Here is a 115343-nt window from a genome sequence, read left to right as displayed (position 1 = left end):
AGATTCGCCATTTCAGAACCCGTCGCAGATCGCCGGCTGCACAATCGGAATGTCGGAATACGATCATACAGGTCATACCTGGGCACGTGCCCTGCTTGAAGACGAATATGGCATTGCGCCCTCCGCGGTAAAATGGATCGTTGCCAAGCGTGAAAGCTCCAAGTCGCCGATCCGGCATTTTTTCGAGCCGCCGTCCAATGTGGCGCTGGAGAATGCCGCGCCGGATAAAGACCTTTCCACCATGCTTCTCGACGGCGAGATCGATGTTCTCATCAATCCGCACAAGCCGGGATGTTTCGTCGAACATCCGGGCAAAGTCCGGCGCCTCATCGCCAACCACGAAGCGGTCGAACGAGACTATTTCGAAAAGACGGATATATGCCCTATCCAGCACGTCTTCGGCGTGCGCAAGGAACTCGTCCGCAACGATCCCGATCTTGCCCGCTCGCTGACGCAGGCTCTGGTCGCGGCGATCGGTGGCACCCGGCAGATATGGCAGCCGCGATCGCCGCAGGACAAGGTTCCGGTCGTGCCGCTGTACGGACTTGGAAAAGGTGAAGAGGCGTCGCTCAAAACCTTCCTGCGTCACCATTACGGCCAGGGGCTTTCCGGTCGGCAGATAACGCTCGAAGAATTTTTCACACCGTAATCCCCGGCCAGCAGTTCCAGCCCAGCCGGATATCAGACAGGATCAGTCATTCATGAGCAAGACACTCAGCGTCGTCGTCATCAGCAGCATTCCGTTCAACGAAGATGGCAGCATCGACGAACAGGGCTACCGCACGCAGCTCAGGCGGCTCAGCGACGCCGGTTGTGCGGTTTACGTCGCCGGCAGCGCCAGCAGCGAAGCCTATACGCTGACCCCGGAAGAGCTGGATCGGGTGCTTGCCATTTCCTATGAGGAACTGGAGGGGAAGGTTTCCTATCGCGCCATGGGATGCGAACCGCGCAAGTCCGGCGAAATGGTGCAATTCATGCGCCAGGTCGAAAAATCAGGCATCGCCAACGCCCAGATCTTCTCGCTCGACATGGGGCATGGCTCGAAGCCGAGCGAGGTCGAGCTTGAACTCTATTACTCCACCGTGATCGAGGCGACGTCTCTGAATATCTATCTGTCCTGCCATCCGCGCTCCGCCGGCTATTCACTGCCACTCGGCCTGATCGAAAAACTGGCCAATCGGTTTCCGCAGATCGCCGGCATTGCCTATGGCGGTCTGGATATGAGCTATCATGCCCAGCTGATCCATCGCCTTGGCGACCGGCTGGAGATCCACAATGCAGGTCCTGCGATTGCGCCCAATACCCTGGCTATGGGCGGCAACGGTTTCATGGGCGGCGAAGGTAATTTCATGCCGAGCTTGGTTCAGTCGGTCATTACCGGGTGGCAGGCAAAGGACTACGATCTCTTCGGTACTTCCTATAGCCAATTGATGCGGCTGGCGGAGATATTCAACAAGTCCGGTGGCGGCAACAATCGCTCGATGAAGCCCCTGATGAACGCCTTCGGTTTTCCGGGCGGGCATGTCCGCGCGCCGCGGGTGGAAGTCAGCGCCGAGGACGTGGAGCGCCGGGTGCAGGAAATCGTCGCGCTCGGCATTCCTGGCCTGCCGGCGCCGTTGTCCGCCCGAGATTGACGACAGCAAGTGCCTTTGCCACCATGCGGCGAAGGCCCTTGGTTCCACAACAGATCCAAAAGATTTTCGGCCCGGTCTCTCGGGATGACCATGCTTGTGCCGTCGAAGAGTTTCAAATCGGCCAAGACACTTTCGCGATTTTGTTCGTAATACCGCAACCAAGGCGTTAAAGACGCTTGAGGTGATGTCGTCAGGAGAATGGGGTGGAACTGAGACAGCTCAAGTATCTTGTCATGGCTATTGAGTGCGGGAGCATGGGCAAGGCCGCCGCTGAACTGGGCATGGCGACATCGGCTCTCAGCCAGCAGATCAGCCGTCTGGAAGGTGAACTTTCCACGCGACTTCTGGTGCGCGGAGCTGGCGGGGTTTCGCCGACCGAGGCGGGTGCCGCTTTCTGCCAGCATGCGATGCTGGCCTTGCGTCACGTGGATGCGGCTTCGGCCGCCGCACAGGGCGCGCGTCTGACCGGGGTCGTTGCGCTCGGCCTTGCGCCCACAACGGCCTCTGTCCTGGCGATGCCGTTGATCGAAGCGATGGCGCGGCGATATCCGCTTATCCGGCTACAGCTGGTCGAAGGAATGTCCGGGCACCTCGCCGGGATGCTGAAGGCGCGGCAGATCGACCTTGCCGTTCTCTTCAATACCGAATCCGTCACCTTTGCCCGCAGCGAGGCGATCCCGCTGCTCGATGAAAGCTTGTTCCTGTTCGGCGCCGTCGCGAACTCGATTGATACGATGGAGGTGTCGCAGTCGAAAAGCCCGGTCACGCTTGCGGAAGCGGCCTTGCTGCCGCTCATTCTCCCCAGCCGAAGTCACGGTCTCAGGGTAAGCCTCGACCGTGCCTTCGCCAGTGCGAATGTCAGTCCTCGTATCATCATGGAAATCGACTCGCTGGCTGTTATCATGGAGGCGGTGTCGAACCGGCTCGGTTACACGATACAGCCGGGCGCGGCCCTCTCTCGCTCGGCAGTGGGTGTGTTTAATGTGCGGCCGGTCGCGGATGAGAGTGTTTACCGGACGAATTTACTGGCAAGCCTGCCTGAACATGAGCTGTCGCCTGCCGCTCTCGCCCTGCGTGCACAATTGCGAAAGACTGTTGGCTGGTTGGTCCGCGAAGGCCGCTGGCTCGGCACGACCCTTCACGAATCATGAAGGCCTCTTCAGGCTGACACGATGGCCACCGTCTCTTCGCTTCTCTAAGGATTGCTCGAATCCACGGGAGGAACGGGTCGTGTACGACGTACTGGTCATTGGTGGCGGAAACGCTGCGTTGTGTGCGGCTCTCATGGCCCGTGAAGCGGGGGCTTCGGTTCTGATGCTGGAGGCATCGCCCAAGGAATGGCGCGGCGGGAACTCCCAGCACACGCGCAATCTGCGCTGCATGCACGATGCTCCGCAAGATGTGCTGGTGGAAGCCTATCCGGAAGAGGAATTCTGGCAGGATCTTCTGAAGGTTACCGGAGGTGAGACGAACGAGTATCTCGCCCGTCTCATCATTCGCGCCTCGTCGAACTGCCGGGGCTGGATGCGGAGCCACGGCGTGCGCTTCCAGCCGTCCCTGTCCGGCGCGCTTCACACCGCGCGAACCAACGCATTCTTCATGGGCGGCGGCAAGGCGCTGATCAATGCCTATTATCGCAGCGCCGAAAAGCTTGGCGTGAAGGTGCGCTATGAAACACCCGTCGCGACGATGGAACTGGACGGCGACAGGTTCGTGGCCGCCATCACGGAAGGTGGAGAACGCTTTACGGCCAAGACGTGCGTGATCGCCTCCGGCGGTTTCGAATCGAACCGCGCTTGGCTGCGCGAGGCGTGGGGCCGTAATGACCTTGGAGAATGGCCAGCCGACAACTTTCTCATTCGCGGGACACGCTACAATCAGGGTGCGCTCCTGAAAGAGATGATGAAAGCGGGTGCCGATACGATCGGAGATCCCTCGCAAGGTCATTGCGTCGCGATCGACGCCCGTGCGCCGCTTTACGACGGAGGTATCTGTACGCGCATCGACTGCGTGTCGCTTGGCGTGGTCGTGAACAAGCATGGCGAGCGGTTCTACGATGAGGGTGAGGACTTCTGGCCCAAACGCTACGCCATATGGGGGCGCCTGGTTGCCCAGCAGCCTGGGCAAATCGGCTATTCGATCATCGACAGGAAGGTCATCGGGCGCTTCATGCCGCCGGTCTTTCCGGGCGTGACGGCCGCAACCCTGCCGGAATTGGCGGCAAAGCTCGGATTGCCGGTAGACTCTTTCATGCGCAGTCTGGATGCCTATAACGCTGCCTGCAAACCGGGGAGCTTCAACCATACGATCCTTGACGATTGCCGGACCGAGGGCATCCAACCGGCAAAGACGCATTGGGCGCTGCCGATCGATGCGCCTCCATTCTATGCCTATGCACTACGCCCCGGCATCACCTTCACCTACCTGTCCCTGAAAGTCGATGAGACAGCCGCTGTGCGGTTCGCCGATCGCGCAAGTCCGAACCTCTTCGTGGCCGGTGAAATGATGGCTGGCAATGTGCTTGGCAAGGGTTACACCGCCGGCGTCGGCATGAGCATCGGAACGGCTTTCGGCCGCATAGCTGGGACGAGCGCCGCCGCTGCGGCACAGGGCAGGTCACTCATGAGAGGCAAAAACTATGGCCGTCATTGACGATCTGATGAACCTTGCAGCCCAGGCTGAAAGCGAGCTGGATGCGAATGCGGCGGAGGTCGATCGCGTCCTTCATATCTGCAATGCGTGCCGCTATTGTGAGAGTTTCTGTGCCGTCTTTCCGGCCATGACACGCCGGCTCGACTTCAATGTGGCCGACGCACATTATCTTGCCAACCTTTGCCATAACTGTTCGGCCTGCCTTTACGCCTGTCAGTATGCTCCACCGCATGAGTTTGGGGTGAATGTCCCCCAGGCGTTGGCGCGGGTCAGAAAAGATACCTATATCAAATATGCTTTCCCGAAATCATTTGGTCAGCTTTACAAGCGCAATGGCCTGACCGTCGCGCTGGCGGTCAGCCTCGGCGTTGCGGCATTTCTCATCGCTGCGATCCTCATGAAGGGCAGCCTTTTCGTCCCGGCACTCGAAGCGGATTTCTATGCAATTTTCCCGCACAATCTGCTTGCCGTCCTTTTTGGAGCGGCCAGCGGCTTTTCGATTCTGGCTCTCGCTATCGGTGTCGTTCGCTTCTGGCGAGAGGTTTCCGAGCCGGGAAGGCCGGTGTCCTTGTCCAGTGCCTTCGGCGAGGCCGCGACGTCCGCGCTGACGTTGAAATATCTTGACGGCGGTCATCGCGACGGTTGCAACAATGAGGACGACGCATTCACCCTATGGCGTAAACGGTTCCATCATTTCACGTTTTACGGTTTCATGTTGTGCTTCGCATCGACCTCCATCGCGACGCTCTATCACTACCTGTTTGCGATGGAAGCCCCTTACCCCATCTTCAGCGCTCCGGTGCTGTTAGGCACGGCTGGAGGTGTCGGCCTGCTTGTCGGTCCTGCAGGTCTCATGTGGCTGCATTTGCGCAGAAATCCGATGCAAACGGATGAGACACAGAAGTCCATGGACCGTGGGTTCATTGCACTTCTCTTTCTTGTCAGCCTGACCGGCCTGATTTTATTGGCATGGCGCGAGAGCGCGGCTATGCCGCTCCTTCTTGCCGTTCATCTGGGCTTTGTAATGGGTCTGTTCGTGACGTTGCCTTACGGCAAGTTCGCCCACGGGGTGTTCCGCTGCGCGGCATTGCTCAAACACGCGATCGAGAAGAGGCGACCAAATCCGGTTCAGGCTGGAAGCGAGTAACGACTTTCCAGGTGTGAGCTCTTCGGAGGTTGTCCATTCGGAGCGGATTTAGGAGACTGGAGTTACCGCGCCTCAGCTGTTCAGGATCGCTCCGAATCCCGTGATGCCGGCTGAGAATACAGCCATGTCTGCATCAATGACCAAAACGGTTGCTCCGTCCCTGCGTGCCGCGGTTGCCGACGCCAGGTTACATGGGCTTCTGGTCTTTGCCGCCGGGGCATAAAACGATTGCCTGCGCTTTATGTCGAGGCAGGCCGTCCGCGCGGCATGGGCGATTTTGGTCACGCTTTACTCCTGATCCTGCTGTTGTTGTCGCGAGCATTCGTGGCTGTAGACCGGGAGCCAAGTTGTAAGAGCGCTCATCGCCGCAAGGTATGAATTTTCCAGGGGCACGCAGGCAGCCTGCCGGTTGCGGGGAATAGTCCCTTCGCGTTTTGGATAATCGCGGTGAACTGTCCGGAAGCTAAACCGGTGCCTGACCTGCACGCATGCGCAGCAAGTTCATAAAACGCTGTTGTATCGGGGTTGGCAGCCAGTTGGAGCGGGTCGTGATCCCTTTGGCCAGCGGTGGAAAATTGGAGGTCCAGTGGAGAACGCTGAGAAGCTTCAACCGCTCCTCCGTTTCGACCTCATGCCTGTTCACCAAAGTCAGCCGGTCGCTGCAGGCAATAACGGAGCGAATCGTCGAAAGTGAACTCGTTTCCAGGGTAATCCGGGGGCGTCGGTGCATATCGTCGAACAGCGCGTCATACTGTCTTCTGCGTGGTGTGCCCGCTCCCGGAATGATCCATTCGTAGTCGAGCAAATCAGACGTGGAAACTGCTGCTTGCGACGCCAACGGGTGTCCTGCCCGTCCGATAATACAGTACGGATCGGAAAAAAGTGCTTCTTCTTCGAGATCGACAGCCCATTCCGGCCGTCGAAGAACCCCGAAAATAATGTCGATCGCGCCGGTTCGCAGGCTGTTCAGGAGGACACCGTAGGGTGAGTTCGTGACATAGACGCGAGCCTCCGGGAACTGGCTGGTCAGATCCGCTATTGTGGCGCCGATCAGGTAAGCGCCCGACATCGGCAGCGCGCCGATGACGATCTTGCCACTCTCGACGCCGTCCAGATAGCGAATGTCATCTTCGGCCGCTTCGATCTCCCGTGTGGCAAGGCCCAGCTTTCGGGCCAGCTCGGCCCCCTCGCTGGTCAGCGTCAAACCGTATTTCGACGATTTATAGAGCGGTTTACGGACGTTTGCCTCCATCTCCCGTGCTGCCCTGTGCAGCGAGGCGGTCGAGATGCCAACGGTACGTGCCGCTTGGGAAAACGATGTGCTTCTGGCAATAGAGAGCAGGCAGCGAATCTGTGTGCTGGTGATGTGTCTGGCAGAGGCACGATCGCCGTCCCCGGGATGAAGGTCGCGGATGGCCCGGTCGCTTTGGTCGAGGAAGCGTTTGACTCGATGCAAGAACACATCGCCCGCAGCGGTCAGATAAGAGCCGTTCGCGGCCCTATCGAACAGCGGCCTGCCCACAGAAGCCTCCATCTTTGCGATGGCCTGCGTCACTGCGGGTTGAGACAAACTCACTTCGATAGCCGCGCGACTGATGCTGGCGTTGCGGGCGACGGATTCCATTATTCTGAGATGGCGGATATTCGGAACCGAGAAGATTTCGGACACACCGCTTTCTTCGTCACTCACGGTGACCATCAGATAATTCCAATACCACGACCCTCCTCCCACACACGCCTAAGTTATGGCCACCACACCAGGATCCTCATATCCATAGGCTGCGCGATTGCCACTTTCCGGCCTGTGTCCTCCCGAACGTTGGCCCTGATGGTGCGTTTGTCCATTCCAAGTGTGACCCAAAGAAGCCTGGTCCGCAACCCGGCAGAAAAACCCTGAAGCTTTTTCTTATATGCTGCCACGCAGTTTGAATTTGCGAAATGAATGGTCCGGAGGTTGATTGATCACCAGATGGCTAGTTCCTCACCGGATGTTCTGCATTCGAGGCAAAAGACCATCACGGGAGGAGATTTTGGAGATGCTTTTGAAGCACAAGGCCCGGAGCTTTGCCTTCGGTGCCGTGACCATTGCCAGTCTGTTTGTGACGGCCGGCGCCTCGATCGCGCAGGACTGGAAGCCTGACAAGCCGGTGGAAATCGTCATCGGCAATGCACCCGGCGGTGCAATGGACCGGATGGCAAGGCTTGCCGAAGGCTGGCTGAAGTCGGCGGGGCTGATCGCCAATGAAAGTATTGTTCTGCCCAAACCCGGTGGCGGGCATGCCGTGGCGCTCGCTTACGTCAAGAGCCACGCGGCAGACCCGCACTATCTGATGGCGGTCAATACGCTGCTGATCTCCAATAACCTGCTTGGCAGGTCGGAATTGAAGTACACGGACTTCAGCGCAATCTCGATCCTTTACGAAGAGCCTATGGTCTTTGCGGTGAAGTCCGATTCTCCGATCAAGGATGCGGCCGATCTGGCAAGCAGGCTTAAAAGCGATCCATCGTCAGTCAGTTTTTCGGTATCGAGTGGCCTGGGAACGGCCAACCATATGGCGGCGGTTCTGCTCGCGCAGGCCGTTGGTGCCGATATTCAGTCGCTGAAGGCTGTCAGCTTCGAGTCTGGAAGCGAAGGCATCACGGCCGCACTCGGCGGACATGTTGCAGTTGTCGTCACGCCCCCCGGCTCAATGATGCAATTCGTCAGATCGAAGGAATTACGGATTATCGCGCTTGCTGCAGATCACCGCGCCGGCGGTATTCTGGCGGCTGTACCGACATGGAAAGAGGCGGGGTACGATGTGTCTGTCTCTGCATGGCGTGGGATCATCGCACCGCCCGAACTGACAAAAGAACAGGTCGACTTCTGGCAGAAATCCTTTGCAGATTTCATGACGTCCGATGCCTACAAGAAGAGTGCGGAAGAGGAAATCTTCACGGCGCGCTATCTCGATTCCGTTGGCAGCGAGACGTTCTTGGCCCAGATGGATCAGCAATTTCGCGACTATCTGAAGCTCTTGGGGATGGAATCGAAATAAGCCTCGATCCCACAACGAATACGGTGAACGGCAATGTCCATGATGGCAGGGAGATCGCGGCTAATCCTAGCTGCTGTTGGAAGCATTTTTGTTGTCGGCTATGCAGTTTTGGCCTCACAGCTCCGGACACCGGCCTTTAGCGATCCCATGGGGCCGCGCGCGGTTCCCTATCTCATTGCGGCGGGGTTGGGTCTTTCTTGTATCGCGCTCCTGTTCGAACATGTGATCGTGCAAACAAGGCGTAATGCCGACGTTTCTTCGACAGAGACCCGCAACGCTGACGGCGGACTAACGGGCACTGCCGTTCTGACGCTGTGTCTCCTCACTGGCTATTACCTCCTGCTTGAGCGGTTGGGTTTTATTCTGTCGACGGGCCTATTTCTCTTGGCTTTCCTGTCGTTCACGAATCATCGACGCTGGTTGGTGAACCTGGCTGTCGCGACCCTCTTTCCGATCGCTGCTTATGTGCTGCTCGCGACGCTTCTTGGGGCCAGGCTGCCTGTCGGCATCCTGGCAATGGGATAGATGATATGGAGCATTTTACGTCCTTTCTCGATGGCTTTGCGGTTGCGCTCGCCCCTGTCAATCTGGGCTACGCATTCCTTGGCTGCATTATGGGCACCGTGGTGGGCGTGTTGCCTGGCCTTGGCCCGGCAGCGGGAATGGCTTTGCTTATCCCGGCAACGTTCGGCATGGAGCCGGCATCGGCAATCATCATGCTGGCTGGTCTTTATTACGGCGCGCAATATGGTGGTTCCACCACCTCCATCCTGATCAACACACCGGGTGAGGCCTCGTCGATCATGACGACGCTGGACGGCTACCGGATGGCCCAGAATGGCCGTGGCGGTGCGGCACTCGCGGTATCGGCGATCGGTTCATTCATCGCAGGAACGATCAGCGTCATTTTGTTGAGCTTGCTGGCGGTGCCGCTGTCGCACTTTGCCTTGAAGATCGGCCCGGCCGAATATTTCGCGCTATTGCTGTTCTCGATGGCGTCGGTCACGTCGTTGACGGGATCATCGCTGCCGAAAGCGGCCTTCGCGGTTTTTCTCGGCCTGATGCTTTCGTCCATCGGCATCGATTTGCAGAGCGGTACCGCGCGTTTTACCGCTGGTGTTCTCGAACTGCAGGACGGTGTCGGCTTCATCGTTGCAGCAGTGGGCCTTTTCGCTATTTCGGAGGTTCTCGTTACCTTGGAACAGGTGATGAAGGGCGAGACCCAGATTGTCGGCGTCAGCGGTTCGTTATGGCTCACCCGTGAAGAATGGCGCCGTTCCCGCATGCCGATCCTGCGAGGCAGTCTCATCGGTTTCTTTAAGGGGATCTTGCCGGGCGGTGGCGCTACCATAGCCACCATCCTGTCCTATAGCCTTGAGCGTGGGCTATCGAAACAGCCGGAACTATTCGGTACGGGAATGATCGAGGGCGTGGCAGGCCCTGAAACGGCCAACAACGCCGCCGCCACGGGCGCTTTCGTGCCTCTCCTGGCACTCGGGCTGCCCGGGTCCGCATCGACTGCCATTCTGCTCGGCGCGTTCCTGATCTATGGTATCCAGCCCGGCCCCGAACTGTTCGCGAAGAACCCCGACGTCGTCTGGGGGCTGATCGACAGCATGTATATCGGCAACGTCATCCTCTTCGTTTTGAACTTGCCGCTGATCATGCTCTTCGTACGCATCCTCTATGTTCCGGCTGGCATCCTGATGCCGCTCGTCCTCGTTGTTGCCGGCATCGGCGTCTATTCGCTGAATGAAAGCATGGTCGAACTTTACCTGGCTCTGGGGTTTGGAGCGCTGGGATACGTCATGCGCAAGCTGAGTATTCCGATTCCGCCACTCGTTCTGTCCATCATTCTGGGTAGCCTGCTGGAAAAATCCCTACGCCAGTCGATGACTATCTCGGGGGGCGATCTCGGCTTCCTGGTAGGCAGTCCCATCGCGGCAAGCCTGCTTTTTCTCAGTGTTCTGGTTTTCGCCATCCCCTTTATCCCGTGGCGCCGCCAATCTTCGGAGCATGGAGCACAATGACCCGACCAAGTGATATTTCTCCGTACCCGTTCGTGTACGAAGCGCTAGCATCGGCGTTTCACGCGGAGGGAACGAATGTGCTTTTTGCCCTGCTTGGCGACGGCAATATGCACTGGGCAGCAAGCCTGACGACCTTGGGTGTGCGGGGCGTCTATGCCCGGCACGAGCATTGTGCCTGCGCCATGGCAACCATGTACAGCAATGCGACCGGCAACGTCGGCGTCGCGTCTGTCACGTGTGGCCCAGGCCTGACGCAGACGATGACGGCTCTTGCCACGGCGGTTCAGGCTCGCGTGCCTCTGGTGGTGTTTGCAGGCGAAGGGCCGATCAAGGCCGCTTTCTACAATCAGTCTATCGACCAGGCACCGCTGGTCACGGCGACAGGGGCGCATTATATCGCCGGGCGTAGTCTGGCGCGCATGACCGACTACGTCCGCGATGCGTTCTTTGTCGCACGCACAGAACGCCGGCCAGTGGTTCTCGGCGTTCCGCTGGACCTTCAGCAGCAGTCGTTGGGCGCATCATTCTCCTACAAACCATCCGCAGGTTTTATCCCCCACTTCTCGAAAATTCTGCCCAATCCCGAGGACGTCGGCAAAGCAGTTGCTGCAATAGCAACAGCCAGGAAAATCGTGGTCCTCGCAGGCAAGGGCGCGTTGCACGCTGGCGCGCGCGCGGCGTGCGAAGAGCTTGCCGACGCTTGCGGCGGCATGCTGGCGACGACCCTGCCGACGCGCGGGATGTTCGATCATCATCCCTTCGGCATCGGCATTTCCGGCGGCTATGCCAGAGCGGCCGGCAAGACGCTTCTTCACGAGACGGACCTTCTCGTCTGCGTCGGCGCCAGCCTGAGCTATTTTACGGCTGACAGCGGCAGGCTGTTCCAGAATGCGAAGGTGATCCAGATCGATACGAGACCGGTCGGCTTGAAACATGGACGCAAAGCCGCGGATATCTACCTGCACGCCGATGCGGGAGAAGGTCTGCGCGCCATTATCGACCGTTTGCCTTCGGATCGCCTCGATCCCGGCTGGCGAACTGCTGCGATCGCGACCGAAATCGCCGATCTGACGGCGGACGGCACCGAGTTTGCGACCCAACCTGGTCTCATCGACCCACGCGATGCGGTCGCCGCAATCGATATGGTCATTCCAAAGGATTGGGAGATCGTCAACAGTTCGGGGCATTGCGCATATTTCGCGGCACAATTGCGCGGCCGGAAGCCCGAGAATTTCAATGTCATCCGGGAATTCGGCGCGATCGGAAACGGCCTTTCCTATGCCATCGGTGTTGCCGTTGCCAAGCCGGAGAAGACGGTCGTTCTGATCGACGGCGACGGCAGTTTGATGATGCATGCGCAGGAACTCGAAACGGTCCGCAGGCTCGGCCTCAGGCTGCTGATATGCGTGCTGAACGACGGGGCATACGGTTCCGAAATTCACAAGATGCGGGCGGATGGTATCAGCGATGAGGGCGCCGTGTTCGGTCGCGGTGATCTATCCGCCATGGCGCGCGGCTTTGGCCTGCGCGGTGCAAAGATCCATGAGCTCGATCAGTTTCCGGCATTGTTCGAAGCGTTCCGAACCGCCGATCAGGCCGAGCTCTGGGACATCCATATTGCCGACAACGTGACGACGCCCGTTATGCGGGCTCACGTTCACAAATGATCCAACATTTTGGAAACTCGATTGGTGCTGCAAGCGCCTAAAATGGAAAGCGAAAGAAGTCTATGAACGAACACACACCAAAGCTTGAGGCCTCGTCCATTGCCAGGTTGGCCGCCTGGACGCTGAAGACCGAAGACGCCTATGTCACAAACCTTGCCTTGCGTCAGGCGGAACTGATCACTCTGGATTCGATCGGCTGCGCCTTTGCCAGTCGTGATGCCGGTTCGCCGCTTCGCGTCGCCGAGCTGGTTCAGGAACTGGGCGGCAACCCGACCTGCACCGCCATCGGCTTTCCGTTCCGCACCTCGGTTCTCAATGCGACATTGCTGAACTGCGCGCTGGTGCGCTCCCTCGATTTTAATGACGTCCAGTTTATCATGAAGGAAGGTAAACTGCATGTCGGTGGCCATTGCAGCGACAGCCTCGCGGCGGCACTTGCTGTCGGCGAGATGCTTGGCTCTCCCGGCCGTGACGTGCTCACCGCCATCATGATGGGGTATGAACTGTTCCGCCGGCTGCGCAACCTCATGCCCTATTCCTCGGTCTGGGATGGGACCAGTGCCTCGGGGCTCGTTACTGCGGCCATGGCTGGCCGCCTTTTGAAACTCGATACCGTTCAGCAGACAAACGCGCTGGCCCTTGCGGCAGCGCGCTGCGTGACCCCGTCGATCGTGCGCTACGGCGAACTTTCGGGCGCAAAGAACATGGTCGGCGCCTTTACGGCGCAGCAGGGTGTGCAGTCCGCGCTTTTGGCCGCCAAGGGCATGACCGGTCCCAGGCAGATTCTCGACCACAAATGGGGCCTGGAGTCGGTCTTCGATCCGTCGCGCGGTCTTGCAGGCCTGTGGGCACCCGTCGAGGATTCGCTTTACATCATGAATTCCCATGTAAAGACTTTCGCCTGTATCGGCACGGCCCAATCGGAGGTGGTCGCAGCACTCGATGCGCATGCAAGACTGAAGGACCGCATAGACCGGATTGAGGCCATCGACGTTATCATGGCCGACCTGCCCATCATCAGGAAGCAGCAGGCGGAAGTTCCCAGGCTGACCCCATCGACCCGCGAGACGGCGGACCACAGTTTTACGTTCCTGCCGGCGGTGGTATTGATCGATGGCGAGCTTACGCCCAGGCAATTCGCCAATGAGCGCTGGAACGAGCCGGCGACCAAAGCGCTGACCGCCAAGGTCAGGCTCTCGGTTTCCGAAGAACTTGGCCAACGGGCGCCCGGCGCGATGCCGTGCCAGCTCAAGGTCCACCTCGCGGGCGGCGAGACAGTCGAGACCGAGTGCCTTTTCCCGCCAGGGCACTCGTTTGCGGATCGTGGACTGAACCAAGGTCCCGTCATCGAGAAATTCGTCAATATCACCAGTGAATTCATGAATCGCGAGGAGCAGACCCGTCTCGCCGACGCTTTGCTCGACTTGCGTCATCAGACGTCCATCACCCCGATCATGGGGATGATAGCATCCCACGCCAGGGCGTGAGCAGCCGGTAGGCTGCTTGATGCCAGTCGTGTTTAACAGGGAGGAATGAAATGAGGTTTCTACAAACTGTAGGCAGGTCTGCGTTGGTTTTTATGTCAACGATGCTCTGCATGAGTACCGGTCACGCCGAGAATCCGGAGGAATTCTACAAGGGCAAGACCGTCACCCTGATCGTCAGCGCATCGCCGGGTGGCGGAGCAGATCTTTATGCGCGGTCTTTCGTCAAATATTTTTCCAAGCACTTGCCGGGGCAACCCAATGTCATCGTGTCAAATATTCCGGGCGCGGGGGGCTTGGCAGCAGCGGCTCAATTGCAGAACAGCGAACCACGCGACGGGACAGTCGTTGCCGTGCTGCAGCGGAACAACCTGTATTTGCCGCTGGTCTCGGCGGAGAAAATCGCCTTCGATCCTCGGGCTGTCAGCTGGCTCGGAAGTTTGAACAAGGAATCCTATGCGCTCGTGACGTGGCAGAATGCGCAGGTCAAGACGATCGATGACCTGTTCACCAAGCCGATGACTATTGGGGCCACATCCTTCAACAACGAGAACCGGACGTTCCCGGCCATCATCAACGAGTATCTCGGCGGCAAGATCGACATCGTCCCGGGTTACAAGGGCAATGACGAGATCGCTTTGGCGATGGAGCGTGGCGAGGTTCAGGGCAGAGCCCTGACGGTCACCAGCCTGTTGAGCGGCAACGACGCCAGCTGGCTTCGCGACGGCAAGATCAACGTTGTCGCCCAGATGGGCGTGGAGCGGAACCAGGCAATCCCGAATGTCCCGATGATCCTCGACTATGTCAAGGATCCGAAGGCGAAGGCACTGTTCGAGTTTATGTTCCTTCCATTGCAGGCCGGTCGGCCTGTTGCTGCCCCGCCAGAGGTTCCAGCCGACCGCCTTGAAGCACTGCGGACCGCATTCGAAGCGGCAGCGCTGGACCCGGAGTTCAAGACCGAGCTTGCCAAACAGAATGCGACGGTCGAATTGCTGAAGGGCGAGGAAATCAAGGACATCGTCGATAAGCTTTACAGCGCACCAGAGGATGTCGTTGCGTCGGTCAAGACTCTCCTGAAGCCGCAGTAATCTGATTGCTCCAGCCAACGTCCGGCCGGCGATTGCGGCCGGACGACCGTTGGCGGCCCGGCGTCTCGTCAGAACGCGGCACTGTCGAGCTTGCGCAGTATTTTCAGTCAAGGATTTGATTATGGATGCCACTACCAGTGTCAGTATGTTGGCCGCGGCTTGGGACGCGCTGATCATCATTATGGATCCCATGCGTCTTGCGATCCTGTGTTTCGCAGCATTTCTGGGTGTCATTCTGGGGATCATTCCAGGAATTGGCGGATTGGCCGGAACGGCGTTGTTGCTGCCTTTTACGTTCACCATGGATCCCTACACCGCCTTCGCATTTCTGCTCGGGCTTGGGGCGACGACATCCACCGGCGATCCTATCCCTGCCATTCTGTTCGGGGTGCCGGGGGGAGCCGGATCGGCCGCGACGGTGCTGGACGGCTTGCCGATGGCCAAGCGCGGCGAGGCCGGCCGGGCACTGAGCGCTGCCTACATGTCGTCGCTGATGGGAGGGCTATTCGGCGCCGCGTTGCTTGGCCTCGCTGTTCCTGTGCTTCGTCCCATCATGCTTTACATAGGCACACCGGAGATGCTTGCCATTTCCATCCTCGGCCTCTCCATGGTCGCTGCACTCAGCAGCAGCACGCCACTACGCGGCCTTGCCGCAGCGTCGATCGGTATCATGATTTCAATGATCGGATCGGAGCCGCGGACCGGCACGTTTCGCTGGACGTTCGAAAGCCTTTACCTCTGGGAGGGGATCCCACTCGTGCCGCTGACGCTCGGCCTCTTCGCCCTTCCGGAACTGTGCGACATGGCGATCGCGAGGCATTCCCTGCAGGGTAAACCGAAACACGACGTCAACCACAAGATCTGGGAGGGAGCGGTCGATTGTTTCAGAAACTGGTGGCTTATCCTTCGCTGTAGCTGGATCGGGACGTCGCTGGGCGCGATTCCCGGTATTGGCGGAGCTGTAGTCGATTGGGTCGCCTACGCCCACGCTGCACGCTCGGTCAAGGATGGACAGAAAACATTTGGAACCGGCGATGTGCGGGGCGTCATCGCGTCCGAGAGCGCCAACAACGCCAAGGAAGGCGGGTCGCTGATCACGATGATCGCCTTTGGCATTCCAGGTACTGCCGGCATGGCCATCATTCTGGGCGCCTTCCTGTCGCAGGGACTTGTCCCTGGCCCGGACATGCTGACGAAAAACCTTAGCATCACCTATTCCATGGTCTGGAGCATAGCGATTGCCAATATCGTCGGCGCCGGACTTTGCTACGCCTTCAGCAGCCAGTTCGCCAGGCTTGCAACGCTTCGTTACACGCTGATCCTGCCGATCGTCATCTGCATCATTTTCATCGGTGCGTTTGAGGGGTCCCGCCAGTGGGGCGACCTGATCGCGCTCCTGGTATTCGGGACCGTCGGCTGGACGATGAAGCGACTGCGGTGGCCGCGTGCGCCGCTCATCCTCGGCGTCGTTCTCGGCGATACCATCGAAAGACAGCTGTTTATTTCGATCCGTCTCTATGGTGCCGACTGGCTGCTTCATCCCATGGTGGCCGTCATCCTCGGGATCGCACTGCTGGGCATATTGCGGCCTTTCATCCGCACACTGCTTGATCGTCGTCGTGGCGAGGGTCAGCAGGGGCCGGCACTTGGACGCGCCCGCTTCGCGCCCTCCGATCTTTTCCCTCTGCTCCTGATCTGCGGGCTCGTCTATCTGATCTTCATGACCGTCGGTTGGCCCTCCACCACATCGCTCGTTCCCAGGATCGTTACGGGAACTGCCCTTGCCGCAGTTGGTCTTTCCCTGCTGAACGCGGTGTTTCGGCGCGGTGCACGTCCTGCGTCCGGGCTCGATGATGCCAAAGCCGATGTTGGTGCCGCTCTCCATATGGACATTGTCGAGGAAAACGAAGGTCTCTCCAATATGGAGATTCTGGGTCGGGCCCTTCGTTTCGGTGCATGGCTGCTGTCATTCCTGTTCTCGATGGCATTGATCGGCATCCTGCCGACCATCCCGCTGTTCGTCATTTCCTTCATGCGGCTGGAGGCACGGGAACGGTGGAGCCTCGTGCTGGCGATGGCGACAGGTATGACACTGTTCGTCTATGTCGTTTTCGACCAGTTGCTGGCATTGGCTTGGCCGCAGACGTATTTCGGCCAGCTGATCCCAATCCTGCAGGTGGTTCCATCGATGTAAACAGTCCGTTGGTATGAGATTATTGTTGATGCCAACGGCGTGGATAGGCGTTCGATGCCGATGCGCAACAAGGATTGCTGAACAGGTGAACGAATTGTCGGACCATGCGAGCGATACTCTGCCAGTCAACCTCTCGCCGCTGTCCAATCCAGATGTCGTCTTGTTTTTGATAAGCCGCTTCCTCTGGGTTTCTGCGACCCAGATCGGCAACGTTGCCGTTGGCTGGCTGATCTATGATGTGACGCGGAGCGCATGGGCGCTTGGCCTGGTTGGTCTTGCTGCCTTTGCGCCCAAACTGCTGCTGACATTGGTCTCCGGTCTCGCCGCCGACCGCTATGACAGGCGCGTGATCATGGCAGTCTGTTTGGTTGTCAACGGTCTGACGTCCTTGGGGCTTGTCTATATCGTCCTTTTGCCGAGTGTTGTTGTTACCCCCATCTATGCTCTTTTCATCGTATCGGGCGTTGCAAGAGGGTTTGCCGGGCCGGCGGCCCAGGCCATGGTCGCCAATCTGGTCCGTCGCGAGCAATTCAGCCGGGTGGTCGGGCTGTCCTCCACCACGGGACAGTTTGCCGCGGTCGGGGGACCTGCATTGGGTGGCTTCCTCTATGTCGCCGGACCATGGGCCCCTTTTGCCTGTGCAGCTCTGTTTTTCCTCGTGGCAAGCGGGTTAAATCTCATGATCCGTCGACCTTCCGAGGGGCCACCGAGAGATCCCGTCAAGCTGTCGGATGTCTTTTCCGGACTGGTTTTCATATGGCAAAGGCCTGTCGTCCTGGGAGCGATATCGTTGGATCTGTTCTCTGTTTTGCTGGGAGGCGCAACCGCACTGCTTCCGATCATTGCGAGTGAACTCTTGCATGCCGGCCCTCTCAGCCTCGGAATCCTGCGGTCGATGCCAGCGCTGGGCTCCATGATGCTGGGCCTGTTTTTGTCCTACAGGCCGATCGAGCGGCACGCGGGGATGAAGCTGTTTACCGCGACAACCATTTTCGGCATGGCGACGATCGCTCTGGGCCTGTCGACCAACCTTTACCTCTCGCTTGCTATTCTATGGCTGATCGGGGCCTCCGATGTGTTTAGCGTGGTGATTCGTCAAACACTTGTCCAAAGCGATACTCCGGATGCGATGCGTGGACGGGTCGCCGCCGTCAATTCCTTGTTTGTCGGTGCGTCCAACGAACTCGGCGAGTTCGAATCGGGTATCACCGCCGCGCTTTTTGGGCTCGTTCCGGCGATTCTGCTGGGAGGGCTGGGCACTGTGGCCATTTCTGTAGCCTGGGCGCTTATGTTCCCGCGACTGCGACAGCGAGACCATTTGGTGGAATCCCGATTGCAGTGATGTCGGCTGCTTAGAACCTGCATTTACCGCACCACCACCGGCCCCGCGCGGCGTTTTACACGCGCTTTTTCACGTTCGTTTCCCGGGATCACCCCACATTGAATTCATGCGGCTTTGCGCCTCCCCGGTGCCGAGCGGACCATTGCGCAGATCGGACCTTTTGCATTTTCTTATGGAGATCGCGGCGGTTCCGATTGGCTGTTCTCCGGGCTGGACGTGTAGAAATTCTTCAAAAGGAACGGTTACGTCATCCTGGCACCACCCGCGACGCCGTCGCGCGTGGTGATCTGCAGGCCGGCATACTCCAAAAAATCAGGGAGGTTCAATGTTTGCCACAGTCAAACATGGCGCGCGCAGGTTGTATCGGCCTCGTGCGATCCTGTCCTCGCCCCTGACGCCCCATCATTGAGCAAACGACAACAGGATCGAAGGCCATGCCTCAGAAGGTTCACGACATCCATCCCCATATCATATCCGACGATGACAGCCGCTATCCGCGCTCGCCGATAGGCGGCATGCAGTCGGATTGGTCGAAGGAGCATCATGTCACGGTGGAAGACATGGTTGCCGCGATGGACGAGGCCGGCGTTGCCAGTTCCGCCCTGGTGCAGGCTGCGACATGCTATGGATACAACAATTCCTACGTCGCGGACGCGGTTAGTCGGTATCCGGACCGGTTCACCGGCGTCGGAACCATGGACGTCCTTGCGCCCGATGCAGTGGACGTGATGAAGGGCTGGATGAAGCGGGGCATTACGGGGCTTCGCCTTTACACCGGCGGCAGCAAACTGGAGTTCGACTTCAGCTGGCTCGACGATCCGCGATCCTACCCGGTCTGGAACTATGCCGGCGAGACGGGCACTCCGATCTGCATACAGGGGCGTGCCCCGGCCTTCCCGATTTTGGTTGAGCTGGCCAAGCGGTTCCCCGGCACGCGGATCATCCTCGACCATCTCGCACGCATGGACACGACGGACGGGCCCCCCTATGCGAACGCCGCACCGCTGTTTGCTCTTGCTGCCCATCCCAACATCTACCTGAAGGTCACCCCGCGCTCTTTCGATCTGGCCTCTTCCGGCAAGGCGTCGCCGGAAACATTCTTCCCGCGGCTGGTATCCGAGTTCGGTGCAAACCGCATCGCGTTCGGATCGAACTATCCTGCCTCGTCGGGGACGCTGAAACAGATCGTCGAACGGGCGCGGGAGAACTTCCAGTCTCTGACTGCAGAAGACCAGAACTGGATCCTGGGCGGTACCGCCGAGGTTCTCTACCCCAAACTCGCTTAACCGTCGGAGCTGTTCCCATGCCGAAAAATTTTCCCGCAAGCGGGCCTGTCAAGCTTCATACGCTGATGGCCGACAATGTCAGTACCAAATCCCTGAAGTCCGGCGCTATCCGCAGCGATCTGGTCAGTTTCGACTTCGACGAGGAGCAGGAACTGGTTCACAATTCCTTCAAGCCGATGGTCCGGGAGGGCCGGTTCGACTGGGGCGAGCTGGCGATCGTCACGTTCCTGCAGGCCAAGTATTACGGCAAGCCGCTGGTCCTGCTACCGGCAGTCATCGGCGGCCGGTTTCAGCATCAGTGCATCGCCTACAACACCGACCGTGGTACGCTTTCGCCGGGTGAGCTCGCGGGCAAGAGGATTGGCGTGCGGTCCTATACGCAGACCACCGGCGCCTGGGTGCGCGGCATCCTGCAGAACGAATACGGCGTCGATCCGGCGACCGTCCACTGGGTGTGTTTCGAAGACGCGCATCTGGCCGAGTTCAGCGATCCGTCCAACGTGGAGCGCGCCCAGAAGGGCAAGAAGCTCTCGCAGATGCTGCTCGACGGTGACCTGGACGCGGCCATGCTTGGCAGCGACATGCCGAACGATCCACGCCTGAAGACCGTGATCCCGAATCCGAAGAAGGATGCGCTGGAATGGTACGAGCGGCGCCACGTCATTCCGATGAACCACATGGCGGTCGTCAGCGAAGATCTTGCCCGGCAGCGGCCGGACGTGGTGCGTGAACTCTACCGCATGCTTCTGGAAAGCCGCGATCTCGATACCAAGCCCGTCGACGGATTGCAGATGCGGCCGTTTGGAACCGAAGCACTTCGCCCGGCGCTGGAGACGATCATCACCTATGCGTTCCAGCAGAAGATCATTGGCCGAAAGATGTCGGTCGATGAGCTTTTTGACGACACCACGCGCGCCCTCGGCAATTGAGGCAGGAAGATATATCATGATCATTGATTGTCACGGACACTACACGACGGCACCGCAGCAGCTTCGCGACTTCCGCAAAGCGCAGATCGAAGCCTTCGAGAAGGGTGGGGCTGAGCCCGAAGAGCCGGTCTTTTCCGACGACCAAATCCGCGAAACCTTGGTCGATGCGCAGCTGCGCCTGCAGGAGGAGCGGGGAACGGACGTCACGATCTTCTCACCGATCGCCGGCCTGATGGGGCATCACCTCGGTGACGAGGCGATGAGCCAACGCTGGTCGCGGCTCTCCAACAATCTTATCCACCAGGTCTGCGCGCTGTTTCCGAAGAGCTTCGTCGGCGTCTGCCAGCTGCCGCAGTCGCCGGGCGTGCCGGCGGGCAATTGTGTCGCTGAACTCGAGCGCTGTGTAACGGAGCTTGGCTTCATCGGCTGCAATCTCAACCCGGATCCATCCGGCGGTCACTGGCAGGGTCCCGCACTCACAGATCGCTCCTTCTATCCGCTGTACGAAAAGATGGTCGAACTCGATGTGCCTGCGATGGTGCATGTCAGCTCGTCCTGCACCTCCGCCGTCCACCACACCGGTGCGCACTATCTCAATGGCGATACCACGGCATTCATGCAGTTCATACTCTCGGACCTGTTCAAGGATTTTCCGACGCTTCGCTTCATCATCCCGCATGGGGGTGGTGCCGTTCCGTATCATTGGGGGCGCTACCGGGGCCTGGCGCAAGACCTGAAACGGCCGCCGCTTGCGGAAATGATCCGGGACAATGTGTATTTCGATACCTGTGTCTATCACTATCCAGGCGTCGAACTGCTCGCCAACGTCTTGCCCGTCGACAACATTCTGTTCGCATCCGAAATGATCGGTGCCGTGCGCAGTGTCGATCCCGAAACCGGTCACCACTTCGATGACACCAAGCGCTATGTCGACCAACTTTCGCATCTGTCGGAAGAGGACCGCCACAAGATCTACGAGGGCAACGCGCGCAAGGTATTCCCGCGTCTCGACAAGGCGCTGGTGGGGGCAAATTGATGCCCGCGGGCAAGAGAATTTCACCGGTGAAGGGAGGTCACAGACCATGACGAGACTGAACGGAGTGATCGGGGCGCTGGAACAGGGCCAAAGAGCATTCGGGACCTTTGCACCGGCCGATATGGAATCGGCCCTGTGGGTGTCGTCCGCCGGCTATGACGGCGTCATCTATGAGATGGAGCATCGCCCGTGGGATGCAGCTTTGCTGCGCGACACGCTGCAATACATGCTCAACCGCAAGCAGATCCTGTCCATCGGTTCGCCGGCGCCCGGCGTCACGCCGATCGTGCGGATTCCGGCCAATGGTGGCGAGATGAATCAGTGGATGGCCAAGCAGGCGCTGGATATGGGCGCATTCGGTGTCGTCTGGCCGCATGTCAGCACCGCCGAGCAAGCCTATAACGCCGTTGCCGCCTGCCGTTATCCGCGCCGAAACACCGCACCGATTTTCGAACCCTCCGGCATCCGCGGCGACAGCCCCGGCACCGCCGCACGCTTCTGGGGCATAGATACGAAGGAATATTACCGCCGGGCGGATGTATGGCCACTCGCGCCCGAAGGCGAGATCCTGGTCATCCTGATGATCGAGGACCTGCAGGGCATCGCCAATCTCGACGAGATGCTAACGAAGGTGCCGGGCATCGGTGCGGTGCTGATCGGCGAGGGTGACCTCAGTCAGGAATTGGGACATCCGCGTGAGTACGAGCATCCAGAAGTGATCGAGGCCATGGCCGAGATCGTGCGGACCTGCAAGGCGCGGGGCATACCGGTCGGCCATCCGCATGTCGGCTCGAAGAATGTCGAGCGTGTCATCGAAGAGGGGTACAGTATCCTGCTGGCATCCCCGGTTAGAACGTTCGCAGCGCTCGAAGCCGGGAAAAAACTTGCAGGGCGGGCGTAGAAAGCTGAAAATGTGTCCGTCTTGCTCCATCTTCAAAGCTTGATCGTTAAATCGCGGCCCTTGCGAACGGCCAAGCTGTTCCTGCACCGGCAGTTGGCCCCCGAATGGGGAACGCCTTGAAAATTGCATGAAGATGCCGGACACCGGCAACCCCTTGTATGCGCTCGAGGCTCGTGTGACGTCCGGGTGATCCGGTGGGTAGAAATCAAGCCTGCGGCAGCACCTTGCCGCCGGAAGCATGACGATGGACCCTTTGCCGGCTGTTGAGGCGGGTGCTACCGCAGGGGTCGAAATGGCGGAGGGATAAGTGAAGGATTTCACGGCCCGGTGGCGGCGGCAGACCTTCTCTGCGTTGTCGCATCGCAATTACCGGCTGATGTGGCTTGGTACTCTGATCTCCAATACCGGCGACTGGATGGATCAGATCGCACTCAACTGGCTTGTCGTTGTCACCAGCGGCTCGCCGTTCGAGCTTGCGCTGGTCAATTTGTGTCGGGGACTGCCGATTCTCATCTTTACCCTTGTCGGAGGCGCGATGGCTGACAGGCTTGAGCGGCGGCGGCTGATGATGGTGACGCAGAGCTGCGCCATGCTGCTGGCATTCGTACTGGCCGGCATGATCTTTTCCGGGCAGGCGAGCATTCCGGCGATTCTGGCGGTGGCCACGGCGCGGGGAATCGTCATCGCGTTCAACCTGCCGGTACGCCATTCGCTGATTCCCGAGTTGGTGCCCGCAGCCGACCTGCCGAACGCGGTGGCGCTCAATTCGCTGACAATGAACACGACAAAGATCATTGGCCCGGCATTGGCCGGACTGATCATTGCCTGGCTGGGAACGGGTGCGTGTTTTCTATTCAACGGGCTCAGTTTCCTGGTGGTGTTGTGGACGCTGAGCGCGATGCAGTTTCCGGCCGCTGCGCGCGCGGTCTCGGATTTATCGCTTCGGCAAAGCATCGGTGAGGGGATCGCATACGTCCGGCAGGACAGGACCATGCTCCTTCTCCTCCTCATAGCACTCGTGCCGACCTTCTTCGGCCAACCCTATCTCACGCTCCTGGCGCTTTTTGCCCACACCGTGTTTCACATCGGCCCCGAGGGACTGGGGCTGCTGACCTCCTGCGCGGCGGCCGGTTCCGTTTGTGGCGCGCTCATGCTTGCCTCCCTGCCGAAGGTCGCAGCCTCCGGGCGGGCCATGCTGGGATTTCTGGTTGCGTTCGGCGTGCTGCTCTGCGCGTTTGCCTTGAACCCGATCCTGGCGTTGGCGCCGGTGCTTCTCCTGGGCGTTGGCGCCATGCAGATCGCCTATAATGCATCCAACAACACCATCCTGCAGATGCGCGCGCCCAACCATATGCGCGGTCGGGTTATGTCGATGCTGTTGCTTAACCGCGGTCTCGTCCAGCTGGGGGCTGCGATGTCTGCAGCTCTCGCCGGGCTGATAGGCGCTCCCTATGCCGTGGCCAGTACCGCTCTGGTGATTGTCCTGTTTGCCACGACCATATCCATTCGCTCGCGCCGTATCCGGGAAATCAAGCCATGACGAATTGGCAGTGCATTTCCTGCAGGTTTCCGCGGGTCATTCGGCAAGCCAAGTGCCTTTGGCCGCGGGTATCAGCCTCACCCAACTCGAAAGCAAACGCGGCAGGCCGACCGCCAAACGCAGGCAAGGTTTGATGTCGCGCAAACTCAAATTCGTGGAATCCAGCATGATTACCAGCACAATCGCAACCTATATCGCCGGCTCTGCTGGACGCCCGTTGCCGGAAGCGGTGCGCGAGGCCGCAATCCATCATCTTGTCGATACGGTTGCAGCCATTGTCTCCGGCAGTACGCTTGAGGCCGGACCGGCGGCGATTGCTTTTGTACGCGAGTTGTCGGGCAAAGCGCAGTCGACGGTGATTGCAACAGATCTCGTCGCTTCAGCTGAAACTGCGGCTCTCGCCAACGGAATGTTTGCGCATGCCGATGAATCCGACGATTCGCACGGTTTTTCGGTTACCCATCCCGGCTGCTCCGTCATCCCCGCAGCGCTGGCGATCGGTGAGGTCCAGGGAAGTTCGGGATCCGACTTCCTGCGCGCGATCGTGACAGGCTACGATGTCGGCACGCGCATCGCGATGGCGCTTGGCGGCGGCGGCTTCATGGAGCATTACCATCACTGTTCCTTCGGTGGCATTTTCGGCGCGGCATCGGCATCGGCGGCATTGATGGGGCTCGATGCCGCCGGCTGCGCGCGAACGATCACCTTCGCCGTTCATCTGGCTTCTGGCAGTACCTGCTGGGTGCGCGATCCCGCCCATATCGAGAAGGGCTTCGTCTTCGGCGGGCTGCCGGCACACAATGGCGTCAAGGCAGCCATGCTTGGTCGCACTGGCATACCGGCCTCGACCGCCCCGTTGGAGGGCGTGCCGGGACTGTTTTCCGGTTATGGGGAATTCTCGAAACCGGACCTGGCGATCGAGGCGCTCGGTGAGCGATTTGAGATCACCCGCACCGCCATCAAGAAGTGGTGCGTCGGTTCGCCGGCCCAGGCGGCGCTGGATTCTATTGAGGACTTGCTGCGGCAACACCGGTTTTCGGCTGATGATGTCGCTGATATTCTTGTGACGTTGCCGCAGCGGCGCGTCCTTATCGTCAACAGCACCGTTCCGAACCTCAATCTCTCACATCTCCTGTCGATCTTCATCATCGACGGCGGTGTGAGCTTTGCCTCGGTACACGACAACGACCGCATGGCCGATCCGGAAGTGCTGGCCTTGCGAAGCCGCATCCGCATCGAGCCGCGCCCGGGCGCGCACCGGCGCGAACATGCGATCATTACGCTGACATTGCGGGACGGCCGCGTTTTCACGAGGAACCCGCAGAATGTGCGTGGCCAGCCGGAGGATCCGATGACGCGCGATGAGCTGCTGGTGAAGGCTGGCGGATTGATGGAGCCCGTTCTCGGTCAGGCAAAGACAAGCACATTGCTTGACGCACTTCAGACGATCGAAGCCTTACCGGATGTGCGCTCCCTGCGTCCGCTTCTACAGCTGCCTTAACCGGATTGGCGGCGCGACATCCTCGTGACGAGGTCATGTCAGGCGCACAGCTCAGATTTGGCTGTGGGCCGTATCCCATCCTGTCGCAGAATGTTCGGACGCAGTGTTGGCGGCAGGCGACCTTGAGAGAGGCCGCCTGCCGTTCGGCTTCTCAGACGTCGAGGAATACATCCTCGGCAGCCATCCGGCGTGGAATGAGTTTCTGCTGGTAAGCATATTCGATCAGCGCCTCGATCGTCGGCCGGTTGGCTTTCAGCCCGTAGGGCAAGGGATCGTCGCCGACGATGCGGCTGAGGTCGATAAACTCCTTGTCCTTCTTGTCGCTAGCCGCTCCGCTTTGCAGTTGTGCGACATAATCCTGTTTCGCCTTCAGGAATGCGTCGTAGAGGTTTTTCGCAAGATCCGGATGGGCGTTCAGAAGTTCATCCTTGACCACCAGCGTGCTGTGAACGGGATAGATGCCGGTGCGCTTGTAGTGCGCCTCGGCCTCGGAGGCTGCGTTCGGCATCAGGTCGTGTAAGACCGGCTTCTCGCGCTGTGGTTTGTCACCCCAGCCCTCGACCGGCGGCCCTTCGCGTCCGATGCCGGCATTGCCGCTAAAACCGGCGTCGAGCTCGCCGCTGGCAATCATCGATGCCAGCGATTTGCCCGGCGGCACGTTGAGCACGTTGGATGGCAGCCGGAGCTCCCTTACATGTTCCTCGTCATCGACATACCAGGTGACCTTGGAGGTATCGAGCCCATACTCGTTTTCCAGGATACCACGGGTCCAAACGCCTGTGGTCACCGAATAGGCCCTTACGCCGACTTTCTTGCCCTCGAGATCCTTCGGCGCGTTGATGCCGGCGTCCGGACGCACCATCAATCCGTCATGGTGAAAGCGGCGGCCGAAGAAGATCGGCAAGGCCTTGAAGGGGGCTCCGTAAGCGCGGGCGATGATATAGGTCGTCGGGGCGAGTTCGCAGATATCGAACTCGACGTCGCGAACCATGCGCCGGAAAGCGGCGATTTGCGGATCGACCTCGATGAAATCGAGATTGACGCCCTTCGCCTTGATCGCTCCCGACTTCAGAGCCTTGGTGTAGGGATATGTGCGGATGGATATCGTCAGGTCCAAGAGGGAGGCATTCGGAGCTGCCTCCTTGGCACCCGGGTCCGGATCGGCGGCGGTCATGTTTTTCTCCTCGTTTGACGGGCTGTTTCCGCCCCGTTTTTAAGATGTCAGCGATGGAGGAAACGCATAGAAAATCCGCACCGGTTCATTAGTTCTAGCTGCCGAGCACCACTCCGTATTTTTTCGTTTCAATTCTGGCCGATCGTTTGATCTGAACCGCAACGGAGGATCGCCAAGGCTGCAAGCATCATCGCAATCAGGCCCTCAGCGACCCCATTTCAAGTTTCTGGACCAATATCGCGGTAAATGACGTGCGCATTCCTGTGTTGCTGCTCAGTCGCTGTACCTCGGGTGCCAGAATGCCGCCGCAAGCGGCGAGGATGTCTCGACACTGCCGCGCCCCGAGCGATATCCGCCGATCCTGTGCTGAGCCCACTGTCCGGCGTCAAATCGCACGCCCAACCAAAGCGCTCCTCTCGAATCTCGTGCTCGCAACGTTAAGTTTACGATGCTCGCTGAACACGTGTGCATTGAAGTCTGTTGCAGGATGGCTTAGTGACAGTGACGGTATCGAGTAAGAGCGCAGCACTGTCGGGGCCCCATGGCAAAATCGTTTGTAACATCCGTTGAGGTTGCCCAGCGAGCGGGCGTGTCACGCTCTGCCGTCTCACGAACGTTCACAGAAGGGGCAAGTGTCTCTCCCGAGGTCCGCAGGAAGGTGCTGAAGGCGGCGCAGGAGCTTGGGTATCGCGTGAACAGGCTTGCCCAGGGCCTGAACAATGCGAGCTCGAACCTGGTCGGTGTTGTCGGAGCAAATCTTTCGCTCCCCTTCATCGCAAAGCAACTCGACATGCTGAGTCTCGGATTGTTGCGCCGGGGCCAGCAATGCCTTTTGCTGAACGCCGCCGACGCGCGCAGCGATATCGCTCCGCTGATCGAGCTGATCTTTGAATTTCGCGCCCGCGCCATCGTCGTTCTCTCTGGCGAGCCGCCCGCATCGATCGTCGATGAATGTCTTGCCAACGGCGTCAAGCTCATTGTCATCAACCGGCTGCTCGAACGGTCTGACACGGATGTAATCCTCAGTGACGATATCCTGGGCGCGACGCTGGCTGCCCGGCGGCTGACGGATGCGCGCTGCCGCAAGGTTGCCGTGGTGACGAGTGGCAGCGGAACCCCGACGCAGATCCGGCGTGCCGAAGCCTTCGGCCGGATCATGAAAGACGATGGTATCGATGTCGTCGGTTGGCACGATGGCCCGACAACCTATGAAACCGGGTTGAAAGCGGCCCGCGAACTGCTTGCCGATCCTGCGATCGATGGCGCCTTCTGTGTCACGGATCTCATGGCCCTCGGTTTTCTCGATGCGGCGCGACATGAAATGGGGCGCAGCGTTCCGGACGATCTGTCCGTCATCGGCTTTGACGACATTCCGCAGGCGTCCTGGAAGAGCTACGAGTTGACGACGATCGCTCAGTCGTTCGAGGTGCTGACGGAGGCGGTTCTCGCAGCGCTTGACCATGCAGATGGGCAGTCGGTTATCCAGAATGTTCCTGTCACATTGGTTGAGCGGCAGACCGTCAGGCGCTGAATTTTAAATGTATTCAAAGAGATGAATCAAATTTCAGCATGGCCGCGTTTTTCTGTTGTCCGCAATGAACACGTGTGCAATATTGCACACGTGTTCATTGGGAGAAAATCGCAGATGCCTGCAGGCCGTGCCTATTCAGACGATATCGACGGCCGCGAAGCGCTTTGCCGCGACGTTATTCTTTCCGCCGGTGCGTTGGCCCTTGAAGGATTTCAGCATGGCTCCGCCGCCGCCTTTTCAATGAAGGGTCCACAGGACTTTCTGACGGAAACCGATGCCGCTTCCGAGGCGCATATCCGCGACCGCATCAAGGCGGCTTTCCCGAAGGATGGTTTCTTCGGCGAAGAGAGTGGCGGGCAGATCCTCGATAATGTCTGGGTGGTCGATCCTATTGATGGAACGGCAAATTTCGCCCGGGGCATCCCGCATTTCTGCATTTCGATCGGTTATCTCGAAAACGGTGTGCCGCAGCTGGCGGCGATCTACAACCCGCCGCTCGACGAGCTTTATTTCGCGCGTGCGGGGCAGGGGGCCACGTGCAACGGCAGGCCGATTTCCGCAGCCCGGACCAGCCGTTTCGACGCTGCATCCATCGAGCTTGGCTGGTCTACGCGCATTCCAAACGAGGCCTATGTCGACGCCATGCGCAATTTGCTGGCCAAAGGCGCCAATGTGCGCCGCAGCGGGTCCGGTGCAATGGCGCTGGCTTACGTCGCCGATGGCCGCTCCGATGCCTATGTCGAGTTGCACATGAACTCCTGGGATTGCATTGCGGGCCTTCTGCTGGTGGCGGAAGCCGGCGGCCGTGTCTGCCCCTTTCTTGAGATCGGTTCGCTGCAGGAGGGCGGCGCGGTTCTGGCGTCGGCTCCGGCAATTGCCGGCGGTGTCAGCGAGGCCGTGCGTATTCCGCTTGCGGAGCAGCCAGGCGCACGCGCGAGTACCGAGGCGGCTTGAACCATTAGGGAGGAGGGGCCGCCGGCACGACGGTCCTGGAATGACATGCGGCTTGGAGCGCCGCGCGGGAGGAGAGACAATGGCAGTCATCACGGAAACAGGGAGTGGAGGCAGCGCACGGTTTGCCCGGCGTCTGGTGCATTTCATTTCCGCCCCCGAGCGTCTCATCGCGCTTGGCATGGCGATCATTCTGGGACTGCTGGTGATCGTGCCGCTGTTCCAGTTGGTGCGGGAAACGATCACCGTCCAGCCTTATGATTCTGCCTATCTGCCGGGACGGCAGCAGGGTGAGTTCACTCTTTTTCACTACGAGCGCGTCTTTGGAAGCCGCATGTCCTGGGCGCTCTTCTACAAGCCATTTATCAATTCCCTGATCACGGCCTTCGGGGCGACAGCAATCTGCCTCACGCTGGGAGCGCTACTCGCCTGGGTGGTGGTGCGCACCAATGTGCCATTTCGCGAATTCGTCAACACAGCCGTCATTCTGCCCTACATGCTCCCGTCATGGGTGATGGCGCTCGCCTGGGTCACGTTCTTCAAGAACGACCGCGTCGGTGGTGCCTCCGGCGTGTTCGCCTATCTCTTCGGTGTCCAACCCCCGGACTGGATTGCGTTCGGCGGCGTGCCGATCATCATCTGCCTGTCGCTCCATTATTATGTCTACGGTTTCTTGATCATTTCCGGCTCGCTTGCCACCGTCGACAGTCAGCTCGAGGAAGCCGGCGCTATCGCGGGTATGTCACGGTTCCGGCAGTTCGTTTCGATCACTGCTCCGCTCGTTCTGCCGGCTGTTGGTTCCGCCGTGGTGATGACGTTCATCCGTGTTATCGGATCCTTCGGGACGCCGGCCGTTCTGGGAATGCCGATCCGCTATTTCGTATTGCCGACGCAGATCTATGCGGCGATCGGCTCGCGCAATGTCGGTGACGGCTATCTTCTGGCTCTCGTGCTTGTCGTCATGGCGATCCTGTTCATCTGGATCAATCAGCGCATGATCGGTGCGCGCAAGAGCTTCGTGACGATGTCGGGCAAGGGGTTTCGCCGGCGTGAGATCGACCTTGGGCGGGCGCGATGGCTGGTCTTCGCCTTAGTCGTCGCGCTGATGTGCCTGACCGTCGTCCTGCCGCTTGGCCTGCTGATTCTGCAGTCGCTTTCGCGCACGGCCGGAAACTATGATCTGTCAAACCTGACGCTGCACTACTGGATCGGCGCTCGCGGCGGGGTGAATGCGCTCTATGCGGGGGTCTTCCAGAACCCGCAGATCCTGCACGCCGCCTGGAACAGCCTTCGACTGGCGTTCTTTACGGCCATTGCTACCGGCATTCTCGGCTTTCTGATCGGTTACGTCGTGGTCAGGACCCGCGGCAGCCTGTCGTCACGTGCGCTCGAACTGGCGGCATTCCTGCCCTATATCTTCCCGGCCGTCGCTTTCGGCGCCATCTATATCGGCATGTTCTCGCAGCCCGTCGGGCCGATCCCCGCACTGTACGGCACCTTCGCGCTGCTCGTGCTGATCGCCGCCGTGAAGAACCTGCCATACACATCGCGCACCGGCATCGCCGCCATGCTGCAGATCGACAAGTCTCTGGAGGAATCGGCTCGGGTACAGGGGATCGGCTGGTTCGGCCGGGTTCGCCGTATCGTCGCGCCGCTGGCCGCATCCGGCCTGGTATCGGGCATGCTACTCAGCTTCATCGGCACGATGCGCGAGCTTTCCTTGATCATCCTTCTGGTGACGCCATCGACGGCGGTCCTTGCAAGCGTGATCTACACCTATCAGACGGACGACGTCCCACAGCTGATCGGCGCGGCAACCCTGCTGCTCGTGACGCTGGTCGTGGGTTGCAACATCCTGTTCCGGCTGGTTTTTCGAAACACGAAGATGGGGTTCGCTTGAGGAGGCAACCCGAAAAAGGAGGAGGAATTCGTATGGGAATGTTCAAGAGGCACGTGGTGATCGCCGCGACGGCCTGGATCATCGGCTCCACGGCCTATGCCCAGGATGCCGCTTTCGACAGCTGGCTGAAAACCGCCGAACTCGGCGCAAACCAGCCCCGGGAAGAGAACTGGGATGAGATCATCAGGAAGGCCAAGGCCGAAGGCGAGGTGACGATTTATTCGTCTGCCTCGACCGTCAACGCCCTGGCTGAGGATTTCATGAAGCTCTACCCGGAGATCAAGGTCAACGCCTATGACCTCGGCTCGGAAAAGACGATCGAGAAGGTCGTCCGTGAGCAGCAGGCGGGGATCTACACGGTCGATGTCGTTAACACGGCCGGAACTGCGCAGATGTTTTACGATCTCCTGCCGAACCACCGGATCGTCAATTACGTGCCGCGTTACCTGGAGGACAAGATCCCCGCCGAATTGCGCGAGCCGCTTTTGACGCAGGTGATCGAAGCCACCGTGCTGATGTACAATGCCGACACCTACAAGGACGCGCCGCCGGTTACCAATGTCTGGCAACTGACGGAGCCGGAATGGAACAAGCGGTTTGCCATGAAGAGCCCGCTGGGGTCGCTGACGTCGCTCGCTCTTCTGACCTCCATCGTCGAGCATGGCGATGACTTCACCAAGGCCTATGAAAAGCACGCCGGCAAACCGCTGGAGCTTTCGGACGGCATGGAAAATGCGGGCTACGAATTCTTGCACCGGCTGTTGAAGAACGATCTCGTCATCTACGATTCCGGCTCCAAGCTGGCGACGGCTTCCGGCCTCAAGGGGCAGGCAAAGCCGCCGGTGACCTTCTCCAGCATGCACTATATCAACAAGAATGGCAGCGACGATTATGCCAATGCCATTCTCTACGATATCGATCCCGCGGGTGTCTTTGCCTACTCGACCTACGTATCGATCGCCGGCCAATCGCCGCATCCCAACGCGGCAAAGCTGTTCATCGCGTTCCAGATGGGCTCGAAGGACCTGACGCCTGATACCAAGCTCGAAAAGCCCTATCGCGAAGGCGAGAGCCTGAAGAAGCTTCAGGGCATGGCCGCCTATTTCAAGGTCGGCACTTTTTCGCCGCGCACGGATGTTCCCCTGCCCAAGGGCGGCGAGAACTGGCCGAATGTCCGCAAGATTTTCGGATCGGCTGAGTATCAGCGCGACAATGTTGCAGCCGTCAACGACTTCTGGGTCGTCGAAACGAGCCAATAGACGTCAAAAGACCGGGTCGCTTTACGAGGCCCGGTCCCCTTAGGGAGGAATTCAAATGAACGAAGTGTCCTTGAAAGGCATAACCAAGTCCTACGGCTCCCATCTGGCGATTCCGCCGCTCGACCTGGAGATCCCGAAGGGAAAATTCGTCACGCTACTGGGGCCGTCGGGCTGCGGAAAGACGACGACGCTGCGGATCATCGCAGGCCTGGAACAGCCGTCGTCCGGTGAGCTGACGCTCGCCGGCAAGACGGTCTATTCGGGACGGGGCGGACATTTCGTGCCGCCGGAAAAACGTGGCCTCGGCTTCATTTTTCAGAGCTATGCGCTCTGGCCCAACATGAAGGTCGACAGGAATATCACGCTGGCGCTGCATCAGGCCAAACGCCCGAAGGACGAGATCGCCGAACGGCTGGGCGAGGCGCTGCACAAGGTTCAGCTGGAAGGCTATGAGGGGCGCTTTCCGTCCGAGCTTTCCGGCGGCCAGCAGCAGCGGGTCGCCGTCGCCCGGTTGATTGCGGCCCGCAATTCCATTCTCCTGATGGACGAACCGCTTTCCAACCTCGATGCCGTGCTTCGCACCGAGATGCGCACCGAGCTCAAGCGGCTATCGCGTGACCTCGGGGCCACCACCGTCTACGTCACGCATGATCAGGTCGAGGCGCTGACCATGTCCGACATCATCGTGGTGATGAAGGACGGGCTGATCCAGCAGATCGGCAGCCCCTATGAGATTTATCACGAGCCCGCCAATCTCTTCGTTGCCGAGTTCATCGGCGATCCTCGCATCAATGTTTTCGACGGCAACCTCGAACAGCGCGACGGCAAGAGCATCATCCGCATTCACGAAACGGGGATTGTCCTGAAGCATCAGGTCGCGCGGGCGGAAGGGCCGATCAAGTTCGCAATCCGGCCGGAGCGCCTCAATCTGCTCGACGCGCCGGCGGTGAACGCGCTTCCGGCAGAAGTGGACGTTGTTCAGCCGACAGGGTCCCAGACCATCCTGTCCCTGTCGGCGCACGGGATGCCGATAACAGCTCTTATCCCGCGCTTTGTCGAAAGCTGGCCGAACCGCAAGATCTGGCTCGAATTCGACCCGGAAAATATCATGATGTTCGACCCGCATACGGGAAAGATCATCAACACGCCGGTGGATGCCAAAATGCGCTCGAACGCTGCCTGAAGACGCAGATCCACCAGACAAGATCGATACAGAAGGGTACCGGCACGAAGGCCGGTGCCTTTCGGAAAAAGGAATGGACATGGACGCTCCGGTATATGCTCGACCGGCAATCAGCCTGATCACCGAAGGCCTTTCGCCGCACAATTCCGCTCTCTACATCGGAGGGCTGGACGGTGCGCGGGATCTCGGGCTGCTGAAGGCGCACGGCATCAGTATCGTCGTCAACTGCGCGATCAACCTCGACGTCAACTTCGTGCGAAATCCAAGCATGCCCGAAGAAGGCGAACGCTGCGCCAGCGGTTATTCGGATATCCGATACTACAAGCTCGGCATGATCGATGGCGGCGGCAGCCCGGACACGATGATGTTGGGTGGCTATTACATTCTACACGGAGCGCTCAACCAGCAGCTCCCCAAGCGCGAGACCTATCCGTTCAAGGACGGCGGCAACGTGCTGGTCAACTGCCGCAGCGGCCGCAGCCGGTCCGTTTCGCTGGTCGGCCTGTTCCTGCACAAGCAGCAGCCCGATCTTTTCCCGACGCTGGATGCGGCGATCGCTCATATCCGCGACAAGCGGGAATTGCGGCAGGACGAATGGTTCGAAACGCCCAAGCCGATGCTCTACGATGCGGCAAGGCGGGCATCCGACTGGATCGATCTCATCGAGGGCAGGAGAGCGGCCGATGGGGGCCACTGATCTGCCCGCGGTGGCAGTCATCGCCGACGCGCATTTTCACGATCTCGAGGGCGACTACGGTTTCGCCGGCGCCCAAATTGCCGGGCAGAGGCTGACGGTTCGCAGCTGGGTAGAGACCCGCGCCTCGACCCGCGTTTTCAACGAGAGCTTCCGGGCTCTCCGGGCCGCACTCGATGACATCGCCAGCCGTGGCATCCGGCATGTCGTTCTGCTCGGTGATTATACCGACGATGGACAACGGCAGACGACGGCTGCCGTTGTCCATCTGCTGGAAACTTACCGGCAACGGCATCAACTTTCTTTTTACGCCATTCCGGGCAATCACGATGCCTTCGGACCTCACGGCCGGCATCAGTCGAAAGGCTTTCTGACAGAAGCTGGCGCATTGGTCGCCGTGACCAGCGATGCAACTGTTGCGGCACACAATCCAACGGCATCGGTCCTGAGCGACAGGATGTATTGCGAGGGCTATCCCGCGGGCCTGTTGCCGATGGCTGGTTTTGGCCTGTTCCGCCGTTCCGAATATCTGCACTGGGAAACGCCGTTCGGTCCATCCGACAGTGTCACCGCACGGCAGTACACCGTTTCGTCGCAGGACGGAAAAACCACGTTCAGCCTGATGGATGCGTCCTACCTGGTCGAGCCGGAAGATGGCCTTTGGCTGCTGATGATCGACGCCAATGTCTTCGAACCGCGCAATGGGGAGACGGACCCTTTGCGGGAAGAGACCTTCATCGACAGTACCGCTGCCGGATGGAATGCCGTGCTCCGGTTGAAACCCTTTCTCATCGATTGGATCGCGGATGTTCACAGGCGAGCCGAACAGCTCGGAAAAACCGTGCTGGCATTTTCCCACTATCCCGTCATCGACCCATTCGATGATACGACCGGGTCCGAAGCGGCCTTATTCGGCGATACCAATGTTGTGAAACGCAGACCGGGTGCCGCCGTTGCGAAAGCGTTGATCGGTGCCGGCATGACGGCGCATTTCAGCGGTCATCTGCACGTGAATGGCACAACGCACCGCAAGGCCGGAAGCGGTACCTTGAGCAATATCGCGGTGCCCTCGCTTGTGGCCTTTCCTCCAGCCTTCAAAATCGTTCGCCCGGGAAAGAGCGTGCCGGATGTCGAAACGGTTGGGCTTTCCGTGTTGTTGCCCGATCCCCGCATCGTTTCGTTGTACCGTCGGGAATGCAAGACGCTCGGCGCGGCGCCCGATGCGGCTTTCGACGCAAAGAGCTATGGCGCGTTCCTTTACGCACACACGCGAGCCCTGGTCGAACATCGTTATGTTCCCAAGGAGTGGCCGCTTGATATCGCCGAGGTTTTCGCAACAGCCGATGTGGCGGAAATTTGCCTGGCGATGACCGGTGATCCGGCCGATGCCGTTGCACGCCTCGATGCGAAAGCGACAGGATATGGACTTTCGATCAGCGCCCTGCGCGCCTGTTCGATGATGGAGCTGGTCACTGACTGGTATTGCCTGCGGCAGGGCGGGGCACTTGCCTTGCCATTCATCCTGCCGCAGCGGATCGAGATCTATCGTTTCGTTGCGCAGACATTCGGCGGGGCCGTGCCTGCCACGGCGCCTGTTTCGCTTACCTCCTTTGCCATCAATTTCTTCGCCGTTCTGGGGCGGTCGCTGGAGCGCGCCGGCAATGCCGAATGCAGGCAGGCAACGGTTGTCGCTACTGTTTTGGAGGAGGTCTGATCGTGGCGTTCGACGCACCGGGCGACGGTTTGCCGCCTTCGGATCTGATCGAGTTGAACCATGCGTGGTACAGGCAGGGCATCGATCCCCGCGGCTGTCTCGGCAAGGTCCTGCTCTATTGCCTGTCCAATCCTTACGATGTGGCATTTGCAAGTGCACGACGCGTTGCCGTGCAGGCCGGGGTTTCGCCGCAATCGGTCATGCGGCTGATCGCGACCCTGGGCTTCCGTCAATATTCGGAATACCGGCGGCTTTTTCGCGAGGAGTTGCGGCGGGCAGCCAACAGTCAGAAGCACATCGAATAGCGGTTGCTGACCCGCGCCTTCGCCGGGGATAAAGGACGTTCCATGCAATCCATTGCTGTCATGATCAACCTTTTCGGGGCTGTGGCGCTTCTCCTGTTCGGCCTGGCGCAGGTCAAGGACGGTGTCTCCCGTGCTTTCGGCGCGCGCCTGCGCACAGGGCTGGCAAGCGGCACGCGCAGCGGGCTGCGCGCCTTCATCTCCGGTTTTGTGGCAACCGTCGCGCTTCAAAGTTCAACCGCGACCGCGCTCATGGTGGCGTCGTTCGTCGAGCGCAGCCTAGTCCAGCCGCGCATGGCGCAGATCGTTCTTCTTGGCGCGAATATCGGCACGGCCGTTACGGCGTGGATCGTTGCAACCGGCATCGAATGGCTGTCGCCGCTTGCCATTCTAATGGGCATCATTCTCTATCGGGGTGCCACCAGCGCGCGGCAAGGCGGCGGTACGGCGCTGATCGGGATCGGCCTGATGCTGCTTTCCCTTCATCTTCTCGGCAATGCGACGGAACCGATGCGGGCTTCTCCGGCGCTGGCGGCGTTCATCCGGTTGCTTGATAATGCCTGGCCTGTCGCGCTGGCTTTCTCGGCCATGCTCGCATTCGTGTCGTCATCGAGCCTGGCGGTCGTCGTTCTCATCCTGTCGCTTGCCGCCACGGGTATTCTGTCCGCGGGGCTGATCATCGTTCTCGTGCTCGGTGCCAATCTCGGCGGCGCAATAGCGCCCGTCGTGGCGACGCTGGATGGCGCGGCTTCGGCGCGGCGTATCACGCTGGGAAATCTCATCGTGCGGACGATTGGCTGTCTGGTTGCCCTGCCGCTCGCGGGCTACGGCGCCGATCTGCTCGGGACGCTGCCATTGTCACCGGCCAAATTGCCGGTTGAGGCGCATCTGATCTTCAACATACTGCTCGCGGCGGTCGCCTGGCCGTTGACCGGGCTGCTCGCCGCCTTCATGCCGCGATTGGTGCCGGACGCCCCGCAGCAGGACAACGGGCCCAAATATCTCGATGAACAGGCACTTTCGGCCCCGGTCGTTGCGCTGGCAAATGCGACCCGCGAGGTTTTGGGCATTGGCGATCTTATCGAACGTATGCTGACCCGGGCTTCCGATGCTTTTCAGCAGAATGATCTCACCCGGCTGAAGACAATACCAGCCCTCGAGAAAAGCGTCGACGGCCTGCAACAGGAGGTCAAGATCTATCTTTCAAAACTGGGCCGGCAGGGTTTGGACGATGACAACGGCCGCCGCTCCATCGTCATCATCGACTATGCCATCAACCTGGAACATATCGGCGACATCATCGAAAAGGGATTGCTGGAACAGGTTAACAAGAAGGTTTCGCTTGGCCTGAAATTCTCCGAGGCCGGCTATCTGGAGCTCCAGACGCTTTTTGAGATGACGATTGACAATCTGCGCATTGCGCAGACGATCTTCGTTACGCGCGACGCCGATCTTGCGCGCCAGCTGATGGAGGTGAAGGTCGAGGTTCGTCTGCTTGAGAAACAATCCTCCGAACGCCATTTCGCGCGCCTGCGCGACGGCAGGACGGATAGTTTGCAGACCAGCTCGCTTCATCTCGACATACTTCGGGACTTGAAGCGGATCAATGCGCACATCGTCTCTGTGGCGCACCCGATTATGGATGCGAGCGGGCTGCTGATCGAGAGCCGCCTTCGAACGGCTGTGCCGTAACGAAGCGGTTATGGCTTCCACCGCATGGGCTATCCCGGTCAGCATGGTCGATCTCATCCCGGTCTCCCCGTCGCAACCAGGATCCGGCCTCAGAATGTAATACCCGAATGCGGTTTTCGGTCGACGTGAAGCAAATCCTCGAGTGCCGCGATGGTTTCCGCCGATGCTCCCTGGAGACGGCCCGCCGCGTCAAGCGCCGCCGGCGTGTATGCGCCGAAAATGAGGGCGCCGAGATCGCCGATCGCAAGACGCGCATCCGCTGGCCGGTTACTGCGTGCAGGATGCCCATCGCCAAGGAGCCAGCGCCCTGAATTTTCGGGCAGGATCGGATCTTGCACCTCGATCACCACCGGGCGGCCGTGAGCAAGCGGACGGGCGGCAAGCAGCGTTTCGAGATCGAGGGGACGAACCCAGCTTTCGTCTCGCAGGCCGGAAACCGTGAGCGCACGCGGATCCTTGAGCAACAGAGGCAACGGATCATCGACCGGACGCGAGGGGAAAATGGCGCGATGCAGAATGTCCTGTGCGAACAGGTGGCCGATCAAGGCCCGCCAGGCTTCCCCATCATGGGCGACAAGATCGTCGACGATGATGGTTCTGGATTGCGAGGTGAACCAGTTGTCGGAGGCTTCGGTGTGAAAACGCAGATAACCGCGTTCGCTGCCTTCCGCGCCGTAAACGACCGCGTGATGGGGGAGTGCGCCATGTCGCGTTCGAAACGCCTGGATGGTCCACCAGCCGTCCCAACGCGTCACCGTTGCGGCCCTCGGGGAGGGCTCGCTGTCGACTATACGGCGGAACAGCGGGAAACTTTCGGTGGCATCGACAGGCCGGAGCTCCTCGCGTGGCGTGCCTACCGCAAGTTCCGTGCGGGTAAGATCAAGCTCATGACGCACCGACCAGGACGCCACCCCATAACCATAACGTTCATAAATACGGGCATCTGAGGCGCGCAAACCCGCAACCGCATATCCTGCAGCGCGAGCATGCCGCAGCTGCGTGACAAGCAACTGGCGGGCAACGCCCCGGCGGGTCGCCTGCGGGGCGACGCCGACATGGGTTACGCCGAGATGGCGAAGACGCTTGCCGCCCGGCACGGCGATGCCGGAATCAAACCCGTTGACCGTGCCGAGCAGCACCGTGCCATCGAATGCCCCGAACAGCTGACCGTCACCGAGATAGCGTGCTTCGGCATCGGGATCGGTACGCCCGATATCCCCAATACCGAGCATGGCCTGACGGAAGAGCGCAAAGGCCTGGCGCCGCTCCTCCAGACTTTCGATCGTGCGGATCTGCAGGTCCGCGGGCGAAATCGTCATGGCTTGGCCTTTGGCGGCTCGGTGTAAACTCGCGGCTGCGGCCAGGACTGAGTCAGTCTGGCGTGTCCGATCTCGCGGGCGCGATAGGAGACCGGATCGTGGACCGTATGGGTGCGGGCATTGCGCCAGAAATGATCCAAGCCCCACTTGTTGGCGGTGGAGCGTCCGCCCGTCACCTCGAAGATCTTTGCAGTGGTCTCCAGCGTGACATCGTTTGCAACGACCTTGGCCTGGTCGATCAGCACGGCAAGGCGGCCCCAAGCCTCGACCGCAAGGGCAGGACCCTGGAACAGGGCTTTCTCGAAGGCGGCCGTTGCCCGATCAGCCAGGGCAATGCCGGCCTCGATACGGGCGGAAAGACGGCCGAGAATGGCAAGATTGTAGGGGTCGTCGACGGCAGATTGCAGGCCGGATTCCGGCCAGGGCCGTCCCTGCTCGCGCACATAGGCCTCGGCCGCCTTCAGCGCGCCTTCGGCGATGCCGAGATAGAAGTGTGCGAAAATGATCTGGCTGAAGATCGGACGCAGACCGTCGCGCTGGTTTGCATCGCCGGGCCAGTCGTCGAGGCCGGAGAGGCGCTCGTGTTCGAACAGCTCGACGTCGTTGAACGTGACCGAGCCCGAGGCGGTGAGACGCTGGCCGAGATTGTCCCAGTCGTCTCCAAAGGAGATGCCTTCACGGTTCGTCGGGACCTGGTAATGGACCCGTTTACCCTGATGCCAGAGGCTGATCGTTATAATCTGGGAAATCGCGGTGCCCGTCGCGAAGGTGCGTTTGCCGGAGATGAACCAACGGCCGTCACGCGTCTCGATCTCGGACCACTGGTCGCGCGGGTTGGAAACCCCGCCCTGGAACCAGCCGTCCTTTGCCACATGACGGATCGTGTCCTTCCACTGCGCCGGCGTGCCGAGAATATATGTCCAGACGCCATTCGAATAGTGATAGGCGATGAGCTGCCCGATGGAACCATCGGCCTCGGAAATGATGCGGACGATCTCCATGGCCTGCAGCAGACTTGCGCCCGTGCCGCCAAGCGAGCGCGGCGCGGCAAGGCCGAGCAGCCCGGCCTCGCGCAGCAGTTTGATTTCTTCGTGCGGGTCCTTGTTGGCCTGATCGCGCGCAATGATGGTGCGGGCGAGCTCGTCTGCCACCGTGCGCGCCTTGGCCTTCCAGAGGTCGAATTCGGCTTCGGGAATGCCGGCATAGAGGTCCGCCGCATGGGCGCCTGTATTTTGCGAAGTCATTGGAATGTCCTTGGAGTTCATGGGGAGAATGGTGCGAGACGGCCGTCGGTGCGCAACCGCGCAGTAGTCCCCTCGCCAAAATGCCGGACCGCCTCGGGATGAGGCTGGCCCGGCAGGATGACGTGATCGAAACCGCAACGGATAGCGCCGCTCATGCCGGTTGCCGCTCCTTGGCCGTCGCTGCGCGGTAGTCCTGGTCGAGCACCGAAGGTCCGTTGCGGATCGAACGGAAGGCGGCCCCCGGGTGATCTTCGCCCAGACGATCGGTACCGATCAGGCGGCCACGCAGCGTCCGCCCGGAACCTTCCGCCGTCAGACGTCCACGGGCGCGCAATTCCGGAATGACATGGCGGATGAAATCCTCGAACGAACCGGGACTGACGGCATAGGCGATATTGAAACCATCGACGCCGGCCGCTTCAGCCAGTTCCTCCATCTGGTCGGCGATCTGTGCGCCGGTGCCGATCAGCTTCGGATGGATGCCACCGACCCCGATGTACTCGGCAATATCGCGCACCGTCCAGCGGCGCTCCGAGTCTTTCGCGGTCAAACCGCGCAGAGCCGAACGTCCGGCATTGGTTTCGATATATTCCAGCGGCTGGTCGAGATCGTATTGCGCCCAATCGACGCCGGTCCAGGCCGAGAAGAGCGCAAGTGCCGCCTCGATGCTGGTGTACTTCAGGTAGTCCTGGTATTTCGCCTGGGCTTCAGCCTCGGTCTCGCCGGGAATTGCCGCGATAGCGGTGATGAATCTCAGGCTGTCCGCCCTGCGGCCGAGTTCGACGGCGCGTGCACGGATCGCGTCGACCGAGGCGCGGATCTGCGCGGGATTGGTGCCCCCCAGAAAAACCACCTCGGCATTGCGTGCCGCGAATTCACGCCCGCGGGGCGAGGTACCGGCCTGAAAAATCAGCGGTGTACGCTGCGGCGAGGGTGCGGTGACATGCGCATCCGGCACTTTGAAGAACCTGCCTTCATGCAAGATGGGATGAACCTTGCTCGGGTCGGTGTAAAGCCCGGCCTTGCGGTCGCGCACCAGAGCATCGTCTTCCCAGGAGCCTTCCCATAGCTTGTAGGCAACTTCGAGGAACTCCTGTGCATAGTCGTATCGCGTGTTGTGCTCCATCTGCTGGTCGTGGCCCAGATTGCGCGCCGCCGATTCCAGAATGGAGGTCACGACGTTCCAGGCGATGCGGCCCTTGGTCAGGTGATCGAGCGTCGAGAACTTGCGCGCCAGAAGATAGGGCTGCTCGTAGGTGGTGGAGACCGTTATGCCGAAACCAAGACGGCGTGTTGCGCCTGCCATGGCGGCGACAAGAACCAGGGGGTCGTTCAGCGGCTGCTGCGCGGCGGTCCGCAGCGCAGCATCGGGGGTGCCACCGAAAACGTCGAGCGGTCCCAGCGCATCGGCAATGAAAAGATTGTCGAAACCGCCTTCATCGAGCAGCCTCGCAAGCCCGGTCCAGTAGGAGAGCTTGGTGTAGTCATGGGATCGATCGGACGGATGACGCCAGACGCCGGCCGAGACGTGGGCCGGCACCGTCATCGCGAAGCCATTGAGGACGATAGGTTTTTTCTGTTGCGACTGGCTCATTTCCGGCCTCTCAGCGATAATAGTCGGGTTGCGGGAAACGATCGTTGAGGACGAAATCTCCGACCTCCTGCACTTTGTAATGAATGGGGTCGTGCAGCGTATGGGTGCGCACGTTGCGCCAGAAACGGTCGAAGCCGTATTTGCGCGCGGCGGCACGCGCGCCCATCAACTCGAAGACGCGTGAGGTAACGTCCAGCGCGGTCTCGTGAGCAATGATCTTCGCCTGATAGGCGATGATGGCAACTTCGCCGCGACCGGTTTCGGTCAGTTCCTTGCCTTGGGCGATGGCTGCATCCGAACGGACACCGGCGGCATCGGCAAGCGCCTCTGCCGCAGCGAGCCGGGCGGAAAGCGTTCCAATGCGGTCCATGATCAGCGTGTCATCGCCGGCACGCTCGTAGCCCGAGGTGACCCATGGGCGGCCTTCCGTCCGGATGTAGTTGCGCGCAGCCTTCAGCGCGCCCTTGGCCGCGCCGATGTAGAGCTCGGTAAAAGCGAGCTGGATTACCGGCACGTGGACTGTGACGTTGGGTGGTTGTTTGGTCTCTTCGGAATAGAAACCGACCAGATCGGTGCGGGTGACGCGGACATTGTCCAGCCGTGCCGAGCCGCTGACGGTCAATCGTTGCCCGATCGAATCCCAGTCGCCCCCGAAGGTCAGGCCGGCCGTCGGATTGTCGACAATGAATTGCCCGATAAAATGCGAGACATCCGCGCCATCGACGACGGTGCCCGCGGCAAAGCGTACCCAGACCTGCAAGCTGTCGGCTACAGCCGCACCGGAGGTAAAGGATTTGGTGCCGTTCAGCACGAAAGCATCGCCCTCATTCTTGGCTTCGATGAGAGGCGGATAGGCGGCCTGGGCAATGCCGGCGTGAAACCAGCCCTTGGTGAGCAGCCCCTCGAGACGCTTATCGCGCAAGGCTGTGTTTTCCCCTTCGAGGCCGATGCGGCTGCCGAACAGGTGATAGGCGAGGATCTGTGCGATCGAGGTATCCGCCTCGGCCAGCTGGCGGATGACCCGCAGGATGTCCGAGGCGGTAGCACCGCCGCCACCGAACCGTCGTGGGATTGCAATGGTCAGCAGTCCGGCACGGCGCAGCAGTTCGATTTCGGCAACGGGGTCACGACCGGCTGTGTCGCGCTCCACCGCGGTCTTGTCCAGTTCCGCGCCAACCGCCGCGGTGCGGGCCAGCCATTCGGTCAGGTTGCCGGCCGTCGTCTTGATATTCTGGTCGGTCACGCTGCTGCTCCCTTGGAAGGAGCCGGATCGCGCCTATCGACCGCCGGTGTTCGGGCAAGACGGTGTGCCGGATGATGCGCCGCAGGGAGCGCGCTTTCCTGGCCGAACATCCGGCTGCGCAAGGTGGTGGGGCCGTCATCAGGCCGTATGCGGCCGAGCTTGCGCAGCTCCGGAACGACATGGGTGATGAAATCGGAAAACGTGTCCGGGCTCACCATATGCAGAATATTGAGGCCATCGAGGCCCGTCGCATCGATCCAGCGGTCCAGCGCGTCCGCAACCGTCTTGCCGCTTCCGACGAAAAGCCGGGCGCGGCCAAGGCCGTGGGCCGGTGCCAGCGCGTCGCGCAGCGTCCATTCGCGTCCGGTTTCCTCCTTGGCATACATGCCGAGCAATCCGCGGCCGGAATGGGTGTCGATATAGCGGATCGGCGTTTCGGGGCCATAGACGGAAAAGTCGACATTTGTAGAGGCCGCATAATGCACGACGGCCCCCTCGAAATCGAAGTAGCCGCGATATTCCTCGAGCTTGGCCTCGGCTTCCTCGTCTGTTTCCCCGGTCACGACGGATACGACCGTGACGAATTTGATGGCGTCCGGCGCTCTCCCTTCGGCTGCCGCCAGGGTCTTGACGCGCTCGATATTCCGCTTGAGCGCCGCGTCGTCGGCGCCGACGACGAAGATCACTTCGGCATGGCGGGCGGCAAACGCGGTGCCGCGCGGTGAGCCGCCGGCCTGTGTGAGAAGCGGCACCCGTTGCGGACTTGGTTCCGCGATGAAGGGACCGGGCACGCTGAAAAAGCGGCCGGTATGATCGATCGGATGGACCTTGGCCGGATCGGTAAACAGGCCTTCGGGGTTGGCCTCGCTGCCCTTGTCGCGGACGGCTGCGCCATCTTCCCAGGACGACAGCCAAAGCTTGTAGGCCACGTCGAGGAACTCGTCGGCGCGATCGTAGCGGAGATCGTGGTCGAGCTGGGTGTCGAGACCGAGATTGCGCGCGGCGCTTTCGAGCTGGGAGGTGACGATGTTCCAGCCGATCCGCCCGTCCGACACGTGGTCGAGTGTTGTGAACTTGCGGGCCAGAAGCCAGGGGTGTTCATAGGTGGTGGAGACCGTGATGGTGATCCCGAGTTTTTGCGTGACCGCCGCAATGCCGGAGGCGATAAGCAGCGGATCCGTCAGGGGCGATTGCACGCCAAGCGCCAGCGATGCCCCCGCATTGCCGGCATAGGTGTCAAGCAGGCCGAGCGCATCGGCGATGAACAGGTTGTCGAACCCGGATCCATCCAGCAGCCGGCCGAATTCCTGCCAATAGTCCAGATCGGTATGGCGATAGTGCTGATCCCGCGGATGCCGCCACAAACCATAGGCCACGTGGCTGACGGCATTCATCGTGAAGGCGTTGAGAAGAAGCGGTTTGCGCGGCTTTGCGCTGCTGGTCGTGTCACTCATGGGGTATCTTTTCCAGAACAGGCGATGAAGAGGCTGCGGAAAGGTCGCGAACGGCGTGGTGTCCGGGAATGGCGTCGAGAAGCGACCGGGCATAGTTCGAATGCGGATTTCTCAGCAGTTCAGCGGCGGGAGCGACCTCGACGATCAGGCCGTGCTGCATGACGGCGATCCGGTCCGCGACTTGAGCCGCGACGCGCAGGTCGTGCGTGATGAACAGCATGGCGAGCCCCAGCTCCTGCTGCAGGTCATCCAGCAGTTCCAGGACCTGTGCCTGTACCGAAACGTCGAGTGCCGAGACGGGTTCGTCGGCAACGAGCAGCTTTGGACGCGACATCAAGGCGCGGGCGAGGCCGATACGCTGTCGCTGCCCTCCGGAAAAGGCATGGGGCTTGCGGCCGGCAACGGCAGGATCGAGGCCCACGCGCGGCAGGAGTTCTTTCATTCGCCGTTCGGCCTCGCCCTTCGAAACGCCGGTCTGTATGAGCGGTTCGGTTAAAATCCGGCGGACGCTGTGCCGCGGATTGAGCGACGATTTCGGGTCCTGGAACACCATCTGCACGGTAGGACGCAACGACCGCGAAAACAGGTCCGCCGCCTTGCCGATCGGGTTGCCGAGCAGGCGGAATGTCCCATCGTCGCGCTCGGCAAGGCCGGTGATGATCTGGCCGAGGGTGGATTTGCCGGACCCGCTTTCGCCGACAAGGGCCAGCGTTTCACCAGCCCGGAGCGTCAGGTCGACGCCTCGCAGCGCCTGTGTCTCCGGCTGGCGAGGCCCGAACAGCCGGCGGTGGCCTGCGTGGCTCTTGCGGATTTGATCAAGCTCGAGACGCACGGCTCGCCCGTTCGGCAGGCTCGGCCGGGCGGCAATCAGTTGCGGCACGGCGGCAAGCAGGCGCCTGGTGTAGGGATGGGCGGGGGACGCGAGCAGTTGCGCAGCACGGCCTTCCTCGACGATCTTACCATTCTGCATGACGACGATACGGTCGGCGATCTCCCTGACCACGCCGAAATCATGGGTGATGAACAGGACGGCCAATCCTTGGCTGGCGCGCAGATCGAGAATCAGACGAAGGATTTCCGCCTGGGTTGTGACATCAAGGGCCGTGGTCGGCTCATCGGCGATCAGCAGATCAGGCTCGCAGGCAACCGCAATGGCGATCGCCACGCGCTGGCGCTGGCCACCGGAAAGCTCATGGGGATATCGATGTCCAAGGGTGTCCGGCTCAGGCAGACGCATCGCCGCCAGCAGATCGGCGATCTTCTCCGGTGGCGCAGGATGCCCATGGGCCGTAAGTGCTTCGGCGATCTGATGGCCGATGGTCAGCAGCGGGTTGAGCGCGGCCATCGGCTCCTGGAAGATATAGCCAATGCGTGCCCCTCGTAGGCGCCGGAGCCCGGCCTCGTTAAGGTTCAGCACGTCCACACCGTCGAAGCGCAGCGCGCCATGCGTCACATGCAGCGTATCCGGCAACAGCCCGGCGATCGCGGACGCCAGAACGGACTTTCCCGAGCCGCTTTCCCCAACAAGGCAAACCACTTCGCCGGGCGCAATGGTCAGCGACGCATCGGCAACGGCAAGGTGCCGGTCGCTGCCTTTGGGCAATGCGACGTCAAGGTTCTGGATCGTGACCAGCGGAAATGTGTCCTGCACGGTCATTGCCCCCGCCCGCCGCCGCTGTCCGGATGGAGCCAGCGCTCGAGGCCGTCGCCGACGAGATTGAAGGCGAGAACGGTCAGGAAAATCGCCAGCCCCGGCAGGGTCGAAAGCCACCAGTTGATGTTGAACGATGTCCGCCCGGAGCCAAGCAGAAAACCCCACGAGATATAGTCGCGGCTGCCGAGCCCGAGAAAGCTGATGCCCGATTCAATCATGATCGCGCCGGCGACCATCAGAGACGCCTGGATCATGATCTGCGGCAGAACATTGGGCAGCACATGGAAAAAGACGATCCTGACATGCGACAGGCCGCTGACCCGCGCCGCCCGCACCCAGTCGAGACGGCGAAGCGAAAGCACGTCCGCCCGCACCACGCGCACGACCGGCGGCCAGGAAATAAGGGCGATGGCAAAGACAATATTCAGGGGTGTCGGCGACAGGATGGCAACCACGATGATCGTCAGCAGGAAGCCGGGAATGGTCTGGAAGAATTCGGTGACACGCATCAGCACCTCATCGACCGCTGCGCCGAGATAACCGGCAGCCAGGCCGAGCGCGACACCGAGGCTGACGGCCAAACCCACAACACTGAGGGCAACCGAAAGAGTAGCGCGTGCGCCGTGGACAAGGCCTGCGGCGAGATCGCGGCCGAGCATATCCGTCCCGGCCGGATATCCGGGCGACAGCGGCGGCAGGTTGGGCCGCGTCACCATGCGCCAGGGATTGCCGGGGTAGAGCGCGTCGGCGAAGACGACGCAGACGATCAGCGCGCCGAAGATGAGGAAACCGAAGAGGACCGGCGGGCGCAGCAAGGGATGGGTGACACGGCTGCTCATGCCGAGGCCTCCCGATCGATCCGCGGATCGATGAGCCCGTAAGCCATATCGGCCAACAGGTTCATGACGATGACGCCGAAGGAGGACAGGATGAACACGGCCAGAAGGACGTTGTAGTCGCGGCTCATCAGCGCATCGAAAGCCAGCCGGCCAATCCCTGGCCAGGCAAACACGGTTTCGACGAGTACCGAGCCGCCGATCAGGTGTCCCGCCTGCATGGCGGCGACGGTGATCGTCGGCAGCAATGCGTTGCGCAGCAGATGGTCCCGCCAGATGATTGCGGGCGCCAGGCCTTTGGCGCGCGCCGTGCGGATGAAATCCAGGCCGGTGATCTGCAGCAACGCCGCGCGGCTGACCCGCGCATGGATCGACATGTAGTAAAGCCCGAGCGTCAGGACGGGCAGGATCAGATGGGCCAGCAGATCGGCAAATCCTGCCCAGCCACCTTTCGCTTCGGCCGTTACGCTCCGCATGCCATAGGATGGTAGCCAGCCGAGCTTGACGGCGAAAAGGATGATGAAGACGAGACCGATCCAGAACATCGGCATGGCAAAGAAGGCCACCGACGCGGTAGTGATCACTGCATCGGTGACAGAGCCCGGACGCCGGGAGGCGAGAGCACCGAGCGTGACGCCGGCAATGATGGAAAAGACGAAAGCCGTCACCGTGAGCAGCAGAGTCGCCGGCACCCTTTCCAAAACGATGTCGATGACCGGCCGCTGGTCGCGATAGGACATGCCGAAATCGAACGACGCAACGGCCTTGAGATAGCTCCACAGTTGAATGGCGAGCGGCTGATCGAGGCCGAGATGATGTCGGATCTCCTCGACGAAGGCCGCGTCGCCTGCGCCCTGATCGCCGGCCAGCAGCAGCGCCGGATCGCCCGGCGCCAGACGGATCAGGACGAAGCTCAGGACGATCACCGAAAAGAGGGTAAGCGCAGCCTTTCCGAGCCACCATGCAACGGGTCCGAAGCCCGCAATGGCGTGCGTGCTTAGCGGCTCCCCTTCCGTCTTGAGAATCGTGGTCACTTTTCGATCCAGGCCGAGGCAAAGTTGTCGTCTGTGCCCAGAGCCGAAACGATGAGGTCATGGACCTTCGCCCGGTGTAGCGTCGGGAAAACGATGTCATGCGTCCAGACGAGCGGTACCTCGCGGGAGATGATCTGCTGGACCTTCGAATAGAGCTGCTTGCGCTTGTCCTGATCGGGCTCGTGGGCGGCCTGATCGAGCAGCGCGTCGACTTCCCTGTTGGAGTAGCCGTTGACATTGCCGCCGGTCGTACCGGCATTGTCGCCAGTGACGGTCTTGTAGCCATAGGAAATGCCGATCGCCGGATCGGCCGTCGTGTAGACGAAGTTCTGGGCAAGATCGTAGTCGAAGGTGGTCAACCGCTTGGCCCAGCCGGCCACATCTGTGGAAACGATATCGACCTTGATGCCGACGGCGCCAAGCGCTTCGCGTAGATATTCCGCCTGACGCGACCAGAGCTCGCCATAGGGAAGTGGAACAAGCCTGACCTCGAAACGGATACCATTGGTGTCCGGTTTGAATCCGGCTTCGTCCAGCAATTGCGCTGCTCGTTGCGGATCATAGGGATAGACCGTTTCGACCGCGGTATCCTTGAAGATCGACTGACTGGAGAATGGGCCGTTGATCGGCTTGCCGAAGCCTGCGAAGATCGTGTTGATGATGAAATCGCGATCGATCGCCTGGGTAATCGCCTGTCGAACCTTGATGTTGCTCAGCACGGGATTGCGGTTGTTCAGATGGATGTAGCCGACGGGCTGCAGATATTCCCAGCCATCTTCGCGGATCTTGACACCATCGAGCGCCGCCAGACGTGCGACATCGAAGCTTTCCACATCGCCCGCGCGCAGCACATCGACGTTGCCGGTCTCGAACGCGATCGCACGGGAATTGGCATCGGGAATGACCTGGAAAACGATCTCATCGAGATAGGGTTTGCCCTTGTCCCAGTAGCTTTCATTGCGGACCAGGCGGATCAGGCTGCCCTTTTTCCATTCCGCGAACTTGAAGGGGCCTGTGCCGATGAACTCCGCATTGGCCGGAGCGTTGCGGAAATCAGTTACGCCAACATATTTATGGGCCGGCTCGATCGGCACATTCAACGAGCGGATGAAGGCCGGGTAGGGTGATTTGAACACGAAGACCACCGTCAGATCGTCAGGTGTTTCGATCCGGTCGATCTCGGCGCGCAGGTCCCGCGAGCGGGCATGTTGCGCCGGAAGATATTCCCCAAAGGAAAACGCGACATCCTTGGAGGTGAAAGGCTGGCCATCATGCCACGTCACACCCTCGCGGAGCTTGAACGTGTAGGTAAGGCCATCGGAAGACACGTTCCAGCTCGTTGCGAGGCGCGGCTGGGGCGACAGGTCCTTCTGATCGTAGGCGACCAGCGTATCGTAGATCTTGTAGCCGACGAAGGTAGCCGGGCCGAGCCGGTTGATTCCCGGATTGAGCGAGATCGGCTCGGGCTGAACGATGAGGTTGAGGACGCCGCCCTTCTCGGCTGCGACTGCCGCGCCCGATGCCATCGCGAGCCCCAAAAGCGCGCCGATGACTATGCGTAGTGCGCGAATGCGAGATAGGAATTTCAGCACGATGGCGCTCCAATTTATAAAATCCATAGATTTAGCAGAGTTATGCAATGGAAATTCCGCGATGGCGCGGTCGATCCATTCCAAAGTTAGCCTCCGTCTTAGAAAATATTTGTCGCTATCCGCCTGATCGCCGAAGGTCCTGCAGGCTTTAAAAGCGACCATCTCCCGAGTGCATGCCCTTCATAGGTTCAAAGTGGCTTACCGTTCAGACGAACCGTTTTTTTTGACGGGAAGGCGGTTGGCGGTGCGAAATTTCCCCGTCGATGCCGGAATTCGAAATTCGATCCGTTTCCATAATAGATAATATCTATAGAAATTATAGCCAATAATAACTCAAGGAGACATTGATCCATGTTCAATCACGTGAGGAGCGCCGCAAGGCGGCTGACGCTCCCGATCCTGGCAGCATGCACGGCATTGACGGCGCCGGCGATGGCTGAGGAGCCCAAATTCGGCGGTACGTTGCGGATCGCTTCGTTGCAGCCCGACCTCGATGCGTTTGACCCGCTGACGGGTTACAGCGTCGATTCCTGGGAAATCCTGCGCGCCGTAACCCGCCAGCTGGTGACCTATCCGGGTGCGACGACGGACATCAAGGACGACACCAATCTGGTGCCCGACCTCGCCAAATCCTGGGATGTGACCCCTGACGGCAAGACCTACACCTTTCATCTGAAGGACGACGTCTTCTTTTCCGGTCCGACCGATCGCAAGATCGTCGCCGCCGATTTCGTTTACGGCATCAAACGTTTCTGCGATCCGAACAAGCAGGTTGCGGCGATCAACTATTTCAATCTGGCGATCTCCGGCTTCGTCGACTATTGCAAGGAATTCGCCAAGGTGCCGACCGGCGACCTCGCGGCGACGAAGGCCTTCATCGACAGCCACGAAATCTCCGGAGTATCGGCTCCCGACGCAGCGACGCTGGTTATCAAGTCGGACACGAAGAACTACGATTTCCTCAATATCCTCTCGATGAATTTCGTATCGCCGGTCCCGTCGGAAATCGCTTCCAGGTACTTCCCGGACTCGGCGGAGTTCCGCAAAAATTTCCCGTCAAGCGGACCCTATTATGTGGAGAGTTATCAGGACGGCCAGAAGCTGGTCTTGAAGAAGGCGAAGAATTTCAAGCCGGAAAGCGATCAGGCGCGCAAGGCCTATGTCGACGAGATCCAGGTCGATTTCACGGCCAATGGCGAAGACAGTGTGGTGCAGAAGATCGAGGCCGGCGAAGCCGACCTGTCACTGTATCTCGAAGTTCCGCCACGCAGCGCTATCCGCCGGTTCCAGAATGACAGGGATTCGCAAATCTATGCCTCCAACAGCGGCTCTGCGAACTTCATCACCTTCAATGCCCGTCCCGAAGCACAAAGCGAAGGCGCAAACGCACTGCGCAAACCGGAAGTGCGCCAGGCGCTGACCTATGCGGTGAACCGCGCGCATCTTGTCCAGTCGCAGGGCGGACCGGTTGCCGCCGTGCCGCTCTCGCAGATCATCACATCCACGATCCTCGGCCACGAACCCTTCGATCCCTATCCGACTGACGGCAACAAGGGGGATCCTGAAAAAGCGAAGGCACTCCTGGCAAAGGCCGGCTATCCGAACGGGTTGAAGCTTGACGCTGCCTATCGCACCACGGCCCAGTTCGAAACCATCGCGGTTACCGTGAAGGAAGACGCCGCTGCCGCAGGCATCGAACTCAATCTCATCGCCGTGCCGGCCACGCAATGGTATGCGTTCATTCAGGATCCGAGCAGCCGCTGGGATATCTCGCTCGGTTCGCAATTCTCTCCTGACTGGCAGGGGCCAAGCACCCGCATGCTGCTCGGCGGTTGGCTGAATTCCGACGCCTCGCCCTGCGGCACCGGTAATGTCCACTCGATTTGCTACAGCAATCCGGAGCTCAACAAGCTGGCTGCCGAAGCCTTCCCGTCCGACAATCCGGGTCCGATCTGGGCCAAGGCGGACAAGCTCGTTTCCACAGACCTGCCGTGGATCCCGCTGTTCGAAAAACGCAAGATCGCGCTCACGTCGGATCGCATCACCCATTGGGCCTGGTCATCCTTGGCGGTACAGGCCGATATCACCAATATCGCCGTCAAAAACTGAGCCCGTGGAGGACGACATGACCGTCTTCTCCGTCAACGATCTCAGGATTCGCTTCGGCGATATCCAGGCGGTGCGCGGCGTCTCATTCGGTGTCGAAGCCGGTAAAACGCTGGCTATCGTCGGCGAATCCGGCTCCGGCAAGAGCGCCAGCGTTCTCGGGGCGACGGGTCTTTTGCCACAGTCGGCCACGGTGGAGGGCAGCGTCCTCCACCGTGGCCGGGAAATTCTGGGAGCTTCCCGCAAGGCGCTGCGCGCAATCCGCGGTGCTGAAATCGGCTTCGTTTTTCAGGACCCGCTCAGCAACCTTCATCCGCTGAAAACGATCGGCCAGCAGATCGGTGAAGCGATCACCGCCCATCGCCGGGTAGGTGGCCGGCAGCGCGAGGAGCAGGTGTTGGCACTGCTCGATGATGTCGGTATCGGGAACCCCACATCGCGGCTTAAGGACTACCCCCGGCATCTTTCCGGCGGCATGCGACAGCGGGTCATGATTGCCATGGCCATGGCGCTGACCCCTGCACTGATCATCGCCGACGAGCCGACGACGGCGCTGGATGTCACCGTTCAGGCCGCGATCCTCGATCTTCTCAAAAAACTGCAGGAGCGACATGGCACCGCGCTGATTTTCATCAGCCACGATCTTGCTGTCGTCTCCGATATCGCTGACGATGTTGTCGTCATGCGTGACGGCTATGTCGTGGAAAAGGCCCCGGCCACCGATATCTATCTTCGCCCGCAGCAGAGCTACACGCGCGAGCTTCTGGGGGCCGCGCGGCTTGGGCGACCACAACGGGCAGCAAGCATTTCGGCTGAGCCCCATCGCCCCGAACTCCTTTCCGTCAGCAATCTCGGCCGCTCCTTCGGCACGACACGGCCGGTGCTCGACAATGTCAGTTTTTCGATCGGCAAAGGCGAAATCCTCGGTCTGGTCGGTGAATCCGGATCGGGGAAATCCACGATCGGGCGCCTGATCGCCGGGCTCGATCGTCCTGATGCGGGCATGATTTCCTTTCAGGGGAAAATTTATGCCCAGCCGGGTCCAACCGGACTGCGGATCGCCCCGGATCTGCGCGCGGCCATTCAGGTCGTGTTCCAGGACCCCTATGCCAGCCTCAATCCGCGACGCCGGATCGAGGCCATCCTCGCTGATCCCTTCATCATTTATGGTGAAAGCGACAAGGCTGTCCTGCGGGAGCGGGTGCGCCACCTCGTGAACGATATGGAACTGCCGGCCGATATCCTGCAACGTTACCCTTCGGAACTGTCCGGCGGCCAAAGGCAACGTATCGCCATCGCCCGGGCGATAGCGCTCAAGCCGTCGCTGATCGTGGCGGACGAACCTGTATCCGCCCTCGACATCACCACACAAGCCAAGATCCTCGCGCTGCTTGGCCGGCTGCGCGACAGGCTGGGCGTCTCCTTCCTGTTCATCTCCCACGATCTCGGTGTGGTGAGCGAACTCTGCGACCGCGTCATCGTTCTCGAAAAGGGGCACATCGTCGAGTCCGGCCCGACAGGCCGCGTTTTCGATCGGCCGGAGCATGCCTATACGCGCCAGCTGATTGCCTCGATCCCCGGCCAGAGGCGTGCACCTTCCCTTTCCGGTATCAGGGAAGCAGCGCATGTCTGATCGCATCCATGTGGTAACGGCGGCAGAAGTGTTTCCTGCTCCGCCCTCCATGCTTTCGCTTGTTCTTGGCAACCTGTGGCGCGAAAAGGCGGTGCGGATTGGCGGCGCGCTGGTCGTGCTCGTCATCCTTGCCGCGCTGCTGGCGCCTGCCGTCGCATGGCTTCTCGGGCATGGCCCGACGGACCAGTTCCGCGACACGGCGATGGACGAGATGGGGTTGCCTATCGGACCGAGCCTCGCCTTTCCGCTCGGCGCTGATGGCAACGGACGGGACGTTTTCGTGCGGACCCTTTACGGCGCACGCATCTCGCTGCTCGTCGGCATCCCCGCCACAACGGTGGCCATGATCATCGGAACGGCCATCGGCCTCGTCAGCGGCTTCTTCGCCGGCAGGGTCGATCGCATCATTTCACAGGCGATCGACGTGGCGCTGTCTTTTCCCTTCGTGGTGACGGCGCTCAGCCTGCTTTCCCTCAATCGTGGTGGCACCGGCGAGCCGATCATTCCGCCTGTTCTCGTCGTCATTCTGATCATCGCGCTGTTTTCCTGGACGTATTTCGCGCGGCTGACGCGCGGTCTCGTTCTGGCGATGCGCACCAGCCCAATGGTGGAGGCCGCGCGCACGATTGGCGCATCACGCCGCCGGATCATCCTGCTTGAAATCCTGCCCAATATCCTGCCCGTCGTGTTCGTCTATTGGGCGGTGCAACTGCCGGCAAACATCATTGCCGAAGCGACCTTGTCGTTTCTCGGCGTAGGCATCCAGGCACCGATGCCCAGCTGGGGCAACATGATCGCCGAGGCGCAGCGCACCTCGCTCTATCAGGATCAGCCCTGGTTCCTGGCCGGGCCTGGACTTGCCCTCTTCCTCGCGGTTGCAGCCTTCAACACCCTGAGCGCCGGTCTGCGCAATGTGCTCGATCCCCATCACCGGACATAGACATGACCAAAAGACTGCTTTCCATCGTGCTGCGCGCAACATCGACACTACTGATCGTTCTGGTCCTGTCGTTCTTCATCACGCGGATCGCCTATCGCAATCCGGCCGCCATGCTGGCGCCGCGCAATGCTACCCAGCAGACCATCGACGCGGTTGCGCGGGCGTTGCGGCTCGACGAACCCTGGTATCTGCAGCTCTGGTACTACCTGTTTCGCGGTCCGGACATTCAGGGCGCGCCTATGGGACTGGCGCACTGGCCGCCCGCCCTTGGCTATTCGTTTCGCAAGCAGGCGCCGGTAACGGATCTGATCCTTGCCAAGGCTCCGGTTACGCTCTCTCTGGCGCTCGGCGCGGTTGTCATCTGGATGAGTATCGCGATCGTCAGCGGCGTCGTCGCTGCGCGCTGGCAAGGCAAGTTCATAGATCATGCACTCGCATTTTTCGCCTATGTCGGGCTTTCCATTCCGACATTTCTCAGCGGCATCCTCATTTCCTTCTTTCTGTTCTTCCAGCTATCGACCATCGGCATTCACTGGTTTCCGAGCAGTGGCTATGTGCCCCTTGTCGAAGACCCGTTCGAATGGGCGCGTCATCTGGCGCTGCCGTGGCTGACGCTGGCCATCGCCGAAATCGGGATTTTCCAGCGCGTGGTGCGCGCCAGCATGCTCGACGTGCTCGGCCAGGACTATATCCGCACAGCCCGCGCCAAGGGCGTCTCGGAAAACCGGGTCTATTTCGATCATGCATTGAAGGCGGCGCTCAACCCCATCCTGACGCTGGGCGGTCTCGAACTGGCGGTAATCATGGGCGGCGCGATCGTCACGGAAACCGTCTTCGGGCTGGACGGTGTTGGGCGCATGGCAATCGCCGCCGCTCTGGATGGTGATTTTCCGGTGGTGATCGGCACGACGATCTTTGCCGCGGCCGCTTTCGTGCTGTGTACGTTGACCGTGGATCTGCTCGCGGAATGGCGCGATCCCGTTGCGGCTGGCTGAAGCGAAATTGCCTGTTCTCACACGAGCGGTGTTTCTGTTACCGCTCACGATTTGGCAGGGGAGGTGGATAGCCACACGCCGGTCGCGATCATGATCGCGCCTCCCGCCGCGATCCATGTCATGCCGCAAATCGGCCTGCTGACGCTGTCGATGGTGACACTGGCAATCATCTGGGCTGCGACCACGAGGCTTGCCGTCCGGCTTGCGCCCAACTTGGGAACCACATGGCTGTTCAGCGCGACGAAGATCACGCCCAGCATGCCCCCAAGCCACGCGCTCGCCGGTACATCCGGCCCCACCGCGATATCGTCGCGGTAGACCAGTCCGATCAGGAGCGAGAGGAAGGCAAAGCCGATGGCGTGCACCCAAAGGGCCGTTCGGATGGCTCCGATCTTCTTTCCAAGATGCCCGTTGATCGCGCGGCCTGTTCCGATCAGGACACCGTTCAGCAAGGCAAGACAGACGAACCACAGCATCGCTCAGCTCCGCGCCAGGATGATAGCTATGCTTCCGGACACGACCAGGAAGATGCCGCATAGTTCCCGCAGTCCAAGGCGCTTGCGTGTCAAAGCAAAAAAGCCGAACGTATCGGCCACAATGCCGAAGGCCATCTGCCCGATCAGCATGAGCGCCAGGGTGCCGGCGAGCCCAAGAGCGCTGTTGACCGTGACAGCCGCAAGCAGCACGGTCAAGGCACCCGGTATGCCCCCCAGATATGACCAGAGCGGCCATCGTCCTTGTGGACGTGGGCTGGCCGGTGCCGCTTCTGTCCGGAAAGACAAAAGCCCGACAAGGGCGAGGCTGGCCATGGCCCCCACGCCATGCGCGGTCCATGATGCAAAAAGCGGAGAACTGTGCCTTGCAAGAAGACTGTTCCAGTCGGTCATAACAGCAAGAACAATACCGGCCGACAGCGCCATGATCGCATCCCGGCTTCCCCATTTACGCATCTTTGGCCCTCGAACGGCCGGCCCGGTGCAAGTCCAACGGATACGGATGGCGCGGTCTTCGCCGCTGATGATTTCGGGCGGCTGATAAATTGAAGAACTGGATCATCATGCAATGATGGTTTTTTCGGATACCAGCGAAAGGTGCTGGTTTTCCGGTCTGTGCGGACTAATCTGTCCGCAACAGAGGCGGATCCATGGAAAACTTCAGCGGGCTTAAAGTCTTCGTTCGCGCGGCTGAAACGCGCAGCTTCGTGGAAGCCGGGCGGCAAATCGGCCTTTCGGCATCGGCGATCGGCAAGGCTGTCGCCCGCCTCGAAGAACGATTGGGCGTTCGGCTTTTTCACCGCAATACCCATAGCATAAACCTGACGCCCGAAGGCGCGATCTTCCTCGAACGATGCCGGCGCATTCTTGCGGAAATGGAACTCGCGGCACAGGAAATGTCACAGGCCAGCATGGTTGTGCGCGGTACGATGCGCGTCAGCTTGCCAACATGGGCGATGATATTCATGCCCATCTTTGGTCGCTTCATGCAGGTTTACCCCGAGGCACGGTTGGAGCTCGATCTGACCGACCGATTGGTCGACGTGATCGACGAAGGCTACGACCTGGTGATCCGCACAGGGGATGTGCGCGACTCCCGCCTGATGAGCCGTACAATCGGGCGGTTCCGGCATGCGCTCGTCGCGTCACCCGCGTATCTCGCTGCTCATGGTATCCCACAGTCTCCCGACGATCTGCTTGGTCACCTGTGCCTGCATCGCCGGCATCCGGAGACGGGCAGGATCGACACATGGCCCCTTTCTTGGGATGGCGTGGACATTGAGCTCGATCTGCCGGTCACCGCCGTCGTCAACACGGTGGAAGCCAGAATAGAGTTGGCGCAGCAAGGTGCGGGCATCGCCTGCGTTCCTTCTGTTTCCGTCGAAACGCATGTCGGTGATGGCCGGCTGGTATCTCTGCTGCAGGATGGGGTGAGGGAAGCGGGTGTTCTTCGTCTTCTCTGGCCGGCGAGCAGCAATCCGTCACGCAATATCAGGACTTTGGTGGATTTCATCGCTCGATCAACTGCGACGCGACATCCCTAGACTTGTATGGCGGCCCTCATCTGCAACGAACGCCATGTGTGGTCCGAGTCGGCGGTGTGAAAATTCTAAACGGCAGGATCATGGAGATCGAATTGAATGGCAATAATGAGCGTAAATCATCATGAAGAATACCGAGCAATTTTCCAGCTCCATCATCGGGGTTGGCCTTACCCCTATGGCAATCGCGATATTCTTTGCAAAGCGCTTCGAAATAGTCGGAAGACCCGTTCGGGATGAAGGTCCTGTACCGTCTCAAACGACCTGTGATATTTCTATCTCAAAAGGTTGTATTGCACTCTGTAGTACAGAGGATGGAAGAAAATCGACTGGCGGACAGAACGAAAGGCGCCTATACATCAATTTTAAGAGGAAGCTTATAAACGCCCCTCGGGCGTTCGATTGCTGGGGGGCATATTTTGAAGCGCAATATCTTTTGTACCGCGATCGCTACGGTATTGATGCTTGGTCTTCGGCCTGCTGTTGCCGGTGACATGTTTGCCCCGTCAGCGACTGCCCCCATCTGGTCGGGTTGCTATGTCGGTGCCAATACCGGTTATGGCCGTGTGAATGCGGATGCCATCGATTCGCCCTTCCGTGAAGGCCCCTTCGCCGGACCGAGCAATGTGTGGAACCAACTCAACGAAACGATTGGTATGGACGGCAACGGACTAACCGGCGGTGTCGAGGCCGGTTGCGATCGTCAGTTCGATATCGGTGGTAATGCCTTCGTGCTTGGCGGCGTCATTGATTTCTCGCTGATGAACTTCGGGGAGACCGGCACCTCGGCGAGTGCGGCCGATACCCATACGAGCTTCGATTTGGATTGGGCCGCGAGCGCGCGTCTGCGCGCCGGCGTTGCCGCATCCGATATGCTTTTCTACGTCACAGGCGGTGTGGCATTCGCCGATATCAATGTTCGCGCCTATGATCGAAGCGCATTGCCGCCAACGCCGGGTGTCATGGACGTTTCGGGTGGCGGCACGGAAACGGGCTGGGTCGCAGGCGGAGGTGTCGAATGGCGCTTCAAGCCGAACTGGTCGGTCGGTCTCGAATATCTTCATTATGATTTTGGCACTGTGACTGCTACGGGCGCGGCCATCGACCCGGTGGGGGCTTTCCCGCGTTACGAGAATGACATCAATGCCGATGTCATTCGTATCGGGTTGAAATGGCGAATGTAATGGCGTTCGATGCTGCCGATGCTGCTGGTTGCCGCATCGACATCGAATTCTTCCGGCCTCCTTGGGCAGGGCGCCTTCATTGTGAATGATAAATATGGATGCAGGCAGCAAGCAGGCGAAGGTGTCATCTGCGTGTTGTGGTCTGCCCGGGGGAGCGTCCCGGCTTAGCAATTTCTGCACACTAAATTTCCAAACCCGGCAGGCCCGTTCTGGCGTGGTGACCATACAGCAGCGCAGCAAAACAACGACACGGCCTCGGTCCGTTCGAAACGTGACCCATACGGCTGAATGAGCTAGGGGGGGATGACGCATGTTCAATTTCACCAATCCGGACAATGAAACCGACGGCGGCGCGCTGGAACTCGACGGTGCGTCGTTCATCACATCAACGGATGTTGGCGGTACGACTTATGTCTTCGTCGCAGGCGCTGCCGATAACGGGATCAGCGTATTCGCGCTGGGCCTTGATGGCTCGCTGACCAACGTCTCCAATGTCACGGACAACGGCAGCCTGAACCTGACCGGAGTGAGCGGCCTGTCGACGATCACGTCGAACGGCAATACCTATCTGATCGCTGCGGGAGCGGGCGACAATGGGCTGAGCGTATTCCGGGTCAGCACCGGTGGCGCCCTGACCAGCGTCGACAACGTCGCCGATGGTGGCGCCTTGAACCTCGGCGGCGTGTCGCGCGTGACGTCGGCAACGGTCGGCGGCAATGCCTATGTGTTCGCAGCCGGCACCAATGACGACGGCATCAGCGTCTTTCGCGTCGCGGGCGACGGCGCGCTGACCGCGGTTGCCAATCTCGCGGACAATGCCACGTTCGAGCTGGACGGCGTCAAAGGGCTGACCACTGCCGTGATCGGTGGCAACACGTTCTTGTTCGCGGCCGGCGGGGTTGACGACGGCCTCAGCGTTTTTCAGGTCGCAGCCAATGGTACCCTGACCCACACGAGTTCGGTCACGGACAACGGCACGCTCAAGCTTGACGGGGCGTCCGACGTGACCACCGCGGTGGTCGGCGGCGTTACTTATGTGTTCGCCACCGGCACGGCTGACAATGGCGTCAGCGTCTTTTCGGTCAATTCCTCCGGCATCCTGACCAATGTCGCCAATGTCTCCGATACTGCCAGCCTGCGTCTGGCCGGCGCCACGGGCCTGTCCACTTTTGTCATGGGCTCGACCACGTATCTGACGGTCGGTGGCTCGGAAAATGGCGTCAGCATATTCAGGGTTGATTCCGGCGGCACGCTGACTTTCATGGACAATATTGACGACGGTGGCTCCAGGGAGCTGGCGGGCACGACGCAAGTGCATACCGTAACCGTCGGCGGTACAAGCTATGTCATCGGCGCAGGTTCTAGCGATGACGGGGTCAGCGTCCTCGGCGTGAAGCCGACCGGTCAATTGTGGTTCATGACAGAGGGCGGCGACGCTGATACCCGGCTGGTTCACATCAACAACGACGGTTCCGCGCTGACCACAGCCGTCGATAATGGAGCAGTGGGGGTCGGCGATGACAAATTCGTCAGTTCGTTCACGGCCGACGTCGGTCTGGACACGGCCGCCGGCTTTTATTTCGGTGTTCTGAACGGTGGCCCTTCAGGGGATCACGCGTATCTCGTGCGCGGCGTCATCGGTAGCAGCGCAACCCCCACGACGGTTATCGATTTCCCTGATGACATCATCGTCAACTCGATACAGGTCGATGCAATCAACCACAGAATCTATGCCGGCTATATGGATGGTCAGACTGCGGTTCCTGCTGGCATCCGCGTCTATGACTACAATCCGCTGACAGGTACGCTGACAGATCAAGGTTTCCTGGTGACGGCCGCCACCGATTCCCGTGGTCAAGAAGGTGGATATGACATTCTCGACCCGCGCGACTTCGCATTGGATTCCTCCATCGGCCGGCTTTTCTACACCGAGACTCTGACGGGCGGTGTCAATGCAACCGGCCTGTTCCGCCTGGACCTGAGCAATCCGAACGCTACCACCCAGCTTGTCAGCCAGGCCCAATTTCCCGACGACGGCAGCAACGGCTACATCATCGACGTTGAGGTGGATCAAACGACCGACCTCGTCTATTTCTCCACCGAGTCGCAATATCCATCGCCTGACGCTGGCTACAACGCGGCGCAGAATGCCATTTGGTACATCAGCGAAAATGCGACGAACGGCACGGCCGTGAAGGTATCGCTGGTCGGCTTGCCCGGTGGGAATCTTTTCTACCCGGGCGACATGACATTCGACCAAGGCACGCGCCAGCTCTACGTCGAATCCGAAGAAAGCGGCAGTATTGACAGCGACGATGTCATCTACGTCTTTCAGCTTGACGGCGCCGGCACAACCGCGACCCTCATCAATACGATCAATCCGGGTCTCACGAACAGCGGCGCCAATATTCAGGGCATGACCTTCTCGCAGATTGCGGAATTGAACGCTCTCAACGGCACGGCAGCCGTGGTGGTGGAACAGCAGGCTGCTGCAACGACGCTCTTAGCCGGGGCGCCTGTGATCACCGATTTCGACGGAAACCATCTGGCCGGAGCGACGGTGCAGATCACCGGCGGCAAGTTCTCGTCGAACGAGACAAGCAACAGTGACGATCACCTCGGTTACGGCGCTGCCAAACAGATTTCCGGATTGATCAGCGGCACCAACATCACGGTCAGCTGGAACGCTGCGACCGAAAGTCTGACACTCTCTGGCTACGACACGATCGCCAACTACCGGGCAGTCCTCGGTGCGATCACCTACTGGGGCACCGGCGACAACCCGACCAACTACGGGCTCAACACCAACCGCACGATCACCTGGACGGTCAACGACGGCACGCCCGACATTCCGGCCGGTGCCGTCAACAGCGGCACGACAACGATCACGATCGCGGCGGTTAACGACGCGCCGGTCAACGGTACGGTGACCAGCGCGAGCGGCATTGAGGATGCTGCCAGCATTGCCGTCACCGGCCTGCAGATCAGTGACGCTGACGCCAATCCAGCGATCACGGATATCACCGTTACCCTGTCGGTGACCAAGGGTGTGCTGACGCTCTTGACCAACGTTTCCGGTGGCCTGATCAGCGGCGGCATCTCGGGCAACGGTACGGCCACGGTGACGCTGACCGGCACCCTCAACGAGATCAACGCGACTCTGGCAGCGTCCAACGGGCTTCTTTTTACCGGCAATGCCAATACCAACGGTACCGATAGCCTGACGGTGGTGACCAATGATGGCGGGAATGCCGGCTCAGGCGGTGCCCAAAGCGATACCGACATCTATACCATTACCATCAACGCGGTTAACGACGCGCCTGTCGTTGTCGGCGACGGCACGGAAACCCTCGCTGCCACCAACGAGGACATCGCCAATGCAGCCCTGACCAACACGGTCTCGGCACTGTTCTCCGGCCAATATGGCGACAGCGCCGACCAGGTGTCGGGCGGTTCGTCGGCGAACGCCTTCGCAGGTGTCGCCGTCATCGCCAACGGCTCCTCTGCCAGCACGGGCCAGTGGCAATATTATAATGGCGCAGGCTGGGTCACGATCGGCGCTGCCTCGACTGCGGCGTCGGTGCTGATCGCAGCCAGTGCACCGCTGCGCTTCCTGCCTGCCGCTGACTACAATGGCACGGCACCAACCCTGACGGTCAAGCTGGTTGATGCCTCGGGCGGAGCCTTGACCAACGGATCCATCGTCAACGTCACCACCAGCGGAGGTTCGACACCCTACAGTATCGGTACCGTGGTGCTCGACCATATGGTCACCGCGATCAACGATGCGCCTGTCACCGCGGGCGGCGCGGCCGTTACCCTGACGACCATCGTCGAGGATTCCGCACCGGGCGCCGGACAGACGATCTCGTCGTTGTTTGCCAGCCATTTCTCCGACGCCAAGGACCAGGTTTCCGGTGGCTCGTCCGCCAATGCCCTGACCGGCGTGGCCGTGACCACCAACGCTGCGACTGCCGGTCAAGGCGTCTACCAGTATTTCTCGGGCGGTTCGTGGCATGATCTGCCAGCCGTATCGACCTCCAGCGCCTTTATCCTCGACACAAGCACCTTGCTGCGGTTCGTGGCCGCCGCCGACTATTCCGGCTCCCCGCCCGGCCTGATTGTCCATATGATTGAAGATTCGTCAGGTGCGGTGACCACCGGTACGACAGCGGATCTGTCCACCACCGGCGGCTCGACGCAGTATGGCACGGCGATGACTCTGGGTATCACGGTCATCTCCGTTAACGACGCGCCGGTGGTGTCCGGCACGGCCGCGCTGACGGCAGTCAACGAAGACACCGCCGCACCGGGCGGCCAGACCGTCTCGGCCCTGTTCGGTTCACATTTCAGCGATGCTGATGGCGACAGCCTGGCGGGGGTGGCTATTACCGGCAATGCCGTCAGCTCCCAAGGGGTGTGGCAGTATTTCAACGGCGCCTGGACCACGATCGGGGTGCCCAATGAGAGTGCTGCGCTTGTACTGGCGGCCGGCACGCTGGTTCGCTTCCTGCCCGCTGCCAACTTCAACGGCACGGTTCCTGCCCTGACAGCTTATTTGATCGACAGTTCCGGCGGTGCCGTGACGACTGGCACTTTGCTCGATGTCAGCGTCAATGGCGGCCAGACCCGCTTCAGCGATACCAGTACGACGCTGAGCACCAGCGTCACGGCTGTCAATGACACTCCCGTCGTCCCGGCCTTGGCCACGACGGTCGGCGCTACGGAACAGACGGCGGCAACCTTGCTGGGCTCAGTGACGGTATCGGACGTTGACCTCGACGCCCGCAATGCCGGCGCCGGTGACTACAGCGGCGCCAGCTTTAGCGTTCAGCGTGCCTCGGCCAACAGCGTGGACACCTTCACCCTTGCCTCGGGTGGAGCGTTCACGGTTAGTGGCGGCAATCTGCAGGTGGGAGGGCTGACTTTCGCCACCTTCAGCAGCTCGGGCGGCGTCTTGACCATCAATTTCACCAGCTCCGCCGCCACCGCGACGAAGGCGCTGGTCAATGATGTCATCAACCACATCACCTATACAAATGTCAGCGATGCGCCGTCCTCAAGCGTGACGCTGAATTATGCGCTGAACGATGGTTCGCCCGGCAGCGGCCAGGGCACGGGCGGAAGCGCCACCGCAGGGGGCTCGGTGACAGTCAATATCACCGCCGTCAACGATTCGCATACCGGCGGCGCGTCAATCACCGGCACGGCGACTGAGGATCAGGTGCTCACTGCCGTCTCGACCCTAGTGGACTCCGACGGTATCGGCACGCTGCATTACCAGTGGCAGCGTGACGTCGGCGGCGGCTATGTCAATGTTGGCGCTGACCAGGCAACCTACACGCTCGGCGATGGCGACATCGGTGGCGTGGTGCGCGTGGTCATCTACTACACGGATGCTGGCGGCACTGTGGAATCGGCAACGAGTACGGCCAGTGACATGGTTGCGGCCTTCAACGATGCCCCGACCGGTGGTGCGTCGATCACCGGCACTGCGACCGAGGACCAGATACTGACCGCCGACACCGCGACCTTGGCCGATTCGGACGGCTTGGGCACATTGCACTATGACTGGCAGCGCGACACCGGTTCGGGTTATGTCAGCATCGGTGCTGCCGATCAGGCGACGTATACTTTGGGCGATGCCGATGTCGGCGGTGTGGTCCGTGTGGTGGTCAGCTATACCGACGGTCAGGGTTTTGCCAACAGTGTAACCAGCGCCGGTACAGCCGCGATCGCCAACATCAACGACCCGCATACCGGTGGAGTGTCGGTCACCGGCACGGCATCCGAGGATCAGATTCTGACCGCCAACACCGCCACCCTGGCGGATGCCGATGGTCTGGGCACGCTCCACTACCAGTGGCAGCGCGACACCGGTTCAGGCTACGTCAATGTTGGCACCGACCAGGCGACGTATACTTTGGGCGACGCTGACGTCGGCGGCGTGGTCCGTGTGGTGGTCAGCTACACCGACCAGCAAGGCTCGGCCGAGGCAGCGACCAGCGCGGGCACGGCAGCGATCGCTGCGGTCAATGATCCGCATACCGGCGGCGTGTCAATCAACGGCACAGCGACCGAAAATCAGGTGCTGACCGCCGTTTCGACCCTGGCGGACGCCGACGGCCTGGGCACGTTGCACTACCAGTGGCAGCGCAACACCGGTTCGGGTTACGTGAATGTCGGCGCCGACCAGTCGACCTACACGCTTGGCGACGCCGATGTCGGCGGTCAGGTCCGTGTGGTGGTCAGCTATACCGACGGCCAGGGTTTCTCCGAGACTAGCACCAGCACCGGCACCACAGCGATCGCCGCCGTCAATGATCCGCATACCGGCGGCGTGTCAATCACCGGCACAGCGACCGAAAATCAGGTGCTGACCGCCGTCTCGACCCTGGCGGACGTCGATGGCTTGGGGACATTACATTATCAGTGGCAGCGCAATACCGGTAGCGGCTATGTCAATGTCGGCACCGACCAGGCGACGTATACTTTGGGTGATGCTGATGTCGGCGGTCTCGTCCGTGTGGTTGTCAGCTATATTGACGGCCAGGGTTTCACCGAGACCAGCACCAGTGTTGGTACAACCTCCATCGCTAACATCAACGACGTGCCGACAGGCGGGGTGTCGATCGCCGGTACGGCGACCGAGAACCAGATTCTGACCGCCAACACCGCCGCCCTGGCGGATGCCGACGGTCTGGGCACGCTGCACTACCAATGGCAGCGCAATACCGGTAGCGGCTATGTCAATGTCGGCACGGATCAGGCGACCTATGCTTTGGGCGACGCCGATGTCGGCGGCCTGGTCCGTGTGGTGGTCAGCTACACCGATCAGCAAGGCACGGCAGAGTCCGTGACCAGCGCCGGCACGGCCAGCATCGCCGCCGTCAATGATCCGCATACCGGTGGTGTGTCGATCACCGGCACCGCGACGGAGGATCAGGTGCTCACCGCCGTTTCGACCCTGGCGGACGTCGATGGCTTGGGGACATTACATTATCAGTGGCAGCGCAATACCGGCAGCGGCTATGTCAATGTCGGCGCCGACCAGGCGACCTATGCTTTGGGCGACGCCGATGTCGGCGGCCTGGTCCGTGTGGTTGTCAGCTATATTGACGGCCAGGGTTTCACGGAGACCAGCACCAGCGCCGGCACCGCCACGATCGCCGCCGTCAACGACCCGCATACAGGCGGTGCGTCGATCACGGGCACGGCGACGGAGGATCAGGTGCTCACCGCCGTTTCGACCCTGGCGGATGCCGACGGCCTGGGCACGCTGCACTATCAGTGGCAGCGCAACACCGGTAGTGGCTATGTCAATGTCGGCACGGATCAGGCGACCTATACTTTGGGAGACACCGATGTCGGCGGTACGGTCCGTGTGGTTGTCAGCTATATTGACGGCCAGGGTTTCACGGAGACCAGCACCAGCGCCGGCACCGCCACGATCGCCAACGTCAACGATGTGCCGACAGGCGGCGTGTCGATCGCCGGTACGGCGACCGAGAACCAGATTCTGACCGCCAACACCGCCGCCCTGGCAGACGCCGACGGCCTGGGCACGCTGCACTATCAGTGGCAGCGCAATACCGGCAGCGGCTATGTCAATGTCGGCGCCGACCAGGCGACCTACACGCTTGGAAACGCCGATGTCGGCGGCACGATCCGCGTGGTCACCAGCTACACCGACCAGCATGGCACGGCCGAGGCCGTGACCAGCGCCGGCACGGCCTCCATCGCTGCTGTCAACGATCCGCATACAGGCGGTGCGTCGATTGCTGGGACCGCGACGGAGGATCAGGTGCTCAACGCCGTCTCGACCTTGGCGGACGTCGATGGCTTGGGGACATTACACTATCAGTGGCAGCGCAATACCGGTAGCGGCTATGTCAATGTCGGCACGGACCAGGCGACCTATGCTTTGGGCGACGCCGATGTCGGCGGGACTGTCCGTGTGGTTCTCAGCTACACCGATGGCCAGGGCTTTGCCGAGAGTGCCACCAGCGCGCCCACCACCGCAGTGATCAATGTCAACGATGTACCGACCGGTGGCGTATCGATCACTGGCGCGGCGATCGAAGACCAGGTTTTGACCGCCAACACCGCCGCGCTGGCTGACTCCGACGGCCTGGGCACGCTGCACTATCAGTGGCAGCGCAATACCGGTAGCGGCTATGTCAATGTCGGCACGGATCAGGCGACCTACACTTTGGGCGACGCTGACGTCGGCGGCACAATCCGCGTGGTCACCAGCTACACCGACCAGCATGGCACGGCCGAGGCCGTGACCAGCGCCGGCACTGTCACCATCACCGCCGTCAACGATCCACATACCGGTGGTGCGTCGATCACCGGCACGGCAACCGAGGACCGGGTGCTGACCGCCAACACCGCCACCCTGGCGGATGCCGACGGCCTGGGCACATTGCATTATCAGTGGCAACGCAACACCGGTAGCGGCTATGTCAATGTCGGCACCGACCAGGCGATCTATACTTTGGGCGACGCCGACGTTGGCGGCCTGGTTCGTGTGGTGGTCAGCTATACCGACGGCCGGGGCTTTGCTGAAAGTGCCACCAGCGCGCCCACCGCCGCCGTGGTCAATGTCAACGATGCGCCGAGCGGCACGAACAAGACGATCAGCACGCTTGAGGACACGCCGCGTGCACTGACGGCGGCGGACTTCGGCTTCAGCGATAGCGACGGCAATGCATTTGCCCGGGTGAAGATCACGACGCTGCCCGGCGCCGGGACGCTGAGCAACAATGGCGTTGCGGTAACGGCAGGCCAGTTCGTGTCGATCGCCGATATCACAGCGGGCAAGTTGACGTTCACACCGGCCGGCAATGCCAATGGCAGCGGCTATGCCCACTTCACTTTCCAGGTGGCGGACAACGGCGGCACGGCCAATGGCGGCATCAATCTCGATCCGACTGCGAACACGTTGACCATCAACGTCACACCGGTCAACGATGCACCGAGCGGTACCAGCAAGACGATCAGCACGCTTGAGGACACGCCGCGTGCACTGACGGCCGCGGACTTTGGCTTCAGCGATAGCGACGGCAATGCATTTGCCCGGGTGAAGATCACGACGCTGCCCGGCGCCGGGACGCTGAGCAACAATGGCGTTGCGGTAACGGCAGGCCAGTTCGTGTCGATCGCCGATATCACAGCGGGCAAGCTGACGTTCACACCGGCCGGCAATGCCAATGGCAGCGGCTATGCCCACTTCACTTTCCAGGTGGCGGACAACGGCGGCACGGCCAATGGCGGCATCAATCTCGATCCGACTGCGAACACGTTGACCATCAACGTCACACCGGTCAATGATGCGCCGAGCGGCACGAACAAGACGATCAGCACGCTTGAGGACACGCCGCGTGCACTGACGGCGGCGGACTTCGGCTTCAGCGATAGTGACGGCAATGCATTTGCCCGGGTGAAGATCACGACGCTGCCCGGCGCCGGGACGCTGAGCAACAACGGCGTCGCGGTAACGGCAGGCCAGTTCGTGTCGATCGCCGATATCACAGCGGGCAAGCTGACGTTCACACCGGCCGGCAATGCCAATGGCAGCGGCTATGCCCGCTTCACCTTCCAGGTGGCGGACAATGGCGGCACGGCCAATGGCGGCATCAATCTCGATCCGACTGCGAACACGCTGACGATCAACGTCACACCGGTCAATGATGCGCCGAGCGGCACGAACAAGACGATCAGCACGCTTGAGGATACGCCGCGTGCATTGACGGCGGCGGACTTTGGTTTCAGCGATGTCGACGGCAATGCATTTGCCCGGGTGAAGATCACGACGCTGCCCGGCGCCGGGACGCTGAGCAACAACGGCGTCGCGGTAACGGCAGGCCAGTTCGTGTCGATCGCCGATATCACAGCGGGCAAGCTGACGTTCACACCGGCCGGCAATGCCAATGGCAGCGGCTATGCCCACTTCACCTTCCAGGTGGCGGACAACGGCGGCACGGCCAATGGCGGCATCAATCTCGATCCGACTGCGAACACGCTGACGATCAACGTCACACCGGTCAACGATGCACCGGCCCTCGACGTGACACAGACGCTGGCGGTGATCGCCGAGAATGCTTCGATGGTGTCGGCGCGCAAGGTCGCGGATCTCACGATCATCGATGCAGATGGCGGCAACAATGTGTTGTCGCTCGTGGGCACGGATGCGAAGCTGTTCGAAATCAAGAATGGCGCGTTGTGGCTGAAAGCCGGCGTGGCGCTCGACTTCGAAACCAACCCTGTTCTCGACGTCATCATTCGTCTTGACGATCCGACAATCGGCACGAGCTATGAAGTCTCTAAGGTGCTCAAGATCACGGTTAGCGACGTGCAGGAGATTGTGACCGGCACCTCCGGCAACGACATCCTGACCGGCACGAGCGGCGACGATACTCTCGACGGCAAGGGCGGCAACGACATCATCAAGGGTGTGGCTGGTAACGACATCCTGATCGCTGGCACCGGCATTGACACGCTCTATGGCGGGGCCGGCAAGGACGTGTTCGTGTTCCAGACGGCACAGGACTCGGCCCCCGGCTTCTCCGGCCTCATCGGCAACGGCGCGCTGAACCCGCTTTCGGGTGCTGGACAGCGCGACATCATCGTTGATTTCCTGCGCGGCGAGGACCGGCTCGATCTGTCCACGATCGACGCCAATGTGAAGATCTCCGGCGATCAGGCCTTCGTCTGGAAGGGGGCGGGCAATTTTTCGGGCAATGCGGGCGAGTTGATCTATCGCACGTTCGACGCTACCGGTACGGCAAACGACAAGACGATCGTCTATGGCGATGTCGATCTTGATGGGCGCGCCGACTTTCAGATTGAGCTCACCGGTATCATCGATCTGGCGAAGGGTGACTTTATCCTTTAGTTCGTGAGCAGAGGTTGACAGAGATCTCCCGAGGCGTTCCGTCCCAGGAGATTTCTGCCGACCCTGCTTGGCGTTTGAAACATGGGGCACTGCGCCGCGGCGGTTACATCACGATATCAATGGATCCGTCTGCTTCATTGTAGACCATGCGGGTCCCGTAGGGCGCACTCATTTCGGCCAGATCGGCGGCGATTTCACGGGCGAGTTCCGGGCCTGCACAGGCAGGGAGGCCGCGCTCCGAGGGGCGCTTGCGGTTGAGATCGAGGTCGACAGGAATAATCTTGATCCGGATTTCATCCTCTTCGAAATCGCAAAGCGCGATGCAGGATTTGGAGAACCGGCTGTCGGCGTTGAAACCGATCGGCTTACCCTCGGCGTTGCGGGCGCGCGACTTATGCAGGTGCGACGGAAGCGCATCCTTGGTGAACCCGTAGGCCTCGTACATTTCCGGCGTCATCTTCTGCATGCCGGCTTCGAATTCCATCAGAAGGCTGCCGAGCGAATAGAAAATCGGCTTGCCCTTATAGATTTCGATGCCGCGCAGCATGTGCGGACCATGACCGATCACGGCTGTGGCGCCGGCATCGATGGCGCGCCGTGAAAATTCCTCCAGGAAGGGAGCCGGTCTTGGCGAATACCAATTTTCCTCGGTGCCCTCATGGGCGTGGAGGCTGACGAGCACGCATTCGGAGCGATTGGCGGCGTCCTCGATATTGTCGAGGATGGCCTTGGCATCCCGTTCATTGGCATAGTAGCGGATATGGGCATGGTCGCCGCGCTCGAATTGCAACGAACCTTCGAAGACCGAGCCGAACGGCAGGCGGTTTTCGCCGGGATCCGGCATGACCTCGACGTCCATGACCTCCTTGCGGCTGGCCGCCATACCCAGCATCTCGTCGATCTGCCGCATCTGCTGGAATTCCTTCTCCGGCAGAACATAGGCGCGGCCCCAACGCAGCGGGTTCAGCCCTGGCCGCGCTGCAATCCCCGTTCCGGAGGAACTGGCTGCGAACTCGGCCGATCTGGTGGTGCTTGTCGAAATCAGCGAGATGCGGCCTTTGGTAGTGTCCAGAAAATGCGGCGCGCGCGCTTCCTCCAGGCTGCGGCCGATACCGCTATGAATGATCCCGCGCGCTTCACAGGCCTCGATCGTATCGACCACGCCCTGCATGCCGAAATCGCCCGTATGATTGTTTGCAAACGACAGCAGATTGATGCCGATCGACGTCAGTTCCTCGACGGCATCGAAGCCGACTGCCGTCATGAACCGGCGCGGGGCGGGCGGCGTGCCATAGGCAGGGCAGATGAATTCCGCGTTGGCGAAGGTTGCATCCGAATCGCCCAGTTTCTCGAGCAAGGCGGGATCGAGCCTCTCGGAGAGATTTCCGCCGGAAAAAAGAGCATCACCGCAGGCAACCACACGCATTTAAAAATCCTCACAATTGGCTGTCGGCTCAGGACAGCCCGAACGAGTAAAGCCGTTTTCCATCGTCTTCGTTGCGACGGAAACTAGTCCAGGCCTCTCAACGTCACAAGGCAAGAACATCTGGTTTCCGATGATCCTGGTATTGCGTGACAGGCTTGCCCCGGTTGGTTTCCGACTATGTAGCACGGTGGCTCTTGTAATATAGAACGACCGTTCTAATGCTAGATGGAAAATTAGGTTTTTCTTGCTTCGAAGATCGCTCGCGATTCTATAGCACCACCGGCTAACAAGGATCAGACGTCGGCAAGGTGCGGCGAAAAACGGTGCGGCTCAATGAACCGGGATAATTGTAAAACACTGCGGGAGGAAGACGATGACAGAGATCAATAACCGGCGCTTCGCGGGAGCGCGGCCGGTCATCGCCACCAATCTGGACGGCGAACAGGTCGAGCGGTTGCAGGCGCATGTGAGCAACCCGATCGTGCTGCCTTATAGCGACACGATGTCTGTCTGGGATGTTCCCCCGGAAGCGGATTATCTCTTCACCTTTTTCAAAGGGTGGAGCGGCGCCCCGAAGGAAAAGCCGGAGGGCTGGCCGCACAATCTGAAATGGGTGCAGATCGCCGCTGCGGGTATCGACGCATTTCCGCCGTGGGTTTTTGAGGGGCCTGTGGTCACGACCGGACGCGGCATTTCGGCAGAGGCGATCGCCGAATACGTGATAGCGGCTATTTTCGCACATGAGAAAATGCTTTTTGACGATTTTCTCGTGCATTCTGCGGACCGGTGGATCAAGCGGACATTGGGTCTGGTTTCGGGCAAGACGATCGGTCTTTTCGGATATGGCGCAATTGGCCGGAAAACGGCGCAAAAGGCGGCGGCCCTTGGCATGCACGTCAGCGCTGTGCGCCGCGGAGCGCCAGAGCCGGGCGACCGGGATATCCGATGGTACCCGACCTTGCGCGAGATGATCGCGGAGGTGGATCATATCGTCCTGGCAACGCCGCTGACGTCCGAAACCCGGCATGCGCTGAACAGCGATATTCTCGCTGCGGCAAAACCCGGGCTGCACATCGTCAATATTTGCCGTGGCGAAATCATCCGGGATGACGATCTTCTGGCGGCTCTCGAAGCCGGGCGCGTTGCGGCGGCAACGCTGGATGTGACCGCACCTGAGCCTTTGCCCGCGGGGCATCCGTTTTACACCCACCCCGGCATTCGCCTGACGCCGCACATCTCCTGGACATCCGAGGACAATGCGGAGCGCATCGCGACAAAATTGCATGCGAATCTCGACAGATTTCTGGCTGGCGAGCCGCTGGTCGATGTGGTCGTTGCCGGCCGCGGCTACTGAGGGCGTAAGATGATAACCAATACTGACAAGAGGCGCACTGACACCACCCATATCCCATTGGGACTGTTTTGCATTCTGACAGGCGCGGTGGCGATGTGGATCGCGCGCGACTATGAAACGGGCACCGTCGTCAGCATGGGCCCGGGCTTTTTCCCAAAAGCCGTTTCCGGTCTCCTGCTCGCCTTCGGCGCGGCCATTCTGATCGTGCGCGGACGTGATCTGCCGGAGCCGGATGAGGATGCCACTTCCCGGCTTGCAATCGGGGAGTTGCTGCGGATCGTCTGCTGCGTCATCGGCTCTATCGTGCTGTTTGGGGTAACCCTGATGAGCCTCGGTTTGCCCGTCTCGACGTTTCTGATGGTGCTGGTCGCCAGTCTTGCACGCAGCGACACACGACCCGCCGCCATTCTGCTGACAGCCATCGTGCTTTCAGTGGTTGCAACGCTGCTGTTTGCCTATGCGCTGCGCCTGCAGATTCCTGTTCTGCCGGAGTTGCTGCGATGATCGGTGGCGTGGATATCTTCAGTGGCATTGCGCTTGGCCTTCAAGTCGCGATGGATCCGACCAACATTCTGTTCTGTCTCATCGGTTGCCTTGTCGGAACGCTGGTCGGCGTTCTGCCTGGCCTCGGGCCGACCGCGACGATAGCGATCCTCCTGCCGATGACTTTCGGGCTGGAACCCGTGACCGGGCTCATCACCCTTTCGGGGATTTACTACGGCGCGCAATATGGCGGTTCGACCACGTCGATCCTCTTGCGTCTGCCAGGGGAAGCGTCGTCGGTCGTGACTGCGCTGGACGGGCACGCCATGACGCGCAACGGCCGTGGCGGCGCTGCACTGGCGATCGCGGCCATTGCGTCCTTCTTTGCCGGAACGGTCGCGACATTCTTCATGGCTGCATTCGCGCCGGTCCTGTCGGTGGCCGTGCTGAAGTTCGGCGCGCCGGAATATTTCATGCTGATGTTTCTCGGCTTGATCACATCGGTGGTTCTCGCGCAGGGATCGGTGCTGCGCGCCATTGCGATGATCATGCTTGGTCTGCTGCTCGGTCTTGCCGGCACGGATATCAATTCCGGGCAATATCGTTATGACTTCGGATTCATCGAATTGCTGAACGGCATTCCATTCGTTCCGGTCGTTGTCGGGCTCTTCGGCGTTGCCGATATTCTCGTGGCTCTCGAAAAGGCCGCCAAAGATGCACGTCCGCCTGCGATCCTCAAGATCAGCAGCCTCTGGCCGACCAAAGCGGAGGCAAAACAGGCAACACCTGCAACGATCCGTGGAACCTTTATCGGCCTGGTTCTCGGACTGCTGCCGGGCGGTGGCGCCCTGCTTAGTTCCTTCATGGCTTATAGCGCCGAAAAGCGGTTATCGAAAACGCCGGAAAAGTTCGGAACAGGCATGGTGGAAGGTGTCGCAGCGCCCGAAGCTGCGAACAATTCCGGCGCGCAGACAGCCTTTTTGCCGCTTCTGACACTTGGCATCCCCTCCAATGCGATCATGGCGTTAATGGTCGGAGCCATGATGGTGCACGGGATTGTTCCGGGACCCAGGATCATGACCAATCAGCCTGATCTCTTCTGGGGATTGATTGCCAGCATGTGGATTGGAAACCTCATGTTGCTGGTCATCAATCTGCCGCTGGTCGGCATCTGGGTGCAGCTTCTGAAGATCCGCTACCAGTATCTGTTCCCCACGATTCTCGTTGTCAGCATCGTCGGCATCTACGGTGTCGAGTTCACGACATTCGACGTCTATCTCACGGCGATATTCGGGCTGCTGGGATACTTCCTCAATAAGTGGCGGTGTGAGCCGGCACCTTTGATTCTTGCCTTCGTGCTGGGCCCGATGATGGAAGAGTATTTCCGCCGGTCGATGCTGGTGGCGCGGGGCGATCTCGGCATCTTCATCAATCACCCCATCAGCCTTGTCATGCTGGTGATGGTCGTTCTGCTGCTGGCCAGCATGTTTTTCCCTTTCATCCAGAAATTCCGGCAGAAGGCTTTTGCCGAGTAAACAAACAAGGAGGACTCCAGAAATGACGTATCCGTTGACGCGACGTGCTTTCCTTATTGCTTCTGCAGGCGTTTCGGCCATGGTTCTTGCCGGCCCCTCGGCCTTTGCGCAGCAGCCCTATCCATCCAAGCAGATCAACTACATCATTCCCTATAATGCCGGCGGCATGAGCGATAATATTTCGAGGCTGTTGGGCCAGAAGCTGACCGAACTCACCGGCCAGCAGGTCATCAACGACTACAAGCCGGGCGCGGGCGGCGCGATCGGCGCAAACTATTTCATGCAGACACCGGCGGACGGATACACTCTGCTGCAGTCGACAAACAGCTTCTACGGCATCATTCCGCTGGTCACGAAGGTGCAGTACGACCCGCTGAAGGATCTCGTGCCGCTGGCCCTGATCGGTGATGCGCCGATGGTCATCGCGGTCAACCCCTCGGTCCCGGCAACCACGCTGTCCGAGCTGATCGCCTATGCCAAAGCCAATCCGGAGGCTCTGGCCTTCGGCACGTCCGGCAAGGGGACGGTCGGTCATCTGAGCGGCGAATGGCTGCAGAAAAAGGCTGGTATCAAGCTTTTGCATATCCCCTACAACGGCACGCCCGCAGCACTGCAGGCCGTTCTTGCAAACGAAGCGCAGATCCTTTTCGGACCTGAAAGTGCGGAATACATCGCTGCCGGCACGCTGAAGGGCATCGCCGTGCTCGGCGACAAGCGCTGGGACAAGCTGCCGGATCTGCCGACCACGGTGGAAGCCGGAATCGAAGGCTGGGCCCCGCGCAGCTGGCATACGGTATCCGTTCAAGCGACGGTCCCCGAAGAGATCAAGCTGCAGCTCAACACGTCCATCAACGACATTCTGCGGCAACCGGATGTGCGTGAGAAGATCATCGCTTTTGGCCTCATCCCGGGGATCGAAACGCTGGACGGCGTAAAGAAGCGCGCGCTCGACGACAACCAGCAATTCGGCCAGTTGATCCGCGATGCGGGTCTGGCCATCGCAAAGTAAGCGGCCATTTGCATCGGTTGTCCCGATGCATCTTCGGCACAGGGGCGGTTTGTCTGCCCCTGTGCAACCCATCGCTCCCTACGTCCACTCGCACCATCTTATCGCTGTGACATTGTTCGCAATGGATCGGACGTAAGCCATCAGCTCTTTTTCCGGGGAATAGCCACATGACCAAAGTCATCGAATATTTTTTTGGGATCGGCTCGCCATGGGCCTTCATCGGTCTCGATCCTTTCCTGGCGCTGGCGACGAAAGCCGATGCGCAAATCCAGCCTTTTGTCATTCCGCTGGTGGAAGAAAACGGTGCCATCTACTCCCGCAACCGGCCGGAGCCGCGCCGCGCCTACTGGACGAAGGATCTGAAACGCTGGGCTGCGCTGCGCGGCAAGGATCTTGCCTTCGACAATCGCGCCGGCCTTTCCGATCCGACGCCGGCATCACTGATGGTCATCGCCGCGCAGCGGGACGGCAAGGACTGGTTCGGGCTGACGCGCGCCCTGCAGGAGGCATTCTGGCTACGGGCCGAAGATATCGGCAATGCCGATGTGCGTAAGGCCGCCGCAACAGCCGCCGGTTTTGACGGGGAAGCATTGCTTGCCCGGGAAAAGGATGAGGATGTGCGGAAAGCCTACAAGGACAATTACGATCTGGCCGTTGCGGCCGGGGTTTTCGGTTTTCCGACCTATCGCTACGATGGCGAGCTGTACTGGGGCCAAGACAGCCTGCCATTTCTGGAACGCCACCTGAACGGCGAAAAGCTGCCCGCATAAGCCGAAAGAAAGGAAGCAATCATGAGCGTTTCCCTCCCGGGTGAAACACCGGTCAACACAGGATCTGACAAACCGGAGGGCCGGAAATGAGCGCTGTCGACACCGTTTTCCTCGACGACTTGCGGGCAATTTTCGGCGACCGGTTCTCCATTTCCGAAGCGTTGCGCGAGCAGCACGGCAAGGGTGAATCCCACCACACCACAGCCATCCCCGATGCGGTGGTGTTTGCAGAAACCAGCGAAGAGGTCGCGCAGATCGTGCGGCTTTGCGCGCAGAGAGGTGTCCCGGTCATCGCTTTCGGTGCCGGCACCTCGCTTGAGGGACACCTGGCGGCCATTCGTGGCGGTATCTCCATCGATCTGTCACGGATGAACCAGGTCCTGCGGGTCAGCGCCGAAGATCTCGACTGCACGGTACAGGCCGGTGTGACCCGCGAACAGCTGAACATTCATTTGCGCGACCAGGGGCTATTCTTCCCGATCGACCCCGGTGCAAACGCATCCATTGGCGGCATGGCGGCCACGCGCGCGTCCGGCACCAACGCGGTCCGCTACGGCACCATGCGCGAGAACGTTCTGTCCCTGACAGTCGTTCTGCCGAACGGAACCATCATCAAGACGGCAAGCCGGGCGCGCAAATCGTCGTCGGGTTACGATCTGACCCGGTTGTTCGTCGGATCGGAAGGCACGCTCGGTATCATCACCGAGGTCAGTCTCAGGCTTTACGGAATACCGGAAACCATCTCGGCGGCCCTCTGCTCTTTCGACAGCGTCGAGAGTGCGGTCAGTGCCGCCATCTCCGTCGTGCAACTGGGCATACCTGTTGCCCGTATGGAGCTGATGGATCGCGGCCTGATTGCTGCCGTCAACGCCTATTCCGGCACATCTCTCAAGCTTGCAGATACGCTTGCCTTCGAGTTTCACGGTTCGCCTGCCAGCGTCAACGAGCAGGTGGAAATGGTGCGTGACATCGTGATCGAGCACGGCGGCAAGGATTTCGAATGGGCGACATCGCCAGAGGAGCGCAATCGTCTGTGGAAAGCGCGGCACAGCGCCTTTTACGCTGTCGTGTCCCAGCGCGAGAATGCCAAGGGCTGGTCCTCCGATGTCTGTGTCCCGGTGTCGCAGCTCAGCGAATGCATCGTCTACACACGTGGCCTTCTGGAGAATTGCAGCGTCCCGGCCGCCATTCTGGGGCATGTCGGCGACGGTAACTATCACGTCGTTTTCGCCATAGACCCTGCCAATGCCGCCGAAATGGACGAGGTCGGCCTCATCAACAAGAAGATGGTGAAAAAGGCGATCTCCGTCGGTGGCACCTGCACCGGTGAGCATGGCGTGGGAACCGGCAAGATCGCCTATATGCGCGAAGAGCATGGAGTTGCCGTCGATCTGATGACGGTCATCAAAAATGCGATTGATCCCCTGGGCATCATGAACCCCGGAAAAATGCTGCCGCAAGATTGAGGGCCGGGTGGTCAGATCACTTCGATTGATCGCGGACCAAAACAGGCGCTACGCTTTTACAGGCGTTCATGCTCCTGCGCTCAGATCGGGCGCAGGAGAAGATGCGGAAGCATCAGTCGGGCTCTTTACGCTGTTGCCCAAGCGCGGGTCGCCATGCAAACGCCTTCCGTTAAGCGCGTTTCTCGCGTTGGGGCATGGAGTCGTCGGCTGAAGCGTCACCATGAGCGCTGAAAATTGCTTCGACAGTGGCCCTTGCGCTTCTTGCAGCGGAACCATCCGGTCGAAACACCGATCCGGCGAGTACGCCGTCGTACAGGACGAGCAGCTGCAAGGGCCGGGGATCCTGTGCCGCGGAACAGTTCAGCAAACGGGCAAAGAGCTGCTTCAGATAATCCTTGTGAGCCACGGCAACGTGACGGATGGCTTCGGATTGTGGGTTCTCGATTGTTGCGGCGAGAAAGGCACAGCCCCGGAACCGGTCCGATGTGGTTTTCCGGTGCAGACTATCGAAGATTGCGAAAATGGCCTCGGTACCGTGGCTTTTTCCTGCCACGACATCTTCCAGTTGCCGGCGCACAGCCTCATCGCGCGCCTTGAGATATTCGACGATCAGTTCTTCCTTGCCTTTGAACAGGCCGTAGAATGCGACGCGGGTGAGATTGAGAGCCTTCACAAGCTCCGCCATTCCGACGAGGTAAGTACCCCGATTATAAAACAGTTCACCTGCCTGTTCGATGATCGCTCTGCGGTCCGGCGCTTTGGTCGTTCGCATGGGCAATCTCTCCTCTTTTTCCGGTCTATGTATGGGGTAATGGTTACTTTAGATCAGGACAAGAGCTTATCCTTGGTTCGTATCGCCAGGACAGGCGGGGTAAGCCGAGCGCGGCGGCTGCGGGTGCGCCAAAGATTTCATCCAAATGAACGCGAATTACCCTTCATTAACGGTTTCGCTTTAGCAGGCGGCGCCCGGCTCAAGGAGTCAGGACAAGTTCCATCAACTGCGAATGGCCGATGAAAAACCAAACTGCCTCACCCCAACTCTTCCAGCGTAAAATCTCCGAATTCTGCCAGGTCCGGGTGGCTCCGGTCACCTCGCAGCGTGCTTTCGACAACATTCGAAGCTACATGCTCAACCTGATTGCATTTCGAACGGTCCCTCCGTCAAAGAGCGGAAATCTGGACTGGCAGGAAATCGCCGCCACCTGCGACCTGCGTGAGGTCCTGACCCCGGCCCTCAAGCGTGCCATCCAGCCCGGTCTTGATGCGATTGCCCGCTGGCTGTGTGAAAGCGGCAAGGGAGGCTTGGTGGAACCGGGGCGCGGTCGCCGCAAACCTGCATCAAACGGCACGCTGGTTCGGAAGACGCCGTCGGTCAGTGCGCCGATGGAAATTGCGAGAGCATCTGCGAACCGATAACGCCGAGTCGGCGCTCATCTTCAGATGCGCCGCCATGGCGACACCTATGGGAACGCGCCGCAATCGACAGCCTCAGCCTTTTGCCTTGTCGGGGATGCGGGAGAAGGCTGCCAGGACAGTGCGTTCCGATTGGAGGAGATAGGCCTCAAGAGCGGCGGCGGCTTCTTGCGTCTTGCCCGCGTCGAGTTTTTCGAGAATAGCGGCGTTCAACTCAATATAGGGCGCGTGCAGAAGCTCGGGACTGTCAAGCAGGCCGAAACTCAGACGGAGTTCGGCGGCGATCTGGATATAGAAAGCGTTGAGACGCTGGCTATCGGCGAGATCGACGATTGCGGCATGGAACAGCATGTTTGCACTGCCGACCGTTTCCCAATCGCTCCTGCCGCAGGCCGTGCGTGCCTCTTCGACGGCGGCGCGCATGCGTCCGACGGCGGGATGTTTGGGGTAGGCCTGCGCAATGGCCCGGCATTCGATAATGCGCCGCACCCGATAGATATCGATGATCGAGGCCATACTCGGCGTGGCGACGAAGACGCCGCGATTCGGTTCGTGGCGCAGCAATCCTTCCTTGGTCAAAAGGCGGAATGCTTCGCGCAACGAATTGCGCGAAACCTGTAGATCGGCGCTCAATGCCGGCTCCGACAGGCGCTGGCCGGGCTTCAGCTTGCCATCGATCAGCTTGTTGCGGATCGTCTCCGCCAGCCGGGGCGCCAACGCCGATGTGGTATCCTGTTCAGCCATGCATGTCCTTCATTCGAGGTAAAGATCGCCTCGTTGCGACAACCGATATCGCGGTTTTCTCCGCTTGCAAATGGGCTTGCTGTGGATCGGTGAACGGCGCCAGCTTTCTGGAGGTCTCGCGATCACGGCTTTACCGCTTTCGATGACGAGCCGGACAAACCCCACGGCGAAGAAGGAGCCATAGAGCGCTTCAAACAAGTCATTTTCGGGCAAAAGCAGGCGTGAATAGCTCAGCGTGTCGGAAATATGATGGAACGATAATGGAAAATCGTTGAACAATATTGACAGGATTATGAAATGCGGCAAGGTTGCGGCTGTCAATAAAATTCAGGTGGGCCAACCCGAGGAATTGAGGGCGTCCGCACATAAGAGAGGGTTCATGGAACAGCCACCTATTTCAACCGGCCGTGAAGTGCCGGCCAATGCTTCGGGCATGTCGGTCAAGGCGCGGCGCGGCGCACTCATTGCCGCGATCTTCCTGATGGCAACATCCGCCATCGGCCCGGGCTTCATCACCCAGACCGCCACTTTCACGACCAAGCTTGGTTCTGCTTTCGCCTTCGCGATTCTCGCGTCAATTCTCATTGATTTCATCGTGCAGCTGAATATCTGGCGGATCGTGACGCTCACCAAGATGCGTGCGTCCGACATTGCCAACGCTGCCATTCCGGGCACCGGCTATCTGCTGGCAATCCTCGTCATCATTGGCGGCCTGTTTTTCAACATCGGCAATATCGGCGGCGCGGGTCTCGGCCTCAACGCGATGCTCGGTCTTGATCCGAAATGGGGCGGCGCGATCAGTGCGCTGATCGCCATCGGTATCTTCAGCTCAAAGCGTGCGGGCATTGCCATTGACCGGCTGATCGTCGTCGCCGGTATTCTGATGATCCTGCTCACACTGTATGTCGCGATCGTCTCGGGCCCGCCAGTCGGCGATGCGCTGTTCCAGACATTCCTGCCGTCCACAATCGATTTTGCCACGATCACGACGATCGTCGGCGGTACGGTCGGTGGATACATCACCTATTCCGGCGCGCACCGTCTGCTCGACAAGGGCACTGTCGGTATCGAGAACCTTGGTGCCGTCAACCGCGCGGCCCTGACCGGCATCGCGGTCACCGGCCTGATGCGCTACGTGCTGTTCCTTGCCATTCTCGGCGTGGTCGCCAGCGGTGTTGTCATCGATATTTCCGGCAAGGGCGCCAATCCGGCTGCACAGGCCTTCCAGGCGGCGGCTGGCGATGTTGGTTTCCGCATTTTCGGTGCCGTTCTGTGGTTTGCTGCCATCACCTCGGTTATCGGTGCCGCCTACACCTCGATATCGTTCATCACCGTCTTCAAGCCGGACATCAGCGAGCGCGCCCGCAACATCGCGACGGTGATCTTCATCGCCATCTCGCTGTTCTTCTACGTGGTCATCACCACGCCTCCGGCGCAGATGCTGGTCTTTGTTGGCGGCCTGAACGGCCTCATCCTGCCGATCGGTCTGTCGATCTTCATCTATGCCGCCTGGGCCCGTTCGGATCTGATGGCAGGTTATCGTTATCCGCGTTGGCTGCTGGTGCTGGGCGCGCTAACCTGCGCGCTGACCTGGTACATGGGCTACAAGTCGATCGGCCCGATCTTCGCCCTGCTGTCGGCGGGCGCCTGAGGAGGAGAAGACATGACTGCCATCGATCTGAACAGCGATCTCGGTGAAAGCTACGGCGCCTGGAGCATGGGCGATGACACGGCCATGCTTGCCATCGTCTCCAGCGCCAATGTTGCTTGCGGCTTCCATGCCGGAGATCCCGCCGGTATCTGGAAGACTGTCAAGGCTGCAGCCGAGAAGGGTGTTTCGATCGGGGCGCATGTTTCCTATCCGGATCGCGTCGGCTTCGGCCGGCGCGACATGGATGTGACCAGCAGCGAACTCATCGCCGATGTGATCTACCAGATCGGTGCCCTGAAAGGCATTGCCGCCGCTGCCGGCGTTTCCGTTGGCTACGTCAAGCCGCATGGCGCGCTTTATAACCGTATCGCCAATGATGCGAAACAGGGCCAGGCGGTGATCGACGGTATCAAGGCGATCGATCGATCGCTGACGCTGATGGGGCTTGCCAATGCGCCGATCCTTGAGCTTGCCCGCAAATCGGGCCTCAACGTTGTCGCGGAGGCCTTTGCAGACCGCGCCTACACGCCGGATGGCCAGCTCGTTTCGCGGCGGGAAGCAGGCGCGGTTCTGCATGACGCGCAGCTGATCGCCAAACGGATGCTGCAGCTTGCCCATGACGGCACGCTGGAAGCCATCGACGGTTCCACCATCAAGATCGATGCGCAGTCGATCTGCGTCCATGGCGACAGCCCCGGTGCCGTAGCCATTGCGCAGGAAATCCGCCGTGCCTTTGAGGCCGACGGCATCACCATCCGTTCTTTCCTGTCCGCCTGACCGGCATTTTGGGGAAACCATGATCTCGACAGACCATCTTCGCCACGTCGACGCCGAACCGGCACGCATCGCCCGTAAACGCTATCGCGCCGGCGGCGTTGAGCCGACCTCCGGCGTCGCGCCGGGCTTCACCCAGGCCAACATGATCGTTTTGCCGCGCGACTGGGCCTTCGATTTCCTGCTCTATGCGCAGCGCAACCCCAAAGCCTGCCCGGTGCTTGATGTGTCCGATCCCGGCTCGCACGCGACCATGCTTGCCCGGGGTGCCGACCTGCGCACGGACCTGCCGCTCTATCGCATCTGGCGCGACGGCAAGCTGTCCGAAGAGACTGCGGACGCGACCGCTGCGTGGGCCGAGCACCCTGATCTCGTCAGTTTCCTGATCGGCTGCAGCTTCACCTTCGAAACGCCGATGGCCGAAGCCGGTATCGAGATCCGCCATATTACCGACAAGTCCAATGTGCCGATGTATCTGACCAACAAGCCATGCCGTCCGGCCGGACGCCTGCATGGCAATATGGTTGTTTCGATGCGGCCGATCGCTGCCTCGCGCGTCGCCGATGCGGCGACGATCTCCGGCCGCTTTCCCGCGGTACATGGCGCGCCCGTGCATGTCGGCGCACCGGAAGAGATTGGTATCAGGGATCTGTCAAAGCCGGAGTTCGGCGATGCCGTGCGCATCGAGCCCGGCGAAGTGCCGGTATTCTGGGCCTGTGGTGTCACGCCCCAGGCAGCCGTGATGGCATCGGGCGTCCCCTTTGCCATTACCCATGCGCCTGGGCACATGTTCATCACCGATATTCCCGATTCAGCGTACCACGCCTGAGGTCACGATGCGATTTCTGCCCGTCAGCCTGACGACCCTTACTGTCGAACTTGCCGATCTCGACGAGACGCTGGCGCTGTTTGCGTCGCTCGAAGCCGATCCGGTGGAGGGCATTACCGATATGGTGCCCGCTGCCCGCACGCTGATGATCCGTTTCCAGCCGGAAAAGCTGACAGCGGAAACACTGGCCGCCCGTATCGTCACCCGTGATCTCTCCGCCCGTATCGCGCCGTCTGACAAGCTCGTGGAAATTCCCGTCCGTTACGACGGCGAAGATTTGGCGGATGTTGCAGGTCTGACCGGCCTTTCGGTCGAAGAGGTTATCCGTCGCCACACCGACAGCGAATTCACCGTTGCCTTTTGTGGTTTCGCACCCGGCTTCGGTTATCTCGTCGGCGGCGATCCGGCTCTGCAGGTGCCGCGCCGTCAGAGCCCGCGGACCAAGATTCCGGCCGGTTCCGTTGCCCTGGCAGGGGCCTTCAGTGGCGTTTACCCGCAGGCAAGCCCGGGCGGCTGGCAGATCATCGGCACGACGCCGGAACAGATGTGGGACCTCTCACGCGATCCGCCGGCCCTCTTCCAGCCGGGATATCGCGTCCGTTTCTTCGATCTGGCGAAGAAAACCGCGCCTGTTGTCCAAGCCACAGCGATAGCTCCGGAGATCCAGGCGGCCGATACCGCCGCTGACAGCGTTACACTGAGGGTCCTCGCAACGCCGATGCCGGCGCTGTTTCAGGATCTTGGCCGCTTTGGCCAGACTGGTCAGGGTGTCTCGGCCTCCGGTGCGCTCGATCAGGCTGCGCTGAAAGCTGCCAATCGCGTGGTCGGCAATACCGCTGGCATGCCGTGCCTGGAAATTATCCTTGGCGGGTTTTCGTTCGAGATTTCCGGCCGCGCCGTCATTTCCCTGACCGGTGCGCCTTGCCCTGTCAGTATCCGTGATATGTCCGGCCGCACGACCAGCGCTTCGACCTATCATCCGATCGCGCTTGAGGCCGGAGATATCGTGACGCTCGGGCATACGCCCATCGGAATGCGCAGCTATCTTGCCGTGCGCGGCGGATTTGCCGTCAGGCCGGTTCTTGGCAGCGCCTCGACCGATACGCTGGCTGTCGTGGGGCCAGATCCCGTCACTGCTGGTACCGTACTGACGGTCAACAGCGAAACCAGGGGGCTGTCGGCCGTTTCGCTTGATGAAACGCCGGCCTTCGATCATCCCGCCTCAGGCGAGATCGTCACGCTCGATGTGATCATGGGGCCACGCAGCGACTGGTTCACCGAGGTGGGTCTTGCGACGCTGTCGGAGCAGCTCTGGACAGTGACGCCGCAATCAAACCGCGTCGGGATTCGCCTTGCCGGTGAACAGGCGCTGGAACGCAGGGACAAGGCAGAGCTACCGAGCGAAGGCACGGCCACCGGCGCAATCCAGGTGCCGCATAGCGGCCAGCCGGTGCTGTTTCTCGCTGACCATCCCCTGACGGGCGGTTATCCCGTCATCGGTACGGTCGCCGAATATCATCTCGATCTTGCCGGGCAAATCCCGGTCAATGCCCGCATACGCTTCCGGCCGGTCACGACCTTCGCCGATATCCAGCCTTCCAAGGGCTGAAATCGCAGACGTCGGCCGATGAAAACAATGAGGAGACCTTCATGCAAAAAGTTCTGATCGCCAATCGCGGCGAGATCGCCGTGCGGATCATTCGGGCCTGCCGCGATCACGGCCTGCAATCCGTTGCCGTCTATGCCGATCCGGATATGGATGCCCTGTTCGTCACGCTCGCCGACGAGGCCTATGGGCTTGCGGGCGCGCGTCCGGCGGAAACCTATCTCGATATCGAAAAGCTTATCGGCATCGCCAAGCGATCCGGCGCGGATGCGGTTCATCCCGGTTATGGCTTCCTCTCCGAGCGGGCGGAGTTTGCCCGGGCCGTGATCGATGCCGGCCTGATCTGGATCGGCCCCGAGCCGCATGTCATCGAGGCGCTCGGCGACAAGGTCGAGGCACGGCGGATCGCCAAGAGCGTCGGCGCTCCACTGGTTGCCGGCAGCGACGGTCCCGTCGATACGGCCGCCGAGGTCATCGCATTTGCTGAAAAATTCGGCCTGCCGGTCGCGATCAAGGCCGCCCATGGCGGCGGTGGCCGCGGGTTGAAGGTCGCCTGGAAGATGGAAGAGATCGCCGAACTCTATGAATCGGCCGTGCGTGAAGCCAAGGCCGCTTTCGGCCGAGGCGAGTGTTTCCTTGAACGCTTTCTCGACCGGCCGCGCCATATCGAGGCGCAGGTTCTCGCCGACAAACACGGCAATGTGCTGGTGCTTGGCACCCGCGATTGTTCACTGCAGCGGCGCAACCAGAAGCTTGTCGAAGAGGCCCCGGCTCCCTTCCTCAGCGACGCCCAGCGCCAGTCGATCCATGACGCCGCTAAAAAGATCTGCGCCGCCGCCGGTTATTCCGGCGCCGGCACGGTCGAGTTCCTGCTGGGCGTCGATGGCACGATTTCTTTCCTGGAGGTCAATACACGCCTGCAGGTCGAGCATCCGGTCACCGAGGAGACGACGGGCATAGACCTCGTTATCGAACAGTTCCGCATTGCCGACGGTCTGCCGCTGCGGGTTACCGAGACACCGGCACCAAGGGGCCATTCGATCGAGTTCCGCATCAATGCCGAGGACCCCGGCCGCGGCTTCCTGCCGACACCGGGCACGATCACCGCCTTCGATGCCCCTTCCGGTCCTGGCATTCGTCTCGATAGCGGTGTGGTTTCCGGCTCGACCGTGCCCGGCACTTTCGATTCACTGATGGCCAAGCTGATTGTCACGGGCGCCACCCGCGAGGACGCTCTGAAGCGGGCGCGGCGGGCGCTGAAGGAATTCCGGATCGAGGGCATTGCCACGGTGCTTCCTTTCCACCGCGCCGCGATCGAGACAGAGGATTTCACCGGAGAGAGCGGCTTCAAGGTTCACACCCGCTGGATCGAGACCGATTTTGCCAGCCGGCTCGAGGCGGAAGCCCGTCCGGTCCCAACGGCGGATGCCTCGCTGATCCGGACCCATGTGGAGATCGACGGCAAGCGCCACGAACTCGGCATCCCCGCCTCCCTGCTCGCCGGTCTCGGTGGGCTTGCGGTCGATGGCACTGGCTCACCCGTTGCCGCCAAGACGGAGGATGCGCTGAGCGTGACGGCGCCGATTTCCGGTACATTGCAGGCTTTCAAGGTCGAGGATGGTGCAGAGGTCGCGACAGGCGATCTGATCGCGGTCATGGAAGCGATGAAGATGGAAACGCAGGTCACGGCATCCCGCGCCGGCAAGATCCGGATCAAGGCGGAAACCGGTAGCTATCTGCAAGCCGGCGTCGAGATTGCCCGCTTCGAGGCTTGAAATCGTCGGGGATAGAACGCCAACCGAAGATCGAGCAAGGACACTGGATCCGGTGATATGACCGGATCCTGCCGTGGTCGCCTTTATCGTCGCCACCGTTCCCGCAGAAATAATTGCCGATGCCGTTTGGCGTTATTTTCGTTTTCCGATCGGTCTTCATATCGTTGAGGCATCCCACGTCTCATCCGGTTATTGCCGGACTGGAGTCGGTTCCGGGACGGACTGAAATGACGCGGTAAGCGGATATCGCCCTAATCGACGTTGAAAAATCCGTGCACAGCTGGTGAGTGATAAGCGTTGGACGATTGTCCTATCCGGCGATAGGTTAAGGTGCTGTCACGAAAAGAGAAATTCGAAGGGTCGCGCGTGCAACAACTCCCCCTCTACCAAGTCGACGCCTTTGCATCTCGACCTTTCGCAGGGAACCCCGCGGCCGTATTGGTTCTCGATGAGTGGCTTTCCGACCATGACATGCTCGCCATCGCCGAAGAGAACAACATAGCCATCACCGCTTTTGTCCGGCCGAACGGCGATAACTGGGCTCTCAGGTGGTTTACGCCGACAATGGAGGCTTCGTTTTGCGGGCATGGCACCCTTGCAACGGCACATGTTCTGGCGACGGAAAGAGGAATTGCTGGAGATTTTGCATTCGATACGCTGGCGGGCCTGCTTCGGGTCAGCCGTGACGAGGACAAATATGCACTCGATCTCCCAAGCCTTCCCCCGGAAGCTGTCATGGAGGTGCCGCCCATTATTGCAGATATTGTCGGGGATCGTCGCCAGCAGGCTTTCGTTACAACGCGACACTGGATCGTCGTGCTTGAGAGCGAAGAGGCCGTTCGGGGCTTCACGCCGGACCTGGAAAAGATCGCGATGCTTCATCCCTTGAGCTTCGTCGTGACGGCTGAGGGAGAAAGGCACGATTTCGTATCGCGCCATTTCGCACCCGGTGCAGGCGTGCCGGAAGATTCCGTGACCGGATCGACCCATTCGACCCTGGTGCCCTATTGGGCTCGAAAGCTCGATAAGAACCGCTTATCCGCGTTTCAATGCTCACGCCGGGGCGGTCATCTTGAATGCGAATTCGATGGGGATCGTGTTCGCATCATCGGCAAAGCGGTGACGTATCTCAAGGGGACTGTTCAACTGCCCTAGGTTTTGTCGCATCCACAGGCCGGAGATTTGTCTTCAGTCTTGCAGGGCGTCATCGGCGTGCTTACCTGACAATAAGTCTCCGAAACCACCCGTCGAGAATGAAAAATGGACCCAAACACAGTAAGCCGTTCAATGGTGGGCATTCGCACTTCTATCCCCGACGACGCCTTCACGGCCCGGTCGCTTGGCACCGTTCGGGAGGGCAGTGGGGTGGTCATTCGCGAGGACGGCCTGGTGCTCACAATTGGCTATTTGATAACGGAAGCGGACGAAGTCTGGCTCACGAGGGCAGATGGAAAGGTCGTTCCCGGGCATGCCCTTGCCTATGATCAGGAGACAGGACTTGGCCTGATTCAGGCGCTCGGCGCGCTGGACTGCCCGGCCTTGGTTCTTGGCGACGCGTCGAAAACACGCATTGGCGATCCTGTCATCTTTGCCGATGGCTTTGGCCGGTCGTTGCAGACGAATGTCGTGGCGAAACAGGAATTCGCCGGATATTGGGAATATTTGCTGGACGAAGCAATCTTTGTCGCGCCGGCCCACCCGTCATGGGGTGGTGCCGCCATTGTTGGCCAGGATGGCACGCTGCTGGGGATCGGTTCTCTTAAATTGGTGATGAGCAGGAACGGAACCAGTTCCGACATCAATATGATTGTGCCGATCAATCTGCTTCCGCCGATTCTCGACGATTTGCTCACGCTGGGAAAAGTGAACAAGCCGCCGCGCCCGTGGCTCGGCGCCATCACTGCAGAGAACAATGGCGATGTGGTGGTCGTCAGCGTTGCGGCTGATGGACCGGCGGCACAGGCTGGGCTGCGGGGAGGGGACGTCATCGCAGAGGTTCGCGACGGCGAGATCGCCGGTCTTGCTGATTTTTACCGTCAAGTTTGGAAGAGCGGCCCGGCGGGATCGGAAATTCCCGTCAGGATCTTGCGCGACGGCCGCGAAGCCTGGCTTCGCGTCAAATCGGCCGATCGCGATAGCTTCCTGAAAAAGCCCCAGCTACAGTAAAGCTTGGCGCCTGCCAAAAAAATGCAGGCGGGACGACGGATTCCACGATCCAGTGTCGTCACGCCTGAAAGAAGCTGATGGCCGCTGCACGGTATCGCTTAAACGCGCGGCTTCTTTTTGGGAGCCGGCAGGAGACCGTCTCGCTGAAGCTGCTTGCGGGCAAGCTTGCGCTGGCGGCTGATGGCCTCAGACTTCTCGCGCGCCTTTTTCACGGATGGCTTCTCGAAGGCTTCCCGCAATCGCATTTCGCGAAAGACGCCCTCGCGTTGAAGCTTTTTCTTCAGAACGCGAAGCGCCTGATCAACATTGTTGTCACGAACCAATACCTGCATTTCAAACCTTTCGACACTTGCAATTCCGCAAGAGAGCGGCGGCAATCTATCGTTTTCGCCGAACTTTGCTAGCGGGTAGCACAACATTTTTTATGATTACACCCGAAATGATACCCGCACCCCAGGATATTTAAATTTTCGGACCTTGTTTGTCCTCATCCAGCAGCCGATTGATCTCGGTTTCCAGGTCAAATGGCTGTTCGGTTTCAGCGTCGCTCGCGTCTGGAATATTTTCTGCTGCTGTAGCAGCAGTGGCGCGGACGCGCCGCATGGCGGATCGTTCGCTGACGAGGGAGCGGTAGCGCCTGGTCACTTCCGGCATATCGATGTGCCCGGCAATCCATTCCTCAATCCACGCGTGGAAACGGCCGTCCTGCTCAACGGTGTGTCCTGCCTGCCGCGCGCGTTGAAACGCATTCTCCGCAGCTTTTCGTCTGACCTCAGCTGACATCTATTCCTCACGCTGTCTTTCGTCTGCCTGAGCACGGGTGGAGCTGTCAGGATGTCCCTGTGCGCTATCTGTCCCGGCACCGGGTGGGGTTTTTGACGCCGTGTGCGGTTAAAGTGTGACCGGCTGGTCGTAAGGTCAGTAACTGATAAGCTTCCGGGGCTACGTCAACTGCTTTCCCGCACCACCAGCTCGAAACCCAGATCGACCGTCACGGTGTCTTGGCCAGTTCCATCAAGGAGCCTAAGAAGGCTCGATGCGGCCTGCTCTCCGATGCTGGCGCGTGGTGTGCGAACCGAGGTCAGCCGTGGAACCATCTGGCTGGCCCCCGGCAGATCGTTAAATCCAACCACCGAAATCTGCGCAGGAATTTTCACGCCCTTGCGCAACGCCTCGAACGACGCGCCGAAGGCGAGGTCGTCGTTGCAAAAGAAGATCCCGTCGATTTCCGGATGCTCCATCAAAATGCGGTTGAAGAGATCGACACCGAGTTCCACCGAGGACGGTTCGGGCGTCATGATTTCGAGGGCCGGAGCAAAACCGGCCGTCGCAATTGCCTGCTGATAGCCATCGCGGCGTTGAAGAACGCGCGCATCAAGCTGGGCTCCGACAAAGGCAAGTTTTCTGCGTCCGCGCGACAGGAGATGGTCCGCAACCTTGGCCCCGGCCTCCTCTTGCGAGAATCCGACACAGACAATGCCGTGCTCCTGCCGGAGTTCCATCATGTAGACACAGGGTACGCCGGACTTTGCCAGAAGCTGTGTCGCGGCTTCGCTCCGATTGAAGCCGGTCAGCAGAATGCCGCGTGGTTGAAAGGAGAGATAATTTCGAATGAGCTCTTCCTCCTCCTCCTGGCAATAGTGGTAGTTGCCAATCAGGACCTCGAATCCACGGGGGCGCAGGATGCCCTGAACAGCCTCCAGGGTCTCGATGAACAGCTGGTTCGACAGGGCGGGAATAAGGACAAGAATCGATTGGCTGCGCGCCGAGGCGAGTGCGCGGGCGGCCGGATTGGGCACATATTCCAGTGCCTTGGCGGCATCGTGCACGCGGGCGGCCAGCTGCGGATCGACGCTGGCAATGGAGCGCAAAGCGCGTGAAGCCGTAATTTGTGACACGCCCGCCAGGGCTGCGACCTGCGCAAGCGTCGTCCGGCCGGTGGCCCGCGATCGAGTGTGTTTCATAAAATCCCCTCCGACTTGCCAAAACCTACAACGATTACTAAGATAGCGCTATCTCAAAGTCGTTTTGACGTCTTTGCGGGAGGAAACCAGCGTCGGCTCTCAGGCCCTGACTTGAAGTGACGAGGCGTCCACCGGCATTGTCTGGCGCGGGAGTGAGATAGCGCTATCTCGGAGGAGAAATACATGAACAGGATGCCGGCCCTCGTTGTCATGGGTGTTTCGGGCTGTGGCAAAAGCAGCGTCGGGAAAGCCATTTCGGACGCCATCAACGGTAGGATGATTGAAGGCGATGCCTTTCATCCGGAAGAAAATATCCGAAAGATGAGCGCGGGCCACCCGCTTGTCGACGCGGACAGGGTTGGCTGGCTCGCCCGGCTTGCGACCATCCTGGCGGAGGCGGTAGACAACGCTGAACGTCCGGTCCTTGCCTGCTCAGCACTGAAAGAAAGCTATCGCGATATCCTGAGAAGCAAGACACCCGGCCTCGGTTTCGTCTTTCTGGAACTGACGAGGGATGTGGCAGGTGCGCGCGTCGGCCACCGGCCCGGTCACTTCATGCCCGCCAGTCTCATCGACAGCCAGTTTGCAACTCTTGAACCACCTTATGGCGAAGCCAATGTTTTCTCGGTCGACGCAACCTTGCCGATCGCAGACATCGCGGCTCGTGCGGTCGCGTGGTGGGAAAAGATGCCTGGCGACAGCAAGCCGCTACATTCCGCAAGCGGCTGAAGCAACACATTCAAAGCATAGACACACTGTAAGGCCGCGCGGGCGCGCGCCTCACAGAGATCCGATAACGGAAGGAATTTCAATGTTCGGACTGACACGGGATACCTATCTCCTATTCGATGCCGGTGTGACGATCGTAGGCCTCGTCCTTCTCATCACGCGTTTCAAAATGCATCCGTTCATCGCCCTGACCATCGCCGCCGGCTTTCTGGGGTTGACGTCCGGCATGCCGACGGAACTGGTGATGAAGTCCTTTCAGGATGGGTTCGGCGGGGTTCTCGGCTTCGTGGGTATCGTGCTCGGGCTTGGCACCATGCTGGGGAAGCTCATGGCTGAATCCGGCGGCGCGGACCAGATTGCCCAAACGCTGATCCGCACCTTCGGCAAGGAACGGGTGCACTGGGCGATGATGCTGGCCGCCTTTCTGGTCGGACTGCCGCTCTTCTTCGAAATCGGCTTCGTACTTCTTGTCCCGTTGGTCTATATCGTCGCGCGCCGCTCGGGTGTATCGATCGTCAAGATCGGCATACCGCTTCTGGCTGGGCTCTCGGTCGTCCATGGCCTGGTGCCGCCCCATCCGGGACCGCTTCTGGCCATCAGCGTCTTTGGCGCCGATATCGGCAAGACAATTTTCTATGGTCTCATCGTCGGCCTGCCGACAGCCGCAATCGCAGGGCCGATCTACGGCGCCTTCATTGCCAAGAGAATTCCCGGCGAAGCCTCGCCGGAACTCATGGAGCAGTTCGTGCGTGACGATGCGGACACGACCAAGCTGCCGAGCTTCGGGATAACACTGGTCACCATCCTGATGCCGGTTTTTCTGATGCTGCTGAAAGCGCTGGCCGATATCTCCCTTCCCGAACACCATACCATACGCGTTTGGATGGACCTGATCGGCCATCCGATCACCTCATTGCTGGTGGCGCTGCTTGTCAGTTTCTACACCTTTGGCTCCCAGTGCGGTTTCTCACGCGACAGGATTGTCGCGCTGCTGAATGACAGCCTTGCACCGGTCGCATCCATCGTGCTCATCGTCGGTGCCGGCGGTGGCTTCAAGCAGATGCTGGTTGCCAGCGGCGTCGGCGACGTCATCGGCAACATGGCCGTTCAGGCGTCCGTATCGCCGATATTGCTCGCCTGGCTCGTCGCAGCCGTTATCCGGATCGCCACCGGCTCGGCGACGGTTGCGACCATCACCGGCGCAGGCATTGTCGTGCCGGTCATCTCACTCGTTCCCGGCGTCAACCGTGAACTTCTGGTGCTGGCAACAGGCGCAGGATCGGTGATCCTTTCCCATGTCAACGATGCCGGTTTCTGGCTGGTCAAGCAGTATTTCAACATGACGGTCGCCCAGACCTTCAAGACATGGAGCATGATGGAAACCATCATATCCGTCGTTGGCCTCGCTTTTATTCTGCTGTTGTCACTCTTCGTCTAGGCGGGCCTGATGGTCGCGTTGGGTAAGGCCGCTCTTTAACCGAGAGCCTCCGACGGGTGGAGGCTCTCCGAGCGATGGACCATGACCGGAGCGGATTTGTAGGATGGTGTCCCCGAGTTCTTGTCATAGTCCGACAGGCCGATGACCCTGTTCATCTCAGGGTAATATCCGGCGATAGCGCCCTGAGGGATGTCGTAGGCGACGACCGTATAGCCTCGGACCGTCTGCGGCGGCGTGTTTCCTCCTGCTGCCGACGTGACGTCGATCCGGTCGCCATCAGCCAGTCCTCGGCGGGCGAGATCATCCTTGTTCATAAAGATCACATCGCGACGACCGAACACGCCTCTGTACCGGTCGTCGAGGCCGTAGATCGTCGTGTTATACTGGTCATGGCTCCGCAGCGTGGTCAGAATCAGCATGTCGGGATCGGCCTCCTCGCCCCCCAAGGCCTGTCCCACAAGAAACTCCGCCTTCCCGCTTGCTGTCCGCCATTGACGGTGCGAGGCGGGGATGTCGAGGCGGAATCCTCCCGGCTGCCGGATCCGCGCGTTGAAGTCGTGGAAGTCTGGAAACACGATCTCGATCTTGTCGCGTATGCGGTTATAGTCACCAACCATTCCGTCCCAGTCGATGTCATGGAGGGAGCCGAGTGTCGCCTTGGCGATCCCAGCGATGATCGCTGGCTCGGATTTAAGGAGTTCGCCGGGAGGATTGAGGAAACCCCGCGACGAGTGGACCATCGACATCGAATCCTCGACGGTCACGGCCTGCTGGCCCGAAGCCTGGATGTCGCTGTCGGTGCGTCCGAGAACCGGCAGGATGATCGACGTTTGGGCGGTAAGCAGATGCGATCGGTTCAGCTTGGTGGCAATGTGAACCGCAAGCTCGAGCCGTCGCATGCCAGCGAAGGTCGCCTGCGGATCGGACATCGCGACCGCGAGGTTGCCGCCGAGGCAGACGAGGGCTTTCGACCGCCCTTCGATGATCGCCTCAACCGCTTCGACCGCATTGTGACCTTTTTCGGAGGGTGCCCGGAAGCCAAAGGCTCTTTCAATACCGTCAATCAGCGCCGGGTTCGGAATCTCCGTTATGCCGACCGTCCGATCGCCCTGGACGTTGGAGTGCCCGCGCAGCGGACAGATCCCTGCGCCCGGCCTGCCAATGTTTCCCCGCAGCATGAGAAGATTGGCGATCTGCTGAACGGTCGAGGTGCCATGCTTGTGCTGGGTTATGCCCATGCCATAGCAAAGGATGACGTTCTTGGCTTTCAGATAGACATCAACGGCGCTGTCGATCATCGCCTCCGTCAACCCGGACTTCTTCTCGATTTCGTCCCACGACGTACTGGCGACATCTTCCTTCAGGGCATCGATACCGGCGGTATGCGTCCGGATGAATTCATTGTCGAGATACCCGTCCCCGCCGCCGGCAATATCGGCATCGTCGCGTTCGAATATCCGTTTCATCATGCCCTTCAAAGCGGCAAGATCGCCGCCGGGTTTCACCCGATAGTAGCTCGAGGCAATCCTTGTGGACGACAGGGTGGCCATCTCGACCGGATCTTGCGGTGCGGCGAACTTCTCAAGCGCTCTCTCCTTCAGCGGATTGAACACGATGATGGGCACGCCGCGGCGGGCAGCCTCATGCAAGGTCGTCATCATTCGGGGATGGTTGGTTCCCGGATTGTGGCCGAAGCTGAAGATCGCATCGGCGAGATCGAAATCCTCCAGCGTCACGGTTCCCTTGCCGACCCCGATCGACTTCGGCAACCCGACAGACGTCGCTTCGTGACACATATTCGAACAGTCCGGAAAATTGTTGGTTCCGTATGCCCGAACGAAAAGCTGGAAGAGGAACGCCGCTTCGTTGGAAGCCCGGCCGGATGTGTAGAATTCGGCCATGTTCGGATCGGGGAGCGCCTTCAGTTTAGATCCGATGACAGAGAAGGCCTCATCCCATGCAATCGGCTGATACTGGTCCGTTGCACGATCGTATATCAAGGGATGCGTCAGACGGCCCTGGTCTTCCAGAGCATGGTCAGTCCAGTTGTAAAGGTCTGATACCCTGTGTTCCGAGAAGAACGCGGGGCCGACTCGTTTGGCCGTCGACTCCCATGTGATCGCCTTTGCGCCATTCTCGCAGAATTCGAACGATGATGTGTGTTTGGGATCCGGCCAAGCACATCCGGGACAATCGAATCCTTCCGGCTGGTTCGCCTTCAGAAGAGTGGCCGCCCCCTGGGCGACGATCTGCTGGTGCGCGAGTGTCTTGGCAACCGCTTTCAGTGCACCCCAGCCTCCAGCTGGTGCCGTGTAGGTCTCTATTCCATCCGGACGTTTCTTGGTCATGGCAAGATCTCGGTTTTGGGTAAAGGATCGAAAGCCGCTTCCGGCCTTCCGGCGGAATAACGAACGGCAACCGTTTTAGATCCGCGGGGGCTCCTACGGAGGGGAGGGCGCCGGGGCCTTTTGGCGGCGGAACGGCGACCTCTCGCGGAAGCTTGCTTCACGGGGCCGTGGCAGTAACATATCTCCAACCCGGTTGCGGGGCGTTCTCATCAAGTATGCCACACCCAAATCCTCATTCAATATGGATGAGCGCCGTATCGGCAACCCGCTTCGAACCCGCCGGCATTGGCAACGGCATCGGGTTTATCGGAGATTGACCTGATGTGCGGCGCGTAAGGCAGAAGGATTGCTGCCGCTGACCGTGACTGGTATGGCGAGTTCGCTTTATAAGACCCTTGCCCAGCGCAGTTCGATCTTCGCGGTTTCGTTCGGGCAGGCGGGCATTTGCAGTTTTCATCGCGGATGAAATGGGCTTTTCCGCATCATTGTGCCTGCGGCAGCCGTTTTGCGGCGATGAAACCTGCAGCAATGCTCGAAGCGCTGACCAGTTTAGCCAGTCAAAAGGACACAGGAATGCCACGCGCCGCCGTCATCCAGCTTTTCCACGAAGCCAATGCCTTCACGCCGGTCAAGGCAAATTATGACGGGTTTCTGTCGGCCCAGTATTTTTCAGGTGAGGATGTCAGGCGCGAGTTCGGCTCGACCAGCAATTGGTTGGGCGGCGTGACGCAAGCACTGGACGAGGCGGGTTACGAGATTGCCTACGGTGTCTGCACCGGCTGCCTTCCGGGCGGCACGCTCGAGAGCGCAAGCTACCACCGGCTGGTTGTCGAAATCATTCAGTCGCTGAAGGACATTGCCGCAAGCGGCCCGGTTGACGTCGTGGCCCTGCTTCTGCACGGCGCCCTTGCCGTTGAAGGGGTTGCCACGCCGGAAACCGATCTGGCGCGCAAGGTGCGCGACATCGTCGGGCCTGGCGTGCACATTGCCGTGCCGCTGGATTTTCACGCCAATGTCGAGCCGCAACTGCCTTATGTCGTCGATGTCATCATCGGCGGAAAGCTCTATCCGCATGCCGATACGCATGCGCGCGGCAAGAAGCTGATGCAGCTGGCGCTCGATCCTGTGGCATGGCGCACGCGCCGTTTCCGGCTGCCCCTGGCGGCGCCCATGAGCGCACAGACCAGCTATTCCGCCCCTTTCTCGGAGCTTGTCGCTCTGTCCGACGCGGTGGAAAAACGCGCGGGGCTCGCCGATGTCGTGGTGATGGGCGGCTTTCCCTATGTCGATTCCGAAGAGGTGGGCAGCTCCGTGCTGATCACCGGCACCGACGAGGATGCCATGCGCCAAGCCTATCGCGATATGGCCGATGCCGTATGGCAGCGGCGTGAGGCGATGGTCCGTTCGGCACCCTCCTTCACAGAGGCTGCGCCGGATATTTTTGCCCGTGCCGCGAAAGGCCGCGTGGTGATCGGCGATGCGGGCGACAATCCCGGCTCCGGCGGGGTTGCCAATGTCGCGGATATCTTTGCAGCACTCGCTGCCCAGAACCTGCCTTTTGCAGCGGGGTTCATGGTCGATGGCGACGCGGTGCTGGCCGCCCAATCCATCGGTGTTGGCAATCGCGGACGCGTTCCCATGGGGCGCATGCAGGACGGCACGCCGTTTATCGCCGATGCCCTCATCGAGCGTGTCGATGAGGTGTGTTATCGCAACGAGGGCGCTAATCTTTTCGGAGAACTGCTTGAGGGTGGCCTGGGCGCAGTGCTGCGCGTCGGCGCGGCCGGACACATCGCCATCGTCACCGAGCGTATCCAGGCCTACGATACCCAGGCGTTCCGTAGCCAGGGGATCGATCTGGAGAGCAAGGCGATCATCCACGTCAAATCCAGCAACCACTTCCGCACATCCTTCACGCCGCTGGCCGAACAGGGGGTGTTCGTGGTGGATAGCGGCGGTTATGCCTCGACCGATGCGCGCAACTTTACCTTCACCAAACGTGCAAAGCGCATCCTGCCGCTGGCCAGTCTCGACCATGCCGAATGGCAGCGGCAGGTGGAGGCGGAATGCCAGATCGCCTTCCGCTCCGGTTGAGATGGGGCATCAGTTCTGGACGATGCCGCCCTTGATCACGAGGCGAAGATGGGCGGCGAAACCGTCCAGAACGCCCTTGTCCAGCGGATTGGCTGTCAGCACATTGAGGTCGGCGCGGTAATTTTCCCTGACATGGCCAATCTCGTTTTCGAGCCGGACGAGTTTTGCCGCGGTACTGGTCGCGGCCCGAAGTAGATCGGCCGGCGGCACGACCTCGGAACGCAGCGCGAATTCGTGAAGCTGGCGCGCATGCATCGGCCCGATGAGATCCGTGCCGTAAGCCATCGGCACGCCGGCGCGATGGGCAAGCTCGACAGCGCGAATGCCGGAATCCAGAACGAGCCGTATCTTGTCCATCCTGTCCTTCGGAAAGCCGCTCTCGGCTCCGACTTCGGCAAGCGCGCGGAAGCAGGAGAGGGTCGGCGTCAGATAGCTGCCCGCCGCCTTCATCAGGGCGACGGTTTCCTCATCCAGCAGGTTGCCATGTTCAATGGAGCGCACACCGTTGCGCACGGCTCTGGCCACGGACCGGGCCGTATAGGTGTGGGAAACGACATAGAGATCGGCCATGTTGGCTTCATCGACGATCGCGGCGATTTCCGCTTCGGAAAACTGATCGGATGTGATGCGGTCCGTCGGCGATGATATGCCGCCATTGGCCATGATCTTGATGTGATGCGCGCCACGGCGGATTTCATCGCGCGCTGCAAGCCGTACGGCATCGACACCATCGCAACGCCGGCCAAGGCTGACCTGCGCATAGGTCTCATCGGTGCGGTCCATGCCCATCGAGCGATGGTCGCCATGGCCGCCGCTGGCTGAGAGCGCCTTACCGCCATAGAGAATCCGGGGGCCGGGGATCAATCCCTCTTCGACGGCCTGGGCAATGCCGAAGTCCGCACCGCCGACATCGCGAACCGTCGTGAAGCCACGTCCGAGCATGCCCTTGAGCACCTGGGCAGTGCGGGCCGCGACATACATTGGAGACTGCCGGGGAAGTTCGCCGAGATTGGCGGTGTAGGCCGTGACATGCACATGGGCGTCGATCAAGCCTGGGATGACGAAGCCGCCGTCGACGGCGATGCGTTGCGCGTCCAGCGTTGGAGCCTTGCCCTCGGCAATCTCCCGGATGGTTCCGTCTTCCAGTATCAGGTGGCGGTCGGCGTGGATCGTGCCGGACTCCACATCGACGACATTGGCATTTTCAAGAATGGTAATCACGGACTGGTCCTCTGTTTATTCCTGTGTCGAAAACGACGAAAACCGGGCGACAAGCGCCCGGCCTCAATGGGTTTTCCGATGTTACTTGCCGGACCAGCCGATGCGGTTGAGGAACAGGTTCTCGTTCGGCAGGGGCGAGAATTCGACATCCTTCGCCGCGCCGTAAATCACCGACGCCTGGTAAAGCGGGATGATGTAGTTTTCCTCCGCGACGATTTCGTGGACCGTCTTGTAAAGCGCAAGCCGCTTTGCCGGATCGATGGTCGCACGCGCCTCGTCCAGCGCCTTGTCGATGCGCTCGTCCTTGATGTTCGACCAGCTGCTGGAGGAGTGCAGCAGCGGATAGAGCGTGCCGTCGGCATCCTGGCAACCGCAGCTCCAGCGTCCGAAGGAGCTGGCCGGAATGGTTTCAGGCCCGGACTGCATCTGCTGCATCCAGTTGCCCATGTCGGTGCTCTGGATCGTCACATTCAGGCCGACATCGGTGAGCATCTGCTGGATGGCCTGCACGACGCGCTGGTCGTAGGTCGGCGTGGTCAGCAGCGAGAACTCGGTTTTCGCCGATTCCCCGACTTCCGCGAGGATCTCCTTTGCCTTTTCCGGATTGAATTCCGGTGCCTTGATGCCCTCGACATAACCGAACGAAACCGGGGAAGTCAGCTCGTCGAGAGGTGCATCGAAGCCGCCGAGAATGCCCTCGACAATGCCCTGCTTGTCAATGGCGTGGGCGATGGCCAGACGCACGCGCTTGTCGTTCAGCGGTGGCTTGTTGACGTTGAGGCTGAAGAAGGCGAGGCGCTCACCGCGAACCGGCAACACCTTGCTGCCACCGGAACCTTCGATCTGCGCTGCCAGGTCATTGTTCATGTTGCTGGCGAGATCGGTGGCTCCTGCCTGCAGGTTGGCGATACGGGTGGAGCCATCCGGAACGGCGCGGAAGGCGACCTTCGGAAAGACGCCCTTTTTGCCCCAGTAGTCGTCATTGCGCGCAACGATGACTTCGACGCCGCGATTCCATTTTTCAAACTTGTAAGGGCCGCTGCCGACAGGATTGAGGTTGAACTCATCCTTGGTCACCGCTTCGACCACGTGCTTCGGCACGATGGAAAGCTTGGTGAGCTGTGCGAGCAGAACCGGGTACGGCCCCTTCGTTGTCAGAATGACGGTGGTTGCGTCCTTGGCAACGGCATCGCTGATCTGGTTGAACTGGCCGATCTGCGGGCTGGCGAACGCCTTGTCGGTGATACGCTTGACGCTGAACGCCACGTCCTCCGCCGTCAGCGGCTTGCCATCGTGAAACTTCACATCGCTGCGAATTTTGAATTCGACTTCAGTATCGGACAGATATTTCCATTCGGTGGCGATCTGCGGCGCAATTTCTCCCTTGTCATCGCGGGTGAGTAGATTGTCGAAAATGTTGCGGTAGACATTGAAGCTGTCGGTATTCCACTGGACATGCGGATCGAGCGAACTCGGTTCGGCGATGAAATCGACGACCAGCAGATCCTTGGCAGCGGCCAATGAGGGAACTGCGACGAGCGATGAAGCCGCGAGCATGGCGGCAAGGACAAGATTTTTCAGGCGCATGGGGCTATCTCTCTTCCGATAATTGGCGGTTCCAACAAATGTGCCGGGTCCCTGACGACAGGCTGACCAGCAGGCTTCCAGAGCGAATTTCGCCCGAAATCAGCATTGCAATATTGACATCTCAGTTTTATTTTTTACGATATCATTTATGCATTCTGGCATGCTCGTTGAGCCTCCGCAATTGTCCCTTGTTCCAAAACACAGCGCGTGCGGGGAAAGTCATTCTATTTTCCAGGTTCATGGAAAAATTGTTTGTTTACAATTATGTGTCGCCAATTTCTTTTCATTCCTTTCGCATACTGTTTATGAGATAATTTCTTCTGTTCGGGTTTCGTGAAAAGAATATTTATCCTTTCTCTATCCGATATGAGATGTCAGAATTCAAATCTGAAAGGTTAACTGGAAATGTTGGACAATGATGCATACGCATCTCCCGTTCCCCCGGAAGGCAAGGCAGAGCTGGCGGAAAGGGCGCTGAGGAGCGCGATCGTGGGTTGCGTTCTCGCTCCCGGAGAGCGTTTGTCCGAGGCGGCGCTGGCTGAGGAGTTTGCGCTCGGGCGCGGTGCTGTGCGCGCTGCCCTGGCGCGGTTGAAGGCGAGCGGGCTTGTGTCGTCCAGTGCGCGCAGCGGCTGGGAGGTCGCCCCCATCTCGGCGAATGAAATCCGCGAGTTAAGCGCGGCGCGGCGTCATCTCGAGCCGCTGTTGTGCTCTGCCGTGCTCGAGGACGCCTACAAGCAACGCCTGAAGGCGCTGGCGGAAATGCATATGGCACTGACGCAGCGGCAGGAGCTTGGCGGCGACTTGATCCCGACCATTCGCCGTTGCGAGCGCGACATGCTGGAGCTTCTGGCGGGCAGGCTGGGGATGCCGATCGTTTCCGGCTGGCTTTCGGATCTCTGGGACCGTTCGGTCCGTCTTGTGAATTTCTTCGAGGGGACCGGGCGCATCAAGCTCGTTCCGGCAAACCGCTCGTGGCTGGTGGATGCCATTGTCGAGGGGCGCAAGGCTGATGCACTCGAACATCTCGCCGCCGCCAATACGGCGCTCGAAACCTATCTTCTCGACCGCTTTCTGGAATCGGAAGCGATGGTTGGCGGCAAGTCCGCTCGTCGTTCCGCAAAAAACGATAAACCGGGCCGCACTCCGCGACCTCAGCCACCGATTGGTAGAATAAGGACTTTATAACGATGTTGATCGTCAGCCGTTCGATCCGTTCCTCCCTGGCAGGCCTGCTTCTGGCCTGTTCGCCGCTCGCTCTTGTGCCAGCCCTGGCGAAGGATCAGCTTGTGGTCGATCTCGTGAACGAGCCTTCGTCGCTCGATCCGCACAAGCAGTGGAATCCGGACAGCTACTATGTCTATCGCAACATCTTCGACAATCTGGTGACGCGCGACGATGCAGGCGCGATTGCGCCGCAGATCGCCACCGAATGGAAATATCTCTCCGACAGCGAGGTGGTTTTCAAGATCCGCAGCGACGTCAAGTTCCATGACGGCACGCCGCTGACGGCAAAAGACGTCGCCTTCAGCGTCAATCGCATTATCGACAAGACGTTCGCCAGCCCGCAGCTTGGCCAGTTCAACAAGATCCTCTCTGCCGAAGCGACCGGCGAGCATGAGGTGACGCTGAAAACGGATGGCGCCTATCCGGTGCTCCTGGCCCAGCTGGTCAAGCTTTCCATCGTGCCGCAGCATGCCGTGGAGGCCGAGGGCAACGATGGCTTCAATGCCGCGCCGGTCGGCTCCGGCCCGTATAAATTCACCGGCTGGCAGCGTGGCGTTTCGGTCTCGTTGGCGCGCAACGATGATTATTGGGGTGAAAAGGGCGCGTTCCCCACGGTGGAATTCCGGGCTGTGCCTGACGCCGCAACCCGCATTGCCAATCTTGAGGCCGGAGCCAGCGATCTCGTCGTCGGGCTGGATGCCGATCTTGCCGAGCAGCTCAAGACATCGGCGGCCGCGAAGCCTCTCTCGGTGCTGACCGAGCGTATCGGTTACGTGAAGCTCAACCCCAATCTGCCGCCCTTCAACGACAAGCGCGTGCGTGAAGCGATTGCGCGTTCCATCGACAAGGACGCCATCGTCAACGGCCTGCTCGGTGGCGTCGACAGGCCGCTGGACCAGATGGCGACATCCGCCCATTTCGGTTACGTGGACGGCCTGAAGGGGTATCAATACGACCCCGCCGAGGCCAAGCGTCTGGTGACGGAAGCCGGAGCGGCCGGCAAGCCGATCGCTTTCGCCACCGCTCCGACCTTCGACCAGCGCATCGTTCAGGCCGTGGCCCAGATGATCAGCGACACGGGCCTGACCGTGAATATCGAAATGACGGATATGGCGACCTACCTGAAGAAGGTGCAGAGCGCGCCGGCCAGCCAGCCGCTGATCTCCTTCGGCCGCTGGTCCTGCGCCTGCCAGGATGTGGATGGCGTGCTGTTCTCGCTGCTGCATTCCTCCAGCGCGTGGGCAAATGTCTCCGACCCGAAGATCGACAAGCTGCTGGAAGACGCCCGCAATACGCTGGACGAGAAAAAGCGTCTGGAAGACTACAAAACCGTCAGCACGTTCGTCGCTGAAGACGTCCCGCTGGTGCCGATCTACCAGGCCGCGATCATTTACGGTGCCGCGAAAAATCTTCAGTGGCAGCCGACGGCGAATGAGAGCCTGTTTTTGAACCGGATGAAGTGGGCCGACTGATCCCGTTCCATCGAATCGGCCTCCTTGCGGGGCCGGTTCTTCCGTAAACAACGAAGTGGATTGCAGTCTTGACGGCATTCTTCCTCAGGCGCGCCTTGCAGGCCTTCATCGCCATCGTCGGCGTGATGACCCTGATCTTCTTTCTGCAGCGGCTTGCGGGAGATCCCGTGCTTTTGCTCGTGCCGGAAAATGCCACCAAAGCGGATATCGAAGCCATGCGCGTGTCGCTCGGCTTCGATCGCCCGTTGATGGTCCAGTATGTCGAGTATCTCCGGGGTCTGCTGACCTTCGATCTCGGGCGCTCCTATGTCCAGAACGTGCCTGTCTGGACCCTGATCGCCAGCCGTCTTCCCTATACGCTGATGCTTGCGGGCGGCGCGCTGGTGGTGGCTTTCGGTGTCGGCATACCGCTGGGTGTCGCCATGGCTGTGCGCCGTGGAACGGTTGAGGCCAAGGCGATGATGGCCGTGGTTCTGGCGGGCCAGTCCATGCCGACCTTCTGGAGCGCCATCCTGATGATCATGGTGTTTGCCGTCTGGCTCGGCTGGTTACCGCCATCCGGCGCGCGTGATTGGCCAAGCCTCATCATGCCCTCCATCGCCCTCGGGCTGCTGTCGATGGCGACATTCGCACGCGTGGCGCGCACCGCCGTTCTGGACGAGCTTGAAAAGGATTACGTGCGCACCGGCCACGCCAAGGGCCTGCCGATGATCCGCATCGTTATGCGCCATCTGCTGCGCAACGCCGCTATTCCGGTCGTAACGGTTGCCGCCCTTGAGATCGCCAATCTGCTGGCGGGCGCGGTGATTGTCGAGACGGTGTTTGCCTGGCCGGGGCTGGGGCAACTGACCGTTCAGGCCATCAGCGCCCGCGATTTCATGCTGGTGCAGGGTGTTGTGCTGCTTGGAGCCGTCACTGCCATCCTTCTCAATCTTGTCGCCGATCTGCTCTACAGCATCATCGATCCGCGCATACGGATCGAGGGGGGCGCCTGATGGCAGCCGTTTCCTCCGCGCCCCGCGCAACGCCTCGTTCGCGGGGTATTCCATGGGCCGTTTTGCTCTTTGCGGCCATCCTTGCCGGTCTGGTGCTGATGGCGGTCTTCGCGCCGCTGGTCACACCGCTCGACCCCAATGCCCAGAACCTTCTGGCCCGCCTCAAGGCACCCGGTTTCCAGAGCCGGGGCATCGTCTATTATCTCGGCTCGGATGAGCTGGGCCGCGATGTTCTGAGCCGGACGATCTATGGCGCGCAGGTCTCGCTTCTGGTGGCGTTTGCCTCCGTGATCCTCTCGGGCATCTTCGGAAGCGTGCTTGGCATGATCGCCGCTTTCTATCGCGGCTGGGTCGAAACCATCATCATGCGGCTGGTCGACATCGTGCTGTCGGTGCCGGCGATTTTGCTGGCGATCATTACCGTTGCCGTGCTCGGCCCGAGCCTCTCCAATGTCGTCATCGTTCTGGCCTTCACCCGCTGGCCGCGTTATGCGCGCGTCGCCTACGGACAAACGCTGTCGGTGGCCAATATGCCCTATGTGCGCCTGTCGCGCTTCATGGGTGCCGGATGGTTCAGGCTGCTGTGGCGACATATTCTTCCGAACATCGCCGGCGGCCTGATCGTCGTCGCCACGCTGGAATTTGGCCTGATGGTGCTGTTCGAGGCCGGGCTTTCATTCCTCGGCCTCGGCGTCCAGCCACCGACATCGAGCTGGGGCGCAATGCTGTCCACCGGGCGCAATTACGTTGGCACGGCCTGGTGGATCGCCACCTTTCCCGGTCTGGCGCTGTTCCTACTGGTTCTTTCCATCAATCTGATTGGCGATCATCTCCGCGACCGCCTCGACCCGCGTGCACGATAGGAGTTTTTATGAATTTCGAAAATGAATTCAAAGGCAGGAAGGTCATTGTCACCGGCGCCAGCGGCATTATCGGCGGCTGGATTGCCGAGGCCTTTGCCTGCGAGGGCGCGCAACTGTGCCTGACAGACCGTGACGCCGGCAAACTTGAGGCGAAGCGCGCAACGCTTTCAGGGGCAGGCCATCTGGCAATCGCCGCGGACCTGACGGATGCCGGGTCCATCGCGGCTCTCGCCGATAAGGTCGCAGAGATGTGGGGCGCACCCGATATCCTGGTCAACAATGCGGGCATTTATCCCTCGGGCTTCCTGCTCGATATCTCGATCGACGATTGGGACGACATTATGGGCGTCAATCTGCGCGCCCCCTTCCTGCTGTCGCAACTCTTCGCAAAGCAGATGATCGCGGCCGGCAAGGCAGGCTCCATCGTCAATATCTCGTCAGGTGCTGCCCGCAAGATGCGCACGACGGTCGTTCCCTACTGCACCTCGAAGACCGCGCTCGACCGCCTGACCAAGGGCTTTGCGCTGGAACTCGCCGAATACGGCATCCGCGTCAATGCCGTGGAGCCGGGCTTCGTCGCCGGAAGCGATGTCAGCACATTGGCGCAGGAGCATATCGATACCGTGACCGCATCCATTCCGCTGGGCAGAACGTCGTCGGCTCCCGATGTCGCCTCGGCGGTGCTTTTCGTCACATCGTCCAGCGGCTCCTACATGACCGGCGCGACGCTGACGGTCGATGGCGGCAATTCCATCGGCTCCCAGGTCGTGTTCCAGGCCAAGAAAAAGGCGCTTTGAAGCGTTCGCAAAGCGAGGTTCCATGTCTCCGCCCCTGCACGTAAAATCTCCGTGGCCTTCCTATGAATGGCCGGAAAACAAACAATCGGCAGTGCTGCTCTCGATCGATGTCGATGCGCATGTGCCCTTCATGTGGGCGCACAAGGATCATATTCCCGATCGTCTCGGTACGCTGGAAATCCGCCGTTTCGGCCCCCGGACCGGGCTTTACCGCCTGCTGGACCTCTTTGCCCGCTATGGCGCCAAGGCGAGCTTCTATGTGCCTGCGCTGACTGCCGAAACCAGTCCTGAAATCCTCGACGCCATTCTGGAAGGCGGGCATGAGATCGGGCTGCACGGCTATTTCCATGAAATCGTCTCCGAGGTTTCCGACGAGGAATTCACCGGAGCACTCGAAGCCAGTATCGCGTTTTTCATCAGGCAGACGGGGGCGAAGCCGGTTGGATTCCGCTCACCCGCCTGGGAAATGACACCGCATATGCTGCGCGAGGTCCGGCGGCTGGAGCTTGCCTATGATTCCTCGCTCTCCGGTTTCGATCATCCCTATGAGATCGACGGTGTGGTCGAGATACCGGTGCAATGGGCGATTGACGATGCCATCTTCTTCAAGTTCGAAGGGGGCGGGCGGGACAAATGGCCCTACCAGTCGGGACGCGCGGTCCTGCAGGACTGGATTTCCGAATGGCGCGCTTTGCACCGTTTTGGCGGTCTGTTCACGCTGACGGTCCACGACTGGATTTCCGGCCGTGCCCAGCGCATCGCCTTGCTGGAGGAACTGCTGGACACGATCACCGCCGAAAATGGCACCTGGATCGCAACCGCCGCCGAAATCGCCGCCCATCATGCCGGATCGGTGAATGCCGGCCGCTTTGCGGTTGACGGCACGGTGCCTGACGCCATCGGCAAGCGGAGGTTCGGGCAGGATCATGGGTGAGCACTGGGTGGTCCGGAAGCGCGAAGTGCGCAGTGCAGGCGGTCTTGTCGCCTGCCAGAACTGGCTGGCGGCGGAAAGCGGCGCTGCGGTCTTGTCACGCGGCGGCAATGCCATGGATGCGGCGGTGACGACGGCGCTGACCCTCAGTGTCGTCGAGCCATGGCTTTCGGGCGTGGGCGGCGGCGGCTTTCTGCTGCGCGCCGACGGGCGGGACGGGCAGGTGGATGCCCTCGATTTCAACGTGCGCTCATCGCGCAACATCGATCCCGCCGGCTATCCCGTCCTGCCCGGCCGTGACGGAGACTGGTTCGACTGGCCGCAGGTCCGCGAAGATCGCAACCTGATCGGCTACAGTTCCATCTGTGTCCCCGGTGCGATCGCCGGTCTTGTCGCAGCGCTCGAACGTTTCGGGACGATCAGCTTCGCCGACGCCCTGCAGCCGGCCATCGAACATGCCCGCAAGGGTCTGGCGCTGGACTGGTTCACCGTGCTCTGTCTTGCCATCGATGCCGAAGGCCTTGGCCGTTTTCCGGCATCGTCTGCACTCTTCCTGAAGGATGGCCGCGCGCCGCGCGTGCAGGAAATCGGCCCCGGCAGCACCATTCCCATGCCGCGCAAGGCGGCAATGCTGGAACGGCTGGCAAAAGCGGGCGGGCGCGATTTCTACGAAGGCGAAATTGCCGCCCTGATCGTCCGCGATCTTCAGGCAGGCGGCTCGCGCATCGACCTCTCCGAACTGCGCGACTACGAACCGCAATGGCATGCGCCGTTGCAGGCCGATTATCGTGGCCTGACGATCAACGCCATGCCCGGCCTTTCCGGCGGGCCAACATTAGTCGGCGCGCTGTCGGAACTCGATACATCGCTTCCCGTCGACGGTCCTCTCTCCGGCAAGACCGCGCTTGCCTTCGCCCGCGCCATGCGCCGCGCCTCCGAGCATCGGTTGCGGACGCTCGGCCATGGCAGCAATGGCGAAAGCTGCACCACGCATATCAGCGTTGTGGACCGGGACGGAACAATGGTCTCGCTGACCAACACGCTATTGTCACGCTTCGGCTCGAAAGTTGTGCTGCCTTCGACGGATATGCTGATGAACAACGGCATGATGTGGTTCGATCCGCGTCCCGGCCAACCGAATTCCATCGCACCCGGCGTGCGGCCGCTGGCCAATATGTGCCCGATCATCGCCACCGCCGACGGCCGTCCGAAACTGGCGCTTGGGGCCGCGGGCGGGCGGCAGATCATGCCGGCGGTGACGCAGATCCTCTCCTATGTCGCTGCCTTCGGCCTGTCGCTGGAAGACGCCCTGCATGCACCGCGGATCGATGCCAGCGGCGTGAAACTTCGGGTCAACGAGAAGGCAAGACCCGATGTGGCGTCGCGTCTGGGCGAGGAATTCCCGGTGGAGATCATCGCCGACACGCTCTATCCCGTCAGCTTTGCCATTGCCTCGGCGGTGATGCGCGACGGCAACGAGAATGTCGGAATGGCCCATCCGAACCATCCGCTGGCGGCGGTCGGGGCGGAACGCGCATGAGCGAACCGGTCCTCAGGGTAGGCGACCTCAAGGTCTCCATCGCCGGACAGCCGGTCGTCGATGGCGTCAGCTTCGATGTCGGTCAGGGTGAAATCCTGTCCGTTGTGGGCGAATCCGGCTGCGGCAAATCCATGACGGCCTTTTCCGTCATGGGGCTTTTGCCAAAGGTCGCCAGGGTCGATGCCGGCCGCATCCTTTTCGGCGACAAGAACCTGCTGACATTGCCGGAGGCCGGGCGCAGGCATTTGCGCGGTAACGATCTGGCAATGATCTTCCAGGAGCCTGTCGCCTCGCTAAACCCGCTGATGAAGATCGGGCGGCAGATCGAGGAAAGCCTCATCGTGCATCGTGGCCTTGAGGGCAAGACGGCCCGCCGGGCGGCAATTTCCATGCTCGAAGAGGTGGGCATCCCGGAAGCGGAAATCCGTTTCGGGCAATATCCTTTCGAGCTTTCGGGCGGCATGTGCCAGCGGGCGATGATCGCCATGGCGCTGATATGCGGGCCGAAACTGCTGATTGCCGACGAGCCGACCACGGCGCTCGACGTGACGATACAGGCGCAGATTCTCGACCTCATGAAACGGCTGCGCGACGAGACCGGAACGGCCATTCTTCTCATCACCCACGATATGGGCGTGGTGGCCGACATGGCGGACCGCGTCGCCGTCATGTATGCCGGCCGCGTGATCGAGGAAGCCCCGGTCGATGCGATTTTCGCGCGTCAGGAACATCCCTATACACGGCTTCTTCTCTCCACCATTCCGCGTCTGGACGGCCAGCCCAAAACGTTGCTACCGACAATCGAGGGACTGGTGCCGGATATCGGCCACTGGCCGGTCGGCTGCCGGTTCAGCCCGCGCTGTCCACTCGCAGACAAGCCCTGTCTGGAAACAATTCCGCCGCTTGCCGCCCGCCTTGATCAGGGCAATGCCGCCTGCTGGCACACGGACCGCGTCGGAGAGATGCTATGATGGAACCGCTCCTTTCGCTGTCCAACCTCAAGGTGCATTTTCCGATACGCGGCGGGCTGCTTGGCAGACCGACAGGTTTCGTGAAAGCCGTTGATGGCATCGATCTGGATATAGCCCATGGCGAAAGCGTGGCGCTTGTCGGGGAATCCGGCTGCGGCAAATCCACGCTTGGCAGCGCCATTCTGGGCATGACGAAGCCATCGGGCGGGAGCATCCTTTTCGAAGGCAAGCCGATCGTTCACGGACAGGCCGCCGCCATGCGCGCCCTGTCGCGGGATGTGCAGATCGTCTTTCAGGATCCGGTTTCCGCTCTCAATCCAAAACTGACGATCGGCGAAAGCATTGCCGAACCGCTTGCCATTCATGGGGTGGGCAACGCAGCGGAACGCAAGGAGCGTGTCGCCGAACTTCTTGGGCTCGTCGGCCTGCATGCGCAGCACGCCGGCCGCAAGCCGAATGCCTTTTCCGGCGGCCAGCGCCAGCGCATCGTGATCGCCAGGGCGCTCGCGCTCAATCCAAAACTGCTGATCCTCGATGAGCCGGTGTCGGCGCTCGACGTGTCGATCCGCTCGCAGATTCTCAATCTGCTTCTCGATCTCCAGAAGCGTTTCGGCCTGTCCTACCTGTTCATCAGCCACGATCTGTCCGTGGTCCGGCATTTCGCCGACAGGGTGGCGGTCATGTATCTCGGCCATCTCGTTGAGACTGGCCGGACAGGCGATGTGTTCGCCAACCCCGTCCATCCCTATACGGAAGCCCTGCTGTCGGCGGTGCCGCTTCCCGATCCGGTGGCGCAACGGCAACGCCGGCGGATCGTGTTGAAGGGTGATTTGCCCAGTCCCGCCGATCCGCCCAAGGGCTGCAAGTTCGTGACGCGCTGTCCCCTGGCGGCGGACATATGCCACGCGGCCCATCCGCCGCTGGTCTCCACCGGCGCGGGACGGGAAGCTGCCTGCCATATCCGCGCGGGGTCCTGAGAAGGAAGACAATTGATGACGAACACATTCGAACGGGAAAAGCGTCCTTGATGCCCCGGCCTGTCGCGGGCGTCTGGACTGGGCCACGGTCGGTATGACCCGGAGATGGTTGTCACCTTTTTAGACTGTCCTTCTCAGCACACCGTCAGCTTCACACCGTTGATGTCCAGGTTCCCCTTGAGTTCGTCGCCTGGCGTCTGATCCGTGACGACATGGCTGATGTCGCGCCAGGGAGCGTAACGCGAGGGGAAGAGCCGGTCATGCTTGGAGTGGTCGGCAACGACGACGGTGTGCGCGGTCCGCCCGACCATGGCGGTATAGACCGCGCCGCATTCGAGAAGGGCGTCGGAGGGGCCGTCCGGGCCAAGTCCACTCGCGCCAAGGATGGCAAAGTCGGCGTAGAAGGCGTTGAGGAAGGAGACCGTGTGCGCGCCGACCGTCGCGCCCTCGGCGGCGTGATAGTCGCCGGGCAACATGACGACTTTGATGGTCGGATTGATGGCGAGCACGGTTGCCACGCCAAAGGAATGGGTGAGGACCGTGATGTTTTTCATTTCCACGGCGATCCGCCGTGCGGTGTGAACCGTCGTCGAACCCGAGCCGATCATGAGGACCTGGGCGCCTTTCAGGAGTTGCACGGCCGCTTTGGCGATCCGCTCGCGCTCCAAGACGAACAGGGTGTGGCGCTCGGTGACCGGGGGTTCGGTGGAGAGCGAGCGCACCGCGCCGCCATAGGTCCGGTTGAGCAGGCCCTGTTCGGTCATCTCGTCGAGGTCGCGGCGGATGGTCTCGGTCGAGACGTTCAGCCGGCGGGCCAGTTCCGCCACGCGCAGGCTCGGCGCTCTGTTGAGTTCGGTCAGGATCCGCTCCTGGCGTGCGCTCTTCGGTTTTTTCATCGCTCCCCGCTCATGTGCAATGCGCCCGTTTTTCTGCCACCCATTCACTGCCGCCGGCCTGCACGGCGTCGTAGACGGCATTGCCGATCGCTGCGCCGATATCAGTGTGAAGCCCGGCATAGGTCTGGCGTCTGTCGGCGATGGGGCAGGCGACCGCGATGCAATCGGTGCCGGTCCCCGTGACGACCAGACCGTCCTTTATCCAGCCGAGATCCATTATGGCGGCAGTGCGGGCTTCCGTGGCGATCGAAAGGGCCTCGATCAGGCCGGCTTCGTCGAGCGGCTGGTCGATATGGACCACAAGATTGATCGTGCCCGCACGCCCGGTCGGAGGCGTGCATGTGCCCACACGGCCGGCATTGGCGAGGCCGACGGTCGCCAGGCAGAAGGCCGTCGCATCGCCGCTGTGGCGCACGGCCTGATGATGTTTCCTCACGTCACGCGATGTCATCAGTTGCACGGCATCGCCGTAGCCGGCCGCCGCCAGACGATCGCGAAGCAGGGCGATCGGATCGACGCCGACCGGCAGGTCCGCTTCGGACGCCTCCAGCCAGGCGACGGTCGCGGCGCGGGTAAAGCCTGGCCGCGTCAGGGACCAGCTCAACACGGCCTGTTCGGCAGCGAAGCGGACGGCAAGGGTCTTGTCGGCACAGAGGATTTCGGGCGCTTTCATTGGTCAAGTTGTGTCAGGAACGGCGAACCGGAACAAGTCTCAGGCGCTCGCCATCCCCGGTTGTCTCCTTCCTGCACGGGCTGCAGATCGTCGATCAGTTCGTCCTGATAATAGAAGGAATGTCGCACCGTCTCCCAGCTCATGCGGTTGTCCTCATGCTTCCGCCTGGTGGCGGCCGAATTTCAATGTTGGAAGTCTATCGTAAAAATGTGTTGTTTACATCAGTAAACTTCTTCGCCATTGTGCGTTGCAAAATGGAGGCGTGGTCGGCGTATCGACGCTCGCGCGCCTCCGGTGCCTGCTGTCGAATTTCGCCTAATATATTATAATTACTTCGTATTATTTTCCGAAAGTCGCCGGCGTGGAAGTGATCAGGTTTTGATCCCGCGTAGAAAACGGGTAAATTTGGCAGCCGAGCCCCTTGGTTGAGAGCAATGAAGTGAGCAAGAAATGTTGAAGTCACTGCAAGGAAAAACAGTTATCGTCACAGGTGGCAGCCGTGGAATCGGCAAGGGCATCGCGTTGCGCTTCGGGGAGGCGGGGCTGAACGTCCTGGTCGTTTCGCGCGGACAGGCGGACGCCGATGCGGTTGCCGCCGAGATCGGCCCCAATGCATCGGGCTTTGCCGCCGATGTCAGCACGGAAGAGGGCTGCAGGACGATGGTCGAGGCCGCTGTTGCCCGCTACGGCGGCGTCGATGTGTTGTGCGCCAATGCCGGTATTTTTCCGGCCGCCAAGCTCGGCGATATGACGGCGGCCGATTTCGATTACGTTATCTCGGCCAATCTGAGGAGTACATTCCTCAGCGTCTCGGCGGTGCTGCCGGCAATGACCAGGGCGGGCTCCGGGCGCATCATCATCACCTCGTCGATCACCGGACCGATCACCGGTTATCCGGGCTGGTCGCATTATGGGGCAAGCAAGGCCGGCCAGCTCGGCTTCATGCGCACTGCCGCGATCGAGTTTGCGCCGAAGAGGATCACCGTCAATGCGGTCATGCCCGGCAATATCATGACGGAAGGCCTTGAGGGGAACGGGCCGGACTATATCGCCTCCATGGAGGCCTCGGTGCCGCTGCGCCGTCTCGGAACGCCGGCCGATATCGCCAATGCCGCCCTGTTTTTCGCCTCGGAGGAGGCTGCCTATATCACCGGCCAGACGATCGTCGTCGATGGCGGCCAGATTCTGCCGGAATCACTGGGTGCGCTGGAAGCCATGGGCTGAAAACAGAAAAGCCGGGCAGGATCGTCGCGCCCGGCTTTTTCCGATGTGCTCAGGCGCCCCGGCGCGCCTTGAGAATGGTGTCGAGCGTGCCGGTGAAGAAGTCCGCATCGTCGCTGGAGAAGCAGAGCGGTGGCCGGATCTTCAGGGTTGCGCCGTATTTTCCCGCCGCGCCGATCAGGATGCCATTCTGTTTGAGCTGGTTGATCGCATGGCTGGCGAGCGCCGCGTCCGGCTCAGCCGTTTCCGGGGCGATGAAATCGAGGCCGATGAACAGGCCGGCACCACGCACGTCGCCGATCTCGGGATGGGCCGCCTGCAAGGCCTGGAGAGACCGCTTGAAATGGCTGCCGACCGTGCCGGACCGCTCGATCAGTCCCTCGTCCTCGATCACCTGCAAAACGGCATGGCCGGCCGCCGCGGCAACAGGATTGCCGCCGAACGTATTGAAATAGCCGGTCTCCTCGCAGAACCGTTTCAGGAGTTCCGGCCGGGTGACGACGCCACCCATCGGAAAACCGTTGCCCATGGGTTTGCCCATGGTGACGATGTCTGGCGTCACGCCGTGGCGCTCGAAGCCCCACAAGCCCCCTCCTGTGCGGCCGAAGCCGGGCTGGACCTCGTCGGCGATCACAAGTCCGCCGGCGCGATGCACGACATCGGTGGCTGCCTTCAGGAAACCGGCCGGATCGGCATAGATGCCGTCGCTGGAGAAGATCGTGTCGATGATCAACGCTGCAAGACCGATACCGCGCGACTTCAGCTCTGCAATCGCCTGCTCGATGGAGGCTGCGAAGTTCGCCTCCACGCTCATGCCGTCGCGGGCGGCGGGCGCGGCGATGGTGCAGACGAAAGGGGCGGGCTTGCGCTTGCGCAGCGAGGAAGGCGAAATCTCCGTCACAAGGGCGGTGTTGCCGTGATAGGCGGCTTCGGTGACGATGAAACCTTCGGCGCCGGTGGCGATGCGGGCGATCCGCATGGCGAGATCATTGCTCTCGCTGCCGGTGCAGGTCAAAACGACATTGCTCAAGTCTTCCGGAAATTTGGAGAGCAATTTTTCCGTATAGGCTTCGACGACGCGGTTCAGATAACGCGTGTGGATGTTGAGTTCGCCGGCCTGGCGGGCGATCGCCTCGACCACGCGCGGATGGCAATGGCCGACCGACGGTACGTTGTTGTAGACGTCGAGATACTTGCGCCCGCTGACATCATACATATAGGCGCCCTTGGCGGAGGCCATATCGATCGGTTGCTCGTAGAAAAGCACGGACGAGGCGCCGAGGCTGGCCTGGCGTTTGGCGACGCGCTCAGCCAGTTCGGGCGGGAAGCCCTCGGTGCGGGTCGCATCGAACCGGTTGAGGTCGAGAATTTCCTTGGTGGCGACGCTCATAGAATTCTCCTCAACTGTGTTCGGCCAGATAGCGCGCGGCGAGCGCCACGGTTCCGTCGGTATAGGCGGTGCCCATGGACTGGGCCGTCGGCGTCTCGACATGCGAGGCGATCCAGGCGGTGAGCTGCATGCGGCGCAGCATGATGAGCATTGGCAGCGCCGCCTCGTGTTCGGCATCGAGCGGAGCGATGCGCCGGTAGCCTTCGAGCCAGGCGGCCATGAGATCGGGAATGAACGGCTCGTGTTCCATAAAGCTGATCGCGGCGGCGAAGTCATAGGCGAACCAGGACAGGCCGCAATCGTCGAAATCGATAACGCCAAGCCGGTTGTCCTCGACCAGCAGGTTGGCAGTGCGCATATCGCAGTGAACGAGGCCGAAGCGATCGGCGCCGTAGCCATAGGCTGCGGTCTGGGTTTCGAGCAGTGCATGTGTCCGCTCAAGGATTTCCTTGCCCTGGGGCGTCAATCCCAGCGCGGCGCGCCAATCGCCCCAATAGGCGCCGTCGCCGAGAATTCTGTCGAAGTTCCAGGTCTTGCGGATGAAGCCTTCCGGACGGTTCCAGTCGCGGCTGTGGCCATGCAGACGGGCGTTGATTTCGCCGAGCATGCCATACCATTTCGCCAGATCGGATTCAGCGTCCGGCTCCCGGCCGGGCATGTATTCGAAGGCGACGGCATGACGGACCGTTTCGCCGTCGGAGAACCTTTGCAGCAAGCTGCCATCCCGGGATGCGATCGGCTGGGGTGTCGCGACGATTCCATCCCGTCGCAAGGCTTCGATCCAGGCAAGCTCGGACAGGATTTCGGATTCCGAATGATAGTCAGGCCGGTGGACCCGCACGATGAGGTTCCGCCCCGGCGTCTTATCCTGGACACGAAAGGTCGCGTTTTCCGAGATGGTCAGAAGCGTGACGTCGGCATTCAGTGAAATGTTCCAGATTGGCATCAGGTTCTTGACGCCGTTTGTGAGTCTGGAGAGAAATTCTGCGTCGTACAACACTTTATCATTCCAATTGGTCAGAGTTTTGGAATTCCAACATTAAAAATGTGGCGATTGCAACATAAATCGCATGTGTCGGTGAGTGTTCCACTCCGTCTGCGCACAGGGGCAGCGGGGGCACGTGGTTACGTTCAGCTGGAGTAGTCGGCTTGAGCCCGTCTGTGCGGATTCTGGGCAGGAGATGCTGTGCTTCATGTTGATGATAGGCGTGGCCCGTTCTTCGACAGGCACAAATATCAAAAAGGGACGTGCAGCGTGAGATATGACGCGGGTTTGGGCGTTTTTCTGAAAGGAGCCACAGAACCCCTGCGTCAGGTGCATAGGTGGCGTGAGGGATTATCCGTAGTTTAAACCGATTGAAACGCCTATATTCCAATCA

93 protein-coding genes (1 of these 93 running past the window's edge) are annotated in these 115343 nt (G+C 60.5%); 62 read left to right on the top strand and 31 right to left on the bottom strand.

The features are described 5' to 3' along the window. From ADU59_RS21525 to tcuB, 5 genes are all read left to right on the top strand, one after another. Positions 1 to 649 carry the 3' portion of a substrate-binding domain-containing protein gene (locus ADU59_RS21525; RefSeq protein WP_068956378.1) on the top strand. The gene continues 278 nt to the left of window position 1, outside the view, so 649 of the gene's 927 nt are visible here — the last part of the coding sequence; its start codon lies off the left edge, out of view; the stop codon is at positions 647 to 649. A 52-nt stretch (positions 650 to 701) separates the two neighbouring features. Then, the gene (locus ADU59_RS21520) at positions 702 to 1634 is read left to right on the top strand and encodes a dihydrodipicolinate synthase family protein (protein ID WP_068956377.1); all 933 of its coding nucleotides are present in this window, start codon (positions 702 to 704) and stop codon (positions 1632 to 1634) included. Between the two features lie 203 nt (positions 1635 to 1837). Continuing rightward, on the top strand, positions 1838 to 2785 hold the full coding sequence (locus tag ADU59_RS21515; protein ID WP_068956376.1) for a LysR family transcriptional regulator: 948 nt from the start codon (positions 1838 to 1840) through the stop codon (positions 2783 to 2785). A gap of 79 nt (positions 2786 to 2864) precedes the next feature. Next, positions 2865 to 4286 (top strand): FAD-dependent tricarballylate dehydrogenase TcuA, encoded by a 1422-nt coding sequence (gene tcuA / locus ADU59_RS21510; RefSeq protein WP_068956375.1) that lies wholly within the window; start codon positions 2865 to 2867, stop codon positions 4284 to 4286. Next, the gene (tcuB, locus tag ADU59_RS21505) at positions 4273 to 5433 is read left to right on the top strand and encodes a tricarballylate utilization 4Fe-4S protein TcuB (RefSeq protein ID WP_083198367.1); all 1161 of its coding nucleotides are present in this window, start codon (positions 4273 to 4275) and stop codon (positions 5431 to 5433) included. Before tcuA ends, tcuB begins: the two co-directional genes overlap by 14 nt. A 72-nt stretch (positions 5434 to 5505) precedes the next feature. Here the strand turns inward: tcuB and ADU59_RS30360 are convergent, their stop codons facing one another. Next, positions 5506 to 5718, bottom strand: a complete 213-nt coding sequence (locus ADU59_RS30360; protein ID WP_139093204.1) for a hypothetical protein — start codon at positions 5716 to 5718, stop codon at positions 5506 to 5508. 178 nt (positions 5719 to 5896) lie between these two features. Beyond that, positions 5897 to 7132, bottom strand: coding sequence for a LysR family transcriptional regulator (locus ADU59_RS21500; protein WP_068956374.1), 1236 nt, complete (start codon positions 7130 to 7132; stop codon positions 5897 to 5899). 259 nt (positions 7133 to 7391) lie between these two features. On the opposite strand from ADU59_RS21500, the gene ADU59_RS21495 reads away from it, so the two are divergent. The 14 genes from ADU59_RS21495 (at position 7392) to ADU59_RS21430 (ending at position 25469) form a co-directional block, all read left to right on the top strand. Continuing rightward, complete coding sequence (locus ADU59_RS21495) at positions 7392 to 8471, top strand: tripartite tricarboxylate transporter substrate binding protein (RefSeq protein WP_139093203.1); 1080 nt, start codon at positions 7392 to 7394, stop codon at positions 8469 to 8471. A 33-nt stretch (positions 8472 to 8504) separates the two neighbouring features. Then, positions 8505 to 8996 carry a tripartite tricarboxylate transporter TctB family protein gene (locus ADU59_RS21490; RefSeq protein WP_068956370.1) on the top strand — a complete coding sequence of 164 codons (492 nt, stop codon included), beginning with the start codon at positions 8505 to 8507 and terminating at the stop codon, positions 8994 to 8996. 5 nt (positions 8997 to 9001) lie between these two features. Continuing rightward, entirely contained in the window at positions 9002 to 10501 is a 1500-nt protein-coding gene (locus tag ADU59_RS21485; protein WP_068956369.1) for a tripartite tricarboxylate transporter permease, read from the top strand. Next, entirely contained in the window at positions 10498 to 12168 is a 1671-nt protein-coding gene (locus ADU59_RS21480; RefSeq protein WP_068956367.1) for a thiamine pyrophosphate-binding protein, read from the top strand. Before ADU59_RS21485 ends, ADU59_RS21480 begins: the two co-directional genes overlap by 4 nt. 62 nt (positions 12169 to 12230) lie before the next feature. After that, a complete protein-coding gene (locus tag ADU59_RS21475) occupies positions 12231 to 13655 on the top strand; it encodes an MmgE/PrpD family protein (RefSeq protein WP_068956365.1) in 1425 nt (474 codons plus the stop codon). 110 nt (positions 13656 to 13765) lie between these two features. Continuing rightward, a complete protein-coding gene (locus tag ADU59_RS21470; protein ID WP_158515748.1) occupies positions 13766 to 14740 on the top strand; it encodes a Bug family tripartite tricarboxylate transporter substrate binding protein in 975 nt (324 codons plus the stop codon). Positions 14741 to 14861: 121 nt separating this feature from the next. Next, positions 14862 to 16934 (top strand): tripartite tricarboxylate transporter permease, encoded by a 2073-nt coding sequence (locus ADU59_RS21465; protein ID WP_068956362.1) that lies wholly within the window; start codon positions 14862 to 14864, stop codon positions 16932 to 16934. A gap of 85 nt (positions 16935 to 17019) precedes the next feature. Then, positions 17020 to 18276: an MFS transporter gene (locus ADU59_RS21460; protein WP_244506480.1), complete on the top strand. Its 1257-nt coding sequence runs from the start codon at positions 17020 to 17022 to the stop codon at positions 18274 to 18276. A gap of 434 nt (positions 18277 to 18710) precedes the next feature. After that, complete coding sequence (locus ADU59_RS21455; RefSeq protein ID WP_068956360.1) at positions 18711 to 19562, top strand: amidohydrolase family protein; 852 nt, start codon at positions 18711 to 18713, stop codon at positions 19560 to 19562. A gap of 17 nt (positions 19563 to 19579) precedes the next feature. Next, the gene (locus tag ADU59_RS21450; protein ID WP_068956358.1) at positions 19580 to 20491 is read left to right on the top strand and encodes a substrate-binding domain-containing protein; all 912 of its coding nucleotides are present in this window, start codon (positions 19580 to 19582) and stop codon (positions 20489 to 20491) included. A 16-nt stretch (positions 20492 to 20507) separates the two neighbouring features. After that, positions 20508 to 21527 (top strand): amidohydrolase family protein, encoded by a 1020-nt coding sequence (locus ADU59_RS21445; RefSeq protein ID WP_068956356.1) that lies wholly within the window; start codon positions 20508 to 20510, stop codon positions 21525 to 21527. Positions 21528 to 21573: 46 nt separating this feature from the next. Next, positions 21574 to 22428 carry an HpcH/HpaI aldolase family protein gene (locus tag ADU59_RS21440; protein ID WP_068956354.1) on the top strand — a complete coding sequence of 285 codons (855 nt, stop codon included), beginning with the start codon at positions 21574 to 21576 and terminating at the stop codon, positions 22426 to 22428. Between the two features lie 307 nt (positions 22429 to 22735). Further along, on the top strand, positions 22736 to 23968 hold the full coding sequence (locus ADU59_RS21435; RefSeq protein ID WP_068956351.1) for an MFS transporter: 1233 nt from the start codon (positions 22736 to 22738) through the stop codon (positions 23966 to 23968). A 166-nt stretch (positions 23969 to 24134) separates the two neighbouring features. Next, positions 24135 to 25469: an MmgE/PrpD family protein gene (locus ADU59_RS21430; protein ID WP_158515747.1), complete on the top strand. Its 1335-nt coding sequence runs from the start codon at positions 24135 to 24137 to the stop codon at positions 25467 to 25469. A gap of 151 nt (positions 25470 to 25620) precedes the next feature. Here ADU59_RS21430 and ADU59_RS21425 read toward each other — a convergent pair whose 3' ends face one another. Further along, a complete protein-coding gene (locus tag ADU59_RS21425; RefSeq protein WP_068956347.1) occupies positions 25621 to 26643 on the bottom strand; it encodes an ABC transporter substrate-binding protein in 1023 nt (340 codons plus the stop codon). A 541-nt stretch (positions 26644 to 27184) separates the two neighbouring features. Here ADU59_RS21425 and ADU59_RS21420 point away from each other — a divergent pair. The 9 genes from ADU59_RS21420 to ADU59_RS21380 all read left to right on the top strand — a co-directional run bounded on the left by ADU59_RS21420 (position 27185) and on the right by ADU59_RS21380 (position 37869). Then, positions 27185 to 28174, top strand: a complete 990-nt coding sequence (locus ADU59_RS21420) for a LacI family DNA-binding transcriptional regulator (RefSeq protein WP_068956345.1) — start codon at positions 27185 to 27187, stop codon at positions 28172 to 28174. A gap of 114 nt (positions 28175 to 28288) precedes the next feature. Beyond that, on the top strand, positions 28289 to 29128 hold the full coding sequence (locus tag ADU59_RS21415) for an inositol monophosphatase family protein (RefSeq protein WP_068956343.1): 840 nt from the start codon (positions 28289 to 28291) through the stop codon (positions 29126 to 29128). Between the two features lie 79 nt (positions 29129 to 29207). Next, positions 29208 to 31025, top strand: coding sequence for an ABC transporter permease (locus tag ADU59_RS21410; RefSeq protein ID WP_068956341.1), 1818 nt, complete (start codon positions 29208 to 29210; stop codon positions 31023 to 31025). 38 nt (positions 31026 to 31063) lie between these two features. Further along, on the top strand, positions 31064 to 32284 hold the full coding sequence (locus ADU59_RS21405; RefSeq protein WP_083198379.1) for an ABC transporter substrate-binding protein: 1221 nt from the start codon (positions 31064 to 31066) through the stop codon (positions 32282 to 32284). Positions 32285 to 32339: 55 nt separating this feature from the next. Further along, positions 32340 to 33467: an ABC transporter ATP-binding protein gene (locus ADU59_RS21400; RefSeq protein WP_068956337.1), complete on the top strand. Its 1128-nt coding sequence runs from the start codon at positions 32340 to 32342 to the stop codon at positions 33465 to 33467. Between the two features lie 79 nt (positions 33468 to 33546). After that, positions 33547 to 34164, top strand: coding sequence for a dual specificity protein phosphatase family protein (locus tag ADU59_RS21395; RefSeq protein WP_068956555.1), 618 nt, complete (start codon positions 33547 to 33549; stop codon positions 34162 to 34164). Continuing rightward, complete coding sequence (locus ADU59_RS21390; RefSeq protein WP_068956335.1) at positions 34151 to 35875, top strand: metallophosphoesterase family protein; 1725 nt, start codon at positions 34151 to 34153, stop codon at positions 35873 to 35875. Before ADU59_RS21395 ends, ADU59_RS21390 begins: the two co-directional genes overlap by 14 nt. A gap of 2 nt (positions 35876 to 35877) precedes the next feature. Beyond that, positions 35878 to 36180, top strand: coding sequence for a hypothetical protein (locus ADU59_RS21385; protein WP_083198364.1), 303 nt, complete (start codon positions 35878 to 35880; stop codon positions 36178 to 36180). A gap of 42 nt (positions 36181 to 36222) precedes the next feature. Then, entirely contained in the window at positions 36223 to 37869 is a 1647-nt protein-coding gene (locus ADU59_RS21380) for a Na/Pi cotransporter family protein (RefSeq protein ID WP_068956333.1), read from the top strand. A gap of 89 nt (positions 37870 to 37958) precedes the next feature. Here the strand turns inward: ADU59_RS21380 and ADU59_RS21375 are convergent, their stop codons facing one another. Genes ADU59_RS21375 through ADU59_RS21335 form a run of 10 tightly spaced genes read right to left on the bottom strand, consistent with a single transcriptional unit; the run spans position 37959 to position 49839 of the window. Then, positions 37959 to 39188: a GNAT family N-acetyltransferase gene (locus ADU59_RS21375; protein WP_068956331.1), complete on the bottom strand. Its 1230-nt coding sequence runs from the start codon at positions 39186 to 39188 to the stop codon at positions 37959 to 37961. Further along, on the bottom strand, positions 39185 to 40432 hold the full coding sequence (locus ADU59_RS21370) for an acyl-CoA dehydrogenase family protein (RefSeq protein ID WP_083198363.1): 1248 nt from the start codon (positions 40430 to 40432) through the stop codon (positions 39185 to 39187). The genes ADU59_RS21375 and ADU59_RS21370 overlap by 4 nt, the downstream gene beginning before the upstream one ends. A gap of 17 nt (positions 40433 to 40449) precedes the next feature. Further along, entirely contained in the window at positions 40450 to 40587 is a 138-nt protein-coding gene (locus ADU59_RS30725; protein ID WP_158515746.1) for a hypothetical protein, read from the bottom strand. Then, positions 40584 to 42026 carry an LLM class flavin-dependent oxidoreductase gene (locus tag ADU59_RS21365; RefSeq protein ID WP_083198362.1) on the bottom strand — a complete coding sequence of 481 codons (1443 nt, stop codon included), beginning with the start codon at positions 42024 to 42026 and terminating at the stop codon, positions 40584 to 40586. The genes ADU59_RS30725 and ADU59_RS21365 overlap by 4 nt, the downstream gene beginning before the upstream one ends. Positions 42027 to 42036: 10 nt before the next feature. Continuing rightward, positions 42037 to 43269, bottom strand: coding sequence for an acyl-CoA dehydrogenase family protein (locus ADU59_RS21360; protein WP_068956329.1), 1233 nt, complete (start codon positions 43267 to 43269; stop codon positions 42037 to 42039). Beyond that, the gene (locus ADU59_RS21355; protein WP_068956327.1) at positions 43266 to 44723 is read right to left on the bottom strand and encodes an NtaA/DmoA family FMN-dependent monooxygenase; all 1458 of its coding nucleotides are present in this window, start codon (positions 44721 to 44723) and stop codon (positions 43266 to 43268) included. The genes ADU59_RS21360 and ADU59_RS21355 overlap by 4 nt, the downstream gene beginning before the upstream one ends. Continuing rightward, positions 44716 to 46380 carry a dipeptide ABC transporter ATP-binding protein gene (locus ADU59_RS21350; protein WP_068956325.1) on the bottom strand — a complete coding sequence of 555 codons (1665 nt, stop codon included), beginning with the start codon at positions 46378 to 46380 and terminating at the stop codon, positions 44716 to 44718. Before ADU59_RS21350 ends, ADU59_RS21355 begins: the two co-directional genes overlap by 8 nt. Then, a complete protein-coding gene (locus ADU59_RS21345; protein ID WP_068956323.1) occupies positions 46377 to 47216 on the bottom strand; it encodes an ABC transporter permease in 840 nt (279 codons plus the stop codon). Before ADU59_RS21345 ends, ADU59_RS21350 begins: the two co-directional genes overlap by 4 nt. Beyond that, complete coding sequence (locus tag ADU59_RS21340) at positions 47213 to 48199, bottom strand: ABC transporter permease (RefSeq protein WP_068956546.1); 987 nt, start codon at positions 48197 to 48199, stop codon at positions 47213 to 47215. The genes ADU59_RS21345 and ADU59_RS21340 overlap by 4 nt, the downstream gene beginning before the upstream one ends. 44 nt (positions 48200 to 48243) lie before the next feature. Continuing rightward, positions 48244 to 49839: an ABC transporter substrate-binding protein gene (locus ADU59_RS21335; RefSeq protein ID WP_244506479.1), complete on the bottom strand. Its 1596-nt coding sequence runs from the start codon at positions 49837 to 49839 to the stop codon at positions 48244 to 48246. Between the two features lie 351 nt (positions 49840 to 50190). On the opposite strand from ADU59_RS21335, the gene ADU59_RS21330 reads away from it, so the two are divergent. From ADU59_RS21330 to ADU59_RS21315, 4 genes are read left to right on the top strand one after another with little or no spacing between them, the layout of a single operon-like run. After that, positions 50191 to 51948, top strand: coding sequence for an ABC transporter substrate-binding protein (locus ADU59_RS21330; protein WP_068956320.1), 1758 nt, complete (start codon positions 50191 to 50193; stop codon positions 51946 to 51948). A 16-nt stretch (positions 51949 to 51964) separates the two neighbouring features. Continuing rightward, on the top strand, positions 51965 to 53578 hold the full coding sequence (locus ADU59_RS21325) for a dipeptide ABC transporter ATP-binding protein (protein WP_068956318.1): 1614 nt from the start codon (positions 51965 to 51967) through the stop codon (positions 53576 to 53578). Next, positions 53571 to 54518: an ABC transporter permease gene (locus ADU59_RS21320; protein ID WP_068956316.1), complete on the top strand. Its 948-nt coding sequence runs from the start codon at positions 53571 to 53573 to the stop codon at positions 54516 to 54518. The genes ADU59_RS21325 and ADU59_RS21320 overlap by 8 nt, the downstream gene beginning before the upstream one ends. Positions 54519 to 54520: 2 nt before the next feature. Further along, positions 54521 to 55513 (top strand): ABC transporter permease, encoded by a 993-nt coding sequence (locus ADU59_RS21315; protein WP_068956314.1) that lies wholly within the window; start codon positions 54521 to 54523, stop codon positions 55511 to 55513. Between the two features lie 44 nt (positions 55514 to 55557). On the opposite strand, the gene ADU59_RS21310 is transcribed toward ADU59_RS21315, so the two are convergent. Together ADU59_RS21310 and ADU59_RS21305 are read right to left on the bottom strand one after the other, a co-directional pair. Continuing rightward, positions 55558 to 55989, bottom strand: coding sequence for a DMT family transporter (locus ADU59_RS21310; RefSeq protein WP_068956312.1), 432 nt, complete (start codon positions 55987 to 55989; stop codon positions 55558 to 55560). A gap of 3 nt (positions 55990 to 55992) precedes the next feature. Beyond that, entirely contained in the window at positions 55993 to 56433 is a 441-nt protein-coding gene (locus tag ADU59_RS21305) for a DMT family transporter (RefSeq protein WP_244506478.1), read from the bottom strand. Between the two features lie 224 nt (positions 56434 to 56657). Between ADU59_RS21305 and ADU59_RS21300 the strand changes: the two genes are divergently transcribed. The 3 genes from ADU59_RS21300 (at position 56658) to ADU59_RS30720 (ending at position 69632) form a co-directional block, all read left to right on the top strand. Then, positions 56658 to 57551, top strand: a complete 894-nt coding sequence (locus ADU59_RS21300) for a LysR family transcriptional regulator (protein ID WP_068956308.1) — start codon at positions 56658 to 56660, stop codon at positions 57549 to 57551. Between the two features lie 416 nt (positions 57552 to 57967). Beyond that, positions 57968 to 58732, top strand: a complete 765-nt coding sequence (locus ADU59_RS21295; protein ID WP_139093200.1) for an outer membrane protein — start codon at positions 57968 to 57970, stop codon at positions 58730 to 58732. Positions 58733 to 59042: 310 nt separating this feature from the next. Continuing rightward, positions 59043 to 69632 carry a cadherin-like domain-containing protein gene (locus ADU59_RS30720; protein ID WP_068956305.1) on the top strand — a complete coding sequence of 3530 codons (10590 nt, stop codon included), beginning with the start codon at positions 59043 to 59045 and terminating at the stop codon, positions 69630 to 69632. Positions 69633 to 69735: 103 nt separating this feature from the next. Here the strand turns inward: ADU59_RS30720 and ADU59_RS21285 are convergent, their stop codons facing one another. Further along, on the bottom strand, positions 69736 to 71058 hold the full coding sequence (locus tag ADU59_RS21285) for a CapA family protein (protein ID WP_068956303.1): 1323 nt from the start codon (positions 71056 to 71058) through the stop codon (positions 69736 to 69738). Between the two features lie 373 nt (positions 71059 to 71431). Here ADU59_RS21285 and ADU59_RS21280 point away from each other — a divergent pair, with 373 nt between their 5' ends. The 6 genes from ADU59_RS21280 to ADU59_RS21255 all read left to right on the top strand — a co-directional run bounded on the left by ADU59_RS21280 (position 71432) and on the right by ADU59_RS21255 (position 77675). Continuing rightward, the gene (locus ADU59_RS21280) at positions 71432 to 72412 is read left to right on the top strand and encodes an NAD(P)-dependent oxidoreductase (protein WP_083198361.1); all 981 of its coding nucleotides are present in this window, start codon (positions 71432 to 71434) and stop codon (positions 72410 to 72412) included. A gap of 9 nt (positions 72413 to 72421) precedes the next feature. Continuing rightward, positions 72422 to 72916, top strand: coding sequence for a tripartite tricarboxylate transporter TctB family protein (locus ADU59_RS21275; protein ID WP_083198360.1), 495 nt, complete (start codon positions 72422 to 72424; stop codon positions 72914 to 72916). Continuing rightward, a complete protein-coding gene (locus ADU59_RS21270) occupies positions 72913 to 74430 on the top strand; it encodes a tripartite tricarboxylate transporter permease (protein ID WP_099050903.1) in 1518 nt (505 codons plus the stop codon). Before ADU59_RS21275 ends, ADU59_RS21270 begins: the two co-directional genes overlap by 4 nt. Positions 74431 to 74452: 22 nt before the next feature. Continuing rightward, the gene (locus ADU59_RS21265; protein WP_068956299.1) at positions 74453 to 75439 is read left to right on the top strand and encodes a Bug family tripartite tricarboxylate transporter substrate binding protein; all 987 of its coding nucleotides are present in this window, start codon (positions 74453 to 74455) and stop codon (positions 75437 to 75439) included. A 167-nt stretch (positions 75440 to 75606) separates the two neighbouring features. Beyond that, a complete protein-coding gene (locus tag ADU59_RS21260; RefSeq protein WP_068956297.1) occupies positions 75607 to 76209 on the top strand; it encodes a 2-hydroxychromene-2-carboxylate isomerase in 603 nt (200 codons plus the stop codon). Between the two features lie 86 nt (positions 76210 to 76295). Then, positions 76296 to 77675, top strand: a complete 1380-nt coding sequence (locus ADU59_RS21255; RefSeq protein ID WP_068956295.1) for an FAD-binding oxidoreductase — start codon at positions 76296 to 76298, stop codon at positions 77673 to 77675. A 169-nt stretch (positions 77676 to 77844) separates the two neighbouring features. On the opposite strand, the gene ADU59_RS21250 is transcribed toward ADU59_RS21255, so the two are convergent. Continuing rightward, positions 77845 to 78447 carry a TetR/AcrR family transcriptional regulator gene (locus ADU59_RS21250; RefSeq protein WP_099050902.1) on the bottom strand — a complete coding sequence of 201 codons (603 nt, stop codon included), beginning with the start codon at positions 78445 to 78447 and terminating at the stop codon, positions 77845 to 77847. 239 nt (positions 78448 to 78686) lie between these two features. Here ADU59_RS21250 and ADU59_RS21245 point away from each other — a divergent pair, with 239 nt between their 5' ends. Next, on the top strand, positions 78687 to 79091 hold the full coding sequence (locus tag ADU59_RS21245; protein ID WP_068956292.1) for a hypothetical protein: 405 nt from the start codon (positions 78687 to 78689) through the stop codon (positions 79089 to 79091). A 72-nt stretch (positions 79092 to 79163) separates the two neighbouring features. Here ADU59_RS21245 and ADU59_RS21240 read toward each other — a convergent pair whose 3' ends face one another. Both ADU59_RS21240 and ADU59_RS30335 read right to left on the bottom strand, forming a co-directional pair. After that, entirely contained in the window at positions 79164 to 79832 is a 669-nt protein-coding gene (locus ADU59_RS21240) for a GntR family transcriptional regulator (protein WP_068956290.1), read from the bottom strand. Positions 79833 to 79841: 9 nt separating this feature from the next. After that, a complete protein-coding gene (locus ADU59_RS30335) occupies positions 79842 to 80153 on the bottom strand; it encodes a hypothetical protein (RefSeq protein WP_139093199.1) in 312 nt (103 codons plus the stop codon). A 58-nt stretch (positions 80154 to 80211) separates the two neighbouring features. On the opposite strand from ADU59_RS30335, the gene ADU59_RS21235 reads away from it, so the two are divergent. The 7 genes from ADU59_RS21235 to ADU59_RS21205 all read left to right on the top strand — a co-directional run bounded on the left by ADU59_RS21235 (position 80212) and on the right by ADU59_RS21205 (position 88633). Further along, positions 80212 to 81483: an NRAMP family divalent metal transporter gene (locus tag ADU59_RS21235; RefSeq protein ID WP_068956288.1), complete on the top strand. Its 1272-nt coding sequence runs from the start codon at positions 80212 to 80214 to the stop codon at positions 81481 to 81483. A gap of 12 nt (positions 81484 to 81495) precedes the next feature. Continuing rightward, a complete protein-coding gene (locus ADU59_RS21230; protein ID WP_068956286.1) occupies positions 81496 to 82260 on the top strand; it encodes a LamB/YcsF family protein in 765 nt (254 codons plus the stop codon). Positions 82261 to 82279: 19 nt separating this feature from the next. Further along, entirely contained in the window at positions 82280 to 83086 is an 807-nt protein-coding gene (locus ADU59_RS21225; protein ID WP_068956284.1) for a putative hydro-lyase, read from the top strand. 7 nt (positions 83087 to 83093) lie between these two features. Then, positions 83094 to 84695, top strand: coding sequence for a 5-oxoprolinase subunit B/C family protein (locus tag ADU59_RS21220; protein ID WP_068956282.1), 1602 nt, complete (start codon positions 83094 to 83096; stop codon positions 84693 to 84695). A gap of 41 nt (positions 84696 to 84736) precedes the next feature. Next, a complete protein-coding gene (locus tag ADU59_RS21215) occupies positions 84737 to 86467 on the top strand; it encodes an acetyl/propionyl/methylcrotonyl-CoA carboxylase subunit alpha (RefSeq protein WP_068956280.1) in 1731 nt (576 codons plus the stop codon). A gap of 330 nt (positions 86468 to 86797) precedes the next feature. After that, positions 86798 to 87622 (top strand): PhzF family phenazine biosynthesis protein, encoded by an 825-nt coding sequence (locus ADU59_RS21210; RefSeq protein ID WP_244506477.1) that lies wholly within the window; start codon positions 86798 to 86800, stop codon positions 87620 to 87622. 105 nt (positions 87623 to 87727) lie between these two features. Beyond that, complete coding sequence (locus ADU59_RS21205; RefSeq protein ID WP_068956276.1) at positions 87728 to 88633, top strand: S1C family serine protease; 906 nt, start codon at positions 87728 to 87730, stop codon at positions 88631 to 88633. A 98-nt stretch (positions 88634 to 88731) separates the two neighbouring features. Here the strand turns inward: ADU59_RS21205 and rpsU are convergent, their stop codons facing one another. The 3 genes from rpsU to gntR form a co-directional block, all read right to left on the bottom strand. Next, positions 88732 to 88965: a 30S ribosomal protein S21 gene (gene rpsU / locus ADU59_RS29715; RefSeq protein WP_083198359.1), complete on the bottom strand. Its 234-nt coding sequence runs from the start codon at positions 88963 to 88965 to the stop codon at positions 88732 to 88734. Between the two features lie 130 nt (positions 88966 to 89095). Continuing rightward, a complete protein-coding gene (locus ADU59_RS21195; RefSeq protein ID WP_068956272.1) occupies positions 89096 to 89416 on the bottom strand; it encodes a hypothetical protein in 321 nt (106 codons plus the stop codon). Positions 89417 to 89580: 164 nt separating this feature from the next. After that, positions 89581 to 90597 carry an HTH-type transcriptional regulator GntR gene (gntR, locus tag ADU59_RS21190; RefSeq protein ID WP_068956269.1) on the bottom strand — a complete coding sequence of 339 codons (1017 nt, stop codon included), beginning with the start codon at positions 90595 to 90597 and terminating at the stop codon, positions 89581 to 89583. A 210-nt stretch (positions 90598 to 90807) separates the two neighbouring features. Here gntR and ADU59_RS21185 point away from each other — a divergent pair, with 210 nt between their 5' ends. After that, positions 90808 to 91326: a gluconokinase gene (locus tag ADU59_RS21185; RefSeq protein ID WP_244506476.1), complete on the top strand. Its 519-nt coding sequence runs from the start codon at positions 90808 to 90810 to the stop codon at positions 91324 to 91326. Positions 91327 to 91408: 82 nt separating this feature from the next. Further along, the gene (locus tag ADU59_RS21180) at positions 91409 to 92764 is read left to right on the top strand and encodes a GntP family permease (RefSeq protein ID WP_068956266.1); all 1356 of its coding nucleotides are present in this window, start codon (positions 91409 to 91411) and stop codon (positions 92762 to 92764) included. Between the two features lie 35 nt (positions 92765 to 92799). Here ADU59_RS21180 and ADU59_RS21175 read toward each other — a convergent pair whose 3' ends face one another. Together ADU59_RS21175 and ADU59_RS30715 are read right to left on the bottom strand one after the other, a co-directional pair. Then, entirely contained in the window at positions 92800 to 95112 is a 2313-nt protein-coding gene (locus ADU59_RS21175) for an FdhF/YdeP family oxidoreductase (protein ID WP_068956264.1), read from the bottom strand. A gap of 232 nt (positions 95113 to 95344) precedes the next feature. Then, complete coding sequence (locus ADU59_RS30715) at positions 95345 to 95692, bottom strand: hypothetical protein (protein ID WP_158515745.1); 348 nt, start codon at positions 95690 to 95692, stop codon at positions 95345 to 95347. Between ADU59_RS30715 and ADU59_RS21170 the strand changes: the two genes are divergently transcribed. Next, entirely contained in the window at positions 95686 to 97206 is a 1521-nt protein-coding gene (locus tag ADU59_RS21170; RefSeq protein ID WP_068956262.1) for a M81 family metallopeptidase, read from the top strand. The two genes, ADU59_RS30715 and ADU59_RS21170, sit on opposite strands and share 7 nt — an antisense overlap. A 9-nt stretch (positions 97207 to 97215) precedes the next feature. Here the strand turns inward: ADU59_RS21170 and ADU59_RS21165 are convergent, their stop codons facing one another. Together ADU59_RS21165 and ADU59_RS21160 are read right to left on the bottom strand one after the other, a co-directional pair. Then, the gene (locus ADU59_RS21165; protein WP_068956260.1) at positions 97216 to 98427 is read right to left on the bottom strand and encodes a metal-dependent hydrolase family protein; all 1212 of its coding nucleotides are present in this window, start codon (positions 98425 to 98427) and stop codon (positions 97216 to 97218) included. Between the two features lie 81 nt (positions 98428 to 98508). Further along, complete coding sequence (locus ADU59_RS21160; protein WP_068956258.1) at positions 98509 to 100014, bottom strand: ABC transporter substrate-binding protein; 1506 nt, start codon at positions 100012 to 100014, stop codon at positions 98509 to 98511. Positions 100015 to 100419: 405 nt separating this feature from the next. Here ADU59_RS21160 and ADU59_RS21155 point away from each other — a divergent pair, with 405 nt between their 5' ends. From ADU59_RS21155 to ADU59_RS21115, 9 genes are all read left to right on the top strand, one after another. Next, the gene (locus tag ADU59_RS21155; RefSeq protein WP_068956256.1) at positions 100420 to 101199 is read left to right on the top strand and encodes a GntR family transcriptional regulator; all 780 of its coding nucleotides are present in this window, start codon (positions 100420 to 100422) and stop codon (positions 101197 to 101199) included. A gap of 2 nt (positions 101200 to 101201) precedes the next feature. Beyond that, entirely contained in the window at positions 101202 to 102710 is a 1509-nt protein-coding gene (locus ADU59_RS21150) for an ABC transporter substrate-binding protein (protein WP_068956254.1), read from the top strand. A gap of 68 nt (positions 102711 to 102778) precedes the next feature. Further along, a complete protein-coding gene (locus ADU59_RS21145; RefSeq protein ID WP_068956252.1) occupies positions 102779 to 103705 on the top strand; it encodes an ABC transporter permease in 927 nt (308 codons plus the stop codon). Further along, a complete protein-coding gene (locus ADU59_RS21140) occupies positions 103705 to 104568 on the top strand; it encodes an ABC transporter permease (protein ID WP_068956250.1) in 864 nt (287 codons plus the stop codon). Before ADU59_RS21145 ends, ADU59_RS21140 begins: the two co-directional genes overlap by 1 nt. Positions 104569 to 104576: 8 nt before the next feature. Continuing rightward, complete coding sequence (locus tag ADU59_RS21135) at positions 104577 to 105365, top strand: SDR family NAD(P)-dependent oxidoreductase (RefSeq protein ID WP_068956248.1); 789 nt, start codon at positions 104577 to 104579, stop codon at positions 105363 to 105365. A gap of 22 nt (positions 105366 to 105387) precedes the next feature. Then, on the top strand, positions 105388 to 106299 hold the full coding sequence (locus ADU59_RS21130; protein ID WP_068956246.1) for a polysaccharide deacetylase family protein: 912 nt from the start codon (positions 105388 to 105390) through the stop codon (positions 106297 to 106299). After that, positions 106292 to 107836, top strand: a complete 1545-nt coding sequence (locus ADU59_RS21125; protein ID WP_068956244.1) for a gamma-glutamyltransferase family protein — start codon at positions 106292 to 106294, stop codon at positions 107834 to 107836. The genes ADU59_RS21130 and ADU59_RS21125 overlap by 8 nt, the downstream gene beginning before the upstream one ends. Beyond that, on the top strand, positions 107833 to 108807 hold the full coding sequence (locus ADU59_RS21120; RefSeq protein ID WP_068956242.1) for an ABC transporter ATP-binding protein: 975 nt from the start codon (positions 107833 to 107835) through the stop codon (positions 108805 to 108807). Before ADU59_RS21125 ends, ADU59_RS21120 begins: the two co-directional genes overlap by 4 nt. Beyond that, positions 108804 to 109784 (top strand): ABC transporter ATP-binding protein, encoded by a 981-nt coding sequence (locus tag ADU59_RS21115; protein ID WP_068956240.1) that lies wholly within the window; start codon positions 108804 to 108806, stop codon positions 109782 to 109784. The genes ADU59_RS21120 and ADU59_RS21115 overlap by 4 nt, the downstream gene beginning before the upstream one ends. A 134-nt stretch (positions 109785 to 109918) precedes the next feature. Here the strand turns inward: ADU59_RS21115 and ADU59_RS21110 are convergent, their stop codons facing one another. Genes ADU59_RS21110 through ADU59_RS30710 form a run of 3 tightly spaced genes read right to left on the bottom strand, consistent with a single transcriptional unit; the run spans position 109919 to position 111496 of the window. Next, positions 109919 to 110680 (bottom strand): DeoR/GlpR family DNA-binding transcription regulator, encoded by a 762-nt coding sequence (locus ADU59_RS21110; RefSeq protein WP_068956238.1) that lies wholly within the window; start codon positions 110678 to 110680, stop codon positions 109919 to 109921. A gap of 10 nt (positions 110681 to 110690) precedes the next feature. Continuing rightward, entirely contained in the window at positions 110691 to 111353 is a 663-nt protein-coding gene (locus ADU59_RS21105) for an adenosylcobinamide amidohydrolase (protein ID WP_068956236.1), read from the bottom strand. Further along, complete coding sequence (locus ADU59_RS30710) at positions 111350 to 111496, bottom strand: hypothetical protein (RefSeq protein WP_158515743.1); 147 nt, start codon at positions 111494 to 111496, stop codon at positions 111350 to 111352. The genes ADU59_RS21105 and ADU59_RS30710 overlap by 4 nt, the downstream gene beginning before the upstream one ends. A gap of 307 nt (positions 111497 to 111803) precedes the next feature. On the opposite strand from ADU59_RS30710, the gene fabG reads away from it, so the two are divergent. Continuing rightward, entirely contained in the window at positions 111804 to 112577 is a 774-nt protein-coding gene (gene fabG, locus ADU59_RS21100; protein WP_068956234.1) for a 3-oxoacyl-ACP reductase FabG, read from the top strand. Positions 112578 to 112626: 49 nt separating this feature from the next. On the opposite strand, the gene ADU59_RS21095 is transcribed toward fabG, so the two are convergent. Together ADU59_RS21095 and ADU59_RS21090 are read right to left on the bottom strand one after the other, a co-directional pair. Beyond that, entirely contained in the window at positions 112627 to 113964 is a 1338-nt protein-coding gene (locus ADU59_RS21095; RefSeq protein ID WP_068956232.1) for an aspartate aminotransferase family protein, read from the bottom strand. A gap of 10 nt (positions 113965 to 113974) precedes the next feature. Beyond that, positions 113975 to 114964, bottom strand: a complete 990-nt coding sequence (locus tag ADU59_RS21090) for a phosphotransferase enzyme family protein (protein ID WP_068956230.1) — start codon at positions 114962 to 114964, stop codon at positions 113975 to 113977. Between the last annotated feature and the right edge of the window lie 379 nt (positions 114965 to 115343).

The organism is Pararhizobium polonicum (assembly GCF_001687365.1).
Lineage (GTDB): Bacteria > Pseudomonadota > Alphaproteobacteria > Rhizobiales > Rhizobiaceae > Pararhizobium > Pararhizobium polonicum.
This window is presented reverse-complemented; position numbering and strand designations above follow the sequence as displayed.

What these genes read in the sequence shown, in the direction of transcription:
- ADU59_RS21325 (WP_068956318.1), top strand. Translation starts at nt 51,965, where the DNA reads ATGACCGTCTTCTCCGTCAACGATCTCAGGATTCGCTTCGGCGATATC.
- ADU59_RS21480 (WP_068956367.1), top strand. Translation starts at nt 10,498, where the DNA reads ATGACCCGACCAAGTGATATTTCTCCGTACCCGTTCGTGTACGAAGCG.
- ADU59_RS21245 (WP_068956292.1), top strand. Translation starts at nt 78,687, where the DNA reads ATGAAAAACCAAACTGCCTCACCCCAACTCTTCCAGCGTAAAATCTCC.
- ADU59_RS21330 (WP_068956320.1), top strand. Translation starts at nt 50,191, where the DNA reads ATGTTCAATCACGTGAGGAGCGCCGCAAGGCGGCTGACGCTCCCGATC.
- ADU59_RS21420 (WP_068956345.1), top strand. Translation starts at nt 27,185, where the DNA reads ATGGCAAAATCGTTTGTAACATCCGTTGAGGTTGCCCAGCGAGCGGGC.
- ADU59_RS21155 (WP_068956256.1), top strand. Translation starts at nt 100,420, where the DNA reads ATGTTGGACAATGATGCATACGCATCTCCCGTTCCCCCGGAAGGCAAG.
- ADU59_RS21285 (WP_068956303.1), bottom strand. Translation starts at nt 71,058, where the DNA reads ATGCGTGTGGTTGCCTGCGGTGATGCTCTTTTTTCCGGCGGAAATCTC.
- ADU59_RS21355 (WP_068956327.1), bottom strand. Translation starts at nt 44,723, where the DNA reads ATGAGTGACACGACCAGCAGCGCAAAGCCGCGCAAACCGCTTCTTCTC.
- ADU59_RS21150 (WP_068956254.1), top strand. Translation starts at nt 101,202, where the DNA reads ATGTTGATCGTCAGCCGTTCGATCCGTTCCTCCCTGGCAGGCCTGCTT.
- ADU59_RS21375 (WP_068956331.1), bottom strand. Translation starts at nt 39,188, where the DNA reads ATGACGATTTCGCCCGCGGACCTGCAGATCCGCACGATCGAAAGTCTG.
- ADU59_RS21300 (WP_068956308.1), top strand. Translation starts at nt 56,658, where the DNA reads ATGGAAAACTTCAGCGGGCTTAAAGTCTTCGTTCGCGCGGCTGAAACG.
- ADU59_RS21345 (WP_068956323.1), bottom strand. Translation starts at nt 47,216, where the DNA reads ATGAGCAGCCGTGTCACCCATCCCTTGCTGCGCCCGCCGGTCCTCTTC.
- tcuB (WP_083198367.1), top strand. Translation starts at nt 4,273, where the DNA reads ATGGCCGTCATTGACGATCTGATGAACCTTGCAGCCCAGGCTGAAAGC.
- ADU59_RS21160 (WP_068956258.1), bottom strand. Translation starts at nt 100,014, where the DNA reads ATGCGCCTGAAAAATCTTGTCCTTGCCGCCATGCTCGCGGCTTCATCG.
- ADU59_RS21220 (WP_068956282.1), top strand. Translation starts at nt 83,094, where the DNA reads ATGCGATTTCTGCCCGTCAGCCTGACGACCCTTACTGTCGAACTTGCC.
- ADU59_RS21205 (WP_068956276.1), top strand. Translation starts at nt 87,728, where the DNA reads ATGGACCCAAACACAGTAAGCCGTTCAATGGTGGGCATTCGCACTTCT.
- ADU59_RS21415 (WP_068956343.1), top strand. Translation starts at nt 28,289, where the DNA reads ATGCCTGCAGGCCGTGCCTATTCAGACGATATCGACGGCCGCGAAGCG.
- ADU59_RS21350 (WP_068956325.1), bottom strand. Translation starts at nt 46,380, where the DNA reads ATGACCGTGCAGGACACATTTCCGCTGGTCACGATCCAGAACCTTGAC.
- ADU59_RS21490 (WP_068956370.1), top strand. Translation starts at nt 8,505, where the DNA reads ATGTCCATGATGGCAGGGAGATCGCGGCTAATCCTAGCTGCTGTTGGA.
- ADU59_RS21260 (WP_068956297.1), top strand. Translation starts at nt 75,607, where the DNA reads ATGACCAAAGTCATCGAATATTTTTTTGGGATCGGCTCGCCATGGGCC.
- ADU59_RS21235 (WP_068956288.1), top strand. Translation starts at nt 80,212, where the DNA reads ATGGAACAGCCACCTATTTCAACCGGCCGTGAAGTGCCGGCCAATGCT.
- ADU59_RS21135 (WP_068956248.1), top strand. Translation starts at nt 104,577, where the DNA reads ATGAATTTCGAAAATGAATTCAAAGGCAGGAAGGTCATTGTCACCGGC.
- ADU59_RS21520 (WP_068956377.1), top strand. Translation starts at nt 702, where the DNA reads ATGAGCAAGACACTCAGCGTCGTCGTCATCAGCAGCATTCCGTTCAAC.
- ADU59_RS21475 (WP_068956365.1), top strand. Translation starts at nt 12,231, where the DNA reads ATGAACGAACACACACCAAAGCTTGAGGCCTCGTCCATTGCCAGGTTG.
- ADU59_RS21380 (WP_068956333.1), top strand. Translation starts at nt 36,223, where the DNA reads ATGCAATCCATTGCTGTCATGATCAACCTTTTCGGGGCTGTGGCGCTT.
- ADU59_RS21255 (WP_068956295.1), top strand. Translation starts at nt 76,296, where the DNA reads ATGAGCGCTGTCGACACCGTTTTCCTCGACGACTTGCGGGCAATTTTC.
- ADU59_RS21445 (WP_068956356.1), top strand. Translation starts at nt 20,508, where the DNA reads ATGATCATTGATTGTCACGGACACTACACGACGGCACCGCAGCAGCTT.
- ADU59_RS21280 (WP_083198361.1), top strand. Translation starts at nt 71,432, where the DNA reads ATGACAGAGATCAATAACCGGCGCTTCGCGGGAGCGCGGCCGGTCATC.
- ADU59_RS21395 (WP_068956555.1), top strand. Translation starts at nt 33,547, where the DNA reads ATGGACGCTCCGGTATATGCTCGACCGGCAATCAGCCTGATCACCGAA.
- gntR (WP_068956269.1), bottom strand. Translation starts at nt 90,597, where the DNA reads ATGAAACACACTCGATCGCGGGCCACCGGCCGGACGACGCTTGCGCAG.
- ADU59_RS21425 (WP_068956347.1), bottom strand. Translation starts at nt 26,643, where the DNA reads ATGACCGCCGCCGATCCGGACCCGGGTGCCAAGGAGGCAGCTCCGAAT.
- ADU59_RS21195 (WP_068956272.1), bottom strand. Translation starts at nt 89,416, where the DNA reads ATGTCAGCTGAGGTCAGACGAAAAGCTGCGGAGAATGCGTTTCAACGC.
- ADU59_RS21125 (WP_068956244.1), top strand. Translation starts at nt 106,292, where the DNA reads ATGGGTGAGCACTGGGTGGTCCGGAAGCGCGAAGTGCGCAGTGCAGGC.
- ADU59_RS21455 (WP_068956360.1), top strand. Translation starts at nt 18,711, where the DNA reads ATGCCTCAGAAGGTTCACGACATCCATCCCCATATCATATCCGACGAT.
- ADU59_RS21320 (WP_068956316.1), top strand. Translation starts at nt 53,571, where the DNA reads ATGTCTGATCGCATCCATGTGGTAACGGCGGCAGAAGTGTTTCCTGCT.
- ADU59_RS21140 (WP_068956250.1), top strand. Translation starts at nt 103,705, where the DNA reads ATGGCAGCCGTTTCCTCCGCGCCCCGCGCAACGCCTCGTTCGCGGGGT.
- ADU59_RS21105 (WP_068956236.1), bottom strand. Translation starts at nt 111,353, where the DNA reads ATGAAAGCGCCCGAAATCCTCTGTGCCGACAAGACCCTTGCCGTCCGC.
- ADU59_RS21250 (WP_099050902.1), bottom strand. Translation starts at nt 78,447, where the DNA reads ATGCGAACGACCAAAGCGCCGGACCGCAGAGCGATCATCGAACAGGCA.
- ADU59_RS21120 (WP_068956242.1), top strand. Translation starts at nt 107,833, where the DNA reads ATGAGCGAACCGGTCCTCAGGGTAGGCGACCTCAAGGTCTCCATCGCC.
- ADU59_RS21430 (WP_158515747.1), top strand. Translation starts at nt 24,135, where the DNA reads ATGATTACCAGCACAATCGCAACCTATATCGCCGGCTCTGCTGGACGC.
- ADU59_RS21440 (WP_068956354.1), top strand. Translation starts at nt 21,574, where the DNA reads ATGACGAGACTGAACGGAGTGATCGGGGCGCTGGAACAGGGCCAAAGA.
- ADU59_RS21185 (WP_244506476.1), top strand. Translation starts at nt 90,808, where the DNA reads ATGGGTGTTTCGGGCTGTGGCAAAAGCAGCGTCGGGAAAGCCATTTCG.
- ADU59_RS21225 (WP_068956284.1), top strand. Translation starts at nt 82,280, where the DNA reads ATGATCTCGACAGACCATCTTCGCCACGTCGACGCCGAACCGGCACGC.
- ADU59_RS21310 (WP_068956312.1), bottom strand. Translation starts at nt 55,989, where the DNA reads ATGCTGTGGTTCGTCTGTCTTGCCTTGCTGAACGGTGTCCTGATCGGA.
- ADU59_RS21110 (WP_068956238.1), bottom strand. Translation starts at nt 110,680, where the DNA reads ATGAAAAAACCGAAGAGCGCACGCCAGGAGCGGATCCTGACCGAACTC.
- ADU59_RS21170 (WP_068956262.1), top strand. Translation starts at nt 95,686, where the DNA reads ATGCCACGCGCCGCCGTCATCCAGCTTTTCCACGAAGCCAATGCCTTC.
- ADU59_RS21275 (WP_083198360.1), top strand. Translation starts at nt 72,422, where the DNA reads ATGATAACCAATACTGACAAGAGGCGCACTGACACCACCCATATCCCA.
- ADU59_RS21315 (WP_068956314.1), top strand. Translation starts at nt 54,521, where the DNA reads ATGACCAAAAGACTGCTTTCCATCGTGCTGCGCGCAACATCGACACTA.
- rpsU (WP_083198359.1), bottom strand. Translation starts at nt 88,965, where the DNA reads ATGCAGGTATTGGTTCGTGACAACAATGTTGATCAGGCGCTTCGCGTT.
- ADU59_RS21470 (WP_158515748.1), top strand. Translation starts at nt 13,766, where the DNA reads ATGAGTACCGGTCACGCCGAGAATCCGGAGGAATTCTACAAGGGCAAG.
- ADU59_RS21410 (WP_068956341.1), top strand. Translation starts at nt 29,208, where the DNA reads ATGGCAGTCATCACGGAAACAGGGAGTGGAGGCAGCGCACGGTTTGCC.
- ADU59_RS30720 (WP_068956305.1), top strand. Translation starts at nt 59,043, where the DNA reads ATGTTCAATTTCACCAATCCGGACAATGAAACCGACGGCGGCGCGCTG.
- fabG (WP_068956234.1), top strand. Translation starts at nt 111,804, where the DNA reads ATGTTGAAGTCACTGCAAGGAAAAACAGTTATCGTCACAGGTGGCAGC.
- ADU59_RS21270 (WP_099050903.1), top strand. Translation starts at nt 72,913, where the DNA reads ATGATCGGTGGCGTGGATATCTTCAGTGGCATTGCGCTTGGCCTTCAA.
- ADU59_RS21390 (WP_068956335.1), top strand. Translation starts at nt 34,151, where the DNA reads ATGGGGGCCACTGATCTGCCCGCGGTGGCAGTCATCGCCGACGCGCAT.
- ADU59_RS21465 (WP_068956362.1), top strand. Translation starts at nt 14,862, where the DNA reads ATGGATGCCACTACCAGTGTCAGTATGTTGGCCGCGGCTTGGGACGCG.
- ADU59_RS21370 (WP_083198363.1), bottom strand. Translation starts at nt 40,432, where the DNA reads ATGACTTCGCAAAATACAGGCGCCCATGCGGCGGACCTCTATGCCGGC.
- ADU59_RS21265 (WP_068956299.1), top strand. Translation starts at nt 74,453, where the DNA reads ATGACGTATCCGTTGACGCGACGTGCTTTCCTTATTGCTTCTGCAGGC.
- ADU59_RS30725 (WP_158515746.1), bottom strand. Translation starts at nt 40,587, where the DNA reads ATGAGCGGCGCTATCCGTTGCGGTTTCGATCACGTCATCCTGCCGGGC.
- ADU59_RS21240 (WP_068956290.1), bottom strand. Translation starts at nt 79,832, where the DNA reads ATGGCTGAACAGGATACCACATCGGCGTTGGCGCCCCGGCTGGCGGAG.
- ADU59_RS30710 (WP_158515743.1), bottom strand. Translation starts at nt 111,496, where the DNA reads ATGAGCTGGGAGACGGTGCGACATTCCTTCTATTATCAGGACGAACTG.
- ADU59_RS21175 (WP_068956264.1), bottom strand. Translation starts at nt 95,112, where the DNA reads ATGACCAAGAAACGTCCGGATGGAATAGAGACCTACACGGCACCAGCT.
- ADU59_RS21095 (WP_068956232.1), bottom strand. Translation starts at nt 113,964, where the DNA reads ATGAGCGTCGCCACCAAGGAAATTCTCGACCTCAACCGGTTCGATGCG.
- ADU59_RS21500 (WP_068956374.1), bottom strand. Translation starts at nt 7,132, where the DNA reads ATGGTCACCGTGAGTGACGAAGAAAGCGGTGTGTCCGAAATCTTCTCG.
- ADU59_RS21180 (WP_068956266.1), top strand. Translation starts at nt 91,409, where the DNA reads ATGTTCGGACTGACACGGGATACCTATCTCCTATTCGATGCCGGTGTG.
- ADU59_RS21405 (WP_083198379.1), top strand. Translation starts at nt 31,064, where the DNA reads ATGTTCAAGAGGCACGTGGTGATCGCCGCGACGGCCTGGATCATCGGC.
- ADU59_RS21130 (WP_068956246.1), top strand. Translation starts at nt 105,388, where the DNA reads ATGTCTCCGCCCCTGCACGTAAAATCTCCGTGGCCTTCCTATGAATGG.
- ADU59_RS21115 (WP_068956240.1), top strand. Translation starts at nt 108,804, where the DNA reads ATGATGGAACCGCTCCTTTCGCTGTCCAACCTCAAGGTGCATTTTCCG.
- ADU59_RS21485 (WP_068956369.1), top strand. Translation starts at nt 9,002, where the DNA reads ATGGAGCATTTTACGTCCTTTCTCGATGGCTTTGCGGTTGCGCTCGCC.
- ADU59_RS21450 (WP_068956358.1), top strand. Translation starts at nt 19,580, where the DNA reads ATGCCGAAAAATTTTCCCGCAAGCGGGCCTGTCAAGCTTCATACGCTG.
- ADU59_RS21365 (WP_083198362.1), bottom strand. Translation starts at nt 42,026, where the DNA reads ATGAGCCAGTCGCAACAGAAAAAACCTATCGTCCTCAATGGCTTCGCG.
- ADU59_RS21215 (WP_068956280.1), top strand. Translation starts at nt 84,737, where the DNA reads ATGCAAAAAGTTCTGATCGCCAATCGCGGCGAGATCGCCGTGCGGATC.
- ADU59_RS21400 (WP_068956337.1), top strand. Translation starts at nt 32,340, where the DNA reads ATGAACGAAGTGTCCTTGAAAGGCATAACCAAGTCCTACGGCTCCCAT.
- ADU59_RS21305 (WP_244506478.1), bottom strand. Translation starts at nt 56,433, where the DNA reads ATGGCGCTGTCGGCCGGTATTGTTCTTGCTGTTATGACCGACTGGAAC.
- ADU59_RS21230 (WP_068956286.1), top strand. Translation starts at nt 81,496, where the DNA reads ATGACTGCCATCGATCTGAACAGCGATCTCGGTGAAAGCTACGGCGCC.